The following is an 85883-nucleotide window of genomic DNA, read 5'->3' as shown; positions in this document are numbered from 1 at the left end:
GCTCTGGGGCGCCTCGACCGCCGCTGACTTTTCTCGGCGAAATTGGTTCGTCCGAAGATATGGACGCGGCGTACACATCCGTGGTTATATGAACGCACAGTCCACATCGGATCCCATCGGAACCCCCAGGAGCAATCATGAGCACCAGCACCAGCACCAGCAGCCCTCGCGTCGCCCTCGTCACCGGCGGGTCCGGCGGTATCGGCCGCACCGTCGTGGAGCGGCTCGCGGCCGACGGCTTCGCCGTCGCGGTCCACTACGCGGGCAACAAGGCCAGGGCGGAGGAGGTCGTCGCCGAGGTCCAGGCCTCCGGCGGGCAGGCGATCGCCGTCGGCGGGGACGTCGCCGACGAGGTCGCGATGGCGGCCGCGTTCGACGCCGCGGAGGCCGCGTTCGGCGGGATCGACGTCGTCGTCAACACCGCCGGCATCATGCTGCTCTCGCCGATCGCCACCCTCGACCTGGCCGACCTCGACCGGATGCACCGCACCAACATCCGCGGCACGTTCGTCGTCTCCCAGCTCGCCGCGAACCGGCTGCGTGGCGGTGGCGCGCTCGTCAACTTCTCGACGTCGGTCACCCGCACCAAGTTCCCGACCTACGGCGCGTACGTCGCCAGCAAGGCGGCCGTCGAGAGCATCACCCTGATCCTGGCCCGCGAGCTGCGCGGCAAGGACATCACCGTCAACGCCGTCGCGCCCGGCCCCACGGCCACGCCGCTGTTCCTGAACGGCAAGGACGAGCAGACGATCCAGAACCTCGCCAACGCCGTCCCGCTCCAGCGGCTCGGCCAGCCCGAGGACATCGCCGAGACCGTCGCCTTCCTGGCCGGACCCGCGCGCTGGGTCAACGGCCAGGTCATCTACACCAACGGCGGCCTCGCCTGATCGACGGCCGCCACCCCCAGGACCACCAGATCATCAGCCGGATCACCAGACAGACCACCAGAAAGAAGGAACCGCCATGAACAACGTCATCGTCATCACCGGAGCCTCCTCGGGCTTCGGAGCCCTCACCGCCCGCGCCCTGGCCTCCGCCGGCGACACCGTCTACGCGGGCATGCGCCAGACCGAAGGCCGCAACGCGCCCCAGGTCGAGGCCGCGCAGGCCTACTCGACGGAGCACGGGGTGGACCTGCGCGCCATCGAGCTCGACGTGAACTCCCAGGAGTCGGTCGACCGCGCGATCGCCCAGATCCAGGCCGAGCACGGCCGCATCGACGTCCTGATCCACAACGCCGGCCACATGGTCGTCGGGCCGACCGAGGCATTCACGCCGGAGCAGCTCGCCGAGCTCTACAACGTCAACGTGCTCTCCACCCAGCGCGTGAACCGGGCGGCGCTGCCCAGCATGCGCCAGCGTGGCGAAGGGCTCGTGATCTGGGTGTCCAGCACCAGCGTCAAGGGCGGCACCCCGCCGTACCTGGCCCCGTACTTCGCGGCCAAGGCCGGTATGGACTCCCTCGCAGTGTCGTACGCCGCCGAGCTCGCCCGCTGGGGCGTGGAGACGTCGATCGTGGTGCCCGGCTCGTTCACCAGTGGCACCAACCACTTCGCGCACGCGGGCCACCCGGCTGACGGCGAGGTGGAGGCCGCGTACGAGACCCGGTACGCCGGTCTCATGGGCCAGGTCGCCGAGAAGCTCGCCGCCCTCGCCCCCGAGGGTGCGACCGCCTCCCTGGTCTCGGACGAGATCGCCCGCATCGTCGCCCTGCCCGTGGGGCAGCGGCCGTACCGGGTGCACATCGACCCGGCGAACGACGGCTCCGAGGCGGTCTCCGACCTCGCCGACTCGACCCGCCGCGAGTTCCTCGACCGCGTCGGCCTGGGCGACCTGCTCACGATCCAGCAGTACTGACCAGCAGTAGCGACCAGCAGCAGCGGGGCCCCGCGAACGTCCGGGCCGGGGCCCCGCGTGCCGAACGCCCTGCTCAGCGGTATGAAGACCAGGCCGACCTAGACTGGCGGACGCCGCCGAGGCCGGTGCCAGGGATCCAGAAGGAGAACAATCGTGGAGAAGGATCCGACGGCTTCCGTCGTCGAGGAACCGGGCACCCGCAGCCGAGGCCGCGGACGCCGCCCTGCCGACGAGGTACGCGGCGACGTGCTGCGGACCGTGGGCGACGTGCTGCTCAGCGAGGGCATGGCCGACCTGACGTTCGAGCGGGCCGCGCGCCTGTCGGGCGTCAGCAAGACGACCCTGTACAAGTGGTGGCCCTCCAGGGGCGCGCTGGCCCTCGACGGGTATTTCCACGCGGTTCAGCCGACGCTCGCCTTTCCCGACACGGGCGACATCCGTGCGGACCTGCTCGAGCAGCTGCACGCGTTCGTCCGCCTCATGACCACCACCCCGGCCGGCCGGGTGCTCGCGGAGCTGATCGGCGAGTCACAGACGGACAAGGACCTCGCGGTCGCGTACCGGTCCCTGTACTCGTCCGGGCGGCGCGGCCTGGCGGCGGAGCGCCTCCGGCGTGCACAGGAGCGGGGGCAGATCCGGGACGACGTCGACGTGCGGGTGGTGATCGACCAGCTCTGGGGAGCCGTCTACCACCGCCTCCTCATCCCGGACGAGCCGATCACCGACAGCTTTGTCGATGCCCTCGTGCGCAACCTCCTGGGCGGCATCGCCCAGCGCTGACCCCGCCGGCGCCAACGGGCGAAAAAACGGTTCCCGGGAGAAGGTAGCTGAGTCGGCCGCGGTCTGACCGACGGTAGGACCTGGTCGACGGCGGTCCGGGCACTCTGGGGGTGCCAGGGCCGCCGTCTATCTGTCGGGCGGGGTGTGCGATCTCCCATGCATCTGCTGCCACGCCGGGCAGGCTCTTTGGCAGCAGCCGCATGGTCGACGAGAGTCGGTTCGTGTGAGCTACCTGAACCTGCGACGGTCGGCGGTACTCGTCGTCTCGGCCGCGCTGCTCCTGACCGCCTGCACGATGGACGACGCCGGCCCGGGCCGGGCGCCCGGCCCGCCGGCACCGGGAGCGACCGCGCCGGTGACGCCGACAGCGACGCCGACGGCGACTCCGCGCCCCACGCCGCCGCGGGCCGACGTCGGCCCCGCCGTCGACCGCCTCGAGGAGAAGTACGACGCCGACGTCGGCCTGTACGCGGTGGACACCGGCACCGGGCGCGTCGCCGCCCACGGCGAGGACGAGCGGTTCGCCTTCGCCTCGACGTACAAGGCGCTCGCCGCCGGAGCGGTCCTGGAGCGCAGCAGCGCGGCGGACCTGCGGAAGGTGGTCATGTTCGACGCCGAGGACCTGGTGGAGTACTCGCCGGTGACCGAACAGCACGTCGGCGACGGGATGACGATGCTCCAGATCATCGACGCGGCGGTCGAGGAGAGCGACAACACGGCCGGAAACCTCCTCTTCGACGCTCTCGGCGGGCCCTCGGGCATGCAGGCCGCGCTGCGCGCGATCGGGGACGAGACGACCGTGTCGGCGCGCTACGAGCCCGAGCTGAACGAGGTCGCTCCGGGTGACGACCGCGACACCAGCACGGCGGAGGCGCTCGCGGCCGACCTGCGGGCCTACGTGCTCGGCGACGTCCTGGGCGAGGACGACCGGAGGGTGCTGGTCGAGGCGCTCCGGGGCAGCGTCACCGGTGCCGAGACGATCCGCGCGGGCGTGCCGGACGGCTGGGTCGTGGGCAACAAGACCGGCACCTCGGGGAACGGCGGCCGGAACGACATCGGCGTCGTCTGGCCGCCCGGTCGCGAGCCCCTGGTGCTCGCGGTCCTCACCCAGACCGAGGACCCGGACGCGGAGCCTGCCGACGCCCTCCTGGCAGAGGTCACGGCGGTCGCGGTCGAGGCCCTGGGGCGCTGAGACGCACGAGCGAGCTAGACGGCGTGGGCCGACTTCTCGCGGCCGACCCCGGTGAGCTCGTGGTCACGTCGGCTGGCGGCGACGTCCTCGTGATGCGAGGCCGCCCAGCCCGCGAGCGTCATGACGGCGTCCACCAGCGATCGGCCGAGACTCGTCAGGGCGTACTCGACGCGAGGCGGCACCTCCGGGTAGGCGGTGCGAGTCAGCAGGCCGTCGCGCTCCAGGGCCTTCAGGGTCACGGTGAGCATCCGCTGCGAGATCCCGGGGATGCTCGCCTGGAGGTCGGAGTAGCGCAGCGGCTCCGCGCCGAGCGTGCTGATGATCAGGACGCTCCACTTGTCGCCGATCCGGTCGAGCACCTCGCGGATGAACGCGCTCTCCTCGGGCCATGCCTGGCACGGCCCGCTGATCCTTCTCGGTGTCGCCATCTCGTCCGCCTCCCGTTCGCCGTCACCGGGAGAATACAGGCTCTCCAGTCTGTTATCACACCAACAGTAAGTATCGGTCCAGGGGCGGGCGCCACTACCGGACCAGGCACGGCCGTTTCGGGTCGAACTCCCATCCCTCGACCAGGCACTGCATCGCCACGGCGTCGTCGCGCGCCCCGAGCCCGTGCTGCAGGTACAGCTCGTGGGCGGCGGCCAGGCGCTCGCGGTCGAGCTCGACGCCGAGCCCCGGCGTCGTCGGCACCTGGATCGCGCCGCCGCGGATTTGCGGCGGTGCCGTCGTCAGGCCCTGGCCGTCCTGCCAGATCCAGTGGGTGTCCAGCGCGGTGATCGTGCCGGGCGCCGCCGCGCCGACGTGCGTGAACATGGCCAGCGAGACGTCGAAGTGGTTGTTGGAGTGCGACCCCCAGGTCAGCCCGAACTCGTGGCAGAGCTGCGCCACGCGCACTGAGCCGGCCATGGTCCAGAAGTGCGGGTCGGCCAGCGGGATGTCGACGGCGCCCGCGCGCACCGCGTGGGCCAGCTCGCGCCAGTCCGTCGCGATCATGTTGGTGGCGGTCGGCAGGCCCGTCGCGCGCCGGAACTCGGCCATCACCTCCCGGCCGGAGAACCGGCCCTCGGCGCCGCACGGGTCCTCGGCATAGGCGACGACGCCGCGCATGCGGCCGCCGAGCCGGATCGCCTCGGCCAGCGGCCAGCCGCCGTTGGGGTCGAGCGTGATGCGGGCGTCGGGAAAACGCTCCTTGAGCGCGACGACGGCGTCCACCTCCTGGTCGCCGGCCTGCACGCCGCCCTTGAGCTTGAAGTCGGTGAACCCGTAGCGCTCCTGGGCGGCCTCGGCCAGGCGCACGACGTCGTCGGGCGTCATGGCCTGCTCGCGGCGCAGCCGGCCCCACGCGTCGGACTCGTCGTCCCCGCGCAGGTACGGCAGGTCGGTGGCGCCCGGGTCGCCCACGTAGAAGAGGTAGCCGAGCATCGGCACGGCCGCGCGCTGGGCGCCGTCGCCGAGCAGCTCGGCCACGGGCACACCCAGGTCCTGGCCGTGCAGGTCCAGCAGCGCGGACTCCAGGGCGGTGACCGCGTGCACGGTGGTGCGCAGGTCGAAGGTCTGGGCGCCGCGCCCGCCCGCGTCGCGGTCGGCGAACGCGGCCGAGACGGAGCGCAGCAGGCTGCGGTAGCGCGCCACCGGCTGCCCGACGACGAGCCGGCCCGCCTCCTCGATGGTGGCCCGGATCTTCTCGCCGCCGGGTACCTCGCCGAGCCCGGTGCGGCCGTCCGAGTCGGTGACTATCGCGATGTTGCGCGTGAAGAACGGGCCGTGCGCGCCGGACAGGTTGAGCAGCATCGAGTCGTGGCCCGCGACGGGGACCACCTCGACGCGCGCGATCGTGGGGTGGGCGCTCACTGCGCCCCCTCGAGCACGCCGTCGACCCGCCGCGTCAGGTGCCACGGGTTGTCGGACCGGACCGGCTCGGGGAGCAGGTAGTCGGGCAGGTTCTGGTAGGCGACGGGGCGCAGGAACCGCTCGATCGCGAGCGTCCCCACGGAGGTGCTGCGGGAGTCCGACGTCGCGGGGAACGGCCCGCCGTGCACCATCGCGTGCCCCACCTCGACGCCGGTCGGCCAGCCGTTCGCGAGGATGCGGCCGGCCGCGCGCTCCAGGACGGGCAGCAGGCGGGCGGCGGTCTCGCGGTCGGCCTCGGTGAGGTGCAGCGTCACGGTGAGCTGCCCCTCCAGCCGCTCGACGGCGGACAGCAGCTCGTCGGCGTCGGCATACCGGACCACGAGCGACGCGGCGCCGAAGATCTCGGCCTGCAGCACCGGGTTGCTCAGCAGCGTCGGGACGGCGCTGGCGAACACGGCGGGCGCGGGGGCGTTGCGGGTCTCGCCGGGGGAGCCGGCGCCGACCAGCCGCACGCCGTCCTGGGCGGCCAGCGTGTCCACGCCGTGCTGCCAGGCCGCGGCGATGCCGCCGGTGAGCATGGTCTGCCCGGCGGCGGCAGCGGCGGCGCGCCCGGCCGCCTCGACGAACGCGTCGCCGCGGGCGCCGTCCGGCACGAAGACGAGGCCGGGCGCGGTGCAGAGCTGGCCCGAGGAGCCCGTCACCGAGGTGAGGTACGCAGCGGCGAGGGCGTCGACGTCGCCGGCCAGGGCGCCGTCGAGCAGGACCGTGGGGTTGATCGAGCTCATCTCCGCGTAGACGGGGATCGGAACGGGGCGGGCCGCTGCCGCCTGGACGAGCGCGAGGCCGCCGCCGCGGGAGCCGGTGAACCCGACGGCCTGGATCGCCGGGTCGGTCACGAGGGCCTGGCCTACGGCGTTGCCCGGCCCGTAGACCAGCGAGAACACGCCGGGGTGCAGGCCGCACTGCGCGACGGCGTCGGCCACCGCGCGGCCCACGAGCTCGGCGGTGCCCGGGTGCGCGTTGTGCGCCTTGACGACCACGGGGCAGCCGGCCGCGAGCGCCGAGGCGGTGTCGCCGCCGGCGGTGGAGAAGGCGAGCGGGAAGTTGCTCGCGCCGAACACGGCCACCGGGCCGAGCGGCACCTTGCGCTGCCGGATGTCGACGCGGGGCAGGGGAGCGCGGTCGGGCAGGGCCGGGTCGATCCGCACGCCGCGGTGGTCGCCCTGGCGTACGACCTGCGCGAACAGGCGGAGCTGGCCGGTGGTGCGGGCGAGCTCGCCCGTGAGGCGGGCCGCCGGGAGGCCGGTCTCGCGCATGGCCCGTGCGACGACGTCGGGCCCCAGGGCGTCGATGTTCGCCGCCGCCTGCTCCAGGAACTGGGCGTGGGGCTCGGGCGCGAGCGCGGAGAACGACGCGAAGGCGTCGCGCGCGGCGGCGGTCGCCCGGGCGACCTGTGCGTCGTCGAGGAGCGAGTAGGCGGGCTCGAGGGCCTCGGCCGTGGCCGGGTCCTGCCCGGCGACGGTGCCCGCCGTGCCCACCAGGGGCGAGCCGGCGACTATCGAGTGGCCGGTGAGCGGGGTGGTCGGGGTCGTCGGGGTCGTCTGGGTGGTCGGCTCGGTCGTCATGCCGTGTCTCCTTCGGAACGTGTGGGTCAGCCGGCCAGGTCGGCGGGACGCACCCCGGCGACGTGGATCAGGGCGCTGAGGTCCGCGAGGTCCTGCGTGGTGAGGTCCTGCAGGGGCGCGCGGACGCTGCCCATGTCGCGGCCGATCGCCGTCATGCCGCCCTTGACGATGGACACCCCGTACCCCTTGGCGCGGTCGCGGATGTCGAGGTAGGGCAGCACGAACCGGCGCAGCTTCTCGGTGACGGCCGCCTGGTCGAGGTTGCGCACGTCACGGTAGAACGCCAGGGCGAACTCGGGCACGAAGTTGTACATGGCCGAGGAGTACGTGCTCATGCCGAGCTGCAGGAGCGGCAGGGCGAAGGTCTCCGCGGTGGGCAGGCCGCCCAGGTAGAAGAGCCGGTCGCCGTTGGCGGCGTGCACGCGGGTGAGCTGCTCGATGTCGCCGATCGCGTCCTTGAACCCGATGAAGCTGGGGTGCCGCTCGGCGAGCCGCGCGACGGTCCGCGCGGAGTAGACGGCGTTGCCGCGGTTGTAGACGATCACCCCGAGGCTCGTGGCGGCGCACACCGCGGAGGCGTGCTCCAGCAGACCGTCCTGGTCGCACTCGGTGAGGTACGGGGGCAGCAGCAGGAGCCCGTCGGCTCCGGCGTCCTGCGCGGCGCGGGCGTTCTGGATCGCCTGGGCGGTGTTGCCGCCCGCGCTGCCGAGCACCGGCGTGCGCCCGGCGGCGGTCTCGACGGCGAGCCGGACCACGCGGGCCGACTCCTGCGGCGTCAGGCTGAAGCCCTCGCCCGTGCCGCCCGCGGCGAACAGGCCGCCGATCTCGAAGCCCGACTGCCAGTCGATGTGCTCGCGGTAGCGCTCCTCGTCGATCTCCCCGTCCCCGTCGAACGGGGTGACGGGGAAGGACAGCAGCCCGTCCTTGAGGGCGACGGCGAGCTCCTGGGGTGCATACGTGGCCAAGGTGGCCCCTCCTGTGACAGACGTCGGCGATGGCGTGCTGGTCCGGTTATGGTCCGCCGCCAACGTAAGAAGCCGTCACGATGCCTGTCCAACCCCGATGTTGCATCGGTTGATACCTGACCAGCATCACGTCCCGCCCGCCCTCCGTTGAGTGCTGGCTATTTGCGGTCCGGGAGGCCTCCGGCCAACAAATAGCCAGCACTCAACGCGGGTCGGTCAGGTGGGCCAGGACGTTGTGGAGGGCCGGGTTTCTTGATGTTCGGTCCCAGATGGCGTGCAGCTCTACGACGCCGTGCGGGACGTCGCCCAGCTCGACGAACGTCACGCCGGGCAGGCCCAGCAGGCGGGCCGACTCCGGGACGAATGCCACGCCGCGCCCCGCCGCGACCAGCGAGCACATGGTCAGGATCTGGCTGACGACGTGCACGACGTTGGCGTGCTCGACGGCGATGTACCGCACCACCATGTCGTAGAAGTAGCGGGCCTTGGTCGGGTGGTGCCCGATCAGCGGCTGCTCGCGCAGGTCGGCGACGACGACGGGCCGGTCGAGCCGGGTCAGGGGGTGGCCGTCGGGCACGGCCAGGACGAGGTCCTCGGACAGCAGGAGCCGGGAGTCGAACCTCTCCTGGTCGAACGGCGGCCGGCCGAGCGCCAGGTCGAGCTCGCCGCGGCGGATCGCCTCGATCTGCTCGATGGTGACGAGCTCCTTCAGGTCGAGGTCGACGTCGGGCATGAGCTCCGCGATCTCCTGGACGAGCGTGCCGAGGAGGCTGAAGCCCGAGGCGGCGGTGAACCCGAGGCGCAGCACGCCGGCCCTGCCCGCGGCGATCTTCCGGGCCAGCGCGGGGGCGGCGTCGGCGGCGGTCAGCAGGCGGCGGGCCTCCGCCAGGAACACGGTGCCCGCCGTCGTCAGCTCGACATGGCGGTTGTCCCGCTCCAGGAGCGGGACGCCGACGGCGCGCTCGAGCTTCTGGACCTGACGGCTCAGCGGCGGCTGGGTCATGTTGAGCCGCGCGGCGGCGCGGCCGAAGTGCAGCTCTTCCGCCACGGCCAAGAAGCAGCGGACCTGGTCGAGGGTGTACACGATGCCTTCCGAGAATCAAGCAATGCAGTAAGAGGCTTAGACAGGCATCGTATGGGCTTCTTATGCTCAACGCCGGACGTTCCCGACACCCTTCAAGATCTCAATGAGGAGAGCTGTGATGACACCTCTTTCGCGCAGGATCCCGCGCACCCGCAGGGCCCTGCTGGCCGCCACCGCCGCCGGTGCCGCGCTGACCCTCGCCGCGTGCGGCGGGAACGTGGGTGCCTCGGGCGGCGGCGAGGGTGCCGACTTCCCGACCGGCCCCGTGACGATCTCCGTGGGTGCGGAGGCCGGCGGCTCCACCGACGTGATCGCCCGCGCCGTGGCCGAGGGCATGGCGGACGACCTCGGGGTGGCGGTGCCTGTCGTGAACCAGGCGGGGGCGAACGGCGCCCTGGCCACCGAGGAGGTCGCGGGCAAGCCCGCCGACGGGTACGAGCTGGTGATGCTGAACGCCTCCCTGATCACGATCACGCCCCTGGCGGTGTCCGAGGACGAGGCGGTGGACATTGCCGACCTCGACGTGCTCAAGGGCCTCTCCCAGGACGACTACGTGCTGATCGCCAGCCCGGAGTCCGGCTTCGAGAGCCTCGACGACCTCAAGGACGCGTCCGGCGAGATCAAGTACGGCACCACCGGCGTGGGCACCGGCTCGCAGCTCGCGCAGGCCGTGCTGTTCAAGCAGGCCGAGATCGACGGCACCGCCGTCCCGTTCGACTCGGGCTCGCCCGCGCTCACCGCCGTCGTCGGCGACCAGGTGCAGGTGGCCACGGTGCAGCTCGGCGAGGCCAAGCCGCAGATCGACGCCGGGAACGTGGTGCCGCTGCTGGCGTTCTCCGCCGAGCGCAACCAGTTCCTGCCCGACGTGCCGACCGCAGTCGAGGAGGGCTACGACGTGCCCGTCTCGCAGTACCGCGCCGTCGCCGCGCCCAAGGGCCTGCCCGAGGACGTCAAGGCCCGGCTCGTCAAGTCGATCGACGCCGCCATCGCGACGGACACCTACCAGGAGTTCAACGAGAACAACCTCTTCACGCCGCACGAGATCTCCGGCGAAGAGGTCACCACGGAGTGGACCGAGCTCGGCGAGAAGTACCAGGCGCTCACCGAGGAGTACGACATCGACCTCGCGGAAGGCTGAGCGGCCGTGGAGACGGCAGCGGCTCAGCCGGCGGGACCGGTCGACCCGGCGGGACCGGTCAGCCCGGCCGTCCCGGCCGGGGCACTGGCCGACGACGACGCGCAGCCGGCCGCCGGCCCGGTGGCGAACCTCGCCGCGAGCGTGGTGACCGCCGGCGTCGGCGTGGCCGGCGTGGTGGGGGCGGTGGCCATGGGCCTCGGCACGCCCGCGCGGCCGGGGGCTGGGCTCTGGCCGCTGGCGATCAGCGTCGCCGTGGTGGTGCTGTCCCTCGCCCAGATCCTGATCGGACGCCGGGGCGGCGACGGGGAGAAGTTCTCCCGGTACTCGTGGCTCTCGCTGGCCGGCCTCGCGACCCTCCTCGGGCTCGTGGCGCTGCTGCCCGTGATCGGCTTCGAGATCCCTGCCCTGCTGCTGAGCCTCGTCTGGATGAAGTTCCTCGGCGGCGAGTCCTGGCGCTCCGCTGTCCTGTACTCGGTGCTCGTCGTGGGGGCGCTCTACGGGGTGTTCGTCGGGGCGCTCGGCACGAACGTCCCGCACCTGTTCTGACCGCACCGCTCGCCAGATCTGATCCGCAAGGGAATCGCACGTGGAATCGCTGCAGAACGTCCTCGCCGGGTTCGCCGTCGTGCTGGAACCGACGAACCTCCTGTACTGCCTGGTCGGGGTGGTCATCGGCATGCTCATCGGGGTGCTGCCGGGCCTCGGCCCGGCCGCCACCATCGCCATCCTGCTCCCGCTGACCTACGGCGTGGAGCCGGTCACCGCGATCATCATGCTCGCCGGCATCTTCTACGGCGCCCAGTACGGCGGCACCATCACCTCTGTGCTGCTCCGGCTGCCCGGCGAGGCCAGCTCCGTCGTCACCGTCCTGGACGGGCACGCGCTCGCCCGGCAAGGGCGGGCCGGCACCGCGCTCGGCGTCGCCGCCGTCGGCTCGTTCATCGGCGGCACCGTCGGGATCATCGGGCTGACGTTCCTCGCGCCGCTCGTGGCGGGCTTCGCCCTCGACTTCGGGCCGCCCGAGTACGCGGCGCTCGCGCTCCTGGGCATCCTCCTGGTCTCGACCATCGCGTCCGGCGCGCGGGTCAAGGCGCTGATCGCCGCCGGGATCGGGCTGCTGCTGGCCACCGTGGGGCGCGACGCCTTCACGGGCGCCGAACGGTTCACGTTCGACAACCTGAGCCTCGCCGACGGCATCGACTTCGTCCCCGTCGCGATGGGCCTGTTCGGGCTCGGCGAGATCCTCTACAACCTGGAGGAGCGGCACCGGGCCGTGCAGGCGCCCGGCAAGGTCGCCAACGTCTGGCCCTCCCGCAAGGACCTGCGCGAGTCCTCCGGCGCCGTGACCCGCGGGTCCGTGCTCGGGTTCTTCCTCGGCATCCTGCCCGGCGGCGGCGCGACCATCGCCTCCATGGCCGCCTACGCCGCCGAGAAGAAGCGCGCCAAGGACCCGAGCCGGTTCGGCAAGGGCGCCATCGAGGGCGTCGCCGGCCCGGAGACGGCGAACAACGCCGCCGCCACCAGCTCGTTCATCCCGCTGCTGACGCTCGGCATCCCCGCCAACGCCACCATGGCGCTCATGTTCGGCGCGCTGCTGATCCAGGGCATCACGCCCGGCCCGCAGCTCGTGACCGAGCACCCCGAGCTGTTCTGGGGCGTCGTCAACTCGATGTACATCGGCAACGTGCTGCTGCTGATCATGTCGATCCCGCTGGTCGGCGTCTTCGTCCGCATCCTGCGGGTGCGCTCGGCGATCCTCGCCCCGGTGACCGCACTGATCACCATGATCGGCGCCTACACGATCAACAACTCCGTGTTCGACGTGCTCCTGGTCGTCGTCTTCGGAGCCGTCGGCTACCTGATGAAGAAGTTCGGCTTCGAGCCAGGGCCGCTCGTCCTCGCGTTCGTGCTGGGCTCGCTGCTGGAGGACAGCCTGCGGCGCTCGCTGCTGATGTTCGACGGCTCCGCGGCGGGCTTCTTCACCCGCCCGATCTCCGCGACGCTGCTGGTGGTGTTCGTGGTGGTGGCCGTGCTGCCCCTGGTCCGGTCGGTCCGCGGCCGGACGACGGCGGGGGCGGCGTCGTCGGCGTCGGCGAGCGACGTGCCCGCCAAGAACCGAGAGGAAGAGTCAGTATGAGCATCGTCGTGGGCTACGTCCCCACTCCCGCCGGGGAGGCCGCCGTGGGAGCGGCAATCACCGAGGCAGCCCTGCGCGGTGAGGACCTGCTGGTCGTGAACTCGGCGCGCGAGGGCTCGCTGGTCGAGACCACCGTCGCGACCGACGAGGACCTGTCCCGGGTGCTCACCCAGGCCGAGGACGCCGGGGTGCGGGCGGAGGTGGTGCGCGGTACGCACCGCGACGACTTCACCGACGAGATCCTCGACCTGGCCGACAAGCACGACGCCTCGCTGATCGTGATCGGCCTGCGGCGGCGCAGCACGGTGGGCAAGTTCATCATGGGCTCGGTGTCGCAGCGGATCCTGCTGCAGGCGGAGCACCCGGTCCTGGCGGTCAAGCCGGCGCGCTGAAACGGTCCCGGCCGTCGTCGAACGTAGGCCTGGTCGCTCTATGAGCCCACATAAAGCGACCAGGCCTACGTTCGGCGTCAGCGGGCGGCCGCGGGGGAGAGGGTCAGGGCTTCGTCGTCGCGGCCGACTCCTGCAGGAGGCGGCGGCGGGAGCCTGTGAGGTGGACGCGCATCGCCGCGGACGCAGCTAGCGGGTCCTGGGCTTCCAGGGCGGCGAGGACGGCGCGGTGCTCCTGCACGACGGCGGCGAAACGGCCGCCGTCCTTCAGGTCGCTGCCGTGTGCTTGGCTGCCGCGTGCGTCGTCGCTGTGAGGGTCGTCGCGGTGTGCGTCGCTGCCCCGTGCGCCCGCGTGCCGGTCCAGCCGGCCGCGCGGCATCGCGATCATCTGCGGGCCCAGCCGGTCCAGGGCCTCCAGCAGGAACCGGTTGGCCGACGCCTCGGCGACGAGCCGGTGGAAGGCGAAGTCGTGCCGCATGGCCGTGGCGGGGTGGCCGCCGGACGAGGCTAGGGAGTCGAGCCGGTCGGCCAGCGCCGCGAGCTGGGCCGGCGTGCGCCGAGTCGCGGCGAGCGCGGCGGCCTCGGACTCCAGCGCCAGGCGGTACTCGACCAGGGCGAGCCGGTCCTCCAGCGAGCGGGCCAGCGGGCGGGCGCCGCCGTCGGCGTCGCCGGCCGGGGGAGTGAGCGCATAGCTCCCGCTGCCGCGCCGGGTGTGGACCAGGCCCTCGAGGTTCAGCCGGGCGATCGCCTCACGGACGACCGTGCGGCTGACCCCGTGCTCGGTCGCGAGCCGCGGCTCGCTGGGCAGCTTCTCGCCCGGGGGGATGTCGCCGTTGACGATGCGGGTCCGCAGCGCCTCCACCAGGTTGCCGCTCAGGGTCTGGGCCATGTCCTCATGCTTCCATCAGTTGCCGTGACGGGTGTCGCCGACCCCGCGGGTCGAGCTTGTCGAGACCTGGTGAGGGGTCTCGACAAGCTCGACCAACGGAGGGTGACCAACGGAGGGTGACCAACAGAGCGCGGGTCAGTTTCGGGTGAAGGTCGCGCTGTCCGTCGTCCACGCGCGGGCCTGGTCGCTCAGCGTGACGCCGAGGCCCGGGCGGTCCGGGACGAGCATGCGGCCGTCCTTCGTCTCCAGCCGCTCGTTGAACAGCGGGTCGAGCCAGTCGAAGTGCTCCACCCACGGCTCGCGCGGGTAGGTGGCGGCCAGGTGCAGGTGGATCTCCATCGCGAAGTGCGGCGCGAGGTCCAGCCCGGCCTGGTCGGCGAGCGTGAGCAGGCGCAGGAACTGCGTGATGCCGCCGACGCGCGGGGCGTCCGGCTGGATGATGTCGCACGCGCGGGTCGCGATGAGGCGCTCGTGCTCGGCCACCGACGCGAGCATCTCGCCCGTGGCGATCGGGGTGTCCAGCGCGGCGGCCAGCGCCGCGTGGCCCTCGGCGTCGTACGCGTCCAGCGGCTCCTCGATCCACACCAGGTCGAACTCCTCCAGCCGCCGGCCCATGCGCAGGGCGGCGCCGCGGTCCCACTGCTGGTTGGCGTCGACCATGAGCGGCACGTCGGGGCCGATGTGCTCCCGGACGGCGGCGACGCGCGCGAGGTCGCGGGCGCCGTCGGGCAGGCCGACCTTGATCTTGATGCCGCCGATGCCCTCGGCGATCGACCGGCTCGCGCGCTCCTTCACCTCGTCGATGCTCGCGTTCAGGAAACCACCGGAGGTGTTGTACGTGCGCACGGAGTCGCGGTGCGCGCCGAGCAGCTTCGCCAGCGGCAGGCCCGCGCGCTTGGCCTTGAGGTCGTACAGGGCGATGTCGATGGCGGCCAGCGCCTGGGTCGCCACCCCCGAGCGGCCCACCGACGCGCCCGCCCACAGTAGCTTCGTATACAGCTTGGCGATGTCGTTCGGGTCCTCGCCGACGGCGGTCTGCGCCACCTCCTTCGCGTGCGCGTACTGGGCGGGGCCGCCGGCGCGCTTGGAGTAGGAGAAGCCGAGGCCCTCGAACCCCTGCTCGGTGGTGATCTCCGCGAACAGGAAGACGACCTCGGTCATGGGTTTCTGGCGGCCGGTGAAGACCTTGGCGTCGGAGATGGCCGTGGCCAGCGGGAGCGTGGCTGTCGAGAGCCGCACGGTCCGGATGGCGTCGGGCTGGTAGGCGGGCTGGTGGGGCATGGCGCTCCTTTGCGACGGGTCGATCTGCCCATCATACAAGTGACGAACCTGTATGACGAATATCGATGACACCCTGAGCCCATGACCACCCATCTCGTCGTCGGCGCAGGTCCCGTCGGTGCCGCCCTCGCGTCCCGGCTCTCGCAGGCCGGCCGCACTGTCCGAGTCGTGACCCGATCCGGCGGCGGACCCGAGCTTCCCCGCGTCCAGCGGATCACCCTCGACGCGACCGACGCCAGGGCGCTCGCGGACGCCGCCCGCGGCGTCGGCGTGCTGTACAACTGCGCGAACCCCGGGCCGTACCCGGCGTGGGAGCGCGGGTGGCCGCCGCTGGCGGCGTCAGTGCTGCGCGCGGCCGAGGCGTCGGGCGCGGTGCTCGTCACCCTCGGGAACCTCTACGGCTACGGCCCGGGCCGCGGCGCGATGACGCGGGACCGGCCGCTGGCGCCGTCCGGCACCCTGGGGGAGGTCCGCGCGCGGATGTGGCACGACGCGCTCGCCGCGCACCAGGCCGGGCGCGTGCGCGTCACGGAGGCGCGCGCCTCGGACTACCTCGGGCCGACCGTCCCCGCCTCGCACGGGCTGCTGCCGATGTACGCGGCCGCCACGCTCGCCGGGAAGACGGCGTCCGTCATCGCGGACCCCGACCAGCCCCACACCTGGACCGCCGTCGACGACGTGGTCTCGACCCTCATCGCGCTCGGCGCCGACGACCGGGCCTGGGGCTCGCCGTGGCTGGTGCCGTCGAACCCGCCGGCCACGGTCCGCGAGGTGCTGCGCGAGCTCGGCGCCCGGGCCGGGACCGGCGAGCCGCGGCTGCGGCGCGTGCCGCGGATCGCGCTGCGCGCCGGGGGTCTCGCCGTGCCGATGGTGCGGGAGGCGCTGAGCGTGCTGTACCAGTTCGACCGGCCGTTCGTCGCGGACGCGTCCGCGACCAGCAACGTGCTCGGCGTCCGCCCGACGCCGTGGGCGGACCTGCTGGACGCGACCGCGCCCGCCTGGCGCGCCCGGGCGGCCTAGCGCGGCGGCGTGGCCCGCTCGATCCTGTCCCGGAGGATGTCGAGGGTCTCCGCCGCTTCGTCGCGCACGACGGCGTCGTCGTCGTGCAGGCTCGCGTGTTCCAAGGGGGCCTCGAGCTCGGGCCAGTCCAGGAGCGCGGCGGCCAGCAGGGCGGTTCGCCGCACGATCGGTTCCGGGTCGGCCAGCGCGCGGCGGAGCAGGTCGAGCGCGTCGGCGTCGACCGGCTGATCCTTGTACTGGATTCCCAGCATGCGGAGCGCTTTGATGAGCGCGTCGATGCTTTGCGAACCCGCCTCGGCCAGGGACGCTGCCGTGTGCAGGGGGAGCTCGGCGCGCAAGGACGCGACCGCCCGTTCCCTGTCCGGACCCTCGACCGCTATGTAGTCCACCTTGAAGAGGTCGTCCTCGACCCAGTGGATGCCTGCCTCCAGGTCGGCCGGCACCCAGATCTGTTCGAAGAGCGTGCCGTCCTGCGGTCCGGCGTCGATCAGGGTCCAGCCGTTCCGCGACGCGTGGAGCTCGATCTCCTCGCGCCCGACAGATTCCTGAGGAACCAATCGGATGAGGGCTGTCATGTCGGTGTCTCCCGTCGTCGGCGGTCTTCGTCGTGCTGGGTGGATCATGCCAGCCCGCCGGCCGTTGGCCCCGGTGCTAGCATCGACATATGGCGATGATAGAGGCGAGGGGCGATGCAGTACCGGACGAGACCGCGGCGGCGTTCCTCTTCCACGGGTTCTCGGATCCGTCGCGGCTCGCGATCCTGCGGCACCTGGCGCTCGGTGAGCACCGGGTGGTGGACCTGACCAAGCACCTGGGGCTTGCGCAGTCGACGGTGTCGAAGCACCTGGCCTGCCTGCGGGACTGCGGTCTGGTCGACTCCCGGCCCCAGGGGCGGGCGTCGATGTTCTCGCTGACCCAGCCGGAGGCGACCCTCGCGGTGCTGGAGTCCGCCGAGCGGCTGCTCGGGCTGACCGGCGACGCCGTGGCGCTGCTCAGCCACGATCACGACGGCGATGACGGCGTCGACCACGACCACGACGGCCGCCACGACGGCCGCCACGACCAGGGGAAGGCCGCGATCGATGGCTGATCACCAGCACCACCACGGTTCCCACGGCGTGCCGGGCGGACGGCGTCGCCTCGCGGTCGCGTTCGGGATCACGGCGGCGGTCTTCGTGGCCCAAGCGGTGGGCGCCCTGCTCACCGGGAGCCTCGCGCTCCTGGTCGACACCGCGCACATGCTCACCGACGTGGGCGGCCTCGCCATCGCGCTGGGCGCCGCGTCGCTCGCGCTGCGGCCGCCGTCGCCTCGCCGGACCTGGGGCTTCCGGCGTGCCGAGGTCCTGGCCGCGCTGGCCCAGGCCGCCGTGCTGCTCGCCGTCGGCGTCTACGCGCTGGTCGAGGGCGTGAGCCGCCTGGCCGGCTCGGCCGAAGCGCCAGGGCCTGGCCTGCTGGTCTTCGGCATCGTCGGCTTGGTGGGCAACGTGGTAGCGCTGCTCGTGCTCGCGGGCGGCAGGTCGGCGTCGCTCAACCTGCGGGCCGCCTTCCTGGAGGTGGCGAACGACGCGCTCGGGTCGGTCGCGGTCATCGTGGCCGCCGTGGTGATCGCGACCACCGGGTGGCAGCGGGCCGACGCCGTCGCCGGGCTCGTCATCGCCGTGCTGATCCTGCCCCGGGCGGTCAGGCTCCTGATCGACTCGGCGAACGTGCTGCTGGAGTCCACGCCGTCCGGCATCGACCTGGACCAGGTCCGGGCCCGGCTGCTGGAGGTGGAGAACGTCGAGTCGGTGCACGACCTGCACGCGTCGCTGGTGGCGACTGGCCTGCCGACCATCAGCGCGCACGTCGTGGTGCGGGACGCCTGCTTCCGCGACGGGCACGCGCCGCCCGTCCTCGACGCCCTGCAGCGGTGCGTCGCGACGCAGTTCGACGTGCCGGTGGAGCACTCGACCTTCCAGCTCGAGCCTGCTGAGCACGCGAGGCACGAGGCGCCGACGCACGCGTAAGAGCACCGGAGTCGGGGCCCCGGTCGTCGGTCGGCAGAGGGCCGCTCAGCAGGCCGGGCCGCCGGCGTCGGCGCAGACGCGCTCGACCAGGTAGCGCCAGCCCGCCTCGAAGCGCTCCGTGCGCGCCGTGCCGTCCGGCCCGTGGTCGTCGAAGGGCTGGAGCAGGAGCGGGCCCTGCAGCGCGGAGGTGAGCTGGGCGGCGAGCAGGTCGATGTCGGCGCACGGCAGCTCGAGCTCCCGCAGCAGGATCCGGATGTGGATCTCGGACATCGGCGGCCGACGGCGGCCCTGCTGGCGACCGTCGATCGCCGCCCGGGCGATCTCCTGGTTCTGGGCGAGGAAGCGGATGCGGGCGGAGCCGTAGGCGATGAGGCGGTCCAGCGGCGGCGCCCCGGGGCCGAGCGGCGGCGGTCCGGTGAGGATCTCCTGCTGGAGGGCGCGCTCGCTGTCGTCCAGCAGGGCCTGGAAGATCCCGGCCCGGTTCCCGAACCGCCGGAACACCGTGCCCTTGCCGAGCCCGGAGCGCTCCGCCAGCCGGTCCATCGTGAGGCAGTCGGGGCCGCCGTCGGCGAGGAGCTCGCGCGCGGTGGCGAGCAGCACCTGCCGGTTGCGGGCCGCGTCGGCCCGCTCGGGCTGTGGCGCGCCCCACATCAGCGGTGTGCTCATTCTCGGATGCTATCGGGATCCGGGGTAAGCGGGGTAAAGTCCGGTTAGGTCGATCGAGACGGTCGACGCTGTCGACACGGATGTGTGAGGACGACATGGCAGACATGAACACGGGCATCATCGAGGCGTTCCGCGCCAAGGCGGGCGTGCTGGGCGACGACGTCGCGGGCGGGCACTTCACCGGCAAGCGCCTGGTGCTGCTGCACCACGTCGGTCGCGTCAGCGGCAAGGAGTACGTGACGCCGCTCGTGGCCGCCTCCGACGGCGACGCCTACGTCATCTGCGGCTCGCTCGGCGGCGCGCCGAAGGACCCGGCCTGGGTGGCGAACGTCGAGGAGGGCCCCGGCGAGGCCACGATCGAGCTCGGCGACAAGACGCTCCGCGTGAGCGCCACAGTGGTGCGCCCGACGTCGCCCGAGTGGGAGCGGCTCTACGGTATCTGGGCCGAGTACTGGCCGGCGGCCAGGGAGTACGAGACCCACACCGACCGTCAGTTCCCGGTCATCCGCCTCGTGCCCCAATCCTGATCAGCCAAGCGAGCGGACGAAGTCCCGTACGCGCGCCGCCATCTCGGCGGGCATCTCGGCGACCGTGAAGACGCCGTCGCCGGGCTGGCCATTGCGGTCCTGATCCTGCCGCGGGCGGTCCGGCTCCTGGCCGACGCCGCCAGCGTGCTGGAGCACTCGACCTCCAGCTTGAGCCCGCCGAACGTGCCCGGCACGAGGCGCCGACGCACGCCTGACTCCGTCGTCGGCGGATGGTATCCGAGCCGACCCCGAGGGGGTAATGTCCGGTTTCGTCGGCCGGACCGGCCGACGGAGGCAAGAGGAGGACGAGATGGCTGACATGAACACCGACATCATCGAGGCGTTCCGCACGAACGCGGGCGTGCTGGGCGCTGACGTCGCGGGCGGGTACTTCGACGGCAAGCGCCTGGTGCTGCTGCACCACGTCGGACGGGTCAGCGCCAAGGAGTACGTGACGCCGCTCGTGGCCGCGTCCGACGGCGACGCCTACGTCCTCTGCGGCTCGGCCGCAGGGGCGCCCAAGGACCCGGCCTGGGTGGCGAACGTCGAGGACGGTCCGGGCGAGACCACCATCGAGGTCGGCGACCAGACCGTGCGCGCCACCACCACGGTAGTGCGACCGACGTCGCCCGAGTGGGAGCGGCTCTACGGCATCTGGGCCGAGTACTGGCCGGCCGCCCGGGAGTACGAGACCCACACCGACCGTCAGTTCCCGGTCATCCGGCTCGAGCCCCAGGCCTAACCACCGCCTGAGCCCGCGGTCACCGACCGGACGAACTCGCGCACGCGCGCCGCCATCTCCTCTGGCACCTCCGCGACCGTAAAGTGCCCGCCCTCCTCCAGGCGGTCGAACACCCGCAGGTCGAGATAGTGGTGGCGCGCGAGCGACTCGGGGTACGCCGCCTCGTGCCGCTGGATGAAGACGGCGGCGGGCACCGTCGTCGGCGGGATCGGGCCGGGCTGGTCGGCGCCCTCGTAGTACGGGCGGAACGACGACCCGATCGTCTGTGTCGCCCAGTAGATCGTCGCCTCCGTGAGGATGCGGTCCCGCGAGATGCGCCGCTCCACCGCCCGCGGGTCGCCGGGCGGCGTGTCGCTCCATTCGACGAGCTTCTCCGTGAGCCATGCGAGCAGGCCGGCGGGGGAGTCGTTGAGCGCGGCCGCCAGCGTGTCGGGCCTGGTGGCCTGCACGTGGCCGTAGGCGCCGTCGGTCCGGTGCCGCGCGGCGATGTCGTCGAAGAACTCGGTGACCTCCGGGTCGCCGAGCGCGGCCCGCTCCTCGGCGGTCGGGAAGTGCGCGTGGGTCGCGACGATCCCGGCCACGTGGTCCGGGTAGCGGGCGGCGATGAGGTCGCTCACGTTCGCCGTGACGTCCTCGCCGTACGTGAAGTACCGCTCGTAGCCGAGCGCCTCGGTCATGAGCGAGTGCATCGTGGCGGCCAGCCGCGTCTCCGACATCTCGCCGTTCGCATACGTCGGGGAGAACGCGAACCCCGGAAGGCTGGCGACGACGACGTCGAAGTCCGGAAGCAGGTCGGCGAAGTCGAGCTGCAGCGCGAACGTGTGGGGCCAGCCGTGCATCACGAGCAGGGCCGGAGCGTCCGGTAGGTCCGACCGCAGGTGCGCGAAGTGCACTGCGTCCTCGCCGACCTCGGCGATGAACTGCGGATGCTCGTTCAGCCCGGCCTCGCGCGCCCGCCAGTCCCAGCCGATCCACTCGTCGACGAGCTCGCGCAGGTACGCGGCGCTCATGCCCGACGCCGGACGCCGGGGCGAGTCGTCCGGGATCCTGCTGCGCGCGAGGCGGTCCCGCAGGTCGATGAGGACCTGGTCGGGGACGTGGATCGTGAAGGGCCGTGGCTCGCTAGCGGGCTCGCTCATGAGGAAGACGCTATGCCGAGCCACTGACAACGCCACGCCGAGCCCGTCGGCGACCTCGGCGTCACAGCCGTCGAGGTCGCCGACGACCACCCCCGTCAGCGCAGCGGGGTGAACCGGAGCGTGATCGTGCGGGCTTCCGGCCGCAGGATGTGGTCGGGCCATACATCAGGCCCGCAGGCCCGCGAGCCCAGGCCGTTCTGGGCGGCGTCGATCCACAGGTAGACGTGGTCCGAGGCCGGCAGCTCGTGCGGGTGCCCGGCGGCAGTCACCTGCTCGGCCGTGTGCCGTCGCAGCGTGAATCCGGGACGACGCCTCAGCAGGTCCGGCGCCGCCTCGATCCGCAGCCAGGGGCTGCCCCCCTCGAACAGCACGAGCTCACGCAGCCCGCTGCGGTGCCCGCTCTCCTGCGGGCGGGCGTAGTCGACGGTGAGGTCGTGGACGTGGGATTCGAACCGGCCGACGAGGGCGGACTGCGAGCTGTCGGGGTACGACTCCCGCTCGCCCGCGCCGAACCAGGCCGCGCGGTCGACCGAACCGGGCAGCGCGAACCGCACGCCGAGTCGCGGCCAGTGGATCCGCCAGCCTTCGGTGGGCACCAGGTCGACCCGGAGCACCTCCGCGTCTCCCGTGGTGGTCCACCGCTCCTCTGCCAGCAGCGCCTGCTTGGAGTCGGCAGCGGCGTAGCGCAGACGGCGGTGCCTGCCGCCGTCGTCGACCGCCTCGGTGCGGGCCGTGAGCCGTTGCAGCCCCGCGTCGGTCCAGACGTCCCGGGACGACGGCGCGGCGATCCCGTGCCCGAGGTCCGCCCACGGATCGGCCAGGTCGTAGCTGCCGAAGCCGCTGCCCTTGTCGTTGTCGGTGGGAGCCCGCCAGAGCTCCGCGCGCGGTCCGGAGACGGGGAGCCCAGCGAGGACGCTCAGCCGGCCGTCCTCGAAGGACGCCGCTCCCGTACCGGGGGAGGTCTGCGCCGCGGAGCCGCCGCTCCGTGCCCAGGCGGGAACGGTCGCCGGCCGGGAGAGCTCGAGCTGAGCGGCCGCGACCACGTGCCCGGCCTTGGCCCACACCGTGTCGGTGGCGAGCACGGCCTCGACCGTCAGCCAGGTCTCGGCTCCGTCGTCCGCCGGCCGGCCGGGCCGCGTCACGCGGGTCGTGGAGCCGGCCGCGAGCGGTTCGCCGAGGTCCAGGACGCCGCCGTCGGCGTGGTGCCCGTCGTGCGACACCGACCAGCGCAGCTCGAGGTCGCCCAGGTCGGCGGAGTGGCGACGGTTCTCGACCACGATCGCGTCCGTCTTGTCCGTCCCGCTGTCGTCGAAGGAGATTCCCACCGGCGCCACGACGTGCTTCCACTCGTACAGGCCCGGCGTGGGGGTGTCGTCGGAGAGCACCATGCCGTCCATCACGAAGTTCCCGTCGTGCACGACCTCCCCGAAGTCGCCGCCGTAGGCGAAGAACTCGGTGCCGTCGGCGGTGCGGGTGCGCAGACCGTGGTCGCGCCACTCCCACACGAAGCCGCCGTGCAGGCGGGGGTACTCGCGCACCAGGTCCTCGTACTGGTCGATCGCGCCCGGTCCGTTGCCCATCGCGTGGACGTACTCGCAGAGCAGGAACGGCTTCGTGCGCTGACGGGCCGACTCGGCGGCGGTGCAGCCCTGCAGAACCGCACGGTCGTTGTCGCGCCCGATGGAGCGAGTCTCGGCGATGGAGGAGTACATCCGCGAGTACACGTCCGTGTAGGCGCCGGTGTAGTCCCCCTCGTAGTGCACGGGGCGCTCGGGGTCGCGGGCGTGCACCCATGCGGCCATGGCTGCGAGGTTCGCGCCGCGGCCCGACTCGTTGCCGAGCGACCACATCACGATGCTCGGGTGGTTCTTGTCCCGCTCGACGGTGCGCTCGATCCGGTCGAGGTAGGCGTCCCGCCAGCTCGGGTCGTCGCTCGGGTTGTCGCGCCACTCCTCATGGGCCCCGCCGCTGTTCTCGAAGGCGTGCGTCTCGAGGTCGCACTCGAGGATGACCCAGAAGCCGAGCTCGTCGGCGAGATCGAGCAGCCGCGGGTGCGGCGGGTAATGGCTCGTGCGGATCGCGTTGACGTTGAACCGCTTCATCATCGCGAGGTCGGCGCGAGCGAACTCCTCGTCGAAGACGCGGCCGCGGTCGGGATGCGTCTCGTGCCTGTTCATCCCGTGGAAGACGACCCGGCGCCCGTTGACGAGAAAGAGGTCGCCCCTGATCTCGACCGTGCGGAAGCCGATCCGGAGTGCTATCGACTCGGCCGCGTTCGCGACGGTGACGTCGTACAGGCGCGGGACCTCGGCCGACCACGGTTCGACCGAGGGCAGCCGCAGCGGCTGCACCTCGTCGGCGGAGTCCCAGGTCACCGAGAGGCCGAGCTCCTCGATCGTGAGCGTGAGCGGGAAGGACGCGCCGCGCAGCTCTGCCTCGAGGGTTCCGGCTCCGTCGTCGTAGCCGGCGCGCAGCCACACGTCCTCGATCCCGCCGGCGGGGCGGGCCTGCAGCGACACCGAGCGGAAGATCCCCGGCAGCCACCACTGGTCCTGGTCCTCGACGTAGCTCGCGGCCGACCACTGGTGCACGCGCACCACGATCAGGTTCTCGCCCGGGCGTACGAGATCGGTGACGTCGAACTCCTGGGCGAGCCTGCTGCCGCTGCCCACGCCCACGGCGGAGCCGTTGACCCACACCTTGTAACGCGACTCGACGCCGTCGAAGCGCAGCACCACGGCCTCGGCGGCGGACCACGACCCGGGCAGGGAGAAGGTGCGGCGGTAGTCGCCGGTCGGATTCGCGTCGGGCACGAACGGTGGTTCGAGCGGAAACGGCATCTGCACGTTGGTGTAGATCGGCAGGCCGTAGCGGCCGTCCCCCTGCAGCACCCAGTGCGCCGGCACCGGAAGAGTGTCCCAGCCGGAGTCGTCGAAGTCCGGTTCGGCGACGGCCTCGATGCCCTCGCCCTCGGGCAGCACGCCGACCGCGCCGGGCGTCCCGGGAGCCCCAGCCAGCAGGCGGAACCGCCAGTCGCCGTCGAGCGAGAGCGTGGGGGCGTCGGTGCTCAGCCAGGAGCGTGCGGTGCGGCGCAGTCCGAGCCCGGGGCCGGTGTCGGTCAGGTAGGTGGTGGGATGCAACGGATTCCTCCCGAGTGCGGTGGTCGTCCCGGACACACTAGCGGCAGTTCCGAGTGCATACTCGAAAATGCTGGTGTCGTCTGGCAGCAATACGCTGACGGCACCCGCCAAGAGACCACTGAAGGAGACAAGCCGTATGCCGACCGGGCGCAAGCAGACCCCACGTCAGTCGACCGAGCGCACGACGAGCGAGCACAGGCCGGTCGCTCGCCGCGGCGCGGGAGCGAAATCGGCCGAGCGGCGCCGATCCATCGTCGAAGCGGCGCACGCCGTGTTCGCCGAGCGGGGCTACCAGGCTGGCTCCTTCCAGGAGATCGCCGATCGCGTCGGGATGAGCCAGACGGGCCTGCTGCACTACTTTCCGACGAAGAGCGAGCTACTGCTCGCAGTGCTTCATCGCCGCGACGAGATCACCGTCGACGCGGCTCCCGAATCGGAAGGGCTCATCCAGGGCATTGTCGGCCGGGCGCGCGCCAACGAGAGCCTCCCGGGAGTGATCGAGCTGTATTCCGTGCTCTGCGCCGAGTCGACCACCGAGGGACATCCGGCGCGTTCCTATTTCGTCGGCCGGTTCGCCGAGATCCGCACCACCTACGCCGCCGAGCTCCGCGCCCTGCAGGCTGAGGGCCGGGTCCGGCCCGGGGTCGACCCGGAGCGCGCCGCGGCGTCGCTGGTCGGCCTGTGGGACGGGCTCCAGGTGCAGTGGCTGCTCGAACCGGAGCGGATCGACGTCGCCACGTGCTTGCGCGACTACCTCGAGCTGCTGCTCGAGCCGAGCTGACGTTCCCGGGACTACCGTTCCGTTTCCGGCCCAGCACGTCGTCGTGCGGGCGCCAGCCCCTGCGAAAGGAAACTCCCGTGCCAGTACCTCGCCATGCGAGCCGAAACCTCGTGCTGCAGCCCTCGTTCGAGCCGGCCGACGTCAGAGCCCTGGCCGAGGACAGCGGGTGGGACTTCTTCCTGGAGGTCGATGCGGACCCGGAGCGCGGCATCTTCTACGAGGTGCGCTGGGACATCGCGGACGGCGGCACCGTCCACTACATCGTCGACGAGGTGGTGGATGCCTCTTACATGGTGGCGCGGCATGACGACCCGTCGATCGCCGAACAGGTGGCCGATCGCATCGCCGCCGCATTGCCGTTCTGGACACTGGACGAGCTGCTACACGACTTCGATGTGAACGTCTACCCCGCTGGGTGGGCGAAGGCCCTGCTACGCCTGGGCGCTGGGGCGCCGAAGCAGGCCGACGACGAAGTGGTCATGCGGGTCAAGGAGTCCATCGGGCACAGGGACGCGCAGGTCCGTGCGGCCGCCATCTGGGCCATGGTCTACACGGAGTGGCCGGTCTTTCGGGACATCCTCGCGGGCATGGAGACGGACGCCGACCCGGAGGTCGCGGCTGGGGCGGCCTGGGCCGTGGAGGCCTTCGACCGGCTGGCGAGCTCGGCAACCTGAGCGACGTGTCGCCCGGCCCGGCACGGAACGTGAGCACGGCGCCTCCAGGTGGATTCCAGCCCTCGCCAGATCCTCGCCGAGCGCGCACACTCGAAAGCCCCGGCGTGTGGAGGCCCACGATGGACGAACTGGAAGCCAACAAGGCGCTGGTGAGGCGTTTCTATGCCGAGCTCGACGCCGGGAACCTGGGGGCGATGGATGAGTTGGTCTCGTCCGACTTCGTCGATCACGACCCTCCCCCGATTCCGGACCTGCCCGCCGGCAGAGATGGGCTCAAGGCCGCCTTTGAGATCTTCTGGCGATCCACACCTGGCACCCACGAGGTGCTCGACCAAGTGGCCGAGGGAGATCTCGTGGTGACGCGGATTCGTGCGCAAGGTCGCTTTGTCGAGGACATGGGCCCGATCCCGGCGACCGGTGGGGAACTGGACGTCACCGCTACGGCGGTGTACCGCGTCAGTGACGGGATGCTCACTGAACACTGGGGTGAGACCGACTCGTTGACGATGATGCAACAGCTTGGAGTGGTCTCGATGCCCGATCCCCAGGCGGGAGCCTGAGGATCGTCGCGGGGACCGCGACGGCCCCGACCGTGAGTGCCATGGCGGCGGCCGATAGAGTCGGGCGTTCTCGGCCCGGGCGGCGTCGTCCGGACGCCATACCTCACGAGAGGAATCACAATGCCCGTGCCTCGTCATGCGAGCCGAAACCTCCTGCTACGGCCCAGCTTCGAGCCGCCCCAGGTCAGGGCCCTGGCCGAGGACAGCGGGTGGCGCTATGCCGGGCAGATCGACGAAGACCCGGAGCGCGGCATCTTCTTCGAGGCGCGATGGGATACCGCGGACGGCGGGACGGTCCACTACATCGTCGACGACGTGGCGGACGCCGCCTACTTGGTGGCGCGGCATGACGACCCGCTGATCGCCGAACAGGTCGCTGACCGCATCGTCGCTGCGCTGCCGGTCTGGACACCGGAGGCACTGCTGGAAGTCTGCTACGTGAAGGTCTACCCGGCAGGGTGGGCCAAGGCGCTGAAGCAGCTCGGCCTCGGAGCGCCGAAGCAGGCCGACGAGCAGATGGTCGACCACATCAAGTTCTCCAGCGAGCACCAGGACGCGCCGGTCCGCATGGCCGCCGTCTGGGCCATGGTCTACACGGAGTGGCCGGTCTTCCGAGACGTGCTCGCCGGCATGGCCGAGAAGGACCCCGACCCGGAGGTCACGGCCCGGGCGGCCCGGGCCGTGCAGGAGCTCGATCGGGCGGCAAGCTCGGCGAGCTGACGTGTCGGACGCGCAGGTCACCCGGGCGACCTGCACGTCCGACCCGTCAGGCGTCAGGGCGTTACGACGACCCTGACGGTGTCCGCCGGCCCGCGGCGGAACGAGAGCACCGCACCCGTCGTCGGCTCGGTCCAGGACGAGCCCGGCGCGAACGGGGCGTCGTCGAGGCCGTCCGGTGAGCCCGGCGTCGAGTCCACCACCCGCACCGGCCCCTCGCCGGAGGGTACCGACGCGTCGACCGTGTAGACGAGGGCGCCGCTGGCGCCAATGCCGTCGTCGTACCCGGCCGGCTGCCGGTTCTCGACGACGACAGCGCGCGTCTCTGAGAGCCGGTACACCACCATCGCGTCCTCCCATGGCGCCGCCTCACCGGACCCGGCGACCGGGCGCAGCAGCGCGGTGGTGGCCCGCCGGGGATCGGCGCAGACCACCTGCGCGTCGTCGAGCCAGCCGAGCTGCCATCGGTGCCACGCGAAGTACTCCGGGCCGGCGCCCGAGATGAGGCCCATCAGGTCCCAGCCGCCCACAGCCGCGTGCCAGTTGCCCGGGTCGTCCGGCGGCGCCTCGAACAGGTACAGGTCGGGCAGGCCGAGCGTGTGCCCCGACTCGTGGGCCAGCACGAGCCCGCCCCAGCGCCACTGGTCGTAGCCGAACGTGACGGCGTGGGTGAGGTGGCTGCCGTCCGCCGTGACGTCCAGGAAGTTGGTGGTGGGCGAGTAGGTGATGTTCGGCGCCTCCTTCGTCGCGGTCACCCAGACGACGTCGACGTCCGAGAAGTCGAACGCGTCGTCGGCCGCGGCGATCGCGTCGCCGATGTAGCGCACGTGGTCCTCGTAGCTCAGGCCTCGCTCGAACGGGTAGGACGTCGAGGGCTCGGGCATCCGGACCCAGCCGTCCGACGACGTCGTGGTCACGTCGAGCCGCCCGCCCGAGACCCGCTCCAGGTACTCGACGCCCGAGGCCAGGTTCGCCCCCGCCTCGTCGAGCGAGCCCGCGGACGCCGGATGGTCCTCGAAGTCGACGAACAGGAGCGCCGCCTTGAGCGTTCCCGTGGCCGGAAGCGCCTGCTCGTCGGCCGGGAATCCGGAGCCGAGGCCGTCGACCGCGGCGGGGAGCCGGCAGTCGCCGGCGGACGAGGGTTGCGCCGCGACCGACGACGGGACCGTCGAAGCGCTCGCCGGAGCTGCGGCGAGGCCGGCCAGGAGGGTCAGAGCGGCGGCCGCCGCGAGCCGGGTCCTCATGTGAACCTCGCCTCGGCCGCCGTGCGCACCACGCGCTCGCCCTCGGCCGAGGTGAGCAGCCCTGCGGCGACGAAGTCGTCGGCGGTGCGCCCCACGGCGGCGACGAGCGCGCCCTGGTTCGGGAAGCCGCCGTCGTGCCAGACGACGTCGAGGAACGTGGCGCCGTCCTCGCGGGCCACGTTGGCGACGCCGGAGTCGTCGCCGGCGAAGGCGATCGCCGGCTCGTGCCGCTTGACGTACATGTGGTACTTCGTGTGGTCACCGGACCAGGCGGGTTCGAACGCCAGGCCGCGGTGCCGGAAATAACCGTCGCCCGTATCGGCGAACGCGCCGTCGACCGTCCCGTCCAGCGCCATGTGCGGGTACAGGGTCAGCTTGAGGTACTCGGTCGAGGCACTGCGCGCGAGCAGCACCGTCGGCCCCCACTCGATGGACTGGACGCCTGGGTCGTCGATCGTGGGCACCGCCCGGATGCCCAGCGGCATGTCGACGTCGACCACGTCGCCGTCCGACCAGGTGCGCGAGACGGTGACGTACGTGCCCGGGACGGCGTCGAGCCGCTCCAGGCGGCCGTTGACCCGCACGGTGAAGCCCTTGCGCACCCAGCCGGGCACGCGCAGGTGCAGGTCCAGCGTCCCGGAACCGTGCACCGTCAGGCGGGTCGAGCCCACCCGCGGATACTCGGTGCGCTGCACCACCCGCAGCCCGCGCTCCGGCCAGTCGAGCGTCGAGGCGAGGTAGAGGTTGACGTAGAGGGCGTCGGCGTCGGCCGAGCGGAAGTAGATGGAGTCGCGGTACTTGACGTGGTTCTCCAGGCCGGTGCCGCCGCAGCAGGTCCCGATGTTGCCGTACTCGCGGGTGGTGCCGGGGTTGACGCCGAACATGTACGTCACGTCGGGGTCGGTAGCGGACCGGGTGTTCCGCTTGGAGCCGACTATCTGGTTGAGCACGCCGCGCTCGTAGTACTCCATGTACCTCGGGTCGAGCGTGTGGAAGTACAGCAGGCGCGAGACCTTGAGCATGTTGTAGGTGGCGCAGGTCTCGGCGTTGCGCGGGCCGATGTCGCCCGCGACGGTGTCGGGTGGGCCGAACAGCTCGGCCTCGCCGTTGCCGCCGTGCGCGTAGGTGCGGCCCGGCACGACCATGCCCCAGAACCCCGTGACGGCGTCCAGGTAGTGCGTGTCGCCCGTGAGGTCGTACATGTTGAGGTAGCCGGAGAACTGCGGGATGTGCTGGTTGGAGTGCTTGCCGTTCAGCGTGTCGACGCCGTCGGCGCAGGCGTCGATGAGGCCGCGCAGGTCGAACCGGGTGGCCGTGTAGGCGTACCGCTCCTCGCCGGTGATCGTCGTCAGGTCGGCGAGCACCTCGTTCATCCCGCCGTACTCGCCGGCGATGTAGAGGCCCCACATCTTCTGGAGCTGGGCGTCGGGCAGGCCGTCCAGCCGCGAGCCGACCCAGTCGGCCATGGAGCCGGCGATGTCCAGCGCCTGCTGGTTGCCGGTGAGCTGGTAGGCGTCGCGCAGGCCCGCCATGATCTTGTGGCAGGTGTAGTAGGGCGCCCAGATCTCGCCGTAGGGCGCGTACTTCTCGAGCTGGCTGAACTGCCACTCGCCGTAGGCCGCGAGGAAGCCGGGATGCGTGTAGCGCCCGGTCGCCGCGAGCGCCGCCTGCACCTCGCCCAGGCCGGCGACGATCTCGTCGGCCCTGTCCTTGAACGCCGGCTCGCCGGTCGATGCCCAGGCGAGCGCGGTCGCGGACAGGAAGTGCCCGCCCCAGTGCCCGCGCAGCAGGTTCGCGGTCTGGACGCCTGTGCGGCCGGGGTAGTCGTCGGGCCCCCAGGGCTCCTCCTCAGGATGCCCGAAGCCCTCCCAGCCGCCGGGCGCGTCCGCGCCTCGGGTGTCGAGCCCGGCGTTGCGCCGGTAGACGGCGAGCACCCGGTCGACCGGGAACTCGCGCAGGAAGTGCAGCATCTGGTCCTGCGCCCGGGTGGCGACGCTGGGGGACAGCCCGACGTCGGTCAGCGGGAAGGGCCGCACCGCCCAGTGGTCGAGGGCCGCCGCGCGGTCGAGCAGGCGCAGGGGCCGCCTAGGAAGCAGGGCGGCCGACGTCGGCGGGGCGGACGCCGTCGCGGCGCCCGCCAGGGGACCCAGCCCGGCCGAGAGGAGGCCGGCCGCGAGGCCGGTCGCCCCGGCGCGGAGCACCGTGCGTCGTGTGAGGTGCTGGTCGTGCTGGTGCATGAGTGTTCCAACTCCTTCGTTGTCGTGCTCGTGCGGGCTGCCCAGCGAGCTGTCAGACGTACAGGTCACCTGGGTGACCGGTACGTCTGACACGCTGGGGGTCAGTCGGCGGGCGGGAGGACGAGCGTCTGGACCGGCTCCTCGTTGCCCGCCCGGTCGGTGGCGGCGAACTCGATGACCTGCGGCCGGTCGGCGAGCGCCCGGGTGAACGGCTCGCGGAAGGTCGCCCAGAACGTGTCGGGCCCCTTCCACCGGATGCTGTCGACGCCGGAGACGTCGTCGGTGGCCGTCAGGTTGATCTCGACGCCGCGCGCGCCGAGGCGGCGCGCGGTCGCGCTGGTCCGGGGCGGCGTGGTGTCGACGCTGACCTCGCGCACCACGTGGCGCTCGCGGCCGTCCTGGTCGACGGCGCGCGCCGTGACCGTGTGGACGCCGTCGCCCAGGACCAGCGGCTCCGCCGGCGCGGGCGCCCACGGCTCGTCGCCGACGCGGACCTCGACGGTCGGCTCGCCGGCGTCGGCCCGTGCCGTGACGGTGAGCTCGGCCGGGTGGTGGTACCAGCCGGTGACGCTGGGCGCAGCGGCCGCGACCAGCTCGACGCGGGGCGCGGATCCGGCGCGGGCGTCGGCGCGCAGGGCGGCGACGGCCTCCGCGAGGAAGGCGGCCTCGCCGTCCGCGGCCCTGCCGACGCGCGAGCGGACGGCGGCGCCCAGGACCGCCTCCGCCTCGGCGGCGCTGAGCAGCCCGAGCCCCACGAACTCGCCAGTGGTGCGCAGCACCGCCTGGAGGAACTCGGCCCGGGAGGCGAAGCCGCCGTCCGACCAGAGGACGTCGAGGAAGGTGCTGCCGTCCTGGCGCGCGACGTTCGGGACGCCGGAGTCGGCGGCGGCGCCCGGATCCGTCCCGGAACCAGTCGCGGATTCGGCACCAGGATCCGCCTCAGAGCCCGCCCCGGCGAACCCGATGTGTGCATCGGCCCGCCGCAGGTACATGTGGTACCGCGCGTCCGACCCGGACCAGGCCGGCTCCAGCTCCAGGTCGCCCAGCCGCCACGTGCCGCCGTCGGCCCTGGTCAGGGGCGCGTCGAGCGTGCCGTCGAGGCGCCGCCAGGTCGCGGCGGCGAGCGGGAGCCAGGTCGTGGCGGCGCTGCGGGCCAGCAGGACCGTGGGCCCGAGCTCGAGCGTGACGAGCGACGTGTCGTCCGGCGCGGGCACCTCGCGCAGGGTGAGCGGCATGCCGATCTCGACCACGGTGCCGGGGGCCCAGTCGCGCCGGATCGAGACGTACTGTCCGGGGACGGCGTCCACGACCTCGGGCGAACCGTCGACCGTCACGGTGAAGCCGCCGGTGACCCAGCCGGGCACGCGCAGCCGCAGGTCGAGGTCGCCGGTGGCGTCGACCCGCAGGCGGCTCGTGCCCGCAAGGGGGTAGGACGTCTCCTGGACCACGTGCACGTCCTGCTCGGCCCAGTGCAGGGCGGAGGCCACGTAGAGGTTGACCCAGAGGGTGCGGTCGGCGCCCGGCACGGACCGGAAGTAGACCGAGTCCTGGTACTTGACGTGGTTCTCCAGGCCGGTGCCGCCGCAGCAGGTGCCGACGTTGTCGTACTCGCGCAGCGCCCCCGGATGGACGGGGAACATGTACGTCACCTCGGGCGAGTCGTCCGAGGTCACGTCGTGCCGCGAGCCCAGGACCTGGTTGGTGACCGCCCGCTCGTAGTAGTCGGCGTAGCGCGCGTCGCCGGTGCGCTCGAACAGGGCGCGGGCGAGCTTCAGCATGTTGTAGGCCACGCAGGTCTCGGCGTTGCGGTTGCCGATGTCGCGCGCGACGGCGCCCGCCGGCCCCCACAGCTCGTTCTCGCCCGAGCCGCCGTGGGCGAACGTACGGCCGGGCACGAGCATGTCCCAGAGGCTGACGACGGCGTCCCGGTAGCGGGCCTCGCCCGTCAGGTCGCCCAGGGCGAGGTAGCCCAGGAGCGTCGCGGCGTGCTGGTTGGCGTGCATGCCGTCCAGCACGTCCCGGCCGTCGGCGGCGGCGTCGAGCAGCGGGTCCAGGTCGAACAGGCGCGCCGTCTCGACGAACGTCGTGTCCCCGGTGCGGACGGCGAGCTCGCACAGCACCTCGTTCATGCCGCCCGCCTCGCCCGCGATGTACAGGGCCCAGATGTCCCTGCGCTGCCGCGCGGGCAGGACGGAGAGCCGGCCGTGCACCCAGCGACCCATCCGCTCGGCGATCTCCAGCGCGTCCTGCGAGCCCGTGTGCCGGTGCGCGTCGAGCAGGCCCGCCATGATCTTGTGGCAGGTGTAGTACGGCGCCCAGATCTCGCCGTAGAGCGCCTCGCGTTCCAGCCGGGAGAACTGCCACTCGCCATACGCCGCGAGGAACCCGGGATGGCTGTACCGGCCCGACGCCGCCAGCGCCTCCTGGACCTCCCGCAACCCCTCGACCAGGTCGTCGACCTTGGCTTTCAGCTCGCCCCGCAGAGCGGCGTCGCCCGTGCCCGCACAGGCCATCGCCAGCATCGACAGGAAGTGGCCCGCGTAGTGCCCGCGCAGCAGGTTGGCCGTGGGCGCCGCCTCGCGCCCCGGGTAGTCGTCGGGGCCCCAGGGCTCCTCGTCGGCGTGGCCGAAGTCCTCCCAGCCGCCCGGCGGCAGCGCGCCGCGCGTGTCCAGGCCGGCGTTCGCCCGGAAGACGGCGAGCAGCCGGTCGACGGGGTAGGTGCGCGCCAAGTGCAGCATCTGGTCCCGGGCGCGCGTGAAGATCCCGCTCGTGAGCTCGACGGCGGCCAGGGGGAATGGCTCGGCCACGGCCTCAGCCGTCGCGGTGATCGCCGGGGTCGTCGTCCGGGTGGTCGTCACAGGGCGTCACCGATCCGCTCCTTGGTCCAGCGCTCGATGCCCGCGGCGTCGATCGGCAGCGCGTCCGAGAGCACCTCCGCGCCGTCGGGCGTGACCAGCAGGTCGTCCTCCAGCCGGACGCCGATGCCGCGCAGCTCCGGCGGCACCGTCTCGTCGTGCGCGTGGAAGTAGAGCCCCGGCTCGACCGTCATGACCACGCCCGGCTCCAGGGGTGCCGCCTGGTAGGTGGGGTAGTCGGAGTGGGCGCAGTCGTGCACGTCCAGGCCCAGGTGATGGCCGATGCCGCAGACGAGCCAGCGCCGGTGCTGCTGCCCGCCGGGGGACAGCGCCTCGTCGACCGAGACGTCCAGGAGCCCCCAGTCGTGCAGCCCCTGCGCGATGACCTCCATGGAGGCGAAGTGGAAGTCGAGGTACGCGACCCCGGGGCGGATCTGCGCCATGCCCGCGCGGTGCGCCTTCTCGACCAGGTCGTGCACCTGCCGCTGTACCGGGCTGAAGCTGCCCGACGGCGGGATCGTCCGCGTCACGTCCGCCGTGTACAGGGAGTTCGCCTCGACGCCCATGTCCAGCAGCAGCGGCATGTCGGGCAGCACCGGGCCGTCGCACCGCACCCAGTGCAGGGTCGGTGCGTGCGGTCCCGAGCCGACGATCGTCGAGTACCCGACTCCGTTGCCGAACGTGCGGGCGTGCCGGTCGAACGTGCCCTGCAGCCACCGCTCGCCCAGCCCGCCGATCGCGCGCGGCAGCTCGGCCGCCACCGCCTCGAAGCCCGTGACCGTGTGGTCGACGGCCTCGCGGAGCTGGGCGATCTCCCAGTCGTCCTTGATCATGCGCAGGTCGGACAGCGCGCGGGCCAGGTCCTCGGACGGCTTGAGGCCGAACCGGCGCACCAGGTCGTCGTCGACGGATGGCGCGGCAAGCGCACCGTCGAGGCCCACGAGGACGCCGTCGAGCGCCGACAGCGGCTCCACCGCGATGCCCAGCGCGTCGGCCCAGTCGCCCAGGTCCGGCGACGGCCCCACCCACAGCTCGCCGTACGCGGCGCTCCCGAAGAACGCGCTGTCGCCCGGCTTGGCCGGCGGCGGCAGGTAGAGCGTCGCGTCGTGGCCGCCGCCGCCCGCCCGCAGCACCAGGACGCCGTCCTCGGCCTGCACGCCCGTCAGCCACACGAAGTCGCTGTCCGCGCGGAACCCGTACAGCACGTCGCCGTTGCGCAGCGACGCGCGGCCCGCGCCCACCACGACGTCGCTCGCGCCGATCCTTGTCGACAGGCGCTCGCGGTGCGCCGCGGCGGCGGCGGGCGCGCCGGGCGTCATCGGCACGACGACGTCGGGCGCGCCCCAGCCGCGCGCCATATGGGCGTTGAACGCGTCGCTCTCGACGAGCCTGGGGGCGCGGGTCCCCGCGTACGGGGGCCGGCCGGGGGTGGCGGGTGGGGTGGTGTTCGGGTTCGTCATCGAATCTCTCCTCCTCGGTCGCGGACCAGCTCCCGCAGGCGCTCCAGCACCCGCGGGTCGCCGATCCCGTCGTGCTCGTACTCGTTGGTGACCCACGCCTGCGCCGACCCGACCCGCGTGAGCGTGTCGAGCTGCAGCCCGGAGTCGACGAACATGTCGTCGTGGTAGACGATCGCCGCGACCGGCACCTCGTTGGCGGCCAGGCGGTCCAGGTCGTACAGCGGCGACCACTCGGCGCGCGCCGCCAGCTCGTGCACGGCCGGCGCGAACGGCCGCAGCAGCCGGATCTCGTCGAACATCCACGGGAACGCCATCTCGCCCGTGAACAGCAGCGGACGCCGCGCCGGGTCGAACTCCGGACGCCGGTCCCGCTCGGCCTGCGCAGCCCAGCCCGTCGGCCCGCCCGCGCCATGCCCGTAGATCGACTCCTGCAGCGTCCAGAACAGCGGGCCGTCCGCCTGCGCCGTCCGCACCATGGCCTCCTGCAGGAACCCGGCAGACAGCCGCCCTGGCCGTACGAACGCCTTCTCCACGAACCAGTGCATCCGCTCCGTGCCCGGCTTCATGCCCAGGTCGATCCCTATGGACTGGAACCGGCGCACGGTCAGCACGTCGCCGTCCGGCAGCAGGACGTCGCCCCCGGCGAGCCGGTCCGCGATCGCCGCCACCGCCTCGACGTCGGCCGGGTACCGCGCGTAGTACTCGCCCGTCCGGCCCGCCACGCGGGTGAAGGTCCTGCGATACACCTCCGCGGCGGACGGCGGCGTGCCCGGCACCCCGCCCGCGATGTAGCAGGCCCGCAGCGCCTCCGGCGCGAACGACAGGTACGTCAGCGTGATCCAGCCGCCGAAGCTCTGCGCGAGCGTCGTCCACGGCCGCCCGCCGTAGACCTCGCGGCGCACGTCCTCCAGGTCCGCCACGATCGAGTCGGCCCGGTAGCACGCCAGCAGGTCTGCGCCCTCGCACGCGCCCAGGCCCGCCAGCACCTCGCCGTCCAGCGGCGAGCTGCCGCCCGTCCCGCGCTGGTCCACCAGCACCACCCGGTAGTCGCGCAGCGCCACGTCCAGCCAACCGTCCCGGCGCAGCGGCCGCGGGTTCGCCCCGCCCGGACCGCCCTGCAGGTACACCAGCAGCGGCAGGTCCTCCTCCCCGCGCGTCGGGTCCACCAGCTCGCGCACCAGCAGCTCCACCTCGCCCGCCAGCCGGCCCGACCGGTCCAGCGGCACCGCGACACGGCGCTCGCGGACGCCGATGCCCGGCAGCAGGTACGTGGTCCATGGCCCGGCGGCCGTGCTCGTGCCCGTGCCCGTGCTCATGCCCGTGCTCATGCCGTCGCCTCCGCGGTCCGCGCGGCGTTGCGCCGCCGCTCCCGCTCCCACTCGGGGCGGATGCGCGGGACGGCGTCGAGCAGCTTGCGGGTGTACTCGTGCCGCGGCGCGCCGAAGACGGCGTCCCGGTCGCCCTCCTCGACGATCTGCCCCTGCGTCATCACCGCGACCCGGGTGGCGATCTGCCGCACCACCGCCAGGTCGTGCGCGATGAACAGGTACGTCAGCCCCTCCTCGCGCTGCAGGTCGCGCAGCAGGTTGATCACCTGCGCCTGGACCGACACGTCCAGGGCCGAGACCGCCTCGTCGCACACCACGACGCGCGGGCTCACCGCCAGCGCCCGGGCGATCCCGATGCGCTGCGCCTGCCCGCCCGAGAACTGCGCCGGGTACTTCTGCGAGTGGTCCGGGTCGAGCCCGACCCGCTCCATAAGGGAGCGGGTGAAGGCCCGGGCGCCGCCCGGGATGGTCCGCTGCTGGTAGGCCAGGGGCGCCGTGACGATCCGCTCCACGGTGTGCCGCGGATTGAGCGAGGAGAACGGGTCCTGGAAGACGACCTGCACCTCGCTGCGGAACCGGCGCAGCTCGGACCGCCCCAGCGCGGTGACGTCCTCGCCGTCCAGCTCGACGGTGCCCGACGTGACGTCGAGCAGCCGCGCGGCCAGCCGCGCCGTCGTCGACTTGCCCGAACCGGACTCGCCCACCAGGGCGAGCGTTTCGCCCGACCGGAGCTCGAAGCTCACGTCGTCCACGGCCCGGAAGGTCTCCGGGCGGCGCAGGAGTCCTCCGGTCCCCATGATCGGGAACTCCTTGACCAGGTGGGTGGCTCTCAGGAGCGGCTCGCTCATGCCGGACCTCCCTTCTTGAAAACGACACGGTCAGGGGCGGCGGGATCGGGGACAAGAAAGGGGGCTGAGCCCGGCGCCACCGCGCGCAGCTCGCCGATCTCGTCGTCGATGCGCGGCACGGCGTCGAGCAGCGCCTGCGTGTAGGGGTGCTGCGGGCTGGTGAAGATCTGCTCGACGGCGCCCCGCTCGACGCACACGCCGTCCTTCATGACGACGATGTGGTCGGTGATCTCGCTGACGACCGCCAGGTCGTGCGTGATCAGCACGAGGCCCGTGCCGGTCTCGCGCCGGATCTCCTGCAGCAGGTCCAGGATCTGGGCCTGGACCGTGACGTCGAGCGCGGTGGTGGGCTCGTCGGCGATCAGCAGCTCCGGCTCCGTGCTCAGCGCCATCGCGATCATGACGCGCTGGCGCATGCCGCCCGAGAACTGGTGCGGGTAGTGGTTCACGCGCCGCGCGGCGTCCCGGATGTGCACGCGCTCCAGGGCGGCGATCGCGACCTTGTGCGCCGCCCGGCGGGTCACGCCGGGGCGGTGCGCGCGGTAGGCCTCCTCGATCTGGAGCCCGACCGTGTAGTACGGGTTCAGGGAGGAGAGCGGGTCCTGGAACACCATGGCGATCCGGTCGCCGCGCACCCGGCGCAGGTCGGCCTCGGACATGCCGACGAGCTCCCGGCCCCGCAGGCGGACGCTGCCCGTGCGGCGCGCGGCCCGGGGCTGCAGGCCCATGATCGCGAGGCTGGTCATGGACTTCCCGGAGCCGGACTCGCCGACGATGCCGAGCGCCCCGCCAGGCTCGAGGTCGAGGTCGAGCGAGCGGACGGCGTCGAGCGGGCCGCGCGGGGTGGCGAAGGTGACCGTCAGGTCGCGCACCTGAAGGAGCGCGTCCGTGCCGGTCGCCGGGCCGCCGGCGGTCGTGCTGCCGGTGGGGGAGATGGTCGTCATGCGTTCACCCGCACTCTCGGGTCGATGGCGGTGTAGACGACGTCGACCACGAGGTTGCCGACGACGACGAGGAACCCGGCGAGCAGCGTGACGCCCATGATCACCGGCTGGTCGTTGCGGGCTATCGAGTCGGCGGCCATCTTGCCGACGCCGTTGATCCCGAAGACCGTCTCGGTGATGAGCGCCCCGCCGAGCAGGCCGGCGAAGTCCATGCCGAAGATGGTCACGACCGGCGTCAGGGCCGGCCGCAGGGCGTGCCGCCGCCAGATGAGCGACTGCGGCAGGCCCTTGGCGTAGGCGGTCCGCACGTAGTTCTCGCGCAGCACGTCGAGCACGTTAGCGCGGGTCAGCCGCGTGTAGGAGGCCGCGTACCCGACGGCGAGCACGATCCACGGCATGACGAAGTTGAGGAACCACTGCACGGGATCGTCCGCGAAGGCGACGGCCTGGGGGAACGGCAGCCACTGGAGCTGGACCACCAGCACGTACTGCAGCACCAGGGCGAGCACGTAGTTGGGGATCGACATGCTCGTCAGCGTCAGGCCGGTGGTGAACCGGTCCAGGAACGTGCCCTCCTTCACGGCGCTGAGCAGGCCGCCGACCAGCCCGGCGAGCAGCCACAGCACCGCGGCGCCCACGGCGACGGTCGCGGAGACCGGAAGGCGCTGCACGATCATGTCCCACACCGCCTGGCTGGACTGGAACGAGTAGCCCAGGCACGGCGCCGCGCACTCGACTGCGCTCGCGCCCTCGCCGTAGGTGCGGCCCGCGAAGATGCCGACGACGAAGTGGAAGAACTGGGTCCAGAACGGCAGGTCGAGCCCGAGGTTGCCGCGGATCTGGTCGATCAGCTCGGGCGTGCAGTTCTTGCCGCAGATCTGTACCGCCGGGTCCGGCGAGAGCGCGAAGAAGACCAGATAGGTGAACAGGCACACCAGCAGCAGGACCATCAGCCCCGACGCGATGCGGGTGATCAGGAACCGGGGCATTCAGCGACCCTCCTGGGCGTCGACGACGGCGCGCAGGCGGTCACCGAGCACGGTGAACGAGAGCACGAGCAGGAACAGGCACACGCCAGGCACCACGAAGTAGGCGGGGTCGACGGCGTACCACTTCACGGAGGCGGCGATCATCTGCCCCCAGCTCGGTGCGGGCGGCACGACGCCGACGCCGAGGAACGACAGCCCGGCCTCGGTGCCGATGTACCCGGGCACCGCGAGGGTCGACATCACGATGATCGTCGAGCGCAGGTTGGGCAGGATCTCGCGGAACACGATGCGCGTGCCGCTGGCCCCGGCCGCGCGGGCCGCCTCGACGAACTCCCGCTGCGCGAGCGACATCGTCTGCCCGCGCACGATGCGCGCCAGGTACGGCCACCCGAAGACCGAGATCACCACCACGAGCAGCCCCGACCGGTTGCCCGCGGGCAGGGCGGAGAGCACGGCGATCATGAAGATGAGCGCCGGGAAGGCCATGAGGAAGTCCATGATGCGCGAGACCACGAGGTCCACGCGGCCGCCGAAGTAGCCCGCCACGAGCCCGAGGGACACGCCCAGCACGGTGGTCAGCGCCGTCGCCGCCAGCGCGATGCTCATCGAGACCCGCGCGCCGTAGACGATGCGCGCGAAGATGTCGCGCCCGCTGCCCGGCTCGACTCCGAGCCAGTGCTCGGCGCCCATGCCGCCCCACGGGCCGATCGGCATGCCGCCGAGGTTGGGGTCGATGGCGGTCTGGTCGAACTCGTACGGCGTCCAGCCGCTGATCGAGGTGAGCACGGGCGCGAGGATCGCGACGAGCGTGACCAGGACGATGTAGCCGAGGCCGAGCATCGCGCCGACATCGTGGCGCAGTGCCTGCCAGGTACCGCCGGCACCGGCCCGGACGGCGCCGGCGGCCTGAGTGGCCGCCGGCGCCTCCGCGGTGTCGCCGGACCCGGACATGACCGTGAGGCCGGTCTGGGTGGACGTCATGGATCAGCCCTTCTCAGGGTCCTTGAGACCGACGCCGACGTAGTCGATGCCGCCGGTCGCGGCGTTCGCCGAGGAGAACAGGCCGGTGACGTTCTCGCCCGGCAGCATGACGCCCTTGGCGACCATGAGCGGGACCACCGGGGCCAGCTTCAGGATCTGCTCGTCGAGGTCGCCCCACTGCTTGTTCGCGGCCTCGATGTCCGTCATCGCGCCGATCTCGTCGATCCGCTTGTTGATCTCCGGGTCGTTGATCTGGGCGAGGTTGCCGTTGCCCTTCTCGTAGATGTTGCGGCCGTCGAACAGCGGCGGGAGGAAGGTCGCCGCCGACGAGGCCCAGTCCGGGCACCAGCCGGTGATCGCGGCGTCGTGTTGCTGCGACGGGGTGCCGATGGTCTCGTAGTAGGTGGAGGTGTCGATCAGGTTGAGCTCGACGGTGATCCCGACGCGCTCGAGCGCCTGCTGGACCGCCTCGGCCTGGGCCTGCATGGACTCCTGCGCGCGGATGTCGAGCGTGAGGGTGAACCCGTCAGCCAGGCCCGCCTCGTCCAGCAGCTTCTTGGCGGCCTCGACGTCACCCGTCCCGTCCTGCGACGGGTACAGGTCGAAGTCCTTGTGGCCCGCGACCGACGGCGGCAGGATCGTCGTGGCCGGGTCACCGAGCTGCGTGCCGCCGCTCGCGTTCACGATGGTGGTGCGGTCGATCGCGTAGCTGATCGCCTGCCGCACGCGGACGTCGTCGAGCGGCTTCTTCGTGGTGTTCAGGCCCATGTAGGTGGTGCAGATGCCCGGGAACTCCAGGACGCGCTCCTTGAGCTGCGGCGTCTGCAGGCGCGGGAGCGTGGCCGGCTGGATGTTGCCGGAGATCGCGTTGACGTCCGCTCCTTGCCCGGCGATCAGGCGCTCGTCGATCGTGGCCGGGTCCAGGCCGATGGTGAACTCCCAGGCGTCCGGCTTGGCGGCGCGCACCTCGTCCGTCGCCGGGTCCCAGTTCTCGTTGCGCTCGAGCTTGATGGTGCTGCCCGGCACGTACTCGGCCAGCTTGTACGGGCCGGACGCGATGATCTTGTGGATGAACTCGTTGCCCGCACCGCTGTCCACGGGGAACGGCGTCGCGTTCACCTGGGAGAGCACGGCGTCGAACTCGGGGAACGGCTTGATGAGGTGGAAGACGATCGTCTTGTCGTCCGGCGTCTCGATGGTCGGCATGTCGCCGCTCTTGTACGGGCCCTCGTAGCCCTTCGGGGCGTCGATGACCTGCTTGAGGTACGGCGAGCCGATGCCGATCTGCGGGTCCCAGGCCCGGGAGATGCCGAACTTGACCTCGGCGGACGTGATCGGGTCGCCGTTGTCGAACTTGAGCCCGTCCTTGAGCGTGTAGGTCCAGGTCAGGCCGTCGTCGGACGCCTCGCCGAGGCTCTCGGCGAGGTCGGGGACGATCTTGGTGGGGTCCTCGGACGAGCCGGGCGCGGACGTCGTGAGCTGCCGGTAGACCAGCCGGTAGAAGTTGTTCACCCCGCCGTCCCAGCCGCGGGCCGGGTCGAGGTAGGAGAAGTCGGCGTTCTGCAGGACGTGGACGGTGCCGCCCTCGGCGGGCTCGGCGGTGAACCCACCGCCCCCTGAGGAGCTGGTCTGGCCGCCGCCGCATGCGGCGAGCGCGAGGGTCGTGGCGACGGCGATGACCGCCGTCGGTATCCGATGGAGCTTCACGGTGTGGCCTCTCGATCTGTGACGCTGAAGCGTCGAGGGGGTCGTACGGGTAGGACGTGAGGGTGGGGGCCCTCGGGCGTGGTCCGGGTCCGGTCAGGTGTGCCGGAGCCAGACCCGCATCGCCCCGGGCTCGCGGTTCGCCCAGAGGTGGTAGGGCACCAGCGCGACCTGCGTCGTCGTCGACGAGGCCGGTGGGTTGGGTGGGTCGGTCCGGTCCGCGGCCGGGTACGGGTCGTCCGACGGCGGAGGCCGCCGGCTCACGTGCGCGGTCAGGGCATGCCGCAGGACGGCGTCGAAGCCGTCGGACGGCGGCGGCTCGCCGACCGCGTGCACGACGACGTCGTCGAGGGGCGCGGGGGAGTCGGCCTGTTCCAGGCAGTGCACCACCGGCCCGCGCACGGCGGCGACGGCGCCGCGCGTGGCGTCCACCGCGGGGTGCGACGTGACGAGCCGGGCGTGCATCGGCAGGTCGAGCACCACCTCCTGCCCGGGTCGCCACGCGCGGGTCAGGCGCAGCCAGCCGTCCGCGGCCCCGGCGGCCACGGGCGTGCCGTCGACGGTGACCCGCGGCGCCGTCGCCCAGCCGGGGACCCGGACGGTCAGGGTCGCGGGGGCGGCGTCGGCATCTGGCTGGGTGGCTGTGTCGGTGGCCGTGTCGAGCACGCGGATCGTGATGCGCCCGTCCCACGGGTAGTCGGTGACGATCTCGACCGAGAGGGCCGGCGAGTGGACGCGGCCGGCGGCCGGCAGGGCGATCGTCAGCCCGTCCGGCGTCGCCAGGGCGATGTGGTCCTGGAGCTGGCTGACCCAGCGGGTCGCGTTCGGCGGGCAGCACGCGCAGCCGAACCAGGCGCGGCGCAGGGGCTCGGCCGGGTCGACGGGTCGGCCGTCGGTATGGTCGGGACGCCGCTGCAGCGGGTTGTCGTAGAAGAACCGCGTGCCGTCGAGCCCGATGCCGGCGGCGAACCCGTTGTAGAGGACGCGCTCCACGTGGTCCAGCACCGCGGCGCTCCCGGTGGCGAGGAACAGCCGCCAGCCCCACTGCATGGTGCCGATCGCGGCGCACGTCTCGGCGTAGGCGCGCTCGGACGGCAGCTCGTACCGGTCGCCGAACGCCTCGTCGGAGTGCCGCGAGCCGATCCCGCCCGTGACGTACGACTTGGTGCGCACCATGTCGTCCCACAGCCGCAGCAGGTGGTCGATGCGGGCTGTGTCACCTCGTTCGATGGCGACGTCGGTGGCGCCCGCCGCGAGGTAGACCATGCGGACGGCGTGCCCGGTGACGGTGTCGAGGTCGCGCAGCGGCGCGTGGTCCGCGTAGTAGGAGGGCCCGAACGGCGCCCGGGCGAAGAGGCCCGAGCCGCGTCGCTCGACGAACAGCTCGGCCTGGCGCAGGTACGGCTGGTGCCCGGTCTCGCGGTACAGCTCGACGAGCGCCGCCTCGATCTGGGGGTGGCCGCAGTACTCCGCGCGCCCGTCGTCGCCGAACCGGTCCACCACGAGGTCCGCGAACCGGCGGGCGACCGCCAGGGGTCGGCGGTCGCCGAGCCGGCGGGCGGCGGCGAGGGCGGCCTGGATCAGGTGCCCGAGGTTGTACAGCTCATGGCCCCCGGCCAGGTCCGCCCACGGGACGCCGGGCGCGCCGGCGCCCTGGTGGTACGTCGAGAGGTAGCCGTCCGCGGCCTGCGCGCCGGCGATGAGGGCAACCGCCTCCTCGTAGAAGGCGCGGACCTCCGCGGTCTCGTGTGCCGTCTCGTTCGCCGTCTCGTTGCGGGCGAGCTCGTACGCGGCCGCCTCGAGCGTCTTGTAGGCGTCGGTGTCGGCGAACGGGTAGCTGCCGCTGAACGGCTCACCGGTCGAGTGCGCCACGCGCCGGAAGTTGTCCAGGACGCCCGAGGCCCGAACCTGGCCGATGGCGTGGGGCAGGGTCGCGTGGGTGTTGCGCCGCTGCCACTGGCCGAGCAGGCCGCCGGTGAGGACCACGTGGCCCTGACCGAGCGGGCTGCCCAGCGGTCCGGCGACGCCGGCAACGGGCAGCCGGCTGGTGCGCTCCGGCGCCCCGGTCGTCGTCTCGGATGGCATCGTCCCGCCCTTCCGGCCTCGGCCTACGATATGTGATGCGTGATATTCTACTGATCGACCCGGGCGGTGTCGATGGGGTGAATGTAAACGTCGCGTTTCGGCATTCGTCGGCCACTTGAGGCCCCATAAGACCCGCCCTTGCGGGCTCCGCTCAGGTACTCTCAGGCGCACTGGTGACGGGAATCCTGTCCGGTGTAATATACTACTAGCGATCCCTGACCATCCAGGAGTGCACCATGAGCACCGCATCACCGACCCCGTCGGTCCGTCGTCTCCAGCCGGTCGCGAGCCTGCGCGAGCAGGTGCACCGCGCGCTCGTGGCGGCGATCGTCGCGGGCGAGCTGGAGCCCGGTGAGCTCGTGTCCGTGCCGACCCTCGCCGCGCGCTTCGACGTGTCGGCGACGCCTGTGCGGGAGGCCGTGCTGGACCTGGAGCGGCGGGGATTCCTCGAGGCCGTGCGGAACAAGGGATTCCGCGTCACTCGCGTGAGCGACCAGACGCTGCGGCACGTCGCCGCCGTCCGCCTCGTGATCGAGCCGGTCTGGATGGAGCGGCTGGCCAAGTCGTTCCCGGTGGGGCAGCTGGGGGAGTTCCGCGCGCTGGCCGACGAGATCGTCGAGCGTGCGCGCACGGGCGACCTGGTCGCCTACCTGCAGGCGGACCAGGCGTTCCACCTGCGGCTGATGGGGCTGCTGGGCAACCCCGTGGCCAGCGAGATCGTGGCCGACCTGCGGGACCGGGCGCGCCTGCTCGGGCTGTCGACGATGGTCGCGAGCGGCACGCTCGCCAGCTCCGCCCAGGAGCACCACGAGCTGCTCGACCTGCTCGCGGCCGGGGACGGCGCCGGTGCCAAGGCGCTCATGGAGCGGCACATCGGGCACTCGCTGGGTACGTGGGCGGGCAAGCCGGAGGACTGACAGGTTGCTGGTCGAGCTTGTCGAGACCTGGTGTCTCGGCAGGACCCGGGTCTCGACAAGCTCGACCAGCGAAGTGAGACGAACGAGAGGGTGGATGTGGCAGCGGACGTCGTGATCGTCGGCGCCGGCATAGTCGGCGCGGCGTGCGCGCGCGCCCTCGCGCGGGCGGGCTCCCGGGTGACGGTGCTCGACCGCGGGGCGGCGGCGTCCGCCACCAGTGCCCACGGCGAGGGCAACCTGCTGGTCTCCGACAAGGGCCCCGGCCCGGAGCTGGAGCTGGCCCAGGTGTCCCTGGGCCGGTGGGCGCACCTCGCCGACGAGCTGGCGGACGAGCTCGGGCCGCGGTTCCCGTCGATCGAGCACGAGGCCAAGGGCGGCCTGGTCGTGGTCACCTCCGCCGACGGCCTGGACGGGCTGCGCGGGTTCGCCGACGCGCAGCGCGCGGCCGGCGTCGAGGCGGTCGAGGTGAGCGCCGAGCGGGCGCGCGGGCTGGAGGCGGACCTGGCGCCCGGCGTCGTCGGCGCCGTGTACTACCCGCAGGACGCGCAGGTGCAGCCCGTTGCCGCCGCCGAGGCGCTGCTCGCGTCCGCGCGCCGGGCCGGCGCCGTCGTCCGCACGGGCGTCGAGGTGACCGGGCCGCTGCTGGGGGCCGACGGCCGCCTGACCGGCGTCGCCACCTCCCAGGGCGACGTGCCCGCGGGCGACGTCGTCGTCGCGGCGGGGCCGTGGTCGGCCCAGGTCGCCGAGCGGCTCGGCTCCTGGATCCCGGTGCGGCCGCGCCGCGGGATGGTCCTGGTGACCACCCCGATGGGGCAGCGCATCCGGCACAAGGTGTACGACGGCGACTACTTCGCGGCCACCCAGTCCGCGGGCGCCGAGCTGCAGACGTCGGCGGTGATCGAGTCGACGCGCGGCGGGACCGTGCTGATCGGGTCGAGCCGGGAACAGGTGGGGTTCGACGACCGCTTCAGCGCCGAAGTGCTCGCCCAGATGGCGCGCCGTGCGGTGGCGGTGTTCCCGTTCCTCGCGCGGACCAACGTCATGCGGTCCTACCTCGGGTTCCGGCCCTACATGCCGGACCACCTCCCGGCGATCGGGCCCGACCCGGCGCTGACCGGGCTGTGGTTCGCCACCGGCCACGAGGGCGCGGGCGTCGGCCTGGCCCCGGCGACGGGCGACCTGCTCGCCGCCGCGATGCTGGGGCTCGCGCCCGCGGTGGACCCGGGCGCGTACGCCGTCGACCGCCCGGGGCTCCGGAACCATCGTCCCGCCGACGTGTCAGACGTACAGGTCACTGGGGTGACCCCTGCGTCTGACACGTCGGGGGGCGCTCGCGGGGAGGCGCGGATATGACGTCGCGACGTGTGCCGGCGGAGCGTGACCTGGTCGAGCCGGGACCCGACCGCCCGCTGACGATCCTGGTCGACGGCGAGCCCGTCACCGGCACCGCCGGGCAGACGATCGCGGGCGTGCTGCTCGGCGCCGGACGGCGGGAGTGGCGCACCACCCGCGAGGGCGGCGCCCCGCGCGGCGTCTTCTGCGGGATCGGCGTGTGCTTCGACTGCCTGGTCGAGGTCAACGGCCTGCGCGACGTGCGCGCGTGCCTGCGCCGTGCGCGGGGCGGCGATGTCGTGACCCGTCAGGGCGGCGACGTCGGCAGGGATCCGGAGGTGACCGCATGAGGCACGTCGTGGTCGTCGGCGCGGGTCCCGCAGGGCTCGCGGCCGCCCGGGCAGCCGCGGAGGCCGGCGCGCGCGTCACGCTGCTCGACGCCGCCGACGGGCTCGGCGGCCAGTACTGGCGCCACCTGCCGGCCGAACGCCCGGCCGGTCGCGAGCACCTGCTGCACCACCGGTGGACGACGTTCGGCGAGCTGCGCGACGCCCTGGCGGCGCACCCGGCCGTGACGGTCGTCCCGTCGGCGCAGGTCTGGTCGCTGGAGCGGGCCGACGCCGGCGTTCGCCTTAACGTCCTGGTGGGGGAGCCCGACGGCGTCGGGCGGGAGGCCCGGGTGCTCGAACCCGATGCGCTGGTGCTGGCCACCGGCGCTCACGACCGGACCCTTCCGTTCCCCGGCTGGGAGCTGCCCGGGGTCTACTCGGCCGGGGCGGCGCAGGCGCTGGCGAAGGGGGAGCGGGTCGCCGTCGGACGGCGCGTCGTCGTCGCCGGGGCCGGTCCCTTCCTGCTGCCCGTCGCGTCCTCGCTGCTGCAGACCGGCGCGACCGTGGTCGGCGTGCACGAGGCGGCCCGGGTCGCCGCCCTCGTGCGCGGCTGGCTGAGCCGGCCCTGGGAGCTGGCCGGCGCGGCGGGCAAGGCCGGCGAGCTGGCCGGCTACGTCCGCGACCTGGTGCGCCACCGGGTGCCGTGGCGGCCCGGCGAGGCCGTGGTGGCCGCGCACGGCGACGGGCAGGTCGAGGCGGTGACCGTCGCGCGCCTGGACGAGCGCTGGGCGCCGGTGCCTGGGACGGAACGGCAGGTCGAGGCCGACGCCGTGTGCGTGAGCCACGGCTTCACGCCGCGCCTGGAGCTCGCGATCGCCGCGGGCTGCGCGCTGTCGCCGAGCCGGTTCGTCATCGTCGACGACGCGCAGGCCACCTCCGTGGCCGGGGTGTGGGCCGCCGGCGAGATCACGGGCATCGGCGGGGCGGATGCCGCGCTGGCCGAGGGCGCCGTCGCAGGCACGGCCGCGGCAGGGGGCGACACGGCCGCGGGGCCGGCCCGGTCCGCCGGGCGCGCACGGTCCCGGGCCCGCGGCTTCGCGGCGCGCATCGAGGCGGCGCACGGCATCCGCGGCGGGTGGGTCGGCTGGCTGCGCGACGACACCGTCGTCTGCCGCTGCGAGGAGACCACCTACGGCCGCATCCGCGAGGTGGCCGAGCTGACCGGGTCGCGCGAGACGCGCTCCGTGAAGCTCACCAGCCGAGCCGGGCTCGGCCCGTGCCAGGCTCGGATGTGCGGCCGGACGCTCCAGGAGCTCCTGGACGGGCCGACGCCGCCGGCCGGTACTGCGCCGGCTGACACTGCGCCTACCGTCGATCGGCGGCCCTTCGTGGTCCCGGTCCGGCTAGGTGATCTCGCGGCCATGCCGTCGACAATGCCGCCGTCGACAGCCCGACTTCCAGCGCCCGAGCCGGCGCCATCCGAACCCTCAGCAACCCGAGCCTCAGCAACCCGAGCCTCAGCAACCCGAGCCACAGGAGACCAGACATGAACCAGCGTTTCGACCTCGGCGGCGTGATCGTCGCCACCACCCTCGCCTTCACGCCGGACGCGTCCGCTCCAGCCGGGCTCGCCGTCGACTACAAGCGGTTCGCCGCGCACTGTGACTTCCTGATCGAGAACGGCTGCCGCGGCGTCGGGCCGAACGGCTCGCTGGGCGAGTACTCGTCGCTGACCGACGACGAGCGCCGCAAGGTGGTGCAGACCGCCGTCGCCACGGTGGGCGACCGGGGGCTGGTCGTGGCGGGCGTGCACGGCGTCGGCTCGCACCAGGCCAAGCACTGGGCCGAGCTCGCGGCCGAGGACGGGGCCGACGGCGTCCTGCTGCTGCCGCCCACGCTCTACCGCGCGAACCGGTCCGAGGTGATCGCGCACTATGCCGCCGTCAACGAGGTCGGCCTGCCGATCATGATCTACAACAACCCGATCGACACGAAGGTCGACCTCACGCCCGACATCCTGGCCGAGCTGGCGCAGCTCGAGAACGTCGTGGCCGTGAAGGAGTTCTCCGGCGACGTGCGGCGCGTGCTGGAGATCAAGGAGCTGGCCCCCGACCTCGACGTCATCGCCGGCGCCGACGACCTGCTCTTCGAGTCGCTGGTGGCGGGCGCCACCGGCTGGTTCGCCGGCTACCCCAACGCGTTCCCGCGCGAGGCCGTCGAGATCTACACCCTGGTCACCGAGGGGAAGATCGCCGAGGCGCGCGAGCTGTACAGCCACCTCGTGCCGGCGTTCCGGTGGGACTCCCGGACCGAGTTCGTGCAGGCGATCAAGCTCTCGATCGACATCGCCGGGCAGAGCTACGGTGGTCCCACCCGCCCGCCGCGCGGCCCGCTGACGGCGGAGCACGAAGCCCAGGTCCGCAAGGACACGGAGGCGGCGCTCACCTATATCGCCTCCCGCACCCCCCGCTGAGTGCTGGATATTTGCGGCCTCGAAAGGATTCGACAGCGCAAATAGCCAACACTCAACGAAAAGGAGAGAGCATGCGATCCAGCAGGACCATCACAGCCGTCGACTCGCACACCGAGGGGATGCCGACGCGCGTCATCACGGGCGGCGTCGGGCCCATACCCGGCGACACGATGAACGACCGGCGGCTCTACTTCATGGAGCACATGGACGAGCTGCGGCTGTTCCTCATGAACGAGCCGCGCGGGCATGCCGCGATGAGCGGCGCCATCCTCCAGCCGCCCACGCGGCCCGACTGCGACTGGGGCGTCGTCTACATCGAGGTGTCCGGCTGCCTGCCGATGTGCGGGCACGGCACCATCGGGGTGGCCACGGTCCTGGTCGAGACGGGCATGGTCGACGTCGTCGAGCCGGTCACCGAGATCCGGCTCGACACCCCCGCCGGGGTGGTGGTCGCCCAGGTGGCCGTCAGCGACGGCCACGCCGACTCCGTGACCATCGAGAACGTGCCCAGCTTCGTGACGGCGCTCGACCAGGTCGTCGAGGTGCCCGGCTACGGCACCGTGCCCTACTCGATGGCGTTCGGCGGCAACTTCTACGCGCTCGTCGACCTGGACGACCTGAAGCTGCCCTTCGACCGGGCCCGCCAGCAGGACCTGCTGGCCGCCGGGCTGGCCATCATGGACGCGATCAACGAGACCGCCCTGCCGAAGCACCCGGAGCTCGACGGCGTCGAGGGGTGCCACCACGTCGAGCTCATCGCCCCCGGCTCCGACGCCCGGCTCTCGCGCCACGCGATGGCGATCTGGCCGGGCTGGTTCGACAGGTCGCCGTGCGGTACGGGGACGTCGGCCCGGATGGCAGAGCTCTGGGCCCGGGGCGAACTCGGGCTGAACACCGACTTCGTCAACGAGTCGTTCATCGGCAGCCGGTTCGTCGGCCGGCTGGTCTCCGAGACGACGGTCGCCGGCGTGCCCGCCGTCGTGCCGACCATTACCGGGCGCGCCTGGGTGACCGGCACCGCCAACTACCTGCTCGACCCGAGCGACCCGTTCCCGACGGGGTTCGTCTTCTGATCCTGTTTACCCCGCCCGCCGCCCGAGCCCGCCGCCCGAGCCCGCCGCCCGAGCCCGCCGCCCGAGCATGCCGCCCGAGCCCGCCGCACGAAACCGCCGTCCGACCCCGCCCCCGAACCGCTTCTGATGAGGAGCCGATCCATGACCGCCACCGCGGCGCCCGAGCTTGACCGCACCGTCGACGACGTCGCCCGCCGGGCCACCGAAGCCTTCGCGGGGCTGTCCCACGTCGACCCCGGCGTGCGGGCGGACGCCCTGCGCCGCGCGGCCGCCGTCCTGGGCGACCACGCGGACGAGCTGGTCGCCACCGCCCAGGCCGAGACCGGCCTCGCCGAGGCCCGCCTGCGCGGCGAGCTCAAGCGCACGCAGGTGCAGCTGCGCCTGTTCGCGCGCGTCGTGGCCGACGGCGCCTACCTCGACGTCCGCCTCGACGAGGCCGACCCCGACTTCGTGCTCGGCCCCCGCCCCGACCTGCGCCGCACCCTCTGGCCGGTGGGCCCGGTGCTGAACTTCGCGGCGAGCAACTTCCCGTTCGCGTTCTCCGTGGCCGGCGGCGACACCGCGGCGGCGCTCGCGGCGGGCTGCCCGGTGATCGTCAAGGCGCACCCGGGGCACCCGCGGCTGTCGGAGCGGGTTGCCGAGCTCGTGGCCGGGGCGCTCGTCGAGGCGGGACTGCCGTCCGCCACGCTGCAGCTCGTCAGGTCGCAGGACGCGGGGACCGCCCTGGTCGAGCACCCGGCGGTGCGGGCGGCGGCGTTCACCGGGTCGCAGCGGGTCGGGCAGCTGCTGGCCGCCCGGGCCGCCGCGCGGCCCGACCCCATCCCGTTCTTCGGCGAGCTGGGCAGCGTCAACCCCGTGCTCGTCTCTCAGGGGGCGCTGCGCGAGCGGGCGGACGAGCTGCTGGGCGGCTACGTGGCGAGCGTGTCCGGGTCCGCGGGCCAGCTCTGCACCAAGCCGGGCTTCCTCCTCGTCCCGCAGGGTGCGGAGTACGACGACGTCGTGGCCGCCGCCGCGGCGCAGGTGCCCGAGCACCGGCTGCTGAACCCGTCGATCACCGACGGGTACGAGCGGCGCGTCGCGCAGGTGCTGGGCGTGGACGGCGTCCGGGTGGTGCACCGGGGTGGGCTGCGCCGGGACGACGACGGGCAGGGCTGGGCGACGCCGACCTTCGTCGCCGTCCCGCTCGACCTGCTCCGGGACGCCGGGCCGGCGCTGCTCGACGAGGTGTTCGGGCCGTTCTCCGTGATCGTGGAGTACCCGGACGGCACGGACCTGGCGGGCGTCGTCGGCGAGCTGTTCCCCGGGAACCTCACGCTGACGCTGCACCTGGGGGCGGGGGAGAACGCCGGGCCGGCAGAGCTGGTGCACGCGCTGGCCGAGCACGCGGGCCGGGTCCTGCTCGGCGGATGGCCCACCGGCGTCGCGGTCACGCCGGCGATGCAGCACGGAGGCCCCTGGCCGGCGACGACCACCGACGGGACGTCGGTCGGCACCGCGGCGATCGGCCGGTTCCTGCGCGGCGTCGCCTTCCAGGACGCGCCGCAGGAGCTGCTGCCCCCGCCGCTGCGCGACGACAACCCCTGGGGCGTGCCCCGCACGGTCGCGCCGCGCGGCGAATCGCTGGAGTGGTGACGCGCCCGGTCCGGCGGACTGACTCGGCGTCGGAGATACGCCGAGTCAGCTGGCCGGTCCGGCCGGCCTACAGCCCCGTCATCCGGAGCATCGCCTCGGTGTAACGCTCGCCGCTGACCTCGATCTGCTCGGCGCCGGCCGCGATCTCGCCCAGGTCCTCGGGGGTGAGCTCGACGTCGGCCGCGCCGATGTTCTCCTCGAGGCGGCTGATCCGGCGCGTGCCGGGGATCGGGACTATCCACGGCTGCTGCGCGAGCAGCCAGGCCAGCGCCACCTGCGCCGTCGTGCAGCCCTTGCGGGCGGCGACGGCGCCGAGCAGCTCGACGAATGCCTGGTTGGCGTCGCGGTTCTCGGCGCTGAAACGCGGCAGGCCCGTGCGCATGTCGTCGTCGGCGAGCGGCGTCGAGGCATTCAGCGCGCCGGTGAGGTAGCCCCGGCCCAGCGGGCTGAACGGGACGAACCCGATGCCGAGCTCCGCGAGCGTCGGGAGGATCTCGGGCTCGGGGTCGCGGGTCCACAGCGAGTACTCGCTCTGCAGCGCCGTGACGGGCTGGACCGCGTGCGCGCGGCGGATGGTGTCGGCGCCCGCCTCCGAGAGGCCGAAGCGCCGCACCTTGCCGGCGTCGATCAGCTCGGCGACGGTGCCGGCGACGTCCTCGATCGGCACCTGGGGGTCGACGCGGTGCTGGTAGAAGAGGTCGATGACGTCCGTGCCGAGCCGGCGCAGCGCGGCGTCCGCGACCTGCCGGATGTGCTCGGGGCGGCTGTCCGTCCCGACGCTGCGGCCCTCGTCGTCCAGCTTGAAGCCGAACTTCGTCGCGATGACCACCTGGTCCCGCACCGGGGCGAGGGCCTCGCCGACCAGCTCCTCGTTGACGAACGGGCCGTAGGCCTCGGCGGTGTCGAAGAGCGTGATCCCGCGGTCGACGGCGCCGCGCAGCACGCCGATCATCTCGTCGCGGCTGCCGGGGTTGGGGCCGTAGCTCCGGCTCATGCCCATGCAGCCCAGCCCGATGGCCGAGACCTCGAGGCTAGCGGCTCCGGATCCTAGTGTTCGTCGCTGCATCAGATAACTCCTCGTCGTGGATGGAACGTGGTGTTGTTCGGGGACATCAGGCCGCGCCGGTGCCGCGGTACGGGCGGAAGAACTCCCGCAGCTCCCGCGCGTACAGCTCCGGCTCCTCGAACGCCGCGAAGTGCCCGCCTCGCTCGGGCTCGGTCACCCGCACCGTGTTGGTGGTGCGCTCGAGCCAGGCCCGGGGCGGCCGGACGACGTCGCCGCGGAACAGCGAGAACCCCGACGGGACCTCGACCCGGCGCGTGAGCTGCCCGGCGTGGATCGCCGAGTTCGCGTGATACATCCGCATGGACGAGCCGATCGTGCCGGTGAACCAGTAGATCGACAGGAGCGTGAGGATCTCGTCGCGCGTGTAGCCGCGGTCGACCCCGCCGTCGCTCCACCCGTGGAGCTTCTCGACGATCCAGGCGGCCAGGCCGGCGGGCGAGTCGTTGAGCGCGGCGGCGGCCGTCTGCGGCTTGGTGCGGTGCATCGCGCCGTAGGCGCCCTCGGTGGCGCCCCAGGTGGCGACCTCGGCGAACCAGGCGCGTTCCTCGGCGGTGAGGGTCGCGGGATCACCGGCGAAGACGGGCAGCCCGGCGTCCGTGCGGTGTACGGCGGCGACCCGATCGGGGTGGTCGAGCGCGAGGTACCGGCTCACGTGGCTGCCCATGTCGCCTCCCGCCGCGCCGAACCGCTCGTAGCCGAGCCCGCGCATGAGCTCGGCCCACAGCCCGGCCACGTCGATGGAGCTCAGCGGGGGCCCGGTGGGCCGGTCCGAATACCCGAAGCCGGGCATGTCGGGGACGACGACGTCGAACGCGTCAGCGGGGTCGGCGCCGTGCGCGCCCGGATCGGTCAGCAGGGAGACGACCTTGGCGTACCGCCAGAACGAGTCAGGCCACCCGTGGCAGAGCACCAGCGGCAGCACCGGCCCGGCCGGCGCTACCGCCCGGGCGTGCACGAAGTGGATCCCCAGCCCGCCGACCTGGGCCCGGAAGCGAGGGAGCCGGGCGAGCGCCGCCTCCTGGGCCGGCCAGTCGAAACCGTCCGCCCAGTACGCGACCAGCTCACGCAGGTAGTCGAGATCGATACCCAGGGACCACCCGGCGTCCTCGGGAGCGTCGGGCCAGCGTGTCATCCGCAGCCGGGTGCGGAGGTCCTCGATCTCCTCCGGAGCGGTCTGCGGGGCGAACGGCTCGGGGGCGAAAGGGGTGTCCGGCACAGCGAACACCCTATGTCGTCGAGCCCGACGTCGACCGGTCGGCCGAACCAGGCACTGTCAGTACCCGGACCGAGAGGGACTCCCCGGCCGCGCCCGGCGGGCGTTGACTCGAGGCGACGGTCAGACTGACGACGACAGAAGGAGCGCGCCATGCACACCAGGAAGCTCGGCCAGGGTCTCGAGGTCTCGGCCATCGGCCTCGGCGCGATGGGGATGTCGATGAGCTACGGGCCGAACCCCGGCAGCCGCGACGACATGATCGGTGTGCTGCGCCACGCCGTGCAGCGGGGCGTCACGTTCATCGACACGGCCGAGGTGTACGGGCCGTACGTGAACGAGGAGCTGGTCGGCGAGGCGATCGCGCCGGTGCGCGAGCAGGTCGTCGTCGCGACGAAGTTCGGCTGGAACATCGTCGACGGCCGGATGCAGGGCACCGACTCGCGCCCCGAGCAGATCCGCCGGGTGGCCGACGCCTCGCTCCGCCGGCTCGGCGTCGACGCGATCGACCTCTTCTACCAGCACCGCGTGGACCCCGACGTGCCGATCGAGGATGTCGCCGGGACGGTGGGGGAGCTGGTCGCGGAGGGCAAGGTCAAGCACTTCGGCCTCTCCGAGGCCGGAGCCACGACGATCCGGAGGGCGCACGCCGTGTTCCCGGTGACCGCCGTGCAGAGCGAGTACTCGCTGTGGACGCGTGACCCCGAGCCGGAGGTGCTGCCGGCCTGCGCGGAGCTCGGCATCGGGTTCGTGCCGTTCAGCCCGCTCGGCAAGGGCTTCTTCACGGGCACCGTCTCCCCGGACGCGTCGTTCGCGCCGGGGGAGATCCGGTCCCGCGTGCCTCGCTTCGAGGCCGAGAACCTCGCGGCGAACCAGGCCCTGATCGATCACGTGCGTGCCCTGGCCGAGCAGCGCGGAGCGACGCCCGCCCAGGTGGCGCTCGCCTGGCTGCTCGCCCAGCGCCCGTTCATCGTCCCGATCCCCGGCACGCGCCGCACCGAGCGGGTCGACGAGAACGCGGGCGCCACCACGGTGGCGCTGTCCGCCGACGACGTCGCCGACCTCGACGGGCTCGTGGCCCGGCTCGGCGTGGCCGGCAACCGCTACGACGACGCGGGCATGGCCGCCGTCGGCCGCTGAGCGCGCGCCGGGCCGGGCGGACGGCGGGCGGCGCGCGCTAGAACTGCCCCACGCTGGTCGAGCTTGTCGAGACCCCCGGCCTCGGCAAGCTCGACCTACGTCGGCCTGCGGTCGGTGTCAGTGGTCGGTGCCAGACTGAACGACGGATGAGATCCAGCCGCAGGAACGGGACCGGGGGTCACCGAGATGCCGACGATGGGGAACTTGCCCGAGGTGGTTTCGCAGCAGGAGTGGGACGCCGCCCGTAGGGAGCTGCTCGTGCAGGAGAAGGAGCTGACCCGGCTCCGTGACCAGGTCAACGCGGACCGGCGCCGGCTGCCGATGGTCCGCGTCAACAAGCCGTACACCTTCGAGGGCCCGGACGGGCCGGTGAGCCTGCTTGACCTGTTCGAGGGCCGGCCCCAGCTCGTGATGCACCACTTCATGTTCGCCCCGGACTGGGACGAGGCGTGCGCGAGCTGCTCGTCGGCCGCCGACGGGATCGGCCGGCTGAGGCAGCTCCACGTGCGCAACACCACGCTGGCGGCCGTGTCGCGGGCCCCGTACGAGAAGCTCGCCGCCTTTCGCGAGCGGATGGGCTGGGAGTTCCCCTGGTACTCGTCGTACGGCACCGACTTCAACTACGACTACCACGCCACCCTGGACAGCCGGGTGGCGCCGGTGCAGCTCCACTTCCGCACCGAGGCCGAGCTCGCCGACGCCGGCACGCCGTGGACCAGCGGGCCGTGGACCGAGAGCATGAACGACTCCGAGCTGCCGGGCATCAGCGCGTTCCTCCGGGTCGACGACGAGGTGTTCCACACCTATTCCACGTACGGCCGCGGCATCGAGGAGTTCCACAACGGCTACCCCTACCTCGACCTGACCGCCCTGGGCCGGCAGGAGGAGTGGGAGGAGCCGAAGGGGCGCTCCGTCCCGCTCGGGCTGCAGGTGGGCGGGCCCGCGATGCGGGTGCCGGATCAGTACGAGGTGTGACGGCTGACGTGCCCCGCGTGCCGGCGAGCTCGCTGGCACGCGGGACCTGCCTCAGCTGATGTTCCAGGTGCTGCCCGTGTAGAGCTTGTCGGGGGTGTGCACGCCGACGGCGGTGCCGTTGTAGCTCACGCCCATGTAGCAGCTCATCCGCTGCGAACCACTGTCGCCGCTGATGTTGTACTTGACGCTGCCGCTCCAGGTGGTCGGGTGCGGCTCGTGGATGTCATGCCAGTACGACGGCCCGTTGTTGTTCGACGTGTCGCCGGCCCAGCAGGCCACCTGGTGGTTGCCGGGGCCCAGGTTCTTCCAGTTGATGACCCAGTACTCGCAGCGCTCGTTGGAGCACCCGGCGAACACGCCGGACGATGTCACCGAGAACTCCGGCACCGGCTCCGGGTCCGTCTTGCCAGTCGCACTGGACCAGGCGCTCCAGCCAGCGGCGTTGTGGGCACGAGCCTGCAGCGTGTAGGTCTGGTCGTAGTAACCACCCACGCGGACGTTGAACGGCCACGTGGTCTGCGTCCCGGCGCAGCCGCTGCCGCAGACTCCCGACACCTTGTACTCGATCTTGTCGACGTCGCGGCCGCCGCTGCTGCTCGGGCCGGTCACCGTGAAGTATCCGTTCTTGGGGTCGGACCGGTGATAGGTGATGCCTGGGGTCCCCGGCACGGTGTACGGGACCACCGCGTTCGACGGCGCCGACGGATCGGAGCAGGTGTACGCGTTGCAGGTCAGCACCTGGAACGTGTACGACGTCCCGTTGTTCAGGCCCGTGTACGTGTACGGCGACGCGGCGTCGTCCCTCGCGTCCAGGCCGCTGGCCTGGACCTTGTAGTAGCCGCCCGTGCCGCGGAAGTCCGCGGTCGGGTTCCACGCCACGTCGGCCTGGCCGTTGGTGTTGGAACCGAGCGACGCCCTCGGCGCGCCCGGCGGGTCCGGCGTGCCGAACGGCACCACCTCGTTGGACTGCGGGCTGGGTTGGGACTTGCCCGCCTTGTTTTCGGCCATGACCGTAAACCGGTAGCTCGAGTCGGTGCTCAGGTCCTCGACGACCGCCGGGGATTTCGGCACCTGAATGGTCTTCACCTGCGAACCGTCCTGGAACACCGCCACGTAGTACCGCTGGACCGCGTCGCCGTTGTTGGCCGGGGCCTGCCAGGTCACAGTAATCTGGCCGCCCTCGGCCGTCGGCTTCCGGGTGGCGGTCGGCGCCGCCGGCTGCGCGGGCGGCGCGGCCGGGACCTCGGACGCCGACGGGTCGGACCAGTCCGAGGGGTCCGGAGCCTTGTTCTTGGCCTGTACCCGCACCGTGTACGCCGTGCCGTTCTCCAGCCCGGTCCAGGTGGTCTGGTTGCCCTGGAGGCACGTCTTCTGGGTCACGCCGTTGTCCGGGGGCGGGCTGATCTCCAGGTTCACGCACTCGATCGCCGACCGGTCCGTGTAGGCCTGGTTCTTCCACGAGACGATCAGCTTGCTGTCCCCGAACTCCAGCGTCGGGGGAACGGGCTTGTCCGGCTTCTCGTCCGGACGCACCTCACGCGACGCCGGTGAGGGCTCCGAGTCGTCCACCTCGTTGGTGGCGACGACCGTGAAGGTGTACTTCACGTTGTTCTGCAGCCCGGTGAAGGTGCACGTCGTCGTGGCGCACCGCTGCTCCTGGCCGTTGCTGGCCTTCACCGTGTAGCCCGTGATGTCGGCGCCGTTGTTGTTGGGCTGGTCCCAGCTCAGCACGACGGTCTCCGAGCGGACTTCCTCGACGCGCGGCGCGCGGGGCGCGTCCGGCTTGCCGAGCACCGTGAGCTTCGCGATGCCGTCCATCTCGCGGTCCGGGTCCTTCGTGCCGTCCTGCACGCGGTAGCGCACCATCATCGTGCCGGTGAAGTCCTCGTCGGGCGTCACCACGAGCTGGTCACCGCTGTACGACGGGCTGCCGTCACCCGTGTCGACAGTGGGCGTGCCCACCAGCTTCAGCGGTTCCTCGGGGAAGGGGTTGACGTCGTTCTCCAGCACGGGGATGGTCGTCGCCTCGCCCTGGTGGGCGTCGGTCACGACGTCCTGGGTGGTCTGCACCAGCGCCCGCGTGGAGGCCACGACCTCGACCGTGAGCTTGGTCTGCACCGGCGGGTTCTGCCCGTCGGAGACCGTCATCGGCAGCTCCCGGATGGTGCCCTTCGCGACCGACAGCTCCACCTGCCCGGTGATCGTCGCGCCCGAGACGTCCGTCGTGATGCCCTCGCCGCCGGTGACCTCGAACGTCAGCGGGTCCTTGTCCGGGTCCTTGACGTACCGCGACAGGTCCACGGACGCGTCCTCGCCCGCGGCGACCTTCAGCACCGGGGTACCGGTGATCTTCGGCGGCTTGTTCTCCGCCGGCGTCACGTCGATCGGCAACGTCAGCACCGAGGTCAGGCCCTCGGCGTCGTCGGGCCCCTTGCCGTCGGTCACCTCGAAGCTGACCGACGCCGCACCCGCGTAGTCCTCGGTCGACGTGTACACCACGGTGTCGTCATCCGTCGCCGACGCCGAGCCCTCCAGGGCCTTGATCGTGTCCTCCACGGTGATCCGCGGCTCGTGGTCCTCGCGGACCACTATGTAGTCGGCGAGGTCGATGGTGAGCGGCTCGCCACTGGTCGCCTTGAGCGGGCCCTGGCCGGGCTTGACGTGCGGGCGGGACTGGTCGCCCGGCACCCGGACGAACGCCTTGGCCTCGAGCCCGTCCATGTCCGTGACGGTGTAGGTGATGACCTGCGCTCTCTCGCCGAGCTGGATCTCCAGGGCGTTCGAGTCGGTGACGGTGACGCCCTCGAGCCCTTCGTCGACGGCGACCTTGAGGTCGGCCGCGACGCCGTCCGGGTCCACGTCGTTGTCCAGCACCTTGACCGTGACGCTGGAGGAGCCCTCCACGTCGTCGGCGGTCACGACGTCGTCGTGCCCGACCGGGCGCAGCAGGGGCGCGTCCGGGTCCACGTTCACCGTGATCGCGCCGGTGGCCTTCGCCTTGTACGTGTCCTGGATCCCGTAGAAGAAGGAATACGCGCCCTTCTGGCCGGGCGCGGTGACTACGACGTCGTCCTCGACGGCCTTGGGCTTGAGGTCCTTGGTGCCCTCGAAGCTGCCCGCGACCAGGCCGATCTGGTCGCCGTCCGGGTCGGAGTCGTTGTCCAGGGCCGCGATGGCCACGGTGCGGCCGGGCCGGACGGTGGTCTCGTCGTCCGCGGTCTGCGGCTCCTGGTTGGTCGCCGGGGCGGGCGCGATGCCGACCCTGATGAGCCCCTCCGCCGGTGCACCCCGCGTGTCCATCACCTGATAAGTGAAGGTGTCCAGGCCCGTCGCGTCAGACGCCTTGTAGTCGATGAAGCCGTCCACGATCGTGGCGGTGCCCTTGGACGGCGCGCCCGAGATCGAGCTCAGGGTCACGTAGTCGCCGTCCGGGTCGGTCCCGTCCAGCGGAAGCGGGATCCGCACGATGCCCTCGCTGAGCACGCGGGCCTCGATGTCCGGCAGCTGCGGGGCGCCGTTCTCGGGGGTGTCCACCACGTTGATCGTGACCTGCGCGGAGTCCTTCTGGCCGTTCGAGTCCACCACCTCGTAGACGGCGTGGAAGGTGCCCGCCTCCTGGCCGGCCCGGAAGCGCACGGTGTTCTCGGAGACGAACGCCTCGCCCTCCGACGGCTTCGGCGCCTCCTGCAGCTCGTCCGTCACGGTCATCTTCAGGCCGTCGGGGTGGGTGTCGTTCTTCAGCACCGGGATGGTCACGACGTCGCCCGCGTGCACGGTCACGACGTCGGGCCCGGCCTCCGGCGGCCGGAGCTGGGCCGGGGCGGGGATGGAGACCACGCGCACCTGGCCCCTGGTGGTCCCGGTCTCGTTCGCCACCGTGTAGTCGACGACCACGGACCCGCTGAGGCGCTTCAGCTCGGTGACCTTGAGGATCTGGTGGTTCAGCACGGACACGTCCACCGGCGATCCCGGCGGCACGTCCACGCCCTGGACCACGAGCACGCCGCCCGCGGGGTCCGTGTCGTTGGCCAGCACGTCCACCAGGGCCGTGCCGCCGGTCGGCAGCAGCACCTGGTCCGATACCGCCACGGGCGAGCCCGTCGCGTCGGAGGGGGTCAGGACGTCCACGCGCACGAGGCCGAGCGTGGGCGGGTTGGGCCCGTCGGAGATCTGGTAGGTGACGTCGTACGAGCCAGGATCGTCGCTCTCGAACTTGAACGTACCCGTCGTCTGGTTCGACGTGATCGTCGCCGGCTTGGGCCCGTCCACGCGCGTCAGGCGCAGCTTGTCGCCGTTCGGGTCGGAGTCGTTCTTCAGCGGGTTCACGGTGACGGGCTCACCGGCCAGGACCGTGACGTGGTCCTGCACCGCGATCGGCGGCACGTTGGTCGCCACGACGTCGACGATGAGCTGGCCCTCGACGGGCAGGCCCGCCGAGTCGGACACCGTGATGTCCACGATCTTGTGCCCGGTCGTCGCGCCGCCGTCCCGGAACTCGACGGTGCCGTCCGGCCTGGACCTGACCTCGTCGAGCTTGTCGGCGGTGCTGGCGTTCGACAGGAACAGGTCGTCGCCGTCGGGGTCCTTGAAGTACGGCAGCACCTTGATGCTCGCCAGACCGTCCTGGCCGACCTGCAGCACGGGCTTGCCCGACTGCGTGGGCGCGTTGTTCTGCTCCAGCGGCACCACCTTGACGTCCACCGACGTGGTGGCAGTGCCGCCCTCACGGCCGTCGTCCACCTCGTACTTGAAAGTCGTGGTGCCCTTCGCGTCGGCGGGCACGTTCGCCTGCAGCGCCGCGCCGTCCAGCACGCGGTCGACGCCGATGTCGCCGTCCACGTCGCCCTGCACCGACGCGGTCATCACGTCGCCGTCGGGGTCCAGGTCGTTGCCCAGCACGTTCAGGACCGTCGTCCGGCCCGGACGCACGCCGAAGGTGTCCGGCTTGGGCTTCGGCGGACGGTTGGCCCTGTTCCGCTCGGCGACGACGTGGTCGACCTGCTCCGGGGTGGCCTCCTCGGACTCGGACTTCTCGCCCTCGGCGTCCTTCGGCGTGGTGAAGTCCCAGTCGTCGACCAGCTCGAACTCGTCGGCCGCCATCCACAGCGTGCCGTCGTTGATGTCGTTCAGCACGATCACGTCGCGGTTCACCCGGTAGACGAGGTTCGCCTCGGCGTCCACGCCCTCCAGCACCTGCTCGACGTCGTTGTCCAGCTCGGGGCAGTCGCGGACGACCTGGCCCGAACCGGACCAGGCGCCGTAGGTGCAGCCGCCGAGCTGCACGGGTTCCGAGGGCTGCGCGCCGGCCGCGTCGGGAGCCGTCCGTATGGTGGCGATCCCGCCGCCGAGCGGCTGGGAGACGAGGCCCTTGGTGGTGGCGAGCACCACGTTGTCCGCGTCGTCGGACGGCTGCTGCAGCCTGGCCTGCGCGCCGTCCTCGACCTCGACCGTGTCGCCGCCCGGCAGCACCAGCGTCGCGGTCGACGTGTCGAGCACTACCGGCTCGTCGCCCACCGCGGAGATCTGCACGTCGGCGTCGGCGTCCAGCGGAAGATCCGACTCCTCGGGATCCTCGGCGCCGCCCTGCTCGCCGGTGGGGATCGTGTGGAGCTTGCCCTCGGACGGCACCGCGAGGAACACCGTGCCCTCGTTGCTCACCGTCAGCTCGCCGCCCTTGCCGGCCTTCAGCGTCGGCTTGAGCTCCTTCTCGTCGAACGCGACGGCGCCGTCGAACGGGATGACCCACAGCCGGCCGGTCTCGTCGTCGTACACCGCGGTCGTCGCGCCGCCCGCGGCCACCTTCGCGCCCGGCGGGAACTTCATCGTCCCGTCGAGGGCCAGGAGCGCGGGGTTGACCGGGCTGGCCGACGAGTCGCTGCTGCTGTCCAGCAGCACACGCTGGGCGTCCTGCTCCACGTCGAAGCTGCTCGAGTTCGCCAGCAGGACGCCGTCGAGGGCCTTGGCCTCGTAGTTGAAGCGGCCGAGCTTGCCCGAGGCCACCTGCGTCACCCACACGCCCGAGTCGTTCAGCTGGACGTCCGCCGTCGCCTCGCCGTCGTACCACAGGGCGAAGCCGACCAGTCCCGCGCCGAACAGAGCCACCACACCCACCGAGGCCGCCGTCCGGCGGTTCTCCGACACGCGCGCGAGCAGGCTCATGCGTCCTCCCAAGATCATCTCCAACGAGGAGCACTCCACCGTGGAATGTCGCCCGGTTGCCGCACAGGCATGACGAGAGGAGCGTACCGAGGGAGCAGGTGAATTGTCGCCGAAAGACGCGCGTTCGTGCCCGGCTTTCCGCCGTCGCACTCCCGGTCGGGCCGGCGCTACCGGCTGTTCACCAGGTGTCCACCTCGTGGAGGAACGCGTCTGCCTCTTGTGCGAGCGCCGCCGTCGAGCCGTCGACGAGCGTGTACGGCCTCAGCTGCCCGAGCACCCCGGCGAGCCATCCGCAGTGCTCCTCCAGGAACGACGTGTCGCCCGACTCCTGGTCCTGCCGGGCGAGGACGAGCAGGGTGCGCGCCCAGTCGGTCCCGTAGTCGGCGAAGCCGTACCGCATCTCGGTCTCCTGCGCCTCGGAAGCTTCGGCGAAGAGATCGTGCGCACGCAGACGGAGCTCCCGGACGATCCCGGCCTCGTCGGGGCCCTCCGCGCTCAAGTGGTCCGCGAGCGCGATTTGGAACCGTGCCAGTTCCACGCGCGCGGAACCCGGACCGGCCGGGGTGATGCCGACCGCCGACAGCCCGCGCGCCTCCTCGGGACTCAACGGCTGCCCCGCCAGAAGGCGGAGGGCGGCGGACTCGAGGATGTCGGCGATGTCGTCCTCGGGCGCGGCCGCCACCGTCCCGGCTTGCTCGCGCGCGCCCGCCACCGTCCCGGCCAGCTCGGCGCGCCACCGCTCGCCTCGCGCCTCGGCGTCGGCGATCAGCTGGTCGTACCTCGCGGGGCTCTGGGGCCGCAGCTGTCGGTACAGCGCCGCCGCACGGTCGGCCGCGGCCAGTGCCTCGGCGACGCGCCCGTTGCGGCCGAGGGCCGACGCGTGGAAATACTGCGTGGCGGCCTCTCCGTGGAGGTGCCTCGGGTCGCCGGGTTCCAGCCGCGCCATCGCCAGGACAGCCTGCAGCGACACCTCGCTCAGCACGAGAGCGTCATCCCACCGTCCGGAGGCCCCCTCCGACTCCGCCTGAGCTCCGGCCTGTGTGGCGATCGCCTCGTACTGAGCGATCGCCACGTCGTGCTGGCTCTGGCGCTCCGCGCGCCCGCGGCCGAACAACCCCATGAGAACCCCTTGCGCTCCGGTGGGATTGGATGTGCGTCGTGGGTCGCCCGTCCCCACCCCGCGGCCGGCGAGCCTGGCGGTGATGTTACGGACACTCCGGACACAACGGCCAGGATGAAATGATCGAGCCCGGCGTCCGACGCCGTTGGCGGCTCACCATCCACTGCCGCGAGGTCGGCGCGGTCAGCTCTGCGTTCCCGTGAGCCGCGGTACGCTCGCCGCCCGATGGTCAGTACGACGCCGCGCGCCGGCCGATCCAGTCCTTGGCCGCTACGGCGTCGTGACCGGTCGCCTCGCGGTACAGCTTGGTCGCCTCGGCCCGCCGGTCGGACCAGATGCACCGGTCGATCTCGGCCAGGACTTCCGACGGGATCCCGTCCGCGGCCGGGCCCTCGATGCCCAGGTGCCTGATGACGAGATCCAGCTTCCGCTCGACCCGCTCGACGGCCCGCCCGGTCGAGCTGAGGTTCCCGGACACCGTGATCAACAGCAGCACGAGGACGACGGCGATCGCCATAACGATGAGTTCCATGGAGGAACCGTATGGCCCGATAGGGTCCCGCGGCCTGTCGGAGCAGCAGGAACAATATCGTTTAATTCCTCGTCGGACCATTGCACTCAGGGTGAGCGCCTGCCAGTATCGTCCCTGATGTTAGCGCTCACACCGTCTCCCGGATCGGACCTGACGCTGCCTCGTGCCCGGCACTGACTCCTCGGATCCCGTGTCTCGCGCCCTGCGCAAGTGCTCGTCCATCGATGAGAGGAAGTCAACGATGCCTTCCCGAAGTGCAGCTCAGTTCTGGCGTCACACCGCCCCGTGCGGCGGTTCGACCTGACCGCCCCGTAGAGCACCACTCACCGTCGCCGCGGGCGCCGCCCGCGGCGACCGCCGTCGTCTCGCATCTCCCGTCCCTCCTACCGGTCACGCTGTCAGGACGACGGCGCGGCCGTGCGTCACCGCCCACATCACCGCCGCACGAAGGAGTGCTCGTGAAAGACCTGTCTCGTCGCCGTTGGCTCTCGTTGCTCGCCGCGACCGCACTGACCACGTCCATGCTCGCCGTCGGACCGGCGGCCAATGCCGCTGCTCCGGCCGCCACTTCTGCGGCCACTACTGCGGCCGCTGCTGCGGCCGCCCCGACCGTCGAGGAGCCGGCGCCGTTGCCTCCCCTCGGCTGGAACAGCTGGAACACCTTCTACTGCGACATCAACGAGCAGATGGTGCGCGAGACGGCGGACGCCATGGTGAGCTCGGGCATGGCCGCCGCCGGGTACCAGTACGTCGTCGTCGACGACTGCTGGATGCAGGACACCCGCGATGCGAACGGCAACCTGCGCCCCCGGACGGACCGCTTCCCGTCGGGGATGAAGGCGCTGGGCGACTACATCCACGGCAAGGGCCTGAAGTTCGGGCTCTACCACGCGCCGCGGGAGAAGACCTGCAACCAGTACTTCGCGAACCTCCCGGGGACGTCGTCGAACGGGCACGAGACGCAGGACGCGAACCTGTTCGCCTCGTGGGGCGTCGACTACGTCAAGCACGACTGGTGCGACCCGCGCGACACCGCGACCGAGCAGGCCGCGCTGTTCAAGAAGTTCAGCGACGCGCTGAAGGCCACCGGCCGCCCCATCGTCTACTCGATCAACCCGAACAGCGCCCACTCGAACACCGCCCCGACCTACTCCGGCTGGGGCGAGTTCTCGGACATGTGGCGCACCTCCGAGGACCTGGACGACGCCTGGTCGACGGGCTGCTCGCCGTCGGCCGACTGCTTCGTCGGGATCACGGAAGCCCTCGACATCATCGAGCCGATGCGCGAGTGGACCAAGCCGGGGCAGTACAACGACCCCGACATGCTCATGGTCGGCGTGCGGAACACGCTGACGCCCACGGAGAACCGCGCGCACCAGAGCATGTGGGCGATGCTCAGCGCTCCGCTGATCGCCGGAAACGACCTGAGGAACATGAGCGCCGACGTGCGTGCGGTCCTCACCAATCGCGACGTCCTTGCGATCGACCAGGACTCGCTGGTGCGACAGGCGGACCGGGTGCGTGACGACGGTGACGCCGAGGTCTGGGCCAAGCCGCTCGCCGACGGCTCCGTGGCGGTAGCCCTGCTCAACCGCGGCTCCGGCAGTCGGCAGATCTCGACCACGCTCGGCGAGGTCGGGCTCGGCTCCGGCACGCACTCGTACCGCGAGCTGTGGACCGGCGCCACGGGCACGACCACCGGGCAGCTCACCGCGCAGGTCGCCGCGCACGGCGTCGCGCTGTTCAAGGTGAGCCCTGGCGGTACGTCCCAGCCGCCGACAAGCACGACGCTCGTCAGCTCCGCATCGGGCCGCTGCCTCGACGTGTACAACAACGCCACGGCGAACGGCTCCGGCCTGGTGATCTGGGACTGCCACTCGGGAGCGAACCAGACGTGGACCCTGACGGACGGCACGCTGCGGTCGCTGGGCAAGTGCCTCGACGCCCCGCTCGACGCCGCGGCGGGCAGCCGGGTACAGCTCTGGGACTGCAACGGCGGCAACAACCAGCAGTGGACGTTCCAGGGCGACGGCACGATCCGCGGCGTGCGGTCCGGCCTGTGCCTGGACGTCGACCGCAACCTCACCGCCAACAACACCGCGGTGCAGCTCTGGACGTGCCACGGCGCGGCGAACCAGGTCTGGACGCGCCGGTAGCCTGGTAGCACTCCGATCTCCCGGATCACACACGGTCACCCGACCTTGTGATGTCGCATCGGAATGGCCTGAACCTACGGATCGTAGGTTCAGGCCATTCGTCATCTCCGGGTTCGTCCGGGTGGGCGGCCGGTGCCCTGGTAGACCTGAGTGGGATCGAGGATCAGTTCGCCGCGTCGGGCTCGTCCCAGAACCGCGTGCGGAGGAAGGTTCCCGTCGACGTCGCCGAGGAGTTGTTCGCGGTCGCGGTGACGCCGGCGTCCAGCCGGGCGTCTGGGCTGGTCAGCGGCGCTGTCCCGATCTGCGTCCACGGGTGCTCCGGCGAGGTGCGGTAGTAGCCCGTCATCGTGGTCTCGGTAGTGCGCTCGAGGCGGAGGTAGACAGGCGCCGTCGCGAGCGCGGCCTTGCTGCCCTCGCTGTCGAGCCAGCCGTTGCCGTTCGCGTCCCACTGCAGGTACGCGCCCGAAGGGCTCGTCACGAGGTCGACGTACCCTTCGGCGATGCCCTTGCCGGCGACCGACAGGTCGTTGCGGACGACGAGTCCGGCGCGCGGGTCGGAGCTGCCCCCGCTGTCCAGGTCCGCGACATAGGTCTGGATGGACCCGCCGACCGGGAGCCGGTCGGGCTGGTAGACGACGCTGAGGTTGTCATTGCTGGTCCACAGCCCCGCGTCCGAGTCGCTGATGCGGAACGAGGCCCCTTCCCCCTCGCAGAAGGACGCCGGGCGGGTCCCCAGCGCTGCCGACTGCCACGGCGCGCTCACCTCGTTGTCGGCGCACCCGGTGGCGGTGAACCGGAGGGCGTACGTCCGTGTCGTGCGCCCGTCCGGCGCGGTGACGGTCACGCGCGCGGACGCCTGGTCGGCCTCGACCGCCACGGTGGCCTCGTCCTGGACAGAGTCAGCGGTGACCTCGGGGACGGGGCCCCAGGGTCCGGAGGTGACCTGGTACGCATAGGTGTCGGCGTTGAAGCCGGAGACGGCGACGCCGTCGACGGCGAGGCCGGTCAGCCGGGCGTCGCTGGCGGGGGTCAGGACGCGCACGAGGTAGACCCGCTCGGCGACGGCGTCGCCGCCCTCGTTCGCGGTCACGGTCACGTAAGCCCACGGGCGCTCCGCGGAGGCCGGGTCGACCGAGACCGTCGCGGCCGGGTCGCTTGCGGTTCCCGCGACGACCGGCTCGGGGTCGGCCGTGAGGACCGTGTGGTCCCAGTCCGCCGGGTCGAAGCCGTCGACTGGCTCACCGTCAACGGTCAGGGTCGCGAGGTCGGTGGCCGACGTCGGCGCGAGCCCGAGGATCTCGACCTCTGCGACCGCCTGCCACGTGACGGTCTCGGTGGTCAGCCGCAGGCGGACGGCGGTCGTGGGTGGGAGGGACGAGGTGTCCAGACGGACAACGGGCGCAGGGCCGGAGGCGTCCTGCGCGACGTCGGCCGCGACGTCCGTCGTCTGCCAGGCGCCGTTGGTGTCCTGGTACTCGACCGCGATCCGCGACGGCCACGTCGCGGTCGTGCCGTCCCTGTACAGGTGGACCACGACCTCCTGCGGCGCGCGCAGCTCGGACCACGCGTAATCGAGCGTGCTGTTCAGGGGATAGCGGCCGTCGGCCGCCCAGTCGTCCCAGCCCTTGCCGAGGCTTCCGTCGACGGTGTTCCCGGCGAGCTCCTGCCGGAACGACGCGGTGACGGTGGCATCGGGTGAGAGGTTGTGCACCCCGTGCGCGACAACCACGACAGTGCGCCGGAACGTCCGGCCTGCGGTGAACTGGTCGTCGCCGGCGAGCGTTCCCGTGATCGTCTGCGGACCCGCCGACCGGATCACCGTCGGGCTCCACGTCACGGGGACGTCCGTGGCGACGTCGTTCGCCGTGACCTCGACGGTGTCGGGCAGCACCTCCGACAGGTCGTCATTGGTGCGTACTGTCGCGGGGACCCGGTCGTCGGTAACTTCCCAGATGTACTGGCCAGCGCCCTTGTCGTCCCAGTAATCGTCGGTCCAGCCGTCCGCCCAGCGAGCGTCTTCGGCGGCGGGGTTGCGCATCTCGAGGCGCCCGCCCTCGCCGATCGTGATCGGCAGCCAGACGTACGTGGAGTCGGCGGCACCGGCGTTCCAGCGGTCGCCCATGTAGACGAACCTGCCGCTGCCCGCGTCCAACGGGAAGACGTTCGTGGACTGCGACCCGAAGCTCGTCTTGCGCGAGTCGCCGACCGACAGCAGACCGTCGCCGCCTTCCGGGATCCTGTTGTAGGCGACGTTCTCGTACTCGTCGTCCGGGTCGACCCCACGGATCCAGGTGCCGAGCATCGAGTCGGCGGTGTAGTAAGTCTGTGGGTTGGGCGACCAGCCCGTCGCGCCGGAAGCGACCGTGTAGTACTTGCCGTCGTGCACGAAGACCGCGGGCGCCTCCAGGACGCCGCACCGGCGCACGATGCTGTAGTCCTCACCCGCGACGGGAGCGCGCTTGGTGCCGTCGGCCCAGATGCGCGGATACCGCCCGTCGGCCGAGTACTGGAAGCCAACCTCGTCCTGGGTGGTCGTCTTCTTGACGTTCGTGTACTGGTCGTTGAGCCGCGCGATGTAGAGGCTGCGGTTCTCCTCCGAGGAGTACACGATGTACGCGGTGCCGTCGGTGTCCTGGAAGACCGTCATGTCGCGGGCCTGGCCCGGCGTGGCGCTGGGCATGTTGCACGCGGTCTGGTAGGTCGGCTCGTTGTACAGGCGGTATGCGCCCCGGAGCTTGAAGGGCCCGGTCGGCGAGTCGGCGACGGCGACCGCCGCCAGCGACCGAGCGTAGTTGCTGCCGCCGGGTGTGATGCTCCCGTCGGAGTGCCACCACATCACCCATTTCTCGGTGTCCTCGTTGTAGAGCACCTTCGGCCGCTCGAAGATCGCGTTGAGCTGTGCCTCGCCCGAGTCGGTCGTAGCCCGGACGTCGAGGTAGTAGAAGAGCTCGTCGATGCGCTCGGCACGCGGCGTGCCGTCGTCGGCCACCGTGTCGTAGAGCGCATCGAAGTACTCCGACTCCAGCTCCTCGCGCGATGTGACCGACCGCATCACCACGCCCTCGTTCGTCCAGTTGTACGTGTCGGTCGAGGAGTACAGCGAGACGCCGGGGCTCTCGTAGTAGCCGTTGGACCGGTCCTCGCCGTACCAGTAGTAGACGGTCGTGCCGTTCTGGTCGACGGCGGTGGTGTCGCCCGCTTCGACGCCGAGGTCCTCGGACGTGCGGGTGACGACCTGGCCGCCGTGCGCCTGGATGTGGCGTCCTTCGGTGTCGTACCAGTGCGGCTGGAAGTAGCTGCCCGACGAGGAACCCGGGTCGGACACGGCTGGATAGGCCTCGTAGTCGATCGGATCGGGGATGGTCGGCACGTCGGCCGCGGCGGGCGGGACCACACCTGCCGCGAGGGCCACGGACAAGAAGGTCGCGGCGGCCGCAGCCGGCCCGCGCCGGGAACGTCGAATGCTCATGGTTTCGGTACCTCACGCATCGTTGCGGACAGGACCAAGCACGTGGAGAAGACTGCGGCGATCGCCTGGATCAGGGTGGCGCGGACACCGATGTTTGCGTCACCATTTGCGCAGTTTGTCGCACCCCTGTACAAGCGGTCAAGGTGTGATCGATCCCGAGTTGGCTTAGTGAACGAGAACTGGCGGAGCGCACACATGACCGACCGACATCACCTCTTTGGTGGGTCGGCGGGGGTCGTGGCGGTCGGGCAGGATCGGAAGGTGCGTCGTTCTTCTGCCCGCGGTGTCCGGTCCTGGTCAGCATTGCTGATCGTAGGAGCGGGTCTTCTGGGCGGCTGCGCAGGCCCGGCTGCACCCGAGGCTTCGCCTGCGGTCGTCTCGCCGAGCATCTCGGCTGGGCCGAAGACGGAGCCCGCGCCGTCGCCTGGACAGGTCACGCCTGAGGCGACGGCGCCGGCGGAGGCGAGCGTGCCGTCGTCGGGCAGCGCCCTGGCCGCCGTGGCCAGCTTGCCGGTGAAGGGGCGCGCACCGATGACCGGGTACGACCGGGAGCTGTTCGGGCAAGCGTGGGCCGACGTTGACCGCAACGGGTGCGACACGCGCAACGACGTCTTGCGCCGAGACCTGGTGGAGGTCGCGCTGAAGGCGGGGACCAACGAGTGCGTCGTGGCGTCTGGGACGTTCCCGGACCCGTACTCGGGGGAGACGATCGCGTTCGTGCGGGGGCAGGACACGTCGTCGTTGGTGCAGATCGATCACGTGGTCGCCCTGGCCGACGCATGGCAGAAGGGCGCCCAGGGGTGGACGGACGGCCAGCGGAAGGTGTTCGCCAACGACCCGCTGAACCTGCTCGCGACCAACGGTGAACTGAACTCGCAGAAGGGAGCGGGGGACACTGCGACGTGGCTGCCGCCGAACAAGGCGTTCAGGTGCGCGTACGTGGCGCGGCAGGTCGCAGTGAAGGGCGCCTACGGGTTGTGGGTAACGCAGGCGGAGAAAGACGCGATCGTCAGGGTGTTGTCTGCGTGCCCGGAGGAGCCGCTGGCGGCGGGGTCGGCGGTGACGCCGGGGAGGGCGTACGCGGCGGCTGAACCGGCGGCGCCGACGGCTCCCGGGGACGTGACGTACGAGAACTGCGCCGCGGCCCGCGCGGCAGGGGTCGCGCCGATCCAGGAAGGTGACCCGGGGTACTCCACGAAGCTCGACGGCGACGGCGACGGGATCGCGTGCGAGGGCTGAGTCGAGCCGCACATCAGCAAGTGGCGCAGTAGGTCCGGCGGTCGCCTCCCATGCTGCCGATCTGCTGCTCGCTGCGCTAGGACGTCCGCAGCGCAGGGAAGCCGTCGAATGTGTCGACGGCGTCCAGCGCAGGCTGCAGACAGGGTGTCACACCGCGCATCCTGCCAGCCCCGCGATGCCGACGAGGCCGCGGTGGGGACAAGACAGGAGGCCCCCGACGTGGAGGGCGGGTGCCTTCTGTGTCGCTGTCTCAACGAGTGTCCGGAGGGGGACTCGACCACTATCCTGCCGGCCCGGCGCCCATGACGACGACGCGTCCCTTCTACACTCGCACCACACGACGCGCTCAAGGAATTCCCGTCGCTCGCCGGGGAGCACACGCCCCTGCGCGACGAAGGGGTATGAGGTTGCGGGGGTCGACGCCCAGCTCGGCAGCATTTTCGGCAACCCGGGTCGGACTGAGTGGCCTCGGTGATCTCACGGATTGCTGCGATCAGCCAGGGCGGATTCGAGGTTGATCATCCACTCGGGGTCGCGCGTCGTTGCGTGAGGCAGGCGGGCGGGCACTCCGGGGGCGTGAGGGCGGGCGCGGCCCTGTGACCTGCGAGGATGGAGGTGGCAGAGCCAGTCCCGCCGCCAGACCTCCGCCGGCACTGGCGCCTCCAACATCACCACGTCGTGCTCGGTCTGCACGAACCACATCAAGATCATGGCATCGGGAGGCGTCTCATCTCCGACCGACCGCATCGACTCGACCCAGTACTCCATCGAGGAAATCGAGGCGGTCGTTGGCGAGGCAGAGGCTGCCAGCCGCTACGTCGCTGCCCACGCCTACACGGCACGCGCCATCAACCGCGCTCTGAGAGCCGGCGTGCGATCGATCGAGCACGGCAACCTGCTCGACGATGAGAGCCTCGCGCTCTTCCTCGAGCACGACGCCTTCCTGGTGCCCACCCTCGTGACCTACTGGGCACTGAAGGAGGAGGGCCGCGACTTCGGCCTGACCGAGGGAATGTGGCAGAAAGTGGACACCGTCCTCGAGACCGGGCTAGAGGCGATTCGACGCGCCCACGAGGCGGGCGTCAAGCTGGTCTATGGCTCCGACCTGCTCGGCGGCATGCAACGTCACCAGAACGAAGAGTTCCGCCTGCTCGGACAGGTGCAACCAGCCATCGATGCCATCCGCGCGGCGACCGTGACCGCCGCCGAGCTGCTCGGGCACTCCGGGGAGATCGGAGTCGTGACCGAAGGAGCGACGGCGGACCTTCTCATTCTCGATGCCGACCCGAGCGTCGACATCGCGGTACTCGCTGACATCGGCGAGCACCTTGTCTCGGTCGTGCAGGGCGGGCGCATCGTCCACACCGGACGCTCCACTGCGCTGACCTTGCGAGAGAGCACCGAAACCCCATGACCATGAACTTGTTGGACCTCGGAGAGAAGGAGCCAATTGTGCTGATCGACGGAAGCAACATTCTTTGCCGGGCGGTGACCCGTTGAGGTACGAGACCGGTTGGAGAGAGCCAGTGACTGGTCCTCGGATCGAGGCTCTGCGGGCGGAGCTGGCAACCACTGCTGATCTTGAAAGGGTCGTTGCCGCGTTCTGGGCGGAGGTCCAAGTCCAAGCTCTAGGTGGGTCGCTCGTCGCCCCGATCGCCGGTAACGAGGCGGGCGTCGCGGTCACGTTCCTCTGGCGAGACGAAACAGGATGTCTCGCGGGAGCCGCAGCGTGAGATGGAAGACATCCGTGCCGGGGAGACACCGAAGAAGGTGCTGCTCCCAGTCGTCGAGAACGATGCCGCCTCCGAGGCCGACATGCTCGCCGCGCACCGCCACGTGATGCCTGCGGTGCACGCGCCAGTCTGGCCGGATGGCTGCGCCGTGGAGCCACGACCCCTGCACTCACTCACCAGGCTTCGACATACATCTGATGTCCTGTAGGACTGGACCCTCGATGATCGGCTGAGGGACAGGGAGTTGCCAAGATTATTGCCCTGCTCTGGACAAAGGGGGCGATCTCGGTCAACAATACATCCGATGTTTGGCGGGAATGGCTGGCCCTTTCCGCCCGATCCGCGATCCCTCGCCGTCCGTGGCGTTTCGCGAACGGGAAGCTTCCGCCCTCCGTTTCTCCTACCCCTCAAGGAGTCGCACAATGTCGTCCGCTCCCCTCACCAGACGCTCCCTCATGAAGGCCGCCGCCTTGGCCGGCGGTGTCGCAACGTTCGGCCTGCCGCAGGTCATGTGGTCCGCCACCGCCGAGGCGTACACCGTCCCCTCCAAGATGGACTGGTGGTACCAGGCCCGGTTCGGGATGTTCATCCACTTCGGGTCCTACTCCCACCTTGGCCAGGGCGAGTGGGCGTTCGACAGCGGCTGGAGCAAGACCGACTACCAGACCCAGGTCAGCAAGCCCTTCAACCCCACCGCGTTCAGCGCCGCCACCATCGCCGAACTCGCCAAGAACGCCGGCATGAAGTACCTCGTGATCACCGCCAGGCATCACGAGGGCTTCGCGATGTGGGACTCGAACGTCGCTGGCTTCACCGACACCACCGGCACCAAGCAGTACAACCTCCACGACTACTCCGGCTACCAGGGCGACCTGCTGGGGTCGCTCAAGACCGAGTGCGAGAGCCGTGGCATCAAGTTCTGCCTGTACTACTCGATCCTCGACTGGAACCACCCCTCTCAGACCGACCGCCACGAGAGCGGCCTCACCACGATGACCTCGCAGGCCGCCCGCACCGCCTACATCGCTGACATGAAGGCCCAGCTGCAGGAGCTGCTGGACCGCTACGACCCGGCACTGCTGTGGTTCGACGGTGACTGGTTCGCCGAACCCAGCAGCCCCACACTGGAGGACTGGTGGCTGAAGTCGGACGGCGCCGACCTCTACAACTGGCTGATCGCCCGCAAGCCCGGCCTCATCGTCAACGAACGGGTCAAGCGTGACCTCGAACTCGGCGACTACGCAGTCGCGGAGTTCGGTGTGCCCGCCGCGCCAATGAACCGGCAGTGGGAGCGGTGCTCCACCATGAATGGCGCCTGGGGATACAACGCCGGGAGCGAGAACTCCTACCGGTCCGTCAAGGACGTCGTGCAGGAACTCGTCACGGTCGTCTCCCGGGACGGCAACCTGCTGCTGAACATCGGCCCCAAGGGCGACGGCTCGGTCACCAGCGGATCCGTGACCATCCTCAACGGCCTGGCCTCCTGGATGTCGACGTACAGCGACAGCGTTCACGGCACGAGCGGCAGCCCGTTCGCCACCGAGCCGGGCTGGGGCAGGATCACCAAGAAGAACGGCAAGCTCTTCGCCCACGTCTTCACCTGGCCCACGAACGGCGTGCTGCAGATCCCGGCGATCGACAACGCGATCAGTCGCGTCTACCTCATGAACAACCCGTCGGCCTCGCTCAACTACACCGCCAGCGGCAAGTACATCAACGTCACCGTGCCGGCCACCGCGCCCGGCGCCAGCGTCCCTGTGGTCTGCGTCGAGGTCAACGGGATGCCCGCGCCCAAGACATCCGTGACGGTGTTCCAGGATGTCGCCTATTCCGGATCCAGCACCCAACTGCCCCTGGGCAGCTACACGTCCTCCCAGCTGTCGGCCGCCGGCGTGGCGCCCGCCAGCATCTCCTCGATGATGGTGCCCGACGGCTACCAGCTGACGGGCTACTCCGGCGACAACTTCACCGGCACAGCCTGGACGTTCACCGCGGACAACTCCGACCTTCGCCCGACCGGCAACAACGACGCCATCAGATCGCTGAAGGTGACGTTCAGCCCGACCGCCTACTTCCGCCTGATCAACGTCACGGATCGCTTGGCCCTCGACAGCGGCGGCGATGTCGCCAGCGGCTCGAACCTCAAGCAGTGGACTCCGGTCACCAGCACCAACCTGCAGTGGCAGGCGATCGACCTCGGCAATGACTACTACAGGCTCGTCAACCGCACCAACGGCATGGTCGCCGACGGCTGGGGTTCCACCACCGCGGGCGACCCGGCCCGGCAGGCGGCCTGGAACGGCGGCACCAACCAGCAGTGGAGGATCACCAACCGGGGCGGCGGCCGGTACTCGATCGCCAACCGCACCACGGGGCTGGTCCTCGATGGTGGCGGACAGGTCCCCTCGGGTTCCGTGACCAAGCAGTGGACATGGCTCCAGAACGACAACCTGCTGTGGACATTCGACGCAGTGGGCTGACTGCGGCAGGCGGGTGAGGTGGTGGAGAGCCACTGCGCCCGGACGTGCTGCGGTCGGCCGCAGCACGTCCGGGCACCGCCCGGGCATGGTGCCCACGAGACAGGGCGACAGCGGTGATCATGACGACGGGCGGTCTCGGGTCGAAGCGCTGAAATGGCGGATTACCTGCACGAATGCCGTGCGACATGGTGCAGCGTCAGCTGCGGTGGTCGCCGCCTTGTGGACGTCTCCGCGCTCCTACTTCTACGACCCGCGTGGCCTCATGGAGTCCGCGACCTGACGCAGGCGGACTCTCCAGCTTGCAGCACCGGCGCCTTAGCACCTGACCGCCAGGATGGAGCAGGGTGCGGTCTCGGCTGCCCGCTGACGGCGCGGCGGTCCCGAGGACGCCAGGGCCGACGTCATGGCGTTGGGACGTCTTGAGCACTACCGTCGCTGCTCGGAAGATGCGAGCCCTGTCGCCTGACCCCGCAGGTATCCAGTGGTTCGTAGTCGCCTGCACGGTGACGGTCGTCGCGGTGACCCAGAAAGGACAGCTGCTCGCCCGCGCGGAGAATCCAGGCCGGCGAACCGATTCTCGATTATCCGATCAAGGTGGGCTTCCTGGCGGTGGACAACGGGCGCGACCCGGCACGTGGAGCGCCGGAACAAGCCGACGTTCGTGCGACGGTTCGAGGCCGAAGGCTCGATCCCGAGCGGCCGCGCGATGTCGACGAAGCCCGGGCACCAGACAACACAGAAGGCCCCCGACGTGGAGGTCGGGGGCCTTCTGTGTCGCTGTCTCAACGAGTGTCCGGAGGGGGACTCGACCACTATCCTCACGCCCCTTCAAGGTTCCGAAAGCGGCGTGACCTGCGGTGACGCAGCTCCTCGGCGAGCGCGCACGCGAGATCCTGAACTTCGCGTCCGGGCACGAACGGCCGCTCCTCGCGGGGCGACGACGACTTTCTGCCGGTCCTCGCCGACGTCCTCTGGCATTACCCGTCCACATCCAGGCCGCCGACCTGTTCGCGGCCGTCTGGAACAACATCGCGACCGCAGCGGCCTCGCTGGACCTGGTCCGCGGGCTGCGAGACGCCGGCTACGGCGTGTACCCCGGGACCAACCAGGTCCGGCGTCCGACGGTGTCTACCCGGCACCGACGTCGACCGGATTGGTGATCGAGCCGGTGAGCTCGGGGTCAGTGACCGTCGCGGAACTCACGATCTGGCCGCTCGACCGCGCCGCCGCATGAGACCGGAGGGCCTCATGCGGTGGCGTGGACCGTCTGCCGGATCCTCACCTCGTAGGTCATACCGCGGCGGTCTCCGCAACCGCCGCCGGCAGATCCGCATGGGGCAGCGTCGGGTCGTCGATCGCGCCGACGTGTGCCGGCGTCCTGGCGGTACGGTCGACGGCGTACGTAAAGACATCGGGGCGGCTGTAGTGGCCGACGGGGTCGGCGAAGGCCTTCGCGATGTCGATCTGTGACAGATCGATGTCGGCGATCGCCAGCCCCTCGGTGTGCGGGTCGAGCGGTGCCGTCAGCAAGCCGCCATCCGGGCCGAACACGCGAGCGACGCCGCCGCCGCCGGTGTAGATCGGCGGACGCGTGCCGTCAACCGCGAAGACCAGTGCTCCGTCGTCCGACAAGATCTGCGAGGCGACCACGACGAAGGCGCCACCTTCGATCGCGTAGGTTCTCGTGATCGCCATGCTGGCCTCGGTACCCAGCGAGTTGTGGTCACCGAAGATCCCGAAGCAGGGCCATCCGGCGACATGGATCTGCTCGTGCTGGGCGTAGAGCGCAAACTTCACGAGGGGCTGCAGATGCTCCCAGCAGTTCAGCGCGCCGACGCGACCGAGCGGTGTGTCCACGACCTGGAGGCCCGAGCCGTCGCTCTCGCCGAACAGCGTTCGCTCGGCGTGGGTGGGCTTGAGCTTGCGACGATGCAGCACTACCTCACCGTCCGGCCCGATGATCGCCTGCGCCATGTACAGCGTCCCGTGCGCCTTCTCGCTCAGGCCGATGACAACGGTGATCCCGTGGCGGCGGGCGGCCTCACGGATCGCCAGGATCTCCGGCGCGTCGATCGCGGGGGAGTTCGCGTGGTACCGGGCCACGAAAGGAAGCTGCTCAGGCACGGGGTGGGTCCACAAGAAAACGGGGTACCCCGGCAACCACGTCTCGGGGAATGCGACGAGCTGCGCCCCCCGGCCTGCCGCGTCGGCGATGAGGGCCAGGGTCTTCTCGGTGGTCCCTGCGAGGTCGAGCCACACTGGTTCCGCCTGCACGGCCGCCACACGGACGATCGATCCCATGTCGAGTTCCTTCCTGGTGCAATACGACGCCGGCAGATCGCCGCGCTCTACCTCGACGCTAGGACGTGGTCGTCCGTGGCAACGAGGCAGCGCCTGCACGCCAACCGGCGATTCGTGCACAGGGGGAGTCCTGTCGCCCAACCGGTACCGCGGCGCAACACCGCTGTAACCGAGGTCCCCGCACAGTGGTCGGATGGGAATGGTCTTTGCCTCCACCGCGGAGGAGTGGGCTGCGCTGACGACATCCTGGTTCGTGCCGTTGGAGGTTTCGCACGTGAGCGACGGCTTCCGAGGCAGCATCGACCAGCGCCCGGTCGGACCTGCCCGCCTCGCCCTCGTTCGATCAACCCGATGCACCGTGGATCGCACGCGAGATCTCATCGGCTCCTCCGCGGATGATGAGGTGCTGTTCTCGGTCCGGCTGGAGGGTGCCAACGCCGTCGAGCAGCACGGGTCGACCGCGCACGTCCGCCCCGGCGCCGGCGTCTTCTATTTCAGCGGCGCGCCGTACCGGCTGGGCTTTCCCAACTCCGGATCCGAGCTCGTCTTTCAGACGTCCCGAGCGATGATCGGTCTCTCCCGTGCCGCTGTCGAGAACCTCACCGCACGGCCGGTCGACGGTCGTTCCGCGCCAGAGCTGCGCGCCTACGTCGCCCTGGTTAAGTCATCGTTCGGTCCGTCACCGTGGCTTCCCCAGGGCGAGGACCTGGCACGTACCGCATCCGAGCTCCTGGCGGGACTGGCGCGGCGGCTGACCGGCGTTGTCACAGGTTCGCTGTCGCCAGAGGCGTTGCTGGCTTTAATGCGGCAGCAGGTGGCTGACCAGCTTGACGACCCCCGCCTCGACGTGAGCCTTCTTGCACGGCGGCACGGCGTGTCCGTGCGGAGCGTGCACAATGCTTTCGCGACGGCCGGCCTCAGGCCGGCTGACTACATTCGTCGCGAGCGGATCCGCCGTGCGGCAGAGCTGATTACCCAGACCCGTCTGCCTGTCACCGACATCGCGATCCTCAGCGGGTTCAGCGAACCTGGTACGTTCACACGCGCCTTCAAACGCTTGACCGGGCAGACGCCCTCCGCAGCACGCAGACCGCCGGCACCGGGCTGACGACCCGGCAAGGGTCTTGCAGGACGGCCTGCGCGGGGCCGCCGCCCGCCGGCGCGGAGGTGGACGGTCTGGGCGTCGTTGGCGAACGGGCCGGAAGACGTCGGTCAGCAGCCGGGACCGCCGTCAGATGAACCGGCAGCGGGGGGCTTGAACCCCCACGCCCCGAGAGCTTAACGACGTCCGCCGCCGTCGGCCGGAAGCCGACCTGCGCGTAGAACGACTCGAAATGAGGGTCGTGGTCCATGTGCGGAATACCCACCGGGGGTATATGGTTGGCGACATACACGTACCCCCTATGGGTAGCATCCGGACAGGCGAGAGGTCAAAGATCATGGCGACGAGCGAGTACCAGAGCCAGTACCAGGTGACCGGGATGAGCTGCGGGCACTGCGAGGTCGCGGTGCGCGGCGAGGTGGGCCGGCTGCCCGGCGTCGAGCAGATCGACGTGAGCGCGGCGTCCGGCAAGCTCGTCGTCCGGAGCGCCGGCCCGCTGGACGAGGCGGCGGTCCTGGCCGCCGTCGACGAGGCCGGGTACGAGGCGGAGCGGGTCGGATGAACGCTCCGCAGCGGCTGGGCCTGTACGGCGCGGGCCTCGCGGCTCTCTTCGTCGCCACCTTCGCCGTCGCAGGCGCGGTGGTCCCGGAGAGCTCCGTCGCGGCCTGGTCGACGACGGCAGACGGCGAGGAGGCCGCGGCCATGGAGGACATGGACGGCATGGAAGGCATGGACATGGGCGAGGAGCCCGGTGCGAGCGGCGCGACGCCGGTGCGCGGGCTCTCCCTCGAACAGGACGGGCTGCTCCTGAGCCCGGTGAGCGTTCCCGGCGAGACCGGCGACGAGGGGATGCTCTCGTTCTCGATCACCTCGGCGGACGGCGAGGCGGTCACCGAGTTCGAGACCGCGCACGACAAGAAGCTGCACCTGATCGTGGTGCGGACCGACGGCGCGCAGTTCCGCCACGTCCATCCGACGATGTCGGCCGACGGCGTCTGGTCCATCCCGTGGACCTGGGACGCGGCGGGCAGCTACCGCGTGTTCACCGACTTCGTCCCCGCGGCGACCGGCGAGAACGTGACGCTCAGCCGCGGGGTCGACGTCGCCGGGCGCGTCTCCCCGGAGCCCGCGACGGCGATGTCGGCGTCCGACACGACCGGCGGCTACACCGCCACGCTCGCGGGAGACCTGAGCGCGAGCGGCGACTCCACGCTGACCGCGACCATCTCGAAGGACGGCGAGCCGGTCACCGGCCTGGAGCCGTACCTCGGCGCGTACGGGCACCTCGTCGCGCTGCGCGACGGCGACCTGGCCTACCTGCACGTGCACCCCGAGGGCGACGAGCCGGAGCCCGGGTCCGTATCCGGTCCGGACGTCACGTTCATGACGCAGGCGCCCACGCCGGGCCGGTACCTGCTGTACCTCGACTTCAAGGTCGACGGGGAGGTGCGCACCGCGCACTTCGTCCTGGACACGACGGGCGGCGAGGCTGCGCCCGCGGACGACGCGCCCGCCGACGAGCACGGTCACTGACGAGCATGGTCTTTGAGAAGGAGGACGCGATGTCCGACACGACATCCCGGACGGACGAGCCGGGAACCACCGTCGACCTCGAGATCGGGGGCATGACCTGCGCCTCGTGCGCCATGCGGATCGAGAAGAAGCTCAACCGCCTCGACGGGGTGACCGCGACCGTCAACTACGCCACGGAGAAGGCCAAGGTCACGGCCCCGGCCGGGTACGACCTGACCGCCCTGGTCGCGGAGGTGGAGAAGACCGGCTACACGGCGGTCCTGCCCGCCCCGAAGGCCACCCCGGAGGACGACGGCGCCGGCTCCGCCCGGGACGATGCCCGCGACGCCGAGCTCCGGTCGCTGCGGGACCGGCTGATCACGTCGATAGTGCTCGCCGTCCCCGTGATCGCGCTGGCTATGGTCCCGGCGCTCCAGTTCACGTACTGGCAGTGGGCGTCGCTCGCGCTCGCGGCCCCGGTCATCCTGTGGGCGGCGTGGCCGTTCCACAAGGCCGCGTGGACCAACCTGCGGCACGGCGCGGCAACCATGGACACCCTCATCTCGCTCGGCGTGTCCGCCGCGTTCCTCTGGTCCCTGTACGCGCTGTTCCTCGGGACGGCGGGCGTGCCGGGGATGACGCACGGGTTCGAGCTGACCGTCGCGCCGTCCGACGGCGCCGGCAACATCTACCTCGAGGTCGCGGCCGGCGTCACGATGTTCGTGCTCGCCGGGCGGTACTTCGAGAAGCGGTCCAAGCGCCAGGCGGGCGCGGCGCTGCGGGCGCTGCTGGAGCTCGGCGCGAAGGACGTGGCGGTTCTGCGCGGCGGCGCCGAGACACGGATCCCGGTCGAGGACCTCGCGGTCGGCGACGAGTTCGTCGTCCGGCCGGGGGAGAAGATCGCGACCGACGGCGTCGTCGTCACCGGTTCGTCCGCCGTCGACGCCTCGATGCTGACGGGGGAGTCGGTGCCGGTCGAGGTCGGCGTCGGCGACACCGTGGCCGGGGCCACCGTGAACGCGGGCGGCCGCCTCGTGGTGCGCGCCACTCAGGTCGGCGAGGGCACGCAGCTCGCGCGGATCGCGCAGCTCGTCGAGGACGCCCAGTCCGGCAAGGCCGAGATCCAGCGCCTCGCCGACCGGGTCTCCGGGATCTTCGTGCCGGTGGTCATCGCCATCGCGGTGGCGACCCTCGGCTTCTGGCTCGGCGGCGGGTTCCCCGTCACCGCCGGGATGACCGCCGCCGTCGCCGTCCTGATCATCGCCTGCCCGTGCGCGCTCGGGCTGGCGACACCGACCGCCCTCCTGGTCGGCACGGGACGGGGCGCCCAGCTGGGCATCCTCATCAAGGGGCCCGAGGTGCTGGAGTCCACCCGCAAGGTCGACACGATCGTCCTGGACAAGACCGGCACCGTCACCACGGGCAAGATGACGCTGCTCGACGTCGTCGCGGACGACAGCACCACCCGCGAGGAGCTGCTCCGGCTCGCAGGCGCCCTGGAGGACGCCTCCGAGCATCCCGTCGCGCAGGCCATCGCCAAGGGCGCCACCCAGCAGGTCGGCGACCTGCCGGACCCGGAGTCGTTCGAGAGCATCCAGGGCAAGGGCGTGCAGGGGGTCGTCGACGGGCACGTCGTCGTCGTCGGCCGGGAGAGCCTGCTCGCGGACTGGTCGCAGTACCTGCCCGCGGATCTCGCGGAGGCCAAGGCTCAGGCTGAGGGTGAGGGTAAGACCGTCGTCGCCGTCGGCTGGGACGGTCAGGCCCGGGGCATCCTCGTGGTCGCCGACCGGATCAAGCCGACCAGCGCCCGCGCCGTAGCGCAGCTCACCGCGCTCGGCCTTACGCCCGTGCTGCTCACGGGGGACAACCGGGCGGTGGCCGAGCAGGTGGCCGCCGAGGTCGGCATCACCGACGTCATCGCCGAGGTCATGCCCCAGGACAAGGCCGACGTGATTGCCCGGCTGCAGGCCGAGGGCAAGGTCGTCGCGATGGTGGGCGACGGCGTGAACGACGCGCCCGCCCTCGCGCAGGCCGACCTGGGCCTGGCGATGGGCACGGGCACCGACGTCGCCATCGAGGCCGCGGACATCACCCTCGTCCGCGGCGACCTGAGCTCGGCCGCCGACGCCATCCGGCTTTCCCGGCGCACGCTCGGCACCATCAAGACCAACCTCTTCTGGGCCTTCGGCTACAACGTCGCCGCGATCCCGCTGGCCGCCCTCGGCCTGCTCAACCCCATGCTCGCCGGCGCGGCGATGGCGTTCTCCAGCGTCTTCGTCGTCGGCAACAGCCTCCGCCTGCGCTCCTTCACGAGCCGGACGGCGGACCCCCAGGTGCCCGCGCCGTCCCGGCCCGAGGCCCGGGCGCTGCAGGACGCCTGACCGTCTCCTCACCGCACTACTCCACCACCTCCCCACCGACGAAAGGACCCACCATGGGACACGACCACGCCCACGGCGACCACGAGCACGAGGGCCACTCGCAGGAGGGCCACTCGCAGGAGGGCCACAGCCACGAAGGCCATGCGCACGAGGGCCACTCGCACGGCGATCACGGACACGGCGATCACGGACACAGCGATCACGGCCACGGTGGCCACTCGCACTCGGCCGTGCCGGCCTCCCTCGCCGGAAACCTGCTCGGCCCGTCGTCCGACGAGATCGCGGAGTGCCCGGTGATGCGCGGCAGCACCGTCGTCAAGGCCGAGGCGGAGGCCAAGGGCCTGTTCCGCGACTACGAGGGCCAGCGATACTGGTTCTGCTGCGCGGCCTGCGAGGCTCCGTTCGACGCCGACCCCGCGAAGTACGCGGCGGCGGCCTGATCCGAGCGCCCGCGGGTTTCCGCGGCGCACCTCGTACGGGTGCGCCGCGGAACCTTGCCACTTCGCCGGCCCAGCCAGGGCATTTGACCAGACGGAGATGAGACCATGGGAACCATGACGGATTCCGGATCCCCTGCCGGCCACGACGTGGCCGGAGAGGGTGGCGCGCCCACCACCCACGGCTACATCACCGACAAGGACAAGTACCTCGCCCGGCTGAAGCGCATCGAGGGTCAGGCGCGCGGGATCCACCGGATGGTCGACGAGGAGCAGTACTGCATCGACATCCTCACGCAGGTGTCCGCCCTGACCAAGGCGCTGGAGAGCGTGGCGCTGGGCCTCCTGGACGACCACCTCAAGCACTGCGTGGTCGACGCCGCCCGCACCGGCGGCGCCGAGGCCGACGCGAAGGTCAAGGAAGCCTCCGACGCGATAGCGCGGCTCGTCCGCTCCTGACCCCCGGCTCAGGCGTGCAGCGGCTCGAAGGCGCCGGACCACGCGACCGTCTGGTCCAGCAGCGTGTCCAGGGCCGGGGTGATGTGCTCGCCGGGCGTGAAGACCGAGAAGTTCTCGAACTCGGTGAACATCGACAGGGCTACCTGCTGGCGCACTGTCGCGACCTGCAGCTCGGAAAGGATGAGGCGCAGGTGCTCCGCCGCGCGGGCCCCGCCGACGCCGCCGTACGACACGATGCCCGCGGCCTTGTTGTTCCACTCGTTGTAGACGTAGTCGAGGGCGTTCTTGAGCACGCCCGACGTCGAGTGGTTGTACTCGGGGGTCACGAAGACGTAGCCGTCGAACTCGGCGACCTTGGCGGCCCACTCCTTGGTGTGGTCGTGGGCGTACTGGCCCGTGGCCGGCGACATGGGCTCGTCGAGATGGGGCAGCGGGTAGTCGGCCAGGTCGACGAGCTCGAACTCCGCGTCGGTGCGCTGCGAGGCGATCTCGTAGACCCACTTGGCGACGGCCTCCCCGTTCCGGCCGGGGCGGGTGCTGCCGAGGATGATTCCGATCTTGAGCATTGCTGGTCCTTGTCTTCTGGAGCTGTCTTCCGGAGCTTCCGGAGTGGGTATTCCGTGGTGCTGCTGGTCGAGGACCGGGCCCAGCGCGCTCAGCCGCGGGAACGAACGCGGTGACGGCCTGGTTGGTCCAGGTGTCACAACAGTGCAGTGGAGCAGATAATCCAGCTTTCAATTACGCACTTCGCAGTTCCCTGGTTACCCGAGAGGAAGCATTGCGGGATGGTGTCGACCCCACACGACGTGCGGCAGCAGAGCGCGGCAGCGAGGATGCCCGGGGCTCCGGACTCGCCCTGCGACAGCGAGACCCACGAGCTGCTCAAGGAGATGCTCAGCCTGGTCTCCGACCGGTGGACGCTGCTGGTGATCGCGGCGCTGCGCGAAGGACCCCAGCGCTTCTCCACGATCCAGGCCCTGGTGCGCGGCGTCTCGCACCGGATGCTCAGCAAGACCCTCCGGTGCCTGCTCAGGGACGGGATGGTCACCCGCACCGCCTACGCGGAGATGCCGCCGCGGGTCGAGTACGAGCTGACGGCGCTCGGCCTGAAGCTGCTGGACCTCGTCGGCGGGGTCGTGGACTGGACGCAGAGCCACGGCCACGACGTCCGGACCAACCGCGAGCAGTTCGACCGCAAGTGTGACGAGCGCGAGCAGCTCGGTCGTGAGCGGGTCGACCGCGAGCAGCCGGACCGCGGGCGCGCGTAGCCCGGGTCGTCAGCCGCGCTCGGCCGTGGACAGGGCGAAGCCGACGGCGTCCTGCGGCGTGGCCGCGGTCGGGGGAGCGTCGGGCAGCGGGTTGCCGTCGACGTCGAGGATCTGCCAGCCGCCGAGGCTGATCACCGGCACGCCGCGCCGCCTGGCCAGCGCGAGCTCGGACAGGGTGCCCCACGAGCCGCCGACGACGATCACGGCGTCGGCCGACCACACCAGGATGGCGTTGCGGGCCTCGCCCATGTTCGTGGCCAGGACAACGCTCAGGTCGGGGTTGGCGTCGTCCCCGTTCGCCCCAGGGCGGACGCCGACGACGAGACCTCCGGCCGAGCGCGCGCCTCTTGAGACGGCTGCCATGACGCCGGTGCCGCCGCCGTTGAGGACCGTCGCCCCGGCCTGGGCGAGCAGGCGCCCCACCTCGTAGGCGTGTTCCTCGTCCTGCTCGGTGCAGGAGCGCGGGCCGCACACGGCTACCTGGACGGGCATCGATTCTCCCTCGGGTGGACCAAGCTGGTCTCGTGGTCCTCGGTTCGCGGCAACGCCCGCCGGGCTCGCAGGAACTCGCCCGACCGTGGAGCCGCCTCCAGCTATGCCATCACGTCACCCGTGCTCCTCGCGAACCTCTGTCTGTGACACCACACTATGGATCCCGCTCGTGGTCCAGGGGTGGACCTCGGGTGATCGACTGGACCGGTTATCCACAGATTCTCAATCAACCCATCGGTGCGGACAGTTGTTCGATAGAATTAGGGCAGGCGAAGAATCTCGATCGGAGGTCTTGTGCCACGGCGCGATGAGGCGCGCCGAGACCGATTCGGGCACGTTCGGGAAGGGGGTGGGGACCGTGGCGGCAGACGAGTGCTGTGATGGCGTCCCGCGCCCGGTGGAGGATGTGCTGGCGGACATCGAGGGGCTGTTGGGCGAGCTGGCCGGTTCGGCCGCCGCGGACGATGTCGGGGTCTCGCGTCTGGTGGATGCTTCGGCGCGGTTGCGGGTGGCGGGTGTCCGGTTGGATGCGGTGCGGTGGTCGGTGCTTCCCAGGATCGAGGCGGCGGGGTTGTGGGCACAGACCGGTGCGAGGACGTTCGCGGTCTGGCTGGCCCGGACGGAGGATGTGCGGACCGTGACGGCCAAGGCCGAGGTTCGGATGAGCCGGGCGTTGCGGGATCATCTGCCCGCGACGCTGACCGCGGCCTTGGCCGGTCGGATCGGCAGGGACAAGGTCCGGGCCCTGGTCGATGTCGCGACCACCAGCCCCGAGCGTATCGAAGCGCTCGGCGCGCCCGCGGTCGACGTGGGCCTCGTCGAACCAGCCGCACCCGACGAGCCTGCCACCGACGGGCCCGGAACTGGTGGCACGGATGCCGACGACGGTGACGCGCCCACCCCGGGCGAACGCACGTCGGACGACCCTGCTGAGCCTGCTGAGCCTGCTGGGGCTGGGTCATGGACGTGGGAGGAGCAGCTGCTGGACTGGTCGACGCAGAACGGTCCGGACCGGTTCCGTGGTCTGGTGCGGTACTTCGCGCGGCACGCGGACCCTG

General features: G+C 71.5%; 71 protein-coding genes. 39 read left to right on the top strand and 32 right to left on the bottom strand.

The window, feature by feature from the left end:
* The first annotated feature begins 137 nt into the window (after positions 1 to 137).
* The 4 genes from ACFT2C_RS13685 to bla all read left to right on the top strand — a co-directional run bounded on the left by ACFT2C_RS13685 (position 138) and on the right by bla (position 3829).
* Positions 138 to 887: an SDR family oxidoreductase gene (locus ACFT2C_RS13685; protein ID WP_377207617.1), complete on the top strand. Its 750-nt coding sequence runs from the start codon at positions 138 to 140 to the stop codon at positions 885 to 887.
* Between the two features lie 76 nt (positions 888 to 963).
* Positions 964 to 1857, top strand: coding sequence for an SDR family oxidoreductase (locus ACFT2C_RS13680; RefSeq protein WP_377207616.1), 894 nt, complete (start codon positions 964 to 966; stop codon positions 1855 to 1857).
* Positions 1858 to 2010: 153 nt separating this feature from the next.
* The gene (locus ACFT2C_RS13675; RefSeq protein WP_377207615.1) at positions 2011 to 2637 is read left to right on the top strand and encodes a TetR-like C-terminal domain-containing protein; all 627 of its coding nucleotides are present in this window, start codon (positions 2011 to 2013) and stop codon (positions 2635 to 2637) included.
* A gap of 223 nt (positions 2638 to 2860) precedes the next feature.
* Positions 2861 to 3829, top strand: coding sequence for a class A beta-lactamase (gene bla / locus ACFT2C_RS13670; protein WP_377207614.1), 969 nt, complete (start codon positions 2861 to 2863; stop codon positions 3827 to 3829).
* Between the two features lie 14 nt (positions 3830 to 3843).
* On the opposite strand, the gene ACFT2C_RS13665 is transcribed toward bla, so the two are convergent.
* The 5 genes from ACFT2C_RS13665 to ACFT2C_RS13645 all read right to left on the bottom strand — a co-directional run bounded on the left by ACFT2C_RS13665 (position 3844) and on the right by ACFT2C_RS13645 (position 9354).
* Positions 3844 to 4257 carry a winged helix-turn-helix transcriptional regulator gene (locus ACFT2C_RS13665; RefSeq protein ID WP_377207613.1) on the bottom strand — a complete coding sequence of 138 codons (414 nt, stop codon included), beginning with the start codon at positions 4255 to 4257 and terminating at the stop codon, positions 3844 to 3846.
* Positions 4258 to 4351: 94 nt separating this feature from the next.
* Entirely contained in the window at positions 4352 to 5680 is a 1329-nt protein-coding gene (locus ACFT2C_RS13660; RefSeq protein WP_377207612.1) for an enolase C-terminal domain-like protein, read from the bottom strand.
* The gene (locus ACFT2C_RS13655) at positions 5677 to 7305 is read right to left on the bottom strand and encodes an aldehyde dehydrogenase (NADP(+)) (protein ID WP_377207611.1); all 1629 of its coding nucleotides are present in this window, start codon (positions 7303 to 7305) and stop codon (positions 5677 to 5679) included. Before ACFT2C_RS13655 ends, ACFT2C_RS13660 begins: the two co-directional genes overlap by 4 nt.
* Before the next feature lie 26 nt (positions 7306 to 7331).
* Complete coding sequence (gene kdgD, locus ACFT2C_RS13650; RefSeq protein ID WP_377207610.1) at positions 7332 to 8270, bottom strand: 5-dehydro-4-deoxyglucarate dehydratase; 939 nt, start codon at positions 8268 to 8270, stop codon at positions 7332 to 7334.
* Between the two features lie 202 nt (positions 8271 to 8472).
* Positions 8473 to 9354, bottom strand: coding sequence for a LysR family transcriptional regulator (locus ACFT2C_RS13645; RefSeq protein ID WP_377207609.1), 882 nt, complete (start codon positions 9352 to 9354; stop codon positions 8473 to 8475).
* 118 nt (positions 9355 to 9472) lie between these two features.
* Here ACFT2C_RS13645 and ACFT2C_RS13640 point away from each other — a divergent pair, with 118 nt between their 5' ends.
* The 4 genes from ACFT2C_RS13640 to ACFT2C_RS13625 are packed head-to-tail and all read left to right on the top strand — an operon-like array spanning position 9473 to position 13021.
* Complete coding sequence (locus ACFT2C_RS13640; RefSeq protein ID WP_377207608.1) at positions 9473 to 10492, top strand: tripartite tricarboxylate transporter substrate binding protein; 1020 nt, start codon at positions 9473 to 9475, stop codon at positions 10490 to 10492.
* A 6-nt stretch (positions 10493 to 10498) separates the two neighbouring features.
* Positions 10499 to 11038 carry a tripartite tricarboxylate transporter TctB family protein gene (locus ACFT2C_RS13635; protein WP_377207607.1) on the top strand — a complete coding sequence of 180 codons (540 nt, stop codon included), beginning with the start codon at positions 10499 to 10501 and terminating at the stop codon, positions 11036 to 11038.
* A 40-nt stretch (positions 11039 to 11078) separates the two neighbouring features.
* On the top strand, positions 11079 to 12629 hold the full coding sequence (locus tag ACFT2C_RS13630) for a tripartite tricarboxylate transporter permease (RefSeq protein ID WP_377207606.1): 1551 nt from the start codon (positions 11079 to 11081) through the stop codon (positions 12627 to 12629).
* Complete coding sequence (locus tag ACFT2C_RS13625; RefSeq protein ID WP_377207605.1) at positions 12626 to 13021, top strand: universal stress protein; 396 nt, start codon at positions 12626 to 12628, stop codon at positions 13019 to 13021. The genes ACFT2C_RS13630 and ACFT2C_RS13625 overlap by 4 nt, the downstream gene beginning before the upstream one ends.
* A gap of 103 nt (positions 13022 to 13124) precedes the next feature.
* On the opposite strand, the gene ACFT2C_RS13620 is transcribed toward ACFT2C_RS13625, so the two are convergent.
* Entirely contained in the window at positions 13125 to 13907 is a 783-nt protein-coding gene (locus ACFT2C_RS13620; protein WP_377207604.1) for a FadR/GntR family transcriptional regulator, read from the bottom strand.
* A 135-nt stretch (positions 13908 to 14042) separates the two neighbouring features.
* Entirely contained in the window at positions 14043 to 15188 is a 1146-nt protein-coding gene (locus tag ACFT2C_RS13615; RefSeq protein WP_377207603.1) for a mandelate racemase/muconate lactonizing enzyme family protein, read from the bottom strand.
* Between the two features lie 81 nt (positions 15189 to 15269).
* Between ACFT2C_RS13615 and ACFT2C_RS13610 the strand changes: the two genes are divergently transcribed.
* The gene (locus ACFT2C_RS13610; protein WP_377207602.1) at positions 15270 to 16208 is read left to right on the top strand and encodes an NAD-dependent epimerase/dehydratase family protein; all 939 of its coding nucleotides are present in this window, start codon (positions 15270 to 15272) and stop codon (positions 16206 to 16208) included.
* Here the strand turns inward: ACFT2C_RS13610 and ACFT2C_RS13605 are convergent.
* On the bottom strand, positions 16205 to 16783 hold the full coding sequence (locus ACFT2C_RS13605) for a HEAT repeat domain-containing protein (protein WP_377207601.1): 579 nt from the start codon (positions 16781 to 16783) through the stop codon (positions 16205 to 16207). The two genes, ACFT2C_RS13610 and ACFT2C_RS13605, sit on opposite strands and share 4 nt — an antisense overlap.
* 89 nt (positions 16784 to 16872) lie before the next feature.
* On the opposite strand from ACFT2C_RS13605, the gene ACFT2C_RS13600 reads away from it, so the two are divergent.
* The gene (locus ACFT2C_RS13600) at positions 16873 to 17298 is read left to right on the top strand and encodes an ArsR/SmtB family transcription factor (protein ID WP_377207600.1); all 426 of its coding nucleotides are present in this window, start codon (positions 16873 to 16875) and stop codon (positions 17296 to 17298) included.
* A complete protein-coding gene (locus ACFT2C_RS13595) occupies positions 17291 to 18214 on the top strand; it encodes a cation diffusion facilitator family transporter (RefSeq protein WP_377207599.1) in 924 nt (307 codons plus the stop codon). The genes ACFT2C_RS13600 and ACFT2C_RS13595 overlap by 8 nt, the downstream gene beginning before the upstream one ends.
* A 45-nt stretch (positions 18215 to 18259) precedes the next feature.
* Here the strand turns inward: ACFT2C_RS13595 and ACFT2C_RS13590 are convergent, their stop codons facing one another.
* Entirely contained in the window at positions 18260 to 18880 is a 621-nt protein-coding gene (locus tag ACFT2C_RS13590) for a TetR/AcrR family transcriptional regulator (protein ID WP_377207598.1), read from the bottom strand.
* Between the two features lie 95 nt (positions 18881 to 18975).
* Between ACFT2C_RS13590 and ACFT2C_RS13585 the strand changes: the two genes are divergently transcribed.
* Positions 18976 to 19407 (top strand): nitroreductase/quinone reductase family protein, encoded by a 432-nt coding sequence (locus ACFT2C_RS13585; protein ID WP_377207597.1) that lies wholly within the window; start codon positions 18976 to 18978, stop codon positions 19405 to 19407.
* Here the strand turns inward: ACFT2C_RS13585 and ACFT2C_RS13580 are convergent, their stop codons facing one another.
* Complete coding sequence (locus ACFT2C_RS13580) at positions 19408 to 19563, bottom strand: hypothetical protein (protein WP_377207596.1); 156 nt, start codon at positions 19561 to 19563, stop codon at positions 19408 to 19410.
* A 154-nt stretch (positions 19564 to 19717) separates the two neighbouring features.
* Here ACFT2C_RS13580 and ACFT2C_RS13575 point away from each other — a divergent pair, with 154 nt between their 5' ends.
* A complete protein-coding gene (locus ACFT2C_RS13575; protein ID WP_377207595.1) occupies positions 19718 to 20149 on the top strand; it encodes a nitroreductase/quinone reductase family protein in 432 nt (143 codons plus the stop codon).
* Here ACFT2C_RS13575 and ACFT2C_RS13570 read toward each other — a convergent pair.
* Positions 20146 to 21288: an epoxide hydrolase family protein gene (locus tag ACFT2C_RS13570; protein WP_377207594.1), complete on the bottom strand. Its 1143-nt coding sequence runs from the start codon at positions 21286 to 21288 to the stop codon at positions 20146 to 20148. The two genes, ACFT2C_RS13575 and ACFT2C_RS13570, sit on opposite strands and share 4 nt — an antisense overlap.
* Positions 21289 to 21383: 95 nt before the next feature.
* Positions 21384 to 24428, bottom strand: a complete 3045-nt coding sequence (locus tag ACFT2C_RS13565; RefSeq protein ID WP_377207593.1) for a glycoside hydrolase family 2 TIM barrel-domain containing protein — start codon at positions 24426 to 24428, stop codon at positions 21384 to 21386.
* 136 nt (positions 24429 to 24564) lie between these two features.
* Between ACFT2C_RS13565 and ACFT2C_RS13560 the strand changes: the two genes are divergently transcribed.
* The 4 genes from ACFT2C_RS13560 (at position 24565) to ACFT2C_RS13545 (ending at position 27163) form a co-directional block, all read left to right on the top strand.
* Positions 24565 to 25209, top strand: a complete 645-nt coding sequence (locus tag ACFT2C_RS13560) for a TetR family transcriptional regulator (RefSeq protein WP_377207592.1) — start codon at positions 24565 to 24567, stop codon at positions 25207 to 25209.
* Between the two features lie 77 nt (positions 25210 to 25286).
* Positions 25287 to 25883 (top strand): hypothetical protein, encoded by a 597-nt coding sequence (locus ACFT2C_RS13555; RefSeq protein WP_377207591.1) that lies wholly within the window; start codon positions 25287 to 25289, stop codon positions 25881 to 25883.
* A 119-nt stretch (positions 25884 to 26002) separates the two neighbouring features.
* On the top strand, positions 26003 to 26443 hold the full coding sequence (locus tag ACFT2C_RS13550; RefSeq protein WP_377207590.1) for an ester cyclase: 441 nt from the start codon (positions 26003 to 26005) through the stop codon (positions 26441 to 26443).
* Between the two features lie 120 nt (positions 26444 to 26563).
* Positions 26564 to 27163 (top strand): hypothetical protein, encoded by a 600-nt coding sequence (locus ACFT2C_RS13545; protein ID WP_377207589.1) that lies wholly within the window; start codon positions 26564 to 26566, stop codon positions 27161 to 27163.
* 53 nt (positions 27164 to 27216) lie between these two features.
* Here the strand turns inward: ACFT2C_RS13545 and ACFT2C_RS13540 are convergent, their stop codons facing one another.
* The 11 genes from ACFT2C_RS13540 to ACFT2C_RS13490 all read right to left on the bottom strand — a co-directional run bounded on the left by ACFT2C_RS13540 (position 27217) and on the right by ACFT2C_RS13490 (position 43835).
* Positions 27217 to 28404 (bottom strand): M6 family metalloprotease domain-containing protein, encoded by a 1188-nt coding sequence (locus ACFT2C_RS13540; protein WP_377207588.1) that lies wholly within the window; start codon positions 28402 to 28404, stop codon positions 27217 to 27219.
* The gene (locus tag ACFT2C_RS13535; protein WP_377207587.1) at positions 28401 to 30641 is read right to left on the bottom strand and encodes a glycoside hydrolase family 127 protein; all 2241 of its coding nucleotides are present in this window, start codon (positions 30639 to 30641) and stop codon (positions 28401 to 28403) included. Before ACFT2C_RS13535 ends, ACFT2C_RS13540 begins: the two co-directional genes overlap by 4 nt.
* A 101-nt stretch (positions 30642 to 30742) precedes the next feature.
* Complete coding sequence (locus tag ACFT2C_RS13530) at positions 30743 to 33499, bottom strand: glycoside hydrolase family 127 protein (protein ID WP_377207586.1); 2757 nt, start codon at positions 33497 to 33499, stop codon at positions 30743 to 30745.
* Positions 33496 to 34956 (bottom strand): aminopeptidase P family protein, encoded by a 1461-nt coding sequence (locus ACFT2C_RS13525; RefSeq protein WP_377207585.1) that lies wholly within the window; start codon positions 34954 to 34956, stop codon positions 33496 to 33498. Before ACFT2C_RS13525 ends, ACFT2C_RS13530 begins: the two co-directional genes overlap by 4 nt.
* A complete protein-coding gene (locus ACFT2C_RS13520; RefSeq protein ID WP_377207584.1) occupies positions 34953 to 36284 on the bottom strand; it encodes an alpha/beta fold hydrolase in 1332 nt (443 codons plus the stop codon). The genes ACFT2C_RS13525 and ACFT2C_RS13520 overlap by 4 nt, the downstream gene beginning before the upstream one ends.
* On the bottom strand, positions 36281 to 37132 hold the full coding sequence (locus ACFT2C_RS13515; RefSeq protein WP_377207583.1) for an ATP-binding cassette domain-containing protein: 852 nt from the start codon (positions 37130 to 37132) through the stop codon (positions 36281 to 36283). Before ACFT2C_RS13515 ends, ACFT2C_RS13520 begins: the two co-directional genes overlap by 4 nt.
* Positions 37129 to 38076: an ABC transporter ATP-binding protein gene (locus ACFT2C_RS13510; RefSeq protein WP_377207582.1), complete on the bottom strand. Its 948-nt coding sequence runs from the start codon at positions 38074 to 38076 to the stop codon at positions 37129 to 37131. The genes ACFT2C_RS13515 and ACFT2C_RS13510 overlap by 4 nt, the downstream gene beginning before the upstream one ends.
* Complete coding sequence (locus tag ACFT2C_RS13505; RefSeq protein WP_377207581.1) at positions 38073 to 39065, bottom strand: ABC transporter permease; 993 nt, start codon at positions 39063 to 39065, stop codon at positions 38073 to 38075. The genes ACFT2C_RS13510 and ACFT2C_RS13505 overlap by 4 nt, the downstream gene beginning before the upstream one ends.
* Entirely contained in the window at positions 39066 to 40046 is a 981-nt protein-coding gene (locus tag ACFT2C_RS13500) for an ABC transporter permease (RefSeq protein WP_377207580.1), read from the bottom strand. It abuts the gene before it with no gap.
* A gap of 3 nt (positions 40047 to 40049) precedes the next feature.
* A complete protein-coding gene (locus ACFT2C_RS13495; protein ID WP_377207579.1) occupies positions 40050 to 41753 on the bottom strand; it encodes an ABC transporter substrate-binding protein in 1704 nt (567 codons plus the stop codon).
* A 93-nt stretch (positions 41754 to 41846) separates the two neighbouring features.
* Complete coding sequence (locus ACFT2C_RS13490) at positions 41847 to 43835, bottom strand: glycoside hydrolase family 127 protein (RefSeq protein WP_377207578.1); 1989 nt, start codon at positions 43833 to 43835, stop codon at positions 41847 to 41849.
* Between the two features lie 236 nt (positions 43836 to 44071).
* Between ACFT2C_RS13490 and ACFT2C_RS13485 the strand changes: the two genes are divergently transcribed.
* The 7 genes from ACFT2C_RS13485 (at position 44072) to ACFT2C_RS13455 (ending at position 51591) form a co-directional block, all read left to right on the top strand.
* Positions 44072 to 44752, top strand: a complete 681-nt coding sequence (locus ACFT2C_RS13485; RefSeq protein ID WP_377207577.1) for a GntR family transcriptional regulator — start codon at positions 44072 to 44074, stop codon at positions 44750 to 44752.
* Between the two features lie 90 nt (positions 44753 to 44842).
* On the top strand, positions 44843 to 46105 hold the full coding sequence (locus ACFT2C_RS13480; RefSeq protein WP_377207576.1) for an NAD(P)/FAD-dependent oxidoreductase: 1263 nt from the start codon (positions 44843 to 44845) through the stop codon (positions 46103 to 46105).
* Complete coding sequence (locus ACFT2C_RS13475; protein ID WP_377207575.1) at positions 46102 to 46434, top strand: (2Fe-2S)-binding protein; 333 nt, start codon at positions 46102 to 46104, stop codon at positions 46432 to 46434. The genes ACFT2C_RS13480 and ACFT2C_RS13475 overlap by 4 nt, the downstream gene beginning before the upstream one ends.
* Complete coding sequence (locus ACFT2C_RS13470) at positions 46431 to 47963, top strand: FAD-dependent oxidoreductase (protein WP_377207574.1); 1533 nt, start codon at positions 46431 to 46433, stop codon at positions 47961 to 47963. Before ACFT2C_RS13475 ends, ACFT2C_RS13470 begins: the two co-directional genes overlap by 4 nt.
* Positions 47960 to 48886, top strand: coding sequence for a dihydrodipicolinate synthase family protein (locus ACFT2C_RS13465; protein ID WP_377207573.1), 927 nt, complete (start codon positions 47960 to 47962; stop codon positions 48884 to 48886). The genes ACFT2C_RS13470 and ACFT2C_RS13465 overlap by 4 nt, the downstream gene beginning before the upstream one ends.
* Before the next feature lie 71 nt (positions 48887 to 48957).
* Positions 48958 to 49959, top strand: coding sequence for a proline racemase family protein (locus ACFT2C_RS13460; RefSeq protein ID WP_377207572.1), 1002 nt, complete (start codon positions 48958 to 48960; stop codon positions 49957 to 49959).
* A 141-nt stretch (positions 49960 to 50100) separates the two neighbouring features.
* Positions 50101 to 51591 carry an aldehyde dehydrogenase (NADP(+)) gene (locus tag ACFT2C_RS13455; protein ID WP_377207571.1) on the top strand — a complete coding sequence of 497 codons (1491 nt, stop codon included), beginning with the start codon at positions 50101 to 50103 and terminating at the stop codon, positions 51589 to 51591.
* A 67-nt stretch (positions 51592 to 51658) separates the two neighbouring features.
* On the opposite strand, the gene ACFT2C_RS13450 is transcribed toward ACFT2C_RS13455, so the two are convergent.
* Positions 51659 to 52657, bottom strand: a complete 999-nt coding sequence (locus ACFT2C_RS13450) for an aldo/keto reductase (protein WP_377207570.1) — start codon at positions 52655 to 52657, stop codon at positions 51659 to 51661.
* Positions 52658 to 52703: 46 nt separating this feature from the next.
* Positions 52704 to 53873: an epoxide hydrolase family protein gene (locus ACFT2C_RS13445; protein ID WP_377207569.1), complete on the bottom strand. Its 1170-nt coding sequence runs from the start codon at positions 53871 to 53873 to the stop codon at positions 52704 to 52706.
* Between the two features lie 150 nt (positions 53874 to 54023).
* Between ACFT2C_RS13445 and ACFT2C_RS13440 the strand changes: the two genes are divergently transcribed.
* A complete protein-coding gene (locus tag ACFT2C_RS13440) occupies positions 54024 to 55010 on the top strand; it encodes an aldo/keto reductase (protein ID WP_377207568.1) in 987 nt (328 codons plus the stop codon).
* Positions 55011 to 55223: 213 nt separating this feature from the next.
* Entirely contained in the window at positions 55224 to 55985 is a 762-nt protein-coding gene (locus ACFT2C_RS13435; RefSeq protein ID WP_377207618.1) for a DUF899 domain-containing protein, read from the top strand.
* Between the two features lie 51 nt (positions 55986 to 56036).
* Here ACFT2C_RS13435 and ACFT2C_RS13430 read toward each other — a convergent pair whose 3' ends face one another.
* The 3 genes from ACFT2C_RS13430 to ACFT2C_RS13420 all read right to left on the bottom strand — a co-directional run bounded on the left by ACFT2C_RS13430 (position 56037) and on the right by ACFT2C_RS13420 (position 63796).
* Positions 56037 to 62144, bottom strand: coding sequence for an Ig-like domain-containing protein (locus tag ACFT2C_RS13430; protein WP_377207567.1), 6108 nt, complete (start codon positions 62142 to 62144; stop codon positions 56037 to 56039).
* 178 nt (positions 62145 to 62322) lie between these two features.
* Complete coding sequence (locus ACFT2C_RS13425) at positions 62323 to 63264, bottom strand: hypothetical protein (protein WP_377207566.1); 942 nt, start codon at positions 63262 to 63264, stop codon at positions 62323 to 62325.
* 229 nt (positions 63265 to 63493) lie between these two features.
* Positions 63494 to 63796, bottom strand: coding sequence for a hypothetical protein (locus tag ACFT2C_RS13420; protein WP_377207565.1), 303 nt, complete (start codon positions 63794 to 63796; stop codon positions 63494 to 63496).
* Between the two features lie 458 nt (positions 63797 to 64254).
* Here ACFT2C_RS13420 and ACFT2C_RS13415 point away from each other — a divergent pair, with 458 nt between their 5' ends.
* A complete protein-coding gene (locus ACFT2C_RS13415) occupies positions 64255 to 65952 on the top strand; it encodes a glycoside hydrolase family 27 protein (RefSeq protein ID WP_377207564.1) in 1698 nt (565 codons plus the stop codon).
* A 163-nt stretch (positions 65953 to 66115) separates the two neighbouring features.
* Here the strand turns inward: ACFT2C_RS13415 and ACFT2C_RS13410 are convergent, their stop codons facing one another.
* The gene (locus ACFT2C_RS13410; RefSeq protein ID WP_377207563.1) at positions 66116 to 69421 is read right to left on the bottom strand and encodes a family 43 glycosylhydrolase; all 3306 of its coding nucleotides are present in this window, start codon (positions 69419 to 69421) and stop codon (positions 66116 to 66118) included.
* A 531-nt stretch (positions 69422 to 69952) separates the two neighbouring features.
* On the opposite strand from ACFT2C_RS13410, the gene ACFT2C_RS13405 reads away from it, so the two are divergent.
* The 4 genes from ACFT2C_RS13405 to ACFT2C_RS13390 all read left to right on the top strand — a co-directional run bounded on the left by ACFT2C_RS13405 (position 69953) and on the right by ACFT2C_RS13390 (position 76033).
* Complete coding sequence (locus tag ACFT2C_RS13405) at positions 69953 to 70660, top strand: DUF1524 domain-containing protein (protein WP_377207562.1); 708 nt, start codon at positions 69953 to 69955, stop codon at positions 70658 to 70660.
* A gap of 709 nt (positions 70661 to 71369) precedes the next feature.
* The gene (locus ACFT2C_RS13400) at positions 71370 to 72074 is read left to right on the top strand and encodes an amidohydrolase family protein (RefSeq protein ID WP_377207561.1); all 705 of its coding nucleotides are present in this window, start codon (positions 71370 to 71372) and stop codon (positions 72072 to 72074) included.
* Positions 72075 to 72815: 741 nt separating this feature from the next.
* Entirely contained in the window at positions 72816 to 74873 is a 2058-nt protein-coding gene (locus tag ACFT2C_RS13395) for an alpha-L-fucosidase (protein WP_377207560.1), read from the top strand.
* 857 nt (positions 74874 to 75730) lie between these two features.
* Positions 75731 to 76033: a hypothetical protein gene (locus ACFT2C_RS13390; protein WP_377207559.1), complete on the top strand. Its 303-nt coding sequence runs from the start codon at positions 75731 to 75733 to the stop codon at positions 76031 to 76033.
* Between the two features lie 130 nt (positions 76034 to 76163).
* Here the strand turns inward: ACFT2C_RS13390 and ACFT2C_RS13385 are convergent, their stop codons facing one another.
* A complete protein-coding gene (locus ACFT2C_RS13385; protein ID WP_377207558.1) occupies positions 76164 to 77174 on the bottom strand; it encodes a carbon-nitrogen hydrolase family protein in 1011 nt (336 codons plus the stop codon).
* A gap of 193 nt (positions 77175 to 77367) precedes the next feature.
* On the opposite strand from ACFT2C_RS13385, the gene ACFT2C_RS13380 reads away from it, so the two are divergent.
* The 6 genes from ACFT2C_RS13380 to ACFT2C_RS13355 all read left to right on the top strand — a co-directional run bounded on the left by ACFT2C_RS13380 (position 77368) and on the right by ACFT2C_RS13355 (position 83065).
* The gene (locus ACFT2C_RS13380) at positions 77368 to 78282 is read left to right on the top strand and encodes a helix-turn-helix domain-containing protein (protein ID WP_377207557.1); all 915 of its coding nucleotides are present in this window, start codon (positions 77368 to 77370) and stop codon (positions 78280 to 78282) included.
* Positions 78283 to 78613: 331 nt separating this feature from the next.
* Entirely contained in the window at positions 78614 to 78838 is a 225-nt protein-coding gene (locus ACFT2C_RS13375) for a heavy-metal-associated domain-containing protein (protein ID WP_377207556.1), read from the top strand.
* Positions 78835 to 79809: a heavy-metal-associated domain-containing protein gene (locus ACFT2C_RS13370; protein WP_377207555.1), complete on the top strand. Its 975-nt coding sequence runs from the start codon at positions 78835 to 78837 to the stop codon at positions 79807 to 79809. Before ACFT2C_RS13375 ends, ACFT2C_RS13370 begins: the two co-directional genes overlap by 4 nt.
* A gap of 29 nt (positions 79810 to 79838) precedes the next feature.
* Entirely contained in the window at positions 79839 to 82169 is a 2331-nt protein-coding gene (locus tag ACFT2C_RS13365) for a heavy metal translocating P-type ATPase (RefSeq protein ID WP_377207554.1), read from the top strand.
* Between the two features lie 53 nt (positions 82170 to 82222).
* Positions 82223 to 82609: a YHS domain-containing protein gene (locus ACFT2C_RS13360; RefSeq protein WP_377207553.1), complete on the top strand. Its 387-nt coding sequence runs from the start codon at positions 82223 to 82225 to the stop codon at positions 82607 to 82609.
* 114 nt (positions 82610 to 82723) lie between these two features.
* A complete protein-coding gene (locus ACFT2C_RS13355; protein WP_377207552.1) occupies positions 82724 to 83065 on the top strand; it encodes a metal-sensitive transcriptional regulator in 342 nt (113 codons plus the stop codon).
* An 8-nt stretch (positions 83066 to 83073) separates the two neighbouring features.
* Here the strand turns inward: ACFT2C_RS13355 and ACFT2C_RS13350 are convergent, their stop codons facing one another.
* Positions 83074 to 83631: an NADPH-dependent FMN reductase gene (locus tag ACFT2C_RS13350; RefSeq protein ID WP_377207551.1), complete on the bottom strand. Its 558-nt coding sequence runs from the start codon at positions 83629 to 83631 to the stop codon at positions 83074 to 83076.
* Positions 83632 to 83850: 219 nt separating this feature from the next.
* Here ACFT2C_RS13350 and ACFT2C_RS13345 point away from each other — a divergent pair, with 219 nt between their 5' ends.
* Entirely contained in the window at positions 83851 to 84333 is a 483-nt protein-coding gene (locus ACFT2C_RS13345) for a winged helix-turn-helix transcriptional regulator (protein ID WP_377207550.1), read from the top strand.
* A gap of 9 nt (positions 84334 to 84342) precedes the next feature.
* Here the strand turns inward: ACFT2C_RS13345 and ACFT2C_RS13340 are convergent, their stop codons facing one another.
* On the bottom strand, positions 84343 to 84825 hold the full coding sequence (locus ACFT2C_RS13340) for a TIGR00725 family protein (RefSeq protein ID WP_377207549.1): 483 nt from the start codon (positions 84823 to 84825) through the stop codon (positions 84343 to 84345).
* Positions 84826 to 85183: 358 nt separating this feature from the next.
* On the opposite strand from ACFT2C_RS13340, the gene ACFT2C_RS13335 reads away from it, so the two are divergent.
* Positions 85184 to 85883: DUF222 domain-containing protein (locus tag ACFT2C_RS13335; RefSeq protein WP_377207548.1), on the top strand; the 700-nt coding region annotated here is incomplete at its 3' end.

It is taken from the genome of Promicromonospora sp. NPDC057138, from assembly GCF_042670845.1.
GTDB lineage: Bacteria > Actinomycetota > Actinomycetes > Actinomycetales > Cellulomonadaceae > Promicromonospora.
This window is presented reverse-complemented; position numbering and strand designations above follow the sequence as displayed.

Bases quoted from the DNA above. Each gene is read 5' to 3' on its own strand.
- ACFT2C_RS13610 (WP_377207602.1), top strand. From the start codon at position 15,270: ATGACCACCCATCTCGTCGTCGGCGCAGGTCCCGTCGGTGCCGCCCTC.
- ACFT2C_RS13370 (WP_377207555.1), top strand. From the start codon at position 78,835: ATGAACGCTCCGCAGCGGCTGGGCCTGTACGGCGCGGGCCTCGCGGCT.
- ACFT2C_RS13575 (WP_377207595.1), top strand. From the start codon at position 19,718: ATGGCTGACATGAACACCGACATCATCGAGGCGTTCCGCACGAACGCG.
- ACFT2C_RS13640 (WP_377207608.1), top strand. From the start codon at position 9,473: ATGACACCTCTTTCGCGCAGGATCCCGCGCACCCGCAGGGCCCTGCTG.
- ACFT2C_RS13350 (WP_377207551.1), bottom strand. From the start codon at position 83,631: ATGCTCAAGATCGGAATCATCCTCGGCAGCACCCGCCCCGGCCGGAAC.
- ACFT2C_RS13505 (WP_377207581.1), bottom strand. From the start codon at position 39,065: ATGCCCCGGTTCCTGATCACCCGCATCGCGTCGGGGCTGATGGTCCTG.
- ACFT2C_RS13515 (WP_377207583.1), bottom strand. From the start codon at position 37,132: ATGAGCGAGCCGCTCCTGAGAGCCACCCACCTGGTCAAGGAGTTCCCG.
- ACFT2C_RS13425 (WP_377207566.1), bottom strand. From the start codon at position 63,264: ATGGGGTTGTTCGGCCGCGGGCGCGCGGAGCGCCAGAGCCAGCACGAC.
- ACFT2C_RS13490 (WP_377207578.1), bottom strand. From the start codon at position 43,835: ATGCCATCCGAGACGACGACCGGGGCGCCGGAGCGCACCAGCCGGCTG.
- ACFT2C_RS13395 (WP_377207560.1), top strand. From the start codon at position 72,816: ATGTCGTCCGCTCCCCTCACCAGACGCTCCCTCATGAAGGCCGCCGCC.
- ACFT2C_RS13360 (WP_377207553.1), top strand. From the start codon at position 82,223: ATGGGACACGACCACGCCCACGGCGACCACGAGCACGAGGGCCACTCG.
- ACFT2C_RS13340 (WP_377207549.1), bottom strand. From the start codon at position 84,825: ATGCCCGTCCAGGTAGCCGTGTGCGGCCCGCGCTCCTGCACCGAGCAG.
- ACFT2C_RS13585 (WP_377207597.1), top strand. From the start codon at position 18,976: ATGGCAGACATGAACACGGGCATCATCGAGGCGTTCCGCGCCAAGGCG.
- ACFT2C_RS13560 (WP_377207592.1), top strand. From the start codon at position 24,565: ATGCCGACCGGGCGCAAGCAGACCCCACGTCAGTCGACCGAGCGCACG.
- ACFT2C_RS13605 (WP_377207601.1), bottom strand. From the start codon at position 16,783: ATGACAGCCCTCATCCGATTGGTTCCTCAGGAATCTGTCGGGCGCGAG.
- ACFT2C_RS13345 (WP_377207550.1), top strand. From the start codon at position 83,851: ATGGTGTCGACCCCACACGACGTGCGGCAGCAGAGCGCGGCAGCGAGG.
- ACFT2C_RS13665 (WP_377207613.1), bottom strand. From the start codon at position 4,257: ATGGCGACACCGAGAAGGATCAGCGGGCCGTGCCAGGCATGGCCCGAG.
- ACFT2C_RS13430 (WP_377207567.1), bottom strand. From the start codon at position 62,144: ATGAGCCTGCTCGCGCGCGTGTCGGAGAACCGCCGGACGGCGGCCTCG.
- ACFT2C_RS13525 (WP_377207585.1), bottom strand. From the start codon at position 34,956: ATGACGAACCCGAACACCACCCCACCCGCCACCCCCGGCCGGCCCCCG.
- ACFT2C_RS13595 (WP_377207599.1), top strand. From the start codon at position 17,291: ATGGCTGATCACCAGCACCACCACGGTTCCCACGGCGTGCCGGGCGGA.
- ACFT2C_RS13500 (WP_377207580.1), bottom strand. From the start codon at position 40,046: ATGACGTCCACCCAGACCGGCCTCACGGTCATGTCCGGGTCCGGCGAC.
- ACFT2C_RS13405 (WP_377207562.1), top strand. From the start codon at position 69,953: ATGACCGGGTACGACCGGGAGCTGTTCGGGCAAGCGTGGGCCGACGTT.
- ACFT2C_RS13590 (WP_377207598.1), bottom strand. From the start codon at position 18,880: ATGAGCACACCGCTGATGTGGGGCGCGCCACAGCCCGAGCGGGCCGAC.
- ACFT2C_RS13450 (WP_377207570.1), bottom strand. From the start codon at position 52,657: ATGCAGCGACGAACACTAGGATCCGGAGCCGCTAGCCTCGAGGTCTCG.
- ACFT2C_RS13520 (WP_377207584.1), bottom strand. From the start codon at position 36,284: ATGAGCACGGGCATGAGCACGGGCACGGGCACGAGCACGGCCGCCGGG.
- ACFT2C_RS13600 (WP_377207600.1), top strand. From the start codon at position 16,873: ATGGCGATGATAGAGGCGAGGGGCGATGCAGTACCGGACGAGACCGCG.
- ACFT2C_RS13420 (WP_377207565.1), bottom strand. From the start codon at position 63,796: ATGGAACTCATCGTTATGGCGATCGCCGTCGTCCTCGTGCTGCTGTTG.
- ACFT2C_RS13365 (WP_377207554.1), top strand. From the start codon at position 79,839: ATGTCCGACACGACATCCCGGACGGACGAGCCGGGAACCACCGTCGAC.
- ACFT2C_RS13570 (WP_377207594.1), bottom strand. From the start codon at position 21,288: ATGAGCGAGCCCGCTAGCGAGCCACGGCCCTTCACGATCCACGTCCCC.
- ACFT2C_RS13375 (WP_377207556.1), top strand. From the start codon at position 78,614: ATGGCGACGAGCGAGTACCAGAGCCAGTACCAGGTGACCGGGATGAGC.
- ACFT2C_RS13550 (WP_377207590.1), top strand. From the start codon at position 26,003: ATGGACGAACTGGAAGCCAACAAGGCGCTGGTGAGGCGTTTCTATGCC.
- ACFT2C_RS13685 (WP_377207617.1), top strand. From the start codon at position 138: ATGAGCACCAGCACCAGCACCAGCAGCCCTCGCGTCGCCCTCGTCACC.
- ACFT2C_RS13475 (WP_377207575.1), top strand. From the start codon at position 46,102: ATGACGTCGCGACGTGTGCCGGCGGAGCGTGACCTGGTCGAGCCGGGA.
- ACFT2C_RS13455 (WP_377207571.1), top strand. From the start codon at position 50,101: ATGACCGCCACCGCGGCGCCCGAGCTTGACCGCACCGTCGACGACGTC.
- ACFT2C_RS13680 (WP_377207616.1), top strand. From the start codon at position 964: ATGAACAACGTCATCGTCATCACCGGAGCCTCCTCGGGCTTCGGAGCC.
- ACFT2C_RS13355 (WP_377207552.1), top strand. From the start codon at position 82,724: ATGACGGATTCCGGATCCCCTGCCGGCCACGACGTGGCCGGAGAGGGT.
- ACFT2C_RS13620 (WP_377207604.1), bottom strand. From the start codon at position 13,907: ATGGCCCAGACCCTGAGCGGCAACCTGGTGGAGGCGCTGCGGACCCGC.
- ACFT2C_RS13535 (WP_377207587.1), bottom strand. From the start codon at position 30,641: ATGCACCAGCACGACCAGCACCTCACACGACGCACGGTGCTCCGCGCC.
- ACFT2C_RS13485 (WP_377207577.1), top strand. From the start codon at position 44,072: ATGAGCACCGCATCACCGACCCCGTCGGTCCGTCGTCTCCAGCCGGTC.
- ACFT2C_RS13400 (WP_377207561.1), top strand. From the start codon at position 71,370: ATGGCATCGGGAGGCGTCTCATCTCCGACCGACCGCATCGACTCGACC.
- ACFT2C_RS13385 (WP_377207558.1), bottom strand. From the start codon at position 77,174: ATGGGATCGATCGTCCGTGTGGCGGCCGTGCAGGCGGAACCAGTGTGG.
- ACFT2C_RS13655 (WP_377207611.1), bottom strand. From the start codon at position 7,305: ATGACGACCGAGCCGACCACCCAGACGACCCCGACGACCCCGACCACC.
- ACFT2C_RS13470 (WP_377207574.1), top strand. From the start codon at position 46,431: ATGAGGCACGTCGTGGTCGTCGGCGCGGGTCCCGCAGGGCTCGCGGCC.
- ACFT2C_RS13440 (WP_377207568.1), top strand. From the start codon at position 54,024: ATGCACACCAGGAAGCTCGGCCAGGGTCTCGAGGTCTCGGCCATCGGC.
- ACFT2C_RS13625 (WP_377207605.1), top strand. From the start codon at position 12,626: ATGAGCATCGTCGTGGGCTACGTCCCCACTCCCGCCGGGGAGGCCGCC.
- ACFT2C_RS13410 (WP_377207563.1), bottom strand. From the start codon at position 69,421: ATGAGCATTCGACGTTCCCGGCGCGGGCCGGCTGCGGCCGCCGCGACC.
- ACFT2C_RS13510 (WP_377207582.1), bottom strand. From the start codon at position 38,076: ATGACGACCATCTCCCCCACCGGCAGCACGACCGCCGGCGGCCCGGCG.
- ACFT2C_RS13465 (WP_377207573.1), top strand. From the start codon at position 47,960: ATGAACCAGCGTTTCGACCTCGGCGGCGTGATCGTCGCCACCACCCTC.
- ACFT2C_RS13380 (WP_377207557.1), top strand. From the start codon at position 77,368: ATGGGAATGGTCTTTGCCTCCACCGCGGAGGAGTGGGCTGCGCTGACG.
- ACFT2C_RS13545 (WP_377207589.1), top strand. From the start codon at position 26,564: ATGCCCGTGCCTCGTCATGCGAGCCGAAACCTCCTGCTACGGCCCAGC.
- ACFT2C_RS13540 (WP_377207588.1), bottom strand. From the start codon at position 28,404: ATGAGGACCCGGCTCGCGGCGGCCGCCGCTCTGACCCTCCTGGCCGGC.
- ACFT2C_RS13460 (WP_377207572.1), top strand. From the start codon at position 48,958: ATGCGATCCAGCAGGACCATCACAGCCGTCGACTCGCACACCGAGGGG.
- ACFT2C_RS13615 (WP_377207603.1), bottom strand. From the start codon at position 15,188: ATGCCCCACCAGCCCGCCTACCAGCCCGACGCCATCCGGACCGTGCGG.